Genomic DNA, 115343 nt, shown 5'->3' with positions numbered 1-115343 from the left:
GAGACAGGACCCCCCATGAGACGACTCACCGGCGCCCTCACCGCCGCCGTGCTGGCCGTGACCGGCCTCGCCACCGCGGGCGCGCCGACCGCCACCGCCGCGGACTCCGGCTCCTTCGACGTGCTGACGTACAACATCGCGGGCCTGCCGCTCGGCCTCGGCGACAGCGACCCCGAGACCAACACCCCGCTGATCGGGCAGCGGCTCGGGCCGTACGACATCGTGAACGTGCAGGAGGACTTCAACTACCACGCCTCCCTGTACGCCAACGACAAGCACCCGTACCGCACGGCGACCAGCGGCGGCGCGGCCTTCGGCGACGGCCTCAACACCCTCTCGGATCACGCCTTCGAGGACTTCCAGCGGGTGAAGTGGAACGACTGCACCGGCACCAACTGCCTGACCCCGAAGGGCTTCACGCTCGCGCGGGTCAGACTGGCCGAGGGCACCTACGTCGACCTGTACAACGTGCACACCAATGCCGACGCCACCGACGACGCGCTGGCCGCCCGCCGCGCCAACGTCGAGCAGCTCTCCGACTTCATCCGGGTGAACTCGGCCGGCAACGCGGTGATCGTCATGGGCGACACGAACACGCGGTACACGCGCACCGGCGACAACATCCGCACCCTGCTGTCGGAGAACGGCCTGACGGACGCATGGGTGGAGCTGGTGAAGGGCGGCACACCCCCCGCCCAGGGCAGCGACGCGCTGGTCTGCGACACGGCGGCGCCGACGAACGACTGCGAGGTCGTGGACAAGGTCCTCTACCGGGGCAGCAGGCTCGTGGACCTCACCGCCACCCGCTACCACAACGACTGGGCGTCCTTCCTGCGCTCCGACGGCAAGCACCTCTCCGACCACTTCCCGCACACCGTCGGCTTCTCCTACACCCTCGGCTCCGCGCTGCGGGCGAGCGACTTCTTCGGCGGCCCGCACGGCACGGCCTTCAACGACGCCGACGACCTGCCGCGGGCCCCGTCCCCCCGTACCCTCACGCTGCGCGGCGGTGCCCGTCTGGACGCCGTGTCCCTCACCCACGACGGCGGCACGGCCCTCACCCACGGCGGCACGGGTGGCACCGCGGCCTCCCTGACCCTGGCCGCGGGTGAGCACCTGACCTCGGTGAAGCTGACGCAGGGCCAGAAGGACGGCCGTACCCGCCTGTTCTCGGCGGCTTTCACGACCGACCGCGACCGCACCCTGTCCGCCGGCACGGCCACGTCCGACACGAAGACCTTCACGGCCCCCTCCGGCTGGCAGATCGTGGGCTTCACGGGCCGGGCGGGCGCCGAACTCGACAAGCTGGGGGTGGTGTACGCGCCGGTCCGCTGAGCGGGCCGGCCGACGGCGATCGGCCCCCGTCCGTCCCTGTCCCGTACTACGCTCGATCCCTCTGAACTGCGCTGACGGACATCGGGGGAACGGGCGATGGCACGTGTCGTGGTGGTGCACGGAATCGGGCACGAGTGGTCGGGGTCGGCACTGATGGGCCGGGACGTGGCCCCGGCCCTGCGCGACGGCGTACGGCACGGATCGGGACTGCGGCTCACCGAGGACGAGGTCGCCTGCGCGTTCTACGGCGACGTCTTCTTCGAGGAGGGCACCCGCAGCCTCGGCGTGCCGCCCTGGGACGAGCACGACGTCGAGGACGGTTTCGAGGCGGAGTTGCTCACGGCGTGGTGGGAGGCGGCCGCAGGCACGGACCCGGCGGTGACGGCCCCGGACGAGCCCGGTACCCGCGCGTTCCCCGGCACGGGACGGCTGCTGTCCCAGCGGGTCCGCTCCGCGCTGGACGCGCTGTCGGGGTCCCGGTTCTTCGGCACGTACTCGGACCGCATGATGGTGCTCGCCCTGAAGCAGGTACGGCGGTACATGAACGAGCCCGTCGTCTGGCAGGAGGCCCGGGCCCGGGTGGCGGAGGAGATCGGCCCCGGCACCCGCGTGGTGGTCGCGCACTCGCTGGGCTCGGTCGTGGCGTACGAAGCACTGTGCGAGCACCCCGAGTGGCCGGTCACCGACTTCGTGACGGTCGGGTCCCCGCTCGGCCTGTCCCTGATCTTCAACCGGCTGAGCCCCCTGCCCGAGGAGGGGCGGGGCGCCTGGCCGGGCGGGGTCCGCCGGTGGACGAACATCACCGACCCGGGTGATGTGGTGGCCGTCGTCGACGAACTCGCCCGACGCTTCGGGCCGGTGGTGGACGAGTCCCTCGACAACGGCCTCAAGCCGCACAGTCTGCTGCGCTACCTGACGGCGAAGAAGACGGGCCGGGCGGTCGCCGAGGGGCTGATGTGACCGACTCGAGGGCCGGGAGGCGCTTCCTGATCTCGGTCGGGGTCGGCGCGTACAAGGATTCCGGCATTCCGGGCCTGCCGGGTGCGGTGACGGACGCGGACCGGGTAGCGGCGCTGCTCGCGCCCATGGGCTACACCCGCGTGCTGGAGGACCTGTCCCGCAACCCCTCCCGCAACGAGCTGGTCCAAGGGCTCGACGAGTGGGCGCTCGAGACGGGACTCGGCCCCCAGGACGTCGTCGTGGTCTACTTCGCGGGCCACGGGCAGAAGAACGGCGCGAAGCACTATCTCCTGTGCGCCGACCACCGCCCCGGCCTGTGGTCGTCCACGGCCGTCAGGAGCGACGACTTCGCCGAACCCCTCGTGCAGAGCGACGTCGGCCATCTGCTGGTCGTCCTCGACACCTGCTTCGCGAGCGCCGGCACGGAGAGCGTCGCGACCCTCGCGGCGCAGCTCACGGACCGGCGGCGCGGCAGCGCCCAGCGCGCGGTGCTCGCCGCGGCCCGGGGGAAGGAACCGGCGAAGGAGAACAAGTTCGTCGACGCCCTGGCACGGGTGCTGGCCAAACCCCAGGCAGGACCGTCACAGCGGTACCTGAGCGTGCGGGAGGTGACCGCGCGGATCAACGAACTGCTCGACTCCCCGACTCAGCACGCGAGTCACTCCGTCGTCGACAGCGCCGGCCAGGACCCGTTCTTCGACAACCGGCTGTACGTACCCGCGACCGCCCGGGACGGACTGGACCTCGCCGTCCTCGCCCGATTGCACAAACGCCACGAGGGCCACTACGGGCCGCGCGGACGGGGCTTGGAACACGCGGGCGAGCGGGGCAGCTACTTCACCGGCAGGATCCCCGCCCTGTCCTCCCTGGCGGGCTGGCTCAGCGCCCCTCACGACCGCAAGGCCAGGGTCGTCACCGGCGACCCCGGCTCCGGCAAGTCCGCACTGCTGGGCCGCTTCCTGGAACTGACCGACCCGGAGCACCCGGCCCGCACCACGCATCCGGGCGCCGGCTGGCTGCCCCCGCTGGGCATGAACGTCATACGCCTCTGGGCGCGCCGGGTCACGGGCACGGACCTCGTCCGGGACCTCGGAGCGGCCCTTGCCCTGCCGGACGCGGAACGGGACGAACTCCTCAAGGCCCTGGGCGAACGCACGGACCCGGTCACGATCGTGATCGACTCCCTCGACGAGGCCGGCACGGCGGGCGACCAGTCGGAAGGCCGCCGTATCGCCCGGGAACTGCTCCAGCCGCTGTCGGCCATGCCGGCGGTGCGCCTTCTCATCGGCACCCGCCGGAACCTGATCCCCGCCCTCGGCCACGCGGTCGAGGTCATCGACCTGGACAACGACGAGCACGCGCTCGAGGCGGTGACGGAGTACGCGCACGCCGTCCTGCTGGACGCGCACGACCCGGACAGCCTGTCTCCGTACCGGGGCGATCCGGAGCTGGCCCGGACGGTCGCCTCCGGCATCGCCGCCCAGGCCGGGCGTTCCTTCCTCGTGGCCCGGATGAACGCGCGGGCGCTGGTGCACCGCCAGGAGATCGTCGACACGGCGGTGGAGGGCTGGGAGCGGTCCCTGCCGGGCGACGCGCGCGAGGCGTTCGCGGCGTACCTGGACCGTTTCGGGTCGGGCCGGCAGCGGGCCGTCCGCCTGCTGCGGCCGCTGGCGTACGCGCAGGGCGAGGGACTGCCGTGGTCGACGGTCTGGGCACCCCTGGCCGAGGCGCTGTCCGGGACGCCGTGCTCCAACGACGACCTGGACTGGCTGTTCGAGAACGCCGGCTCGTACATCACGGAGTCGGACAACGGTACGGGGTCGGTGTACCGGCTGTACCACGAGACGATGGCGGAGTACCTGCGGGTGCCGAGCCGGGCGGCCGAGCATCACCGGGCCGTCGCGACGGGCCTGGCCGGTCTGGTGCCGGCCGGTCCGATCACCGGGGAGCGGGACTGGGCCACGGCCCACCCGTACATCCTCACGCACCTGGCCAGTCATGCGGCGGCGGGAGGTGTCCTGGACCAACTGCTCACCGACGCGGAGTACTTGGTGCACGCGCACCCGGCGTCCCTGCTGCGCGCGCTGGATTCCGCGGGCGGTGAGCAGGGCCGGAGGGTCGCGTCGGTCTACCGGACGTCGGCGCATCTGCTGCCACGGCTGCCGGTCGAGAACCGGCGGGACGTGCTGTCGGTCGATGCGGCGCGGTACGGGTGGGGCGAGTTGTCGCAGCGGCTGGCCCGGGGGCGGGAGTGGAGGGTGCGGTGGGCCACCGGGGGGCTGGTGCATCCGGCGCACCGGCGGACGTTGGCGGTGGACCGAGACGTATCGGCCCTGGTCGGCATCGACATCTCACATCGGCCCCACGTTCTCACCCGCGGTGATTCGGACGGGCTGGTGTACCTCTGGGACCTCCAGTCCGGTGAGCTCGCCCTCACGCTCGACTCCTACCATTCGGCCAGGGGAGTCTGCGGCGTCACCCTGGGGAAGCGCGCCTACTCCGTTGTCGGCGACGACCACGGGGTTATCGGCCTGTGGGATCTGCAGACCGGGGCATGCATCCGCATGCTGAACGGGCACACGGCAAGCGTCGACGCGGTGGCAGTCACCACGATCGGCAATCGGCCCCATGTCCTGAGCGGAGGCGAGGACGACACCCTACGGCTGTGGGACCTGCGAACCGGGGAATGCTCGCTGGTGATCCCGACAGCGCGTGCCGTGAAGACGATCCAGGGCGTCACCCTGGACAATGGTCCTCACGCACTCGTACACGACGGCGACGGCAACGCAAGCGTCTGGGACCTTCGGACCGGGGTGATGACCCTCACGCTCAACGAACCCGCGTATGCCACCTGCGTCGTGAACGTCGACGGCCGCGCCCACGCCCTCACCTCGAGTCATACGTACGTGCATCTGTGGGATCTGCACACAGGAAGGCGCGTCCGCTCACTCGGTGGGCACACCCAAGCCGTCCAAGCCGTCTGCGGGATCACGATTGACCGTCAGCCGCATGCCCTCACCGGCGGGGAGGACGAAACAGTGCGTCTTTGGAACCTCCAGACCGGAGAATGCAGGCTGACCCTGCTGGGGCACACCAACTCCGTGCACTCGCTCAGTGCAACCGTCCTGGCCGGCCGTCCCCACGCCATCTCCGGCTCGTACGACCGGACTCTTCGAGTGTGGGACCTCACGAGCACGCACACCGCCACGCCCCGCGAGTGGCACAGCGACTGGATCAACGACATCACAGACGTCTTGGTGAACGATCGCCGGCACGTGTTCACGGGGAGCTACGACGGCTCGGCCCGCCTCTGGGAGGTGAGCTCCGGCGACTGTGTCAACGCCCTGACCAGGCACTCGAACGGGAACTCAGTCGCCTGCATCGTCTTCGACGAGCGGCCCTACGCCCTCACCGGCGAGGACGACCACATCATGCAGCTTTGGGACGCCCGGACAGGTGAGCTCGTCAGCACCCTCGACGGGCACGAGTCCCTCCTGTGTGCCGTGGACGACATCGTCCTCGACGGCCAACCCCATCTGGTCAGCACGGCGTACGACGGAACCGTGCGTCTCTGGGCCCTCCGCAGCGGAGAATGCGTCCGCACTCTCGACGTCGGGCTTCATATCGCCGAAGTCGTCGCAGGTGTGGTCATCGACGATCACCCCTATGCTCTCACCTCCGGTCACGGCGGCGAAGTACGGATGTGGGACCTGCAGACCGGCGAGCGCACGCGCGTGTTCACCGGACACAGCTCCACCGTGGAGGTGATCTGCCGTACCACCCTCGACAACCGGCCGCACGCCCTCACCGGCAGTTACGATCACACCGTTCGTCTGTGGGACCTTCGAACAGGAGAGACCGTCCAACGCCTCACCGGCCACACCGCGCCCGTCAAAGTGGTCCGCGGCGTCACCATCGACGGCAGGCCCCACGCACTCACCGCTGCCGACGACCACACCGCCCGCCTCTGGAACCTCCGCACCGGTGAGTGCGTCGAGACCGTCTGGCTCCCCCTCGTCGCCACCGCCGCCACCGCCGTCGACAACCAGCTCATCATCTGCTTCGCCAACGACATGGCCCTCTTCGAGAGGTAACCCCCGCCTTCCCATGCCCAGAGCCGGCCTCACCCCCGAACGTCTCGTCGCGGCCGCGGCCGATCTCGCCGACGAGGCCGGTTTCGAGGGCGTCACCCTGTCCGCGCTGGCCCGCCGCTTCGGGGTGAAGGACGCGAGTCTGTACGCCCACGTCCGAAGCCTGAAGGACCTGCGGGCCCGCCTGGCCCTCCTCGCCGGTGGCGAGATGATCGACCGGATCGCGGCTGCGGTCGAGGGGCGGGAGACCGGCCGGGACACGCTCGCCGCCTTCGCCGCCGCCTACCGGGCCTACGCGCTGGAGCACCCCGGCCGGTACGCGGCGACACAGATCCGGATCGACCAGGAGCTCGTCACCGGCTCCCCCGCGATGCGCCGCACGGCCGACGTCACCTACGGCATGCTCCGCGCCTACGGCCTGGAGGAACCCGACCTCACCGACGCCGTGCGCCTGCTGCGCAGCACCTTCCACGGCTACTGCGCCCTTGAGTCCACCGGCGCGTTCGGCGCGCCCCGTGACGTACAGGCCTCCTGGGACAGGTCGATCGACGCCCTGCACGTACTGCTCCTGAACTGGCCCCGCGCGAAGAGGACACCCGATGGCCGAACGAGCCCGTCCCGATGACACGGCCGGTGTCATAGGGGCCGGGCCGTCCTCACCGGCGCGGAGTCCTTCTCGATGCTCTTCGCCACGGCCCTGAACTACCTCCACGTGCAGGCCCGGACGGCCGTCGACCCCGCCGTGACCGCCGCACAGCGCGAGTTGGGGGCCGGGCAGGCCGTGACCTGCCTGCACAACGCGCCCGACCTCACCGCCGTCTCCCTGCTGGCCGCCGCGCTCGACACGGCCTGGGTGCCGAGACCTGCCACATCGTCGTACGACGGCGTCGTGCCCGTCGGTGTCCGGCCCGCGCGGATGTCCGACGCCGCCTCCAGGGCCGCGCCCAGTGCCCGCCGGTACAGCAGCGAGCCGAGGCTGACGCGGCGCACGCCGACGTCGGCGAGGTGGGGGACGGACGGGCCGCCGGGCGAGTAGAGGACGTTGAGGGGCACGCCGAGGTGGCGTACCAGGGCCTCGATCTCCCGCAGGTCGGCGAGGCCGGGGACGAACACCCCGTCCGCACCCGCCTGTTGGTAGGCGTCGAGGCGCGCGAGGGTGCCGCCGCCCTCTCCCAGCCAGTGGGTGTCGGTACGGGCGTTGACGAACAGGCCTGGAGCGGCCTGCCTGACCGCTGCGATCTTCGCCACGTGCCGGGCGGCCGGGCCGAGGCCGTCCTCCAGGTTGATGCCGACCGCTCCGACCGCGTACAGCTCCCGCGCGAACTCCCCCACCTCGTCCGGGTCGTCGCTGAATCCGCCTTCCGCGTCGACGGACAGCAGAAACGGCCCGGCCCCGAGGGCCATGGCCAGCCTCAGCGTCTCCTTTCGGGTCGCCGCCGCCCCGTCGGGCAGACCGGCGGCCGCGGCGACGCCCAGGCTCGTCGTCCCGACCGCCCGGAACCCCTGACCCGCGAGCGCCCGGGCGGATGCGTGGTCCCAGGCATTGGGCAGGAGCAGGGGCTCCCCGGCGCGGTGGAGGCCGGCGAAGGCGGTGACGGCCCGGCCGGACGGCGTCTGCTGCGGATCTGCGGTCATGCCGCCACGCTAGGCCCGGCTCGCTTCGGCGCGGGCCGAAGTACGACGGCCGCTCGGCGAGCCCCCGGGGGGGGCAGGGGCCTCAGTCGACGTTCACGCCGGTCCCGTCCAGCCGGACCCGTACCTCGGGCCCCACGCTCCAGCGGACCGTGAACTCCCCCTCCCCGGAAGCGGTTACGGCGACCGTCTCCGGCAGCGGGACCGGATCCGCCTCGGCGGTGAGCCGGGCCAGGGCGACGAACAGGGTGGTGTCCCCGGTGGTGACGCCGGTGAGGTCGTCGTCGAGGCCGACGGCCGGCAGCAGTTCGGCCCGGACACCGTCCGGTGCGGTCCAGCCGGTCACGCGGACCGCCGTACCCGGCTGCGCCCCCGCGACCAGATGCGCACGCACCTCGGTCGCTCCGCGGGCCAGCACCACACTCGACACCCGCGCTCCCCCGGCCGCCGTGTGCCGGGACGCCGTCCAGCCGTCACCCGTGCCGAGCGGTTCGATGCCGGTGCGGCTCGGGTCGCCGCCGACGAAGACGCTGTTGTCACAGGAGTCGGAGGGGGTCGTCACGGTGGAGTACGCCAGCCGCGTGTAGTACGGGTCGTAGCGGACGTCCTCGCTGCCGTGGTTGTGGAGGCGCACCACGCCGTCGGAACGGGTGGACTGGAGCAGCCAGTTGGGAGGGCCGAGGGGGGTGACGGCGTCGGCGCGTTCGGCGGGGCCGGGTTCCTCCGGCGCCGTCCAGACCTCGTGGTCCGGGGGGAGCAGCAGGCCGAGGAAGCCCTTGCTCGCCCAGTACGGGGAGGCCGGGCCGGAGTAGCCCTGCAGGACGGACTCGTCGGGGCCGTGCCAGCCGAGGGAGAGCAGGCCCCGGTCGTCCACCGCACCCCGGTCCAGGAAGTACTTCAGCGCGCCCGAGGCCAGCCGCCGGGTCTCGCCGGGGTGCAGGGGCGTACGGCCGGTCAGCGCACCCAGCCACAGTGGGGCCGTCGTCGCGAAGCGGTATGTCAGGGAGCGGCCCTGGTGCATGGGGGCGCCGTCGCCGCCGAAGAGCCGGGAGTAGTCGCAGAGGTGGCGCGAGAGGCGGTCGCCGTACAGGTCGAGCAGGCGCTCGTCGCTCTCCAGCCAGGCGTGCAGCACCGGGTAGAGGTGCATCGCCCAGCCGTTGTAGTAGTCGTACTTGCGGCCGTCGCCGTCGGTGTACCAGCCGTCGCCGGCGTACCACTGCTCGATGCGTTCCAGGCCGCGGTCGATCGCCTCGCGGGAGGCGTCCGGCTCGTGGCCGATCTCGGCCAGGAAGCCGCCCACGGTGACCGGGAACAGCTCCCAGTTGCAGGGCCAGGGCTCGGCCGAGAGGGCGTCGGCCAGCCAGGCGGCCGTCCGCTGGCGTACGCCCTCGTCCAGGCGGTCCCACAGCAGGTCCCGGGTGAGGCGCAGGGCCAGGGCGATGGACGCCGCCTCCACCAGGGGCTGGCTGCGGTCCTCGATGCGGGGCCAGACGCCCGAGACGCCGGCAGCGAGGCCGGTCGCGTAGCGTTCCAGGGCCTTCTCGTCGCGGCGGAAGGCGGCGAGCAGCAGGGTGCGGGCGTAGCCCTCCAGGCCGTCGGAGAGGCGCCCCGACCAGCTGGCCCGGTCGCCGGGCAGGTGGTAGAGCGCGCGGTCCTCGCTCGCGTACGGCTCGACGGCGGTGAGCAGGGAGTCGGCCGCCGCCTCCCAGTGGGCGCGGGTGAAGCCGGTGTACGGGGACGTCGTGCGGTCGGCGGGAGGCAGGTGCATCGGATGTCTTTCGTGCTCGGGCCGGTGGATACGGATCAGACCTGGAGCGCCCCGGTTCCGGTCGGGGCGCCCCAGGGGTTCATCCCACCCGCACCTTGCCCTTCGGCACCAGATGCCGGGTGACGAGTTCGTCGCGGACGAGGCCCGCGTAGGCCGTCGCACCGCGCACGGAGGTGTGCGTGTTGTCCCGCGCCTCGTTGTAGAGGTACAGCGCCTTGGAGCCTTCCACGCCGAGGGACTCCACCAGCGCCTTGGTCTTCGCCGTGAGGTCGATCAGCGGGACGTTCCGCGCCGCGGCGACCGAGCGGGTGACGGCCGGGTGGTCGACACCGAGGCCGTTGACCAGGAGCGCGGTTCCGTTGTTCAGGGTGCCGTCGGAGTTGAACCAGCGCCGCACGATGGGAGTGACAAGGACCGGCTGTCCGCCCCGCTCCCGGACGCCTGCGACCAGGGTCTCCAGGTTGGCCCGGTAGGTGGCCTCGTCCGTGGTCTTGTCGTTGTGCGCGAGCTGGACGAGAACCAGATCGCCGGGGCGGATCAGGGGCCGTACGGTGGCCCACAGCTGCGGGTTCCCCAGATACGAGACCGTACTCTCCCCGGAATCGGCGTAGTTGGCGACGGACACGCCCTTGCCGAGGTACTGGGGCAGCTGCTGGCCCCAGCCGGAGTACGGGTCGCCGGGCTGGTCGCAGACGGTGGAGTCGCCGACCAGGAAGATCTGGCGGGCGTGCCGGGCGCGGGTGACCTCGATGCCGGCGAGGGCCGGGGCGGAGCCGCCGATCCGCAGGTCGAGGCCGGGGGTGCCGTCAGGGCCGGTCGGCTCGCCCTCGGGGGTGCGGACGTTCACCGTGAAGCTGCGGGTGATCCGCTTGCCGGCCGGTGCGGCCGTCTCCGGGAGCAGGGAGCGGCGGGTCTCACCGCTGACGCTCGTGCTGGACGCCGCCTTCCCGCCGAGTGTGACCCGTACGTCGTACGTGCCCGGCGGGACGTCGAAGTGGCAGGTGCCCGCCGCGCAGTGGGCCGGCACCGGGCTCCTGCCTCCCTCACCCGCGTGGGCGGGTACGGACGACAACGCGGTACCGAGGGTCACCGCCGCCACGACCACGATGCTGAAACGTCTCACTCCGGGCTCCTCCCAGCGCACGACACGACCTGGACGGGGACCGTACCGCTCCGGACAAGCGCTTTCTAGACCCCGAGCAGCATTCACGAGATCTCCGGGCGCGCATCTGTGAAAGCCCTTTCGCGAAATCGATTCAACTGTCACTCTCGCTCCCACCGCATTCCCCCCACCTTCCGCGGGAGGCACCCCCATGCCCGGAGCCATGAACAGACCGGTCGGCCGCCGCTCCGTCGTCCTCGCCGCCACCGCCGGTGCCGCCGGCGCGGCCCTCGGCCGGCCCGCGCACGCCGCCGGTTTCGGCTGGAGCGACGACGGCGCGAACTACGTCGTCGACACCGGCGCCCAGCTGGTCTTCAAGGTCGCCAAGTCCACCGGCGACCTGACCTCCCTGGTCTACCGGGGCACGGAGTACCAGGGCTACGGCGGCCAGAACTCGCACATCGAGTCCGGCCTCGGCGCCTCCACCGTGAGCATCAGGCAGTCCGGTTCCACCATCCTGATCTCCGTCACGCACGGCACGCTGAAGCACTACTACGCGGCCCGCGGCGGCGAGAACAACGTCTACCTGTGGACCCACAAGGCCGACACCTCCGTCTCGGCCACCCGGTACATCGTGCGCGTGAAGAAGGGCGCTTTCCTCAACGACGAGCCCGACTCCTACACGTACGCGCCCACCGCCATCGAAGCCTCGGACGTCTTCCGGAAGTCCGACGGCCAGACCCGCTCCAAGCACTACTCCAAGCGACGCGTCATGGACTACGACCACGTCGGCTGGTCCGCCGGCGGCGTCGGCCTGTGGATGGTGCGCAGCAACCACGAGAAGGCCTCCGGCGGCCCCTTCTACCGCTCCCTGCTGCGCCACCAGAGCGCGGACGGCGGCGGCCTCTACGAGATCCTCCACTACGGCCAGAACCAGACCGAGGCGCAGCGCTTCGGCCTCCAGGGCCCGTACGTCATCGCCTTCACGGACGGCGGGGCACCCTCCTCCGCCCTGTACGCGGGCACGCTGACCACGCCGTGGGCCGACTCGCTCGGCATCGCGGGCTACGTGCCGGCGGGCGGCCGGGGCAAGGTGGCGGGCGTCGGGATCTCCGGGCGGAACACCGCCTACCCGTACACCGTCGGTATCGCCAACCCGTCGGCGCAGTACTGGGGCCAGGCGCGCTCCTCGGACGGTTACTTCTCCCTGTCCGGGGTGCTGCCGGGGACATACACCCTGACCGTCTTCAAGGGTGAACTGGCGGTGTACACCACGTCGGTGAGCGTGTCGGCGGGCGGCACGACAACCCTGAACACGATCACGATCCCCTCTTCCAACGACCCGTCCAACGCGGGCGCGATCTGGCGGATCGGCGACTGGAACGGCACGCCGGGCGGGTTCAAGAACGCGGAGCTGATGACGTACGCGCATCCGTCCGACGCACGGGCCGCGTCCTGGACCGGGAACGTGGTCATCGGCAGCGGCGAGACGGCGGCCTTCCCCTGCTACCTCTGGAAGGACGTCAACAGCGGGATCCTGGTGTACTTCCGGCTCACGGCGGCCCAGGCGGCCGCCGCGCACACCCTGCGCATCGGCGTGACGACGGCGTACGCGAACGGCCGGCCCCAGGTCACCGTCAACGACACCTGGACTGCGCCGATCCCGGCCCCGCCCACCCAGCCGGACACCCGGTCGCTGACCAACGGTTCCTACCGCGGCAACAACCACACGTTCACGTACAGCGTCCCGGCGTCCGCCTGGAGGACGGACACGAGTCAGTACAACGTGCTCAGGATCGACGTGGTGAGCGGGTCGGGGGCGAGCGGGTTCCTCAGCGCGGGGACGGCGATCGACGCGATCGACCTGCTGGCCTGAGGGCCCCCAGGACCGTCCGGGGGGTCATGTCCCGCGTGTCCACTGCTGGTTGGTGCCTCCGTTGCACGTGTACGTGATGAGCGCGGCGCCGTTGGCGGTGGACGCGCCGTTCACGTCGAGGCACTCGCCGCTCGCGCGGGACTTGACGTTCACGTACGAGCCGGTGGTGGTCAGCGACCACTGCTGGCTCGTCGCGGAGGAGGCGCAGTTCTCCTGCGTGACCGTGCTCGCGTTCTCCCGCACGCAGAGGCTGCTGTTCCTGACCATCAGCTGGTAGTAACCGCTTCCGACGGACTTGAACCAGTACTTCTGGTTGGCGCCGCCGTTGCAGTCGTACTGCTTGAGCTGGGCGCCCGCCCAGAGCGACTGGCTCGTCACGTCCGCGCACTTGGAGGAGTGGCGGGCGGTCAGCGTGTTGTACGTGGCGCTGGTGCCGGTGACGGTTCCCGCGGACGTGTCGACGGTGACCTCGGGCGACCAGGACATGGACATCGTGGTCGAGTTGGAGAAGGTCAGCGGCAGCCACACGTACCGCGAGTCGTTGACCGTCCCGCTGAAGGAGTTGCCCCAGCGGTCGCCCAGGTAGAGGTACGAGGTGCCCGAGGTGCCCTGCACGGGCAGGACGAACGCGGTCTGCGAGCCGTACGCCGTCGAGTCGCCGATGTTCTTCATGGCCGACCAGGGGCCGGCGATGTTCGTGGCCGTGGCGTACTGCTGCTGGTTGGGGTTCCAGCCCGTGGCACCCGAGGTCAGCATGAAGTACACGCCGTTCCGCTTGAACAGCGCCGGGGCCTCGCGGTGGCCGCCGGGCCAGGGGTTGGCGACCAGGCTCGCGATGCCGGTGTAGTCGGCGGTGAGGCGGTAGATCTGGAGGTCGTAGTTCTCGCGGGCGGCGGAGACCATGTAGCCGGCGCCGTCGGTGTCCACGAAGACCGTGATGTCGCGGGACATGTGCTGGCCGAGCGGCCGGAAGCTGCCCTTCCAGGTGTAGTCGCCGTCGACGGTGTCGGAGACGGCGACGGCCGCACGGGCCTCGCTGTAGTCGGTGCCGTTCTCCTTGTGCATCCACATCACGAACTTGCCGGTGGAGGCGTTGTACATGACCTTCGGCCGCTCGATGTTGGCGGTCGCGAGCTCGGGGTCGCCGGCCTCGGTGAGGACGTGGTTGCGGAACTCCCAGTTCTTCAGGTCGGTGGAGCGGTAGGCGTCGACGTAGCGGAAGGTGTTGTCGGCGTTGCGGTGCTCGCCGAACCAGTAGTAGTAGGTGCCGACCTTGAGGACTCCGCCGCCGTGCGCGTGGACGGGGCTGCCCGAGGTGTCCGTGAACTGGGTGCCGTTGGTGACGGTCTGGGGTGCCGCCTGGGCGGGCCCGGCGGTGGCGAGGGCTCCGAACAGGCCCAGGCACAGGGCGAGGAGGGTCGCGTACGCACGTCTCATGTCAGTCACTCACCTTCACCGCGTCGGCGACCGGGACGCCGAAGTCGGGGGTGCCGTCGCGCTTCCAGCCGAGTTTCTGGACGCGGGTGTGACGGTTGGGGTCGTTCAGGGGGTCCCCGTTGATCTCCTTGTACTGGCGGGCGTGGTAGACGAGGACGTCGGTGCGGCCGTCCTCCGCGACCGTGAAGCAGTTGTGGCCGGGGCCGTACTGCTTGGTCGTGTCGTTGCTGGTGAAGACCGGGGTGCGCGACTTGGTCCAGCTCAGGGGGTCCAGGAGGTGGCTGTCGGCGTCGGCGGTCAGCAGGCCCACGCAGTAGTTGAAGTCGGTGGCGCTGGCCGAGTACGTCATGAAGAGGCGGCCGTTGCGCTTGAGGACGTACGGGCCCTCGTTGACCTTGAAGCCGATGCACTCCCAGTCGTACTCGGGGGTGGAGAGCCGCACCTGCGGGCCCTTGAGGGTCCACGGATTCGCCATCTCCGAGAGGAAGATGCCCGTGTTGTTGTCCAGTCCGGGCTCGTGCTGGGCCCAGGCGAGGTAGCGCTTGCCCCGGTGGGTGAAGGTGGTGGCGTCCAGGGAGAACGTTTCCCAGGCCGTCTTGACCTGGCCCCTCTCCACCCAGGTGCCCTTGAAGGGGTTGGGGTGGGCGTTCTCCAGCACCCATATGCGGATCGCCCAGACGTCCTCGGCGGGCGCGGAGGCGAAGTAGATGTACCACTTGCCGCCGATGCGGTGCAGTTCGGGCGCCCAGATGTGGGCGCCCATGGGGCCCGTGGCGTGGGCGCGCCAGATGACCGACTCGTCCGCCGTGCCGAGTCCGCCCAGGGTGCGGGAGCGGCGCAGGATGATGCGGTCGTACTCGGGGGCGGTGGCGGTGAAGTAGTAGAAACCGTCCTTGTGCCGGTGGATGTGCGGGTCGGCGCGGTTGCGGACGAGCGGGTTCACGAAGGGGGCCGGCTTGGAGTGCCCGGCGGGTGTTCCGGCAGCGGTTTCTGCCTGGGGCACCGCCTGGGCGACGCCGGGGAGGGCGGGGACGGCGGCCAGGGCACCGGCGGCTGCGGCGCCCTTCAGCAGCAGTCTGCGGCTGGGGGGTTCGGGCAGAGCGTGGTCGCGGTCGCGGCTCATGCGGAGGGGCCTGCCTCTCACTGGGGGACACACGGCGTTGTCGTCCGATGTGGGGTACGAGATTTCGAACACCATCTGTCATTACGAACGCCGAAAAGGTAAGGGGGTGACACGGGGAGGTCAACGGGTCTGACGGGACGAACCCCGCCCGGCCTGTTTTCCGAAACGGCGGCCGCCGATTTTCTGTTATCGGCGGGGACCTGGCCCGTCTCCGGTGATGTGCGCAGCCTCACCCACACCACAGCAGCGGCCGCGGGCGTCCTCGCGGCGGTCGCTTCCCTGGTCACCGCTCCCCCGGCGGTGGCCGCCGGCGCCCGGGACGTCACGTCCGACGTGCTGGCCGGCCGGGACGTGACGCTCGGCGGCGACACCGTCGTCAGCGTGCCGCCCGGGACGACGACGTACGACGGCGTGTTCCGCGGCGAGGGCACGCTCACCGTGCGCGGCAGCGGGACACTGATCCTCACCAAGGACAGCGACTTCACGCTCCCCGAGTCCCGGCGACGGCAGCGGGTGCGGACGGCGGGCGGGAACCACCCGTACGTCACCGTCACCCGCCCCGACCCCCCTGCGGTCACCGTCGAGCGCGGCGCGACGCTCCAGTACGGCGACGGCGGGACGACGGGCCTGATCGGCCACTTCCCGTACAACACCCCGGCGTTCCGCCTCAACCAGGACAACATCCGGGTCGACGGCACCCTCCGCCTCTCCCTCAAGAGCGCCTACAACCTGGGCACCATCAGCGGCTCGGGCCTGATCACGCAGCCCAGGTTCCTCTGGGGCACATGGGACCTGTCCGGCACCCACTCCTTCTCCGGGGTGATCGACAACGGCACGCAGGCCAACGCCGGGCGACCCGAGTACGCGACGTCACTCCCACGCGTCCGCAAGATCCTCAACCAGGGCACCTGGACGGTCGACACCCCGCTGGGCCGGACCGTCACGATGGGCATGGACTTCTACCAGCGCGAGTACGGCAGCGACATCAACGTCCAGTCCCGGCCGGGCGGCAAGGTGGTGCTGACCGGCCAGTACAGCTGGTCGGACCGGGGCGGCGACACCGACCCGTCGCTCAGCGACCCGGCCCTCAACTGGACACCCGCCCGCAAGAACGTCAACAAGCGCGGCACCAACATCAAGGGCGCGAACGTCCGGTGGGGCGACGGCACGACCGACCGGATCTTCATGCCGGGCACCGCCGAGACGGTCTACATCAACCTGCTGGCGGCCCGCTCGCGCTCCAGGCTCACCTTCGACTACAACGGCCCCGTGACACTCGGCGCCCCCATCGGCGGCGGCAGATTCCACGACACCCTGTCGGCCCCCGGCGCCGGCGACATCGTCGTCGCGGGCACCCCCGGCAACGACGTGACCTTCGCCGCCGTCCAGTACTACGACGGCTCCACGACGGTGGAAAAGGGCGCGGTCCTGCGCCTGGGCAGCGGCGAACGGGGCGGCGACGGCGGCCTGTACACGGGCGGCACCCGCTACCGGCTCGTCAACGACGGCTCCCTGATCCTGCGCAACACCGGCAAGCCCCTCACCCTGTCCCGCATCGAGGGCAGTGGCTCCCTCACACAGTCGGGTGCCGCCACGACGACCCTGACGGGCGGGGCGGTGACCTACACCGGCACGACCACGGTTTCCCAGGGCACCCTCGCGCTGCGCGGCGGAGCCACACTCGCCCGCAGCAGGTCGATCCGGCTCACCTACGCCGGGGCCAGGCTGGACGCGGGCCGCTCGGGCCTGCGCGTGTCGACCACGCTCACCGGCAAGGGCACGGTGAGCGGCAAGGTCACCAACGACGGCACGGTCACGACGGGCCTCACCGTCGACGGCCCCTACACCCAGACCCCGAAGGGCTCACTGGTCCTGCGGGACAAGCCGCTGACAGCCACGGGCCGGGTCCGGCTGGCCGGGGCCCTGGACGCCTCCGCAGTGTCCGGGACGGCGCGCGAGATCACCGTGCTCGACCACAAGGGCCAGGCCAGGACCTCGGGAACCTTCACCGGCTTGAAGGAAGGCGCCCGCCTGAAACCGGCCGGCACGACTTACCGCATCAGTTACCGGGGCGGCGACGGCAACGACGTCGTCCTGACGCCCGACCGCGCTCCGAGCCCGTCCCCCACCACCTCTGCGTCATCCGCCGTGACCCCCCGCAGCGCCGGTGACCCGGAACGCGCCGGCTTCGGCTGGTGGCCCTACGCCCTCGGCTCCGCCCTGATCGTCAGCCTCGCGGTACCGGTCGCGACGCGACGGGCCCGGGGTGGTCGCAGCCGTGGACGGCATGCGGGCCGTGCGCGGCGGTGACCCGCCCCGGCGATCACAGCTCGGACTCGCCCCACACCGGCACGCCCACCTCGTCCCCCACCGCCACCCTGCCGGGCCGGAGTACCGCGTACTTCGTGCCGAAGGCGACTCCGCCCTGAGCCGCGCGGCGGTAGCCGGCGAGGGTGCGCAGGGGTTCCGGGCCTGCCCGGGTGCCGGTCTGCTGGTCGACCAGGGTGACGGCGCAGCGGATGGCGAGTTTGGCGTAGCCCAGCTCCGTGTCGCCGATGCGCAGGCGGTGGGCGCGGTCCTCCGTGTGGGGTTCGTCCCAGCCGTCGATGACGATGTTGGGGCGGAAGCGGTCGAGAGGGAGGGGGTGCGCGCCGCGGCCGGTCAGCTTGGTGTCGAGGAGACCGAGGGTGGAGCGGGAGATGACGTGCAGGGCGCAGCTGTCGGCGTAGCCGGAGGTGCCCGGCGTCAGGCCGTCGGTCACCCGGTCGTGTTCCGGCGGTGTCCGTACCAGACGGCTCCGTGCGCCGAGTACGTCCGAGAGCCAGTCCGCTGCCTCGTCGCCCTGGTCGATGCCCTGGTAAGCGGTTCCGAACAGGTCCACCTCCCGGCGGGCGCCGGAGGTGTCCACCCGGAGGTGGAGGGACTCGGCCCCGGGTGCGGTGAGCGTGAGGTGGTCGCCGTCGGGAGTGATCAGGGGGCGGATGACGGCCAGCAGCGGATCGCGGCGCTGCGTCCGGTACACGCCCTCCTCGCTGACGACCATGAAGCTGCGGTCGTGCGCCAGTCCGGCCGGGGTCAGCAGCGCCTCGCGTACCGGCGTCCCGGCGCAGCCCTTGACGGGGTAGTACGACAGCTCGACGACTCGGGCCATGACCTTCCGTTCCGTGCCGCGGTTCAGCGGCCGCTCGGGGCTTCGGGGAAGCCGAGCCGGGGGGCGAGCAGTCGTGCCTCGGCCGCCCACTCGGCCAGGTACGCCAGCGCCAGGCCCCGTTCCCGGTAGCGGAGTCCGGCCGGTACGGTGCCCTCGCCGCCGTAGGCCACCGGCTCCTCGTCCGCGCGCGCCAGCATCAGTGCCGTGAGCCAGTCGTACTTCACCGCGGAGGCGCACACGCCGAGCCGTACGAGGTGCTCGTCTCCGCGCCAGCCGCTCTCGCGCAGTCCGTGCACGTAGGCGTCGTAGGCCGCCTTGGCCAGGCCCGGCAGGTCGGCGGCGGGGACGAACAGGTCGAAGACGCAGTCGGGCAGGTAGTTGCCGAGGTCCTCGCCGAGGGCGCCGTCGCCGGTGAACGCCCAGTCGAGCAGGACGCCGGCGCCGGGACCGTCGGAGCGGACGTTCGCCGGCCACTGGTCGAGATGGCACAGGGTGCGGGGCAGCGACTCCATGACCGTGAGGAACCACTCGCGGTCGTGGTGGAGGCGGACCATGTCCTCGCGGAGGCCGGGCGGGAAGTGCCGCCGGATCAGAGGGTGTCGCCAGGCCTCGTCGTCGTCGAGCAAGGCCTCGCCCGTCGTCTTCCCCGTCGTGTAGTCCCGCAGGAAGCGCTGCGACAGCCACGGGGTGTCCTCCCCCGCGCCGACCGCGCCCTGCGCGGCGCCCAGGCGGTGGGCGTGGTCGATGTGGCGGGCGAGGGGCCAGGTGGTCGCCGGTTCGCCCGGCACGTCCTCCAGCCACAACGCCACGTCACCGTCCGGGCGTTCCGCGCACTCCAGCAGCCGGGGTGCCCGGATGCCGTGCCGCTGCCAGACCTGGGCGAGTCCGGACCGGTAGACGTACGCCTCGCGGCGCCAGAAGTTCCAGTGGCGCGGGTCGTTGGACGCCGACCAGGCGACGCCGGTCTCCTTCGTGCGCGTCAGCACCTTCAGGACGGCCGAGCGGTCGCCGCCGGTGACCCGCCACACCCCGGCCGTGACGCCGTTCAGCGGGTTGTGGGTGAGCGGCTCGAGCACCGCCTCTTCCGTCGGGACTCCCAGGACCTCACGTACTTCGGCATGCGCTGCAGCGACCTCGGGCATCCCCCGATGCTATGCCGACACCCCGTCGCTGTCCTTGCGTCCCCGCAGCCACACGTACACCGGGATCCCGGCGAAGAGGAACAGCACGCCCTGGTAGACGGCCGCGTATCCGGCGCCGGCGATCAGCCAGAACGAGAACCCGAAGGAGAGGACGGCGACCGTCAAATCCCGGGCGAGGCCCGCGGGGCGGACGCGATCGCGGGTGCCGCGGGCCAGCCAGTACAGCTGGGCCGCCGCCGACAGCAGGTAGGGCACGCAGCCGGTGAACGTGGTGATCAGGACCAGCACGCGGAACGTGGTGTCCGGGCCGGCCGTGTAGTTGAGGGCGATGAGGAGGCTGCCGAGGACCGCGCAGGCCCACACCCCGAAGCCGGGGACGCCGCCCTTGCCGAGGCGGGCGAAGGGCGCGGGGAAGAGGCCGTCGCGGGCGGCGGCGTACGGCATCTGCGCGGCCATGAGGATCCAGCCGTTGAGGCAGCCTGTGATCGAGGCGACCGCGACCAGGGCGATGACGGTGCCGCCCCAGCCGGCGCCGGTGATCGCGTTCACCGCGTCGGCGAAGGGGGCACCCGAGTCGACGAGCCGGTCGTGCGGGACGAGGCCGAAGACGGCGACCGTGCCGAGGATGTACACCAGGGCCGAGGCCAGCGTGCCGAGGACGCTCGCCCGGCCGACCGTGCGCTCGGGGTCACGGACCTCGCCGGCGCTGACCGCGGCCGACTCGACCCCGAGGAAGCTGTAGAGCAGCAGCGCGGCGGAGGCGGCCAGCGCACCGGAGACGCTCTGGCCGGAGGCGTTGAACGGGCCGAAGTTGTCCGTGTCGACGAAGAACAGGCCGATGGTGGCGAGCAGGAGCAGCGGTACGAACTTCAGGACCGTGGAGACGACCTGCACCGTGCCGACCCAGCGGGTGCCCGCGAAGTTGGCGGCGGCGGGCAGCCAGAGAGCGGCCATGGCGACGGCCGCCTGGAGGGCGTGGTTGCCGTGCAGGGGTATCAGGACGTCGACGTAGCCGACGACCGCGACGGCCAGGGCGGCGATGCTGACCCAGCACATCGTCCAGTACGACCAGGCCGACAGGAACCCGGCGAACTCGCCGAAGGCGTCCCGCGGGTAGACGTAGAGCCCGCCGGTGACGGGGCTGCGCCGCGCCAGCCTGCCGAAGAGCAGCGCGAGCAGCACCGCGCCGACCGAGAGCACCAGGAACGCGAGCAGGCTGATCGTGCCGTAGGGGGCGACGGTGGCGGGCAGGGCGAAGATACCGCCGCCGATGATGTTGCCCATGACGAGGGCCGTGGCGGCGGCGAGGCCGAAGGTGCGGCGGGGAGCCGGGGCCGGATCGGCGGCTGTGGCCGGCTCGGGGGATGCGGAGCCGGCGGGTTCGGCGGCCTCGGCGGGGCGGGGGACGGTCATGGGGGTTCCTGTACGAGCGGAGGGGGAGGGCTGTGATCGTAACCCGCTGTCCCACATGTTGGTCGACCTGTTCATACACTGGACACACTCGGCTGGGGTCCGCCGCCGGTTCTCGACTACCGTCGTCCGCATGACCAGCACCCTCACCCTCGCCGAAGCCCTCGCCGCCGGGACGGTCGTCCTGGACGGCGGCATGTCCAACCAGCTCGAGTCGGCCGGGCACGACCTGAGCGACGAGCTGTGGTCGGCGCGGCTGCTCGCCGAACAGCCGGAGGCGGTGACCGAGGCGCACCTCGCCTACTTCCGGGCGGGCGCGGACGTGGCGATCACCTCCAGCTACCAGGCCACGTTCGAGGGATTCGCCAAGCGCGGGATCAGCCATGACCGGGCGGCCGAACTCATGGCGCTGAGCGTGGAGTCGGCCCGGGAAGCGGCCCGGCGGGCGCGCGTCTCGCGGCCGTTGTGGGTGGCGGCCTCGGCCGGTCCGTACGGGGCGATGCTCGCGGACGGCTCGGAGTACCGGGGGCGCTACGGGCTGAGCGTGGACGAGCTGGAGCGTTTCCACCGGCCCCGCCTGGAGGTGCTGGCCGCGGCCGGGCCCGACGTACTCGCGCTGGAGACGGTCCCGGACGCCGACGAGGCCGCGGCCCTGCTGCGGGCGGTGCGCGGGCTCGGGGTGCCGGCCTGGCTGACGTACTCCGTCGCCGGTGGCCGCACGCGGGCCGGGCAGCCGCTGGAGGAGGCCTTCGCCCTGGCCGCCGAGGCGGACGAGGTGATCGCGGTCGGGGTGAACTGCTGCGCCCCGGAGGATGTGGACGGCGCGGCCGCGACGGCGGCACGGGTCACCGGCAAGCCGGTCGTCGTCTACCCCAACAGCGGCGAGACCTGGGACGCCGAGGCCCGCGCCTGGACCGGCCGCTCCACCTTCACCGTCGGCCAGGTGAAGGGCTGGCAGCAGGCGGGAGCCCGGCTGATCGGCGGCTGCTGCCGGGTGGGCCCTGAAGGCGTCTCGGGCATCGCGGGGGCACTGGGGGACGCGTAGCGCGACGGCATCCCGCACCGCCCCGGCAGTCCGCGCCCACCCCTCCTCCGCCCCGCCCCTCCACTGCTAGCCTCCGTCATGGGAACCGGTTGCTACGGCGTTGCCGCAGTTCCCGAGGGGGTGGGCGCGGACCGGTGCCCGGAGAGACGAGGCAGGCATGACGAGGAAGAGCGGGGACGCGAGCCGTAGCACCATCCGGGACGTGGCGGCGCGCGCGGGGGTCTCCGCGTCGACGGTGTCCCGGGTGCTGGGCGGCGCGTATCCGGTGAGCGCGGCGACGCGCGGGCGCGTGATGCGGGCGGTCCGCGAGCTGGACTACGTGGCCGACGCCCGGGCGAAGGCGATCGCCGGGGTCGGCACGCCCACCCTCGCCTTCGTCCTGGACGACATCACCGGCCCGTCGTTCGCGCACATGGCCCACGGCGTGGAACGCGAGGCGACCCGGCTCGGTCATCTCTGCCTGGTGTGCAGCACGGAGGGCGACGTCCGGCACGAGCTGGAGTTCGTCGAGATGATGCGCGCCCAGCGGGCCGCCGCGGTGATCCTGGTCGGCGGCACGGCCGACACCCCCGAGTACCGCGAACGCACCCACCGGATGGCCGACTCCCTCGCCTCGGCCGGTTCCCGGCTGGTCCTCTGCGGCCGGCCGCCGCTGGACCCGGGCGCCCCGGTGACGGTCATCGAGTACGACAACGAGGGCGGCGCCCACACCCTGGTCGCCCATGTGCTCGCGCAGGGCCACCGCCGGGTGCTGTACCTCGGCGGCCGGGCGGACCACACCACGGCCCTGGGCCGCGAACGCGGCTACCTCGCCGCGCACCGGGCCCGGGGCCTGACCCCGGACCCGTCCCTCGTCCTGCACGGCGACTTCACGCGGGACGCCGGCCACCGTCTGATGCGGCGAGCGCTCGAGGACGGCCTGGAGTTCAGCGCGGTGGTGGCGGCCACGGACATGGTCGCGGCGGGTGCCCTGACCGCTCTGCACGAGGCGGGCCTGACGGTGCCGGGCGACGTATCCCTCGCCGGCTACGACGACATCCCCTTCGCCCGCGACCTGCACCCCGCCCTGACCACGGTCCACGTCCCCTACGAGGAACTCGGCCGCCTCGCCGTCCGCACGGCCCTGGAGCACACCCCGGGCGCCCCGGACGAACACCTGCTGCTGGGCACACACGTGGTGGTGAGGGACTCGGTGGGGCCGCCCCGGGCGCGCTAGGCCGTGTCCGCAAAGTCCCGCCTGCCCCGCGACGCCTGGCACGCACTCTCGCCGCACCGGGCGAAGCCCACCTACAACCACCACCGCTGCCACACCGCACTCGCAGGCCAGCCACCCATCACCCGCGTTCAACAACGCTGCGGGTCAATACACCTAGGGCCCGCTCGGCGGCGGGTCCCCCGTCAGTGGCGTCGGAGGGCGCCGGAGCGGCGGAGTCGCCGTACGGCCGACCGCAGTTCGGCGCCCCGGGCGGGCGAAACGTCGGCGGGGACCGTCCCGGGGGCGGGTTCCGGAGGCCGGAGCGCGTCGGCCTGCCAGAGGGCGAGTTCACGGTCGCGGGGGCCGTAGGCCGTGTAGGCCGGCCCGCTCTCGGCGTCCGGCGCGCCGTCGCCGAACACCCGCACCGGATGCCTGTCGTCCCAGCGCTCCCAGCCCGGGTCGCCGTCCCTCGCGAACCGCACCCAGGCCGCGTGCATGGCGTCCGCCAGCTCCTGCGGCGCCCCCTCCCCCGCGAGTTTCCGGGACTCCGCGGCCTCACCGGTGTCGAAGACGAAGCCCAGTTCCAGCGCGTGGCAGGAGCCGAGGCCGGGCAGGTTCGAGGGCCAGGCGAACTCGTAGACGTACGACGGTTCCGTGCGGGCGTCGGCCAGGTGGTGCAGGGGGATGCGGAGCAGGTGGTCGGTGACGAGCTGGCCGACGATCTCGGCCGTGCCGGCCTCGGGGTGCAGCGTGCGGTAGCCGCGCGGGACCTCGCTGCCGCAGTGGCAGCGGGCCATGGCGCCCGCGAGGGCGACGGCTCCGAGGCGCTCGACGCGTTCCAGAAGGCCGCCCGGCACCAGCCACAGCCGGTACTCGTCGCGGGTCCAGCCCATCAGCAGCTCGACGCCGGGGGCGGCGCCGTCGTCGGTCAGGGCCCGCAGGGGGTCGCGCGGGACGACGTCGCCGTCGGTGACGAGGCCGAAGGCGGGTCCGCCGACCACCGGGCTGCTCAGTTTCCCCACTTCGGCCTGGGTGCGCAGCAGCAGGTCGCGGTCGACGGCGGCGAAGGCCTCGGCGGTGGCGGGGATCTTCAGCCGGGAGGCCATACGGCGCACCATCCGCCGCACCTTGGCCCGCTCGGACGCCTCGGGCGGCCCGCTCTGCAGGACGGCCCGGCGTACCAGCCCCTGGGTCTGCGGGGCGGCGATGAGGGCGCCGACGCTGATGGCCCCGGCGGACTGGCCGGAGAGGGTGATGCGGCCGGGATCGCCTCCGAAGGCCTCGATGGACTCGCGCACCCAGGTCAGGGCGGCGATCTGGTCGCGCAGGCCGGGGTTCGGGGGCGTGTCCGGGAACAGTCCGTAGCCCTCGACGCCCAGCCGGTAGTTGATGGACACACAGACCACGCCGTCGCGGGCGAAGGCATGACCGTCGTAGACGGGTACGGCGGACGAACCCCGGGTCAGGGCGCCGCCGTGCAGCCAGACGAGGACGGGCAGGCGGGCTTCGGGATCGGGCTGCGGGGTCCAGACGTTGAGGTTGAGGCAGTCGTCCCCCGGCACGACCGGGTCGGACAGGTAGTGGGCGAAGGCGTCCGAGTACGGCGGTTTCGGCGGGGTGGGGCCGAAGGAGCCGGCGTCGCGGACACCGTCCCAGGGCGGCAGGGGCACGGGCGGGCGGAAGCGGCGAGGTCCGAAGGGAGGGGCCGCGTACGGAATGCCGCGGAAGACCGCGACCCCTCGCTCGTACCGGCCCCTCAGGGCACCGTGGGGCGTGCTCACCACGGGGTCCGCCTGGTCTGCCGTCATGCGTTCACCAGCCTCCTCACCGCGCTCGTGCACCGTGAGGATCAGAGCAACTCATTGTCGCCCGGTATTCCGGTGCACGAGCGGGTGTGAGGGCTGTTCGGGCTACTTCGCGTACATCAGCGTGCCGAAGCCGAGCTGGTCGAATCCGCCGCTGGTGGTGCCGTAGTCACCCCCTCCGCCCTCGGGGGCGACGGAGAGGCACATCTGGGAGATGTACTTGTCGTCGAGGAGCAGTCGCCTCCCGTAGTGGTAGTGGAGCATCGCCCACACGGGGCGTGCCTGGCCGCGGGACGCGGCGCCGGGCACGGTCTGCGACTGCTGGGCGCAGTTCTGTCCGGTGCCCCAGGTGTACGTGGTGAACGGCACGTTCATGTTCAGGTTGTACTTGGCGACGTACTGGGCGGCCTTCATGAAGCGGCGCCCGTCGTACGAGTAGAGGTCGTCGCCCTGGTTCCAGGCCATTTCGCAGAGCGCGCCCATCTGGCCCATGCCCATGACCGTGTGGCCCTGGTCGCGGCCGGACTCCTGCCACTGGCCGAGGTCGTAGCCCTCGACGTTGCCGTACAGGAACGGGACGGCGTGCTGGATGGAACCGTTTCCCGCGCCGGACTTGAAGTAGGTGACGGCCTGGTCGTACTGGGCGGCGTTGTCGGTGAGGATCCCGATGGCCATGACCGAGGCCATGTTGCACAGGTCCCAGTTGGCCCAGTAGTTGGTGATGCAGGCGTCGTTGTGGCCGGTGAGGAACTGGTTGTTGAGCGGGTAGAAGACCCTGACCATCATGTCCTGGGCGGCGGCGAGGTCGAACGCCGGGTAGTCCCGCATCAGTTCGCAGGCGTTCGCGAACTGCCAGCCGTAGATCCCCGCGGCGAGGAACCGGTCGGCGTTGCCGGTGACCGTGGTCAGGGTGCGCGACCAGGCGTTGAGGATGTTCGCGGCGCACCGGGCGTTCGCCTCGGTGCCGCCGACCTTCCAGCGCAGCGCGTTCTGGTAGGCGGCCGCGATGTCGTTGTAGAGCTGCGGGTAGTTCTCTCCGGTGCCGCCGCGGATGACGGTCGCGGTCGCCCGGTTGGTCCAGGTGGACTGGGAGTGGGGGTTGGCGGTCAGCTTGTTCCAGCCGGACAGCCAGGGATCGTCGCCCGCGGCGACCCTGACTTTGGCGCGGTTGATGTCGCCGGCGTTGTGGAGCATGCCGGGGTGGGTGAAGGCGGCGGGGGCGGCGTCGGCCGTGGTCGCGGTGGCGCCGGCGCCGAGGGCGAGGGCTGCGGTGAGGCCGCCGGCGGTCTTGAGCAGACCGCGGCGGCTCACCTGGCCGCCCTCGGGGTGCGTGTGGGGGGAAGTGCGGCTCATGTGGGGCTCTCCGATCCGTGGAGTACTACGTGGGGGTGATGCTCACCTCGTCGAACTCGGTGGTGCTGCGGGCCAGGGGGTCGCGGGAGCAGACCACGAGGCCCACGTGGTAGGGGGCGTCACCGAAGCCGGGGAGGTCTCCCTCGGCGAGGGGGGTCCAGGTGGCGCCGTCGTCGGTCGAGGCGGATGCGGTGAAGTGCGTCCCGGTGCGCTTCAGCCGCAGCAGGCAGCCGGCGGTGACCGCCGCGTTGCCCGTGAACGTGGACTTTCCGGCGACGGTCGGGCGCAGCATCAGCTGGGCGCTCCTGCCGCCGGTGACGATCGCCCCGGCCGCCAGGTCGAACGGCGACAGGGACTTGGTCATGAGCAGGCCGACCCGGTCGCCGGTGGCTCCGGCGCGGGAGACCAGGCGGACGGTGACCTCGCAGTCGCCGCTGACGGGCCGTCGTACGAACTGGCCCGTCATGCCCTGGTTGTTGACGGTGAGGTCGGTCCCGGCACCCCGCACCACGAAGGTTCCGTCCTCGTGGGCGGTGCTGCCGGGGGTCTGGACGGCGACCACGCCGAGGGTGCCGTAGGCGCGGTCGTCGAGGATGACGTCGCCCAGGTCGCCGTGGGTCCAGGGCGCGGGTGGCGGGGTGCCGACCGTGAGGGTGAGCGTGCCGGTGGCGTCCCCGGCGGCGTTGCCCGCGGTGGTGGTGACGGCGAACTCGCCGGTCCGGGTGGGGGTTCCGGAGATCAGGCCGGTGAGCTTGTCGAGGCGCAGGCCGTCGGGGAGCCCCTGCGCGGTGAAGCGGACGGGCTCGTGCGTGGCGCGCAGGAGGTGTTCGAAGGGTGCGCCCCTGTTCGCGAAGGCCACGGTGGACGAGGTGAGCCGAGGCGCGCTCGGTGTCGGCATGGCCGCCTTCGCCGGATCCGACAGCGGGCCGCGTCCGGCGCGGTTCGTCTTGGCCACGGCGTAGTGGTACGTCGTGCCGGGCCTGCCGGTGGCGTCGGCGTACCGGATGCGGGTGCCGAAGCCGACGGCCCCGATGCCGGACGCGAGGGTCTCGAACGGGCCCTTGGCGGAGGTGGAGCGCAGCACTGTGTAGCGGGCCGACAGGTCCGGGTCGGTCCAGGTCAGCTCGACGGCGTCGGCGCCCTGGAGGGCCCGCAGGTCGCCCGCGGTCCGGGCCGGGCGTGGCACGGACCAGATCTCGCCGCCCGTGCGGGAGGTGACGCCGACGTTGTCGAAGGCGCCGGTGCCGGTCTCGGCGTACTCCTCGTCGACGCCGAGGCAGGAGCTGAGGGTGAGACCGACATAGGCCGTCTTGCCCAGGTCGACCTCGCTGGTGCCGACGTCGGTCCAGTGGGTGCCGTCCGGGGAGATGGCCCCCGTGCAGCGGTCGCCCCGGCGGGTCACCCGGACCCAGTAGGGCATGCGCAGCCGGTAGCCGTCGCCCGCGCCCTCGACGTACGGGGCCTGAAGCGGGGTCGCCGACTCGGGGAGGTCGCCGAGGGAGGAGATCGGGAAGGCGGCGCTGGTGGTGATCGACTGCTGCTGGGACGGCGGCACGGGCCGGCTGCCGGTGCCCTTGACCGCTGCCCCCGCCTTCGCCCGTACGGACCACACGCCGCTCCAGGTGTGCAGCGGCAGTCCCTGGATCAGCATGGCCGCGTGGGCGGCCTGCGGGTCCAGGGCGGCTCGCACGGTGACGCCGATCTTGGAGTACTGGGAGCTGAGCGGCCACACGATCCGGGCCGTGACGGTGCCGTCGCCGCGCAGCGGCAGGTAGGCCAGCCGGTGGGTGTCGGCGGTGCCGGACGCCTCCAGCACGAACCGTTCGCCGTCGAAGTGGGCCGAGCCGGGGATCCTGACGTCGCCGACGTCCCGGGTGGACCAGGGGCCGGGGAGCCCGGGGACCGCGGCCGCACAGGCGGAACCGGCGCTCTGCCCCTGGGAGTTGACCGCGATGACCGTGTAGGAGGAGGAGCGTCCGTGCCGGGCGCGGCGGTCGGTGTACGTCGGCTCGGTGACACCGCTCGCGATCTTCTCGTACGGTCCGTCGGCGCTGCCGGCCCGCAGGACGGTGTACGACTCGGCCCACGCCGACGGCAGCCAGGCCACCGTGACGGACCTGTCGCCGCCCACCGCCGTGACACCGGCCGGAGCCGTGGGCACGGACGGAGACGGGGTCTTCGTACCGGCGAAGGTGAGAGTGCCCCAGCTGGGCAGGTCGTCGTTGCTGCCCTCGACGACCCGGGCGCCGCCGGGGCCGCGGAAGACGGCCGCCTTGGTGTAGGGGGCGTCGAGGCCCCGGACTCCGGCGTAGTGCGCGTAGGCCATCTCGTAGATCGGCGGCAGGTTCCCGCGTCCGACGGCGGAGACGGACTTCTTGACATACTTGCCGGTGCGGTCCAGGTCGGGGACGAAGGGCACGTCGCCACCGAGGTTGTAGCGGGCGGCGTACTCGACGTTCTTCAGCAGCCGGTTGTCGTCGAAGGCGTACAGGTCGACGCCCTGGTTCCAGGCGACCTGCGCGGCGTCGGCGAGCAGGCCGACGGCGAGCTGCTCGTGGCCCTGGTCGCGGCCGGACTCCTGGCCTTGTCCCGCGTCGGTGACGATGCGGTGCGGTGCGCTGCCGTTGCCCGCGCCGGCGGCGGCGAAGCGCAGCGCGTCCTCGAAGAGGGTGGGCTCCTCGCAGAACACGCCGATGGCCAGGATCGACTGGACGGACGTCAGGTCCCAGTTGCCGTTGGCGTAGAGCATGTAGCCGGAGATCGCCGGGTACCAGACGCGCAGGAAGGACTCCTCGCAGCGCGCGATGTCCTCCTTCGCCCAGCCGTCGTAGCCGCTGTGGCGGAGCAGTTCGGCGGCGTTGACGAACTTGAAGACCTGGAGCCCGGCGCCGAGCGGGCCGTCGGCGCCGGTGACGGCCGTCAGGGACGCCGACCAGGCGTTGAGGATGTCGCGGGACTTGTCGGCGTAGGCACGCTCGCCCGTGACGCACCACATCAGCGCGGTCTGGTAGGCGGCGGCCGAGTCGGCGACGGCCTGGTTCTGGAAGTTGGTGGGGCCGCGGCCCCAGGAAGTGATCTGGCCGGCGTTCTGGATGGTGTAGGTGGCCTTCGAGCGCGCGTGCGCCGCGAGCGCGAGGTAGCCGTCGTAGACCGGGGATTCCTTGGCGGCGACGGCGGCCTTCATACGCGCTGTGTCGTCGGCTGTATGCAGTAGGCCGGGGTGTGTGAACTGAGTGCGACTGGTCTGGTGGCCGGCCGCCCGGGCGGTGGCGGGCGCGAGCAGTCCGCTCGCGCCTGCCACCAGCAGCAGGGCCGCCGTGCCGCCGAGGAAGTTCCGGCGACTCGGAGCAGAAGTGATCATGACGCGGCGGCCGCCTCGGCGGTGGTGAGGAACTTCAGGTTCGTCACATGCTCGTTGACGAACATGGGCACGCCGTCCGAGGCCAGATACCACGCCGGCTTGCCCGTGCTGTCGGCGATCACCCTGCCGTTGACGCGGAGGTTCTCGAAGGTGACGTCCTTGATCGCGTGCTCCGCGTCGAGACCGGCGATGATCGAGAGGTCGGCGTTCTTGCCGTTGTAGCTGAGGTCCTTGATGTAGACGGACTCGATGGCGCGGCCTGCCGACGTGTTGTACTTCGGGTTGTACTCGACCCGCATGTGGATGAGCTGGCCCCAGCGGAAGTCCTCCACGCGGATGTTGTCGAACGTGACGTCCCGGACGCTGTTGCTGTCGCCGACCATGAAGGCGATGGCGCCCTGGTAGGTCACCTGCGGCTCGCGGTGGTCGAGGATGTCGATGTTCTCGTAGCGCAGGTTCTCCAGCACCTCTGGGGTGTCGGAATTGCCGTGCACGCCGATGTTGATCGGGTGGGCGACGTCGGCCCAGAGGGAGCAGTTCTTGACGGTGATGTTGCGGGTGTCGCCGTAGAAGTCCCAGCGGTGGGTGTAGAGAGCGACGCAGTCGTCGGAGGTGCGCAGGAAGCAGCCGTCGATCGTGACGTTCTCGGAGCAGTAGAGCTGGATGCCGTCACCCCAGCCCTGGTGACTGAAGGCACGCAGATTCCTGATGGTGAGGTTCTCGGACTCGGCGACCCTGATGTTCTCGTACCGGGGGTTGAGGATCGTGATGCCGTCGATCGTGACGTTCTCGCACTTGCGGACGAAGACCGCGCCGCCGGTCGTGTCGTAGACCACGCCGCGGCCGATCAGCCGGGAGTTCTCCACGCCCTCGAAGATCACGTTCGAGGTGAGGACGGCGCCCGCGGCCAGGTAGACGGTAGTGCCGGTGGGCACCTTCAGGGTTCGGTCGGGGTGGGTGTGCAGACCGGGCCCGAAGTACATGACCTTCTTGTCGCCCTCGGTGGGCACGTCCTGCTCGATCGGGTTCGCGAACAGGTGCAGGCAGTCGAAGATCTTGTCGTCGATCTGGACGACGAGGTTGCGGGGCCGGTCCAGGGTGAAGCGCGCGGTGCTGCCGAGCACCTCGGGCTTGATGCCGTACGAGTCCGGGCGGATGCGGACCTTCTCGCCGCCGCCCGGGTTGTACGTGACCTCGACCTCGACCGTGCCGGAGAAGTCGAAGGCGGCCCAGGAGGAGCTCTGGGCTCTGTTGCTGCCGGTGTTCGCGTCGATCAGTGCGAGCTTGGCGAGGTAGACGCCGAGCTTCTGCCAGGTGCCGCCGAGCGGCCGGACCTTGACGGTGAAGGAGTTGTTGACAGGCACCTTCGGAAGCGTGGGGTGGATGACCACGCTGTCGCCGGTGGTGCCGTTCTCCGCCGCGGTGGCCTGTGCGGTGCCGGCGATGGTGCCTGCCAAGCCGGCGGCAGCGATGACACCGGCGGCCTGGAGGGTGGTCCGGCGTGACAGGGGCGTGCTCATGCGCAACTCCTTGCGAAAGGTTCGGTGAGAGGGGTTACTTCAGTCCGGTCGTGGACATCCCGGCGACGAACCCGCGCTGGGCGACCAGGAAGATCAGCAGGATCGGCACGACGTACATCACGGAGGCCGCGGCCTGGAGGTTGGTGATCGGCGAACCGGCCTGGGTGACGTAGGTGGACATGATGGCCACGGCGAGTGTGGTGCGGTCGGTGGAGAGCAGCAGCTGCGGGGCGATGTAGTCGCCCCAGGTCCAGGTGAAGGCGATGATGAAGCTCGCGGACAGCACCGGCCAGGACTGCGGCAGGAAGATGCGCCAGAAGATCATGCCGTAGCCGCAGCCGTCGACGATCGCGGCCTCCTCCAGCTCACGGGGCAGCCCGGCGAAGAACTGGCGGAAGAGGAAGACCAGATACGGGGCTGCGGCCAGCCCCCAGAGCACCCACGGCCAGTACGTGTCGACCATGCCGAGCTTCGCGAAGATCAGGTAGGTCGGTAGCAGGGTGATCATCTGGGGCAGCATCATCGAGCCGAGCAGGATGCCGAACAGCCACTTCTTGCCGGGCGCGTCGAGACGGGCGAAGCCGAAGCCGACCCAGGCGGAGCTGAGGGTGACGAGTGTGGCGTAGAGGAGGGCGATGATCAGGGAGTTGCGGGCGTAGCCGAGGAAGTCGACGAGGTTGAAGGCGTCGGCGAAGTTGTGCCACTCGACGTGGCCGGGCAGCCAGTGCACGGGGGCGGCGGCCGTCTCCGCGGAGGTCTTCAGGCCGGTGAGGAACAGCCAGCCGAAGGGCCCGAGGAACACTCCGGTGATGACCACGAGGACCGTGTAGAGGACGAGGCGGTTGACGCGGACCTTCACGCGGGGAGGCGACTTGGGGGGAAGACTGGTGGCGGTCACTTCTTCGCCTCCGGGTCGACGTTGTAGAACACCATGCCGGAGGTGAACTTGAAGATGATTCCGGTCACGATGAGGATCAGGACGAAGAGCACCCACAGCAGCGCGGAGGCGTAGCCGTAGCGGCCGAGCGCGAAGTACTGCGCGAACACGTGCATCATGTACAGGTAGTTGGACTGCGGCACGGTCGTGACGCTGCCCGTGGTGCCGACCGGGGCCAGCAGCAGCGGCATGATGGTCTGCACGGACGCGATGACCCCGGTCACCGTCTGGAAGAGCAGGACGGGTGACAGCAGCGGCACGGTGATGCTGCGGAAGGTGCGCCAGGCGCTCGCGCCGTCGATGCGGGCGGCCTCGTGGAGTTCACGCGGGACGTCCTGGAGCCCGGCCAACGAGATGATCATGATGTTTCCGGCGGTCCAGAGCACGGTCATCAGCAGGACGTAGCGGGCGTAGGGGTCGGCCATCCAGCCCACGGCGTCGAAACCGAAGAGGGTCAGGACGCCGTTGGCGGCACCGGAGTTCTGATCGAAGAGCGTCTTGAAGGCGATACCGGCGCCCACTGGGGGCACCACGGCCGGCAGGTAGAGCAGGGTGCGGAACAGGCCCCGCGCCCTCAGGGGGCGGTTGACCAGCACGGCGAGGCCGAGTCCGGCGATGATGGACAGCGGTACCGAGGTCAACGCGAACAGCCCCGCACGCCCCAGGGAGTCCCAAGTGGTGGAGTCCGAGAAGAGCTCGCGGTAGTTGCCGAGCCCGACGTACTTCCAGTGCGGCGAGATGCCGTCGTACGTGGTGAAGCTCAGCCACAGCGCGTACGCCATCGGCACGATGGTCAGCAGCAGGAAACCGATGATCCACGGCGAGGTGAACATGTAGAACGCGCGGTGTCGGCGCGCTGTCACGGAGACCCGCGGCCGGGCTGCCTGCCGGGCGTCACCGGCGGTCACCGTCGAACGGGTCCGCCGCGCGGCCGAGGTGAGTTGATCGACGGTCATGCCACCTGCTCCTTACCGCGCTTGATCTGCTCGTTGATGACCGAGTTCAGGCGCCTCGCGAGGGTGTCGACGGACATCTCGCCCTTCATCGCGGTCGGCGCGATCTGGTTGAACAGGGCGTCGAAGGAGTCGCCGGTGATGTAGGGGCTGAAGGCGACCACCGAGAAGTGCTTCAGCTCGTTCTCCTGCACCTCCAGCACCCGCTTCTGGTACTCCGTCTCGGCCGGCATCAGCGGCCGCAGGGACTTCAGGGTGGGAATGCCCCAGCCGCCGGCGGCGCGCGCCTTGGCCGGCGCCTCGCCGAAGAACCACTCGAAGACCCGCCAAGCGGCGTCCTTGTTCTTCGCCTTGCGCGGCATCCACATGCCGGTGCCGCCCTGGCAGGGGCTGAGCCGGGGGCCGCCCTCGAACTTCGGGGCGGGGGCGAGGCGGGAGACCTCGGCCAGCTTCTTGTCGGTGTTGATCATGCCGCCCATCCAGTAGCCGGAGTTCGACATGGCCATGCGCCCGGCCTGATAGGTGGGCCCGTCCCAGCCGTTGGGGTCGAGCAGGATGAGGCTCGGCCCGACCCTGGCCTCGCAGAAGTCGATGTACCAGGTCAGCGCCTTGCGCGCTTCGGGAGTGGTGAAGTCGACGCGGGAGAAGTCGTCATTGAAAAGGCTGCCGCCGGCGGACGCGGTCAAGCAGGTCAGGAGTGTGGCCCGGGTCAGCCCGCTGTAGGTGCCGCCGAAGACGGCCGTCTGGCCGTTCTTGCGCTGCACCAGACGCTTGGCGTTCTCGAGCCACTCCTCGAACGTGACCGGCTCGAGCTCCGCCGGGTAGTCGACCCCTGCCTTGTCGAAGGACGCGGTGTTGTACCAGTACATCGAGTCCTGGGAGAAGTCCTTCGCCATGCCGTAGCGGGGGCCCTTGCCCTGGGTCTTTCCGTCGAACCGCCACAGGTCGTTGACCGGGTCCAGGTCGTCGAGCCTGAGAACGCCGCTCCTGGCGAAATAGGGGTCAAGCTCCTCCATCACGTCGCGGGCCGCGAAGTACGCCGTGTCCGTGGCGCCGACGGCACGCACCAGGTCGGGCGGGTTGCCGGCGGTGAGCATGGCGATCAGTTTGGTGATGTCCTGCTGCACCGTCTTGATCGTGATCCCGGTGTCCTTCTGGCACTGCTTGATGAGTTCCGGTGCGATGTCCTCGGGCTTGACCATCAGGGTGACGCTCTCGCCCGAGCCGCCGCTCACACCGTCGGACACCTGAAGGGCGCAACCGCTCAGGGCTGCCGCGCCGGAGACGGCACCGCCCGTGGAGAGGCTGAGGAATCGGCGGCGGCTCAGGGAAGCACCAGCACGTGGGCGCATGAACGCACCACCTCCTGCTCTCGCTGTTCGATATACCGGCCGAATGTCGGAACACCGACCGGAGAGGGTTGCCGTGGCAACCGGTTGTTGTGCGTGGGCAGAGCTTCATCCGGCCCGCATGGTGCGTCAAGAGCCTGAGCGAATTTTCGAAAAGACTGTGGGGCGGGAACCGGTTGCCACACGGGCCCTTGTCACTGCTCAGCGCCTACGAGGGACCGCCCGGGGCTGATTCTCCGCCACCGAAACCGTAGTAATCGATTTCCGGAAACCGTCGCTTCGCGGGGTCATGACACTGAGGTGATGCTGGACCGACCCCTTCAAAGGTCGCTCCAGCCGGGCGATTGACCACCGCTTCCCCACGGATCTACGGTAGAAGGCGCTTTCTGAAACCGTTTCTATCCCCCTGCTCCAGGAGAGTCATGCCCAGCCCTCAGCTGCCGCGGGCCGTGTTCGCGATGGACCCGGTGCACCTCCCGCTGCTGTTCCCTCCGCCGCTGATGGAGCGGCTGAGGCGCACGGCCGACATCGATCCCGGGTTGGTGGTGCGGGACTTCGCCGATCCGGCCGACGCCGCCGCCCTGGCCTCCGCCGAGGTGTTGATCACCGGCTGGGGCTGCCCGCATCTGGGCTCCGGTGTCCTCACCGCGGCCCCGAAGCTCGACGCCGTGCTGCACGCGGCCGGCTCCGTCCGCTCCCTGGTCGGCGACGCCCTGTGGGAACACGGGGTCAAGGTGTCCAGCGCGGTGACGGGCAACGCCCTGCCGGTCGCGGAGTACACGCTCGCGATGATCCTGCTGCTCGGCAAGGACACCTTCGGCCACCGCGAGCGTTTCCGCCGGACCCACGCCTACCCGGGTCCGGCCGAGACGGCGGCGACCGGCAACCTCGGCCGTCGCGTCGGCATCATCGGCGCCTCGCGCGTGGGACGCCGACTGCTGGAACTGCTGCGGCCCTTCGACCTCACCGTCCTCCTGCACGACCCGTACGTGAGCCCCGCCGAGGCCGCCGCCCTCGGTGCCGAGTCGCTGTCGCTGGAGGACCTGCTCCGACACAGCGACATCGTGAGTCTGCACGCCCCCGACATCCCCGCGACCCACCACATGCTCGACCGCGACCGGCTCGCGCTGGTGCGCGACGGCGGCGTGCTCGTCAACACCGCCCGCGGCGCACTCGTCGACCACGCGGCGCTCACCGACGAGCTGGTCTCCGGCCGGCTGAACGCCGTTCTGGACGTCACCGACCCGGAGCCGCTGCCCGCCGGATCGCCGCTGTACCACCTGCCCAACGTGTTCCTCACCCCGCACATCGCCGGCTCCCTCGGCAACGAGCTGGAGCGGCTCGGCCGCATCGTCGTCGAGGAAATGGAACGCCTGGCGGCGGGCGTACCGCCGCTCCACGAGGTGCGGCACGCGGATCTGGCGCGCGTGGCGTGACGCCGGGACGGCGGGGCGACGCCGTTGTCCACAGGCCCTCGGAACCGTTGTCCACAGCCCCTCCAGCCTGGGCGAACCATGGGATACGGTTTCCGCACAGTGGCCTCGGCGGCCGGCACGGACTGTTCGATCGGGGCCGACGCACCGAGCCCTCGGCACCACGGCCGATACACCAAGGCCCGGGCGCCCCCGGCCACGGACCACCGGCCACCGGCCACCGGCCACCGGCCACCGGCCACAACATCCCGGCCCACCACCGGCCGGACACCGCAACACCCCCCGGGCCTTCACCGGCCGGACCGCAACAACCGGACCGAAACGGACCGGGTCACTACCGCGAAGGAGCCGCAAGGGTGAGTCAGCGCAAGGCGACGAGTGACGCCGGCCGGGCGACCATCCGTGATGTCGCGGAGCGCGCGGGCGTCTCCGTGGCCAGCGTCTCGCGGGTGCTGTCCGGCAACTACCCGGTGTCGGAGGAGTTGCGCCGCCGGGTGATGAAGGTGGTCCGGGACCTGGACTACGTCACCAACGCCCACGCCCGTTCGCTCGCCGGGGGCGGCACACCGACGGTGGCGATCCTCATCAACAACATCACCGGCGCCGCCTTCGCGCATGTGGCGAAGGGCGTCGAGGGAGCCGCCGCCCTGCGCGGCTGGCTCTCCCTGGTCGGCACGACCGGTGACGATCCCGAGCGCGAGCTCGCGCTGGTGAACCTCATGCGCCAGCAGGGCGTCGCCGCGGTGATCCTGCTCGGCGGCGCCTACGACTATGACGAGTACCAGCTGCGCATGGCCCGCTTCGCCCGTTCCCTGGACGCGGCCGGCTCGCACCTGGTCCTGGTGGGCCGGCCCCCGCTGGAGGGCGACGTACCGGCGACGACCGTCGACTACGACAACGAGGGCGGCGCCTACGCGATGGCCAGCCACCTGCTCTCGGCCGGCCACCGTCGTGTGCTCGTCCTGCCCGGCCACGCCGAACTGACCACCGCCCAGGCCCGGTCGCGGGGCGCCCAGCGGGCCTTCGAGGCGTACGGGGTGCCGTTCGATCCGGGGCTGGTGCGGCACGGCCGGTACGACTACGAGCACGGGTACGAGGCCGTCGAGGCGGCCCTGCACGAGACGCCGGACTTCACCGCGGTGCTGGCCGGGACGGACGTGGTCGCCGCGGGCGCCATGCAGGCCCTGCGCGCGGCGGGCCTGCGGGTGCCCGAGGACGTCTCGATCGTCGGCTACGACGACATCCCGCTCGCCTCACAGCTCACGCCCCAACTCACCACCGTGCACGTGCCGTACGAGGAGATGGGCCGGGTCGCGCTGCGGGCGGTGGCCGACCGGCGCGAGGGCGGAGCGGGCCGCCGAAAGAGCGCGGACGGCGACCATCTGGTGCTGGGCACCCATGTCGTGGTCCGCAACTCGGTCCAGCCGCCTCCACGTCGCGGATAGCCACCCGCTCCACACGATTGACCGGCCGCCCAGAGGCGGCCGGCCTCCGCAGTAGAGTGCGTTACGTAACCGTTTTCCTGATCCTTTACGGCCGGATCCAGGGCCTGTCGCCATGCGCTCCGAACCTCGGAGCGGCGTATCCCGGCAACCTCCTGACCTGTGCTCATGGGGTGCAGGACGGAGAGACCTCCGGCACACCCAGCCCTAACCCGCCGGACCACCCGCCGTAACAAATTACCGCGCACCTCTTGCTATGAGCGGAGACATCCGCCTACCGTCCCAGCAACCGCTTACTACAGCTTCTGCTTGGCCGAACCCCCCGCAACCGCGAGCCGACGTTCTTCCGGCCGCCGTTCCTGGCCGGCACCCCAGAGCCGCCGCCGTCCTCTCGTTCTGAGAAACGCCCTATCCCGAAGGATCACGGTCAGATGAACTTCACGAGCCCCCGGAGAAGGTTCGCCTCCGCCGCTGTCGCGGGTGTCGCGCTGACAGGTCTGCTCTCCGCCTGCGGCGGATCCGGCTCGGACGACGACGCCGCGTCGAGGTCCGGCCCGGTCACACTCCCCTTCTGGGGCTGGGCCAACGGCCAGGAGGCGGTCGTCAAGGCGTTCAACGCCGCGCACAAGGACGTCCAGCTGAAGTACACCAAGGTCACCGACCAGCTGACCATGCAGAAGCAGCTGACCAACGCGGTCAAGGCCGGCAACGCTCCCTGTCTGGTGCAGAACACCGCCGAGTACGTGACGAGCTGGGTGTCGCAGGACGCGCTCGCCGACATCACGCAGTACGTCGAGGGCGAGAAGAGCAAGTTCAACACCGGTGCCTGGGCCGGCGCGCAGGTGCAGGGCAAGCTCTACGGAGTGCCCACCAGTTCGGCGCCCCAGTTCACGATCTACCGCACGGACATCTTCAAGAAGTACGGGCTCGAGCCCCCGGCGACCTGGGACGACTTCATCGCCGCGGGCAAGGTCCTGAAGAAGCACAACATCAAGATCACCAATTACGCCGGTGAGGACCCGAGCACCCTGGAGGTGCTCGCGATGCAGGCCGGGGCGCACTGGTACGCGATCGACGGCAACGCCTGGAAGGTGGACTTCCAGGACGAGGGCACCCTGAAGGCCGCGAAGGTGATCCAGGAGATCATCGACAACGACCTGAACGCCAAGCTGTCCTTCGCCGACTACGCGGCCGTGCAGCGCAGCTACGACTCCGGCGCCACCGCGACCCGGCAGATCTCCACCTGGCAGATGGCCGGCATGGTGCAGAACTTCACCAAGTCCTTCGGCGACTGGGCCCTGGCCCCCTGGCCGGCGTACAAGGGTGAGGCGGCCAGGACGCCGGCCGGTACGAACCTGACCGGCAGCGTGACCCTGGTGACCAAGCAGTGCGAGGACCAGGAGCAGGCGGCCCGGGCGGCGCTGTGGATGTCGACGAACCAGGACGCGGTCAAGACGATGGCGAGCCCGGAGACCGGCAACGGCGTGATGCCCGCGCTGGCCGACAGCGACTCCTACGTCGGTGAGTCGATCTCGCAGAAGCTGCTCGGTGAGAACTACGCCCCGGCGAAGAAGGTCGTCACGGACAGCCTGGGCACCGTCACCACCGACTGGACCTACGGACCCAACTGGACCGCGATGTTCACCGAGCTCCAGGCGGGCTGGGCCAAGGTCGTCAACAAGCAGGAGAAGGTCACCGACCTGCTCGCGCACATGCAGGAGTGGACGGTCGAGGACCTGAAGTCCCGCGGTATCAGCGTCAAGGGCTGAGGCATTCGATGATTCGCTCCATGCGCTGGAAGGGTGCCGCGTTCACGGTGCCCTTCCAGCTCGGCTTCGTGTTTCTGTATCTGCTGCCGATCGGCTACGCCGTCCACGAGTCGCTGTTCACGGAGAAGCAGTCCGGGCTGGGCCTCGGCGGTGCGACGACGGAGTTCGTCGGGCTCGACAACTACACCCAGGGGCTGTCGGACTCGGCGTTCATGACCTCCATCCTGCGGGTGGTGCTCTTCGCCTGTGTCCAGATCCCGGTGATGCTGCTGATCAGCCTGTTGCTGGCGCTGTTCCTGGACGCGCTCACGTCCAGAGTGGCGAGCAGGTTCCGGATCGTGCTGCTGGTGCCGTACATGATTCCCGGCGTGGTCGCGGCGATCGTGTGGGTCAACCTGTACAGCCCGGACGTCGGCCCGCTCACCGCGATCGGCAAGGGCCTCGGTCTCGACTGGAACTTCTTCGCGCCGTCGATGGTGTGGCCGTCCATCGGCAACCTGCTGACCTGGCACGGCATCGGCTACAACATGGTGATCATCTACTCGGCGCTGCAGGGCGTGCCCCGCGAGCTGTTCGAGGCGGCCCGGCTGGACGGTGCCTCCGAGCTGCGGATCGCGCGCAGCATCAAGATCCCGTTCGTGCGCGGGGCGCTGGTCCTGACGGGTCTGCTGTCGATCATCCAGATGCTGCAGATCTTCAACGAGCCGGCGCTGTTCCGGAACATCACCCCGCAGACGGTCAGCGACAGCTTCACCCCGATCATGATCATCTACAACCAGGCGTTCAACGCGGGCAACTACAACTACGCGGCCGCCCTGTCGGTGCTGCTCGCCCTGATCCTGGGCATCGCCTCCCTCCTCTTCTACCGGCTCACCTCGAAGGAGGCGGACTGATGACGCTGACCGAGCAGACCACCGAGCGCCCCGAGGTCCGCGGCGTCCGGCGCCTGTCCCGGCCGGACCCGGCGTCCCGCGGGCGGGGCGGGCAGCGCTTCCTTCTCGTCGGGCTGTCCCTGGCCGGCGTCTACAGCCTGTTCCCGGTGTGGTGGCTGATCGTCGCGGCGACCAAGGACCGTACGGCGCTGTACCAGAGCAACGGCCTGTGGTTCTCGGGCTGGCACCTGTGGGACAACCTGCATCAGGTGTTCACGTACCAGGACGGGATCTTCCTGCGGTGGACGGCCAACTCGTTCCTGTACGCGGGCGTCGGCTCGCTCGGCGGCACGCTGATCGCGCTCGCAACCGGTTACGGACTGGCCCGCTTCGACTTCCCCGGGCGTAACGCGATCTTCGCGTGTGTCGTGGGCTCGTTCCTGATCCCGATCGCGCTGCTGACGCTGCCGCTGTATCTGCTGTTCTCCGCAATCGGCATGGTGGACACGCCGTGGGCGATGCTGATCCCCTGCCTGATCAACCCGTTCAGCGTGTACCTGGCCAAGGTGTACACCGAGGCGACGATCCCCTACGAGCTGCTGGAGGCGGCCCGGATCGACGGCGCCGGCGAGCTGCGGATCTTCCTCAGCATCGTGCTGCGGATGATGACGACGGGCGGCGCCACGGTGTTCCTGCTGGCCTTCGTGAACACCTGGAACGCCTTCTTCCTGCCGCTGACGGTGCTGCGCGGCAAGGAGAACTGGACGCTCAACCTCGGCCTCTACAACTGGACCGGCACGCGCCTGGAGTCCGGCATCGACCTGACGGGCCTGGTGCTGACCGGAGCGCTGCTGTCCATCGTCCCGATGGCGATCATGATGGTCGCGATGCGCCGCTACTGGCGCACCGGCGTGACCCTCGGCGCCCTGAAGTGATCCCCCTTCGCCGTATCCCCTGACTCCTGGGGGCCGCAGGTGACTCTGACTCCCCGCGGCCCTCAGGTGACCGATGCTCCGGGAGCCCTCGCGTGACCGTCCTGCACAACCCCGTCCTCCGCGGCTTCGCCCCCGACCCGTCGCTGGTCCGGGTCGGTGACTGGTACTACGTGGCGACCAGCTCCTTCGAGTGGTTCCCGACGATCCCGCTCCACCGCTCCCGGGACCTGTCCCACTGGGAGTACGCGGGGCACGTCCAGGGGGCGGCTCCCGGGAACTCGCTGGCCGGTGTGCCCGACTCGGGCGGCGTCTGGGCGCCGTCGCTGAGCTGGGACGGGGAACGGTTCTGGGTGACGTACACCGTCGTGCGCTCGGTCGGCACGCCGTACTTCGACCTCGACACCTACATCTCGACGGCGACCCGCGTCGGCGGCGAGTGGAGCGCTCCGCGCCGGGTCGCGAGCCACGGCTTCGATCCGGCCCTGTTCCACGAGGACGGCCGGCTGTGGCTGCTGAACCTGCAGAACGACCACCGGCCGGGGGGTGACCGGTTCGCCGGGATCGTCATGACGGAGCTGGACCGCGAGACGCTGGAACCGCTCGGCGACGCGCACTTGCTGCTCCAGCACGACCGGCTGGTCGAGGGGCCGAAGCTGCTGCGGCGCGACGGCTGGTACTACCTGGTGCTCGCGGAGGGCGGCACGGGCTGGGAGCACGGGGTGCGGGTGGCCCGCGGCAAGGAGCTGACAGGGCCGTACGAACTCGACGAACAGCCCCTGCTGACCACCCGGGACGACCCGGACGTGCCGTTGCAGAAGGCCGGGCACGGTGAGCTGGTCGAGATGCCGGACGGGCAGTGGCTGCTCAGCCATCTGACGGCCCGTCCGCTGCACACCCCGCGGGGCCGCCGCTGCACGCTCGGCCGGGAGACAGCGGTCCAGGCGGTCACCTGGGACGCCGGGGGCTGGCCCCGGTTGCGGCAGGGGGGTTGGCATCCCGCGACCGAGGTCGACGTACCCACGCGGCCGCATCCTCTGCCACCGGCCGCGGCGCCGGAGGATCTGTCCTGGCCGTGGAGCACGCTGCGCGAGCCGCCGGACCCTTCCTGGGCCGACACCACGGCCCGGCCCGGGTGGATCCGGTTGCGCGGCCGGCACGGGCCGGAGTCCCGGTGGGCGGCCGGGCTGCTGGCCCAGCGCGTCACCGAGCACCGAGCGGAGGCCGAAGTCACCGTGGAGGCACGGCCGGTCACCTTCACCCAGGCGGGCGGGCTGGTGCTCTGGTACAACCCCGAGGCGTATCTCGCCCTGGACCTGACGTGGGCGGAGCCGGAGGGTGAGCCGCAGCGCGGACAGCAGTGGGGAAGCACCGGGGACGGCCGTACGGTGCTCAGTCTCGTCGAACGCGACGAGCACGGCGTGCGGCAGGTCGCTGTCGTCGACGTGCCGGAGGACGGGCCGGTCACGCTGGGGGTGACGGTCGAGGAGGCCGAGGCCCGCTTCTGGTACGTACGCGACGGGACGCGCACGGCGGTCGGGCCGGCGCTGGACTTCGGCCGGCTGTCCGACGACCACGGCTCCCGGCTGCGGTTCACGGGGGCGATGGCGGGGATCCACGCCCGGGACCTCGTGGAGGCGGCGTTCACGGCGGACTTCACCGGGTTTCGGCTGACCTGCACACCCGGCTGAGGGTGTTGTTCCGCGTTTCGAAAGTTTTGCCCGGCACGAACTGTGAATTCACTTCTCTTCCCGCCGTCCTGCGCCGCACCTACAGTAGGAAGCGCTTTCTGCCCGGCCGGACCCCGTGACCGCCGTGTGCAGCGCTGGTCGAAACTTTCCACGGCCCTCGGGCGGGCCGGAGAGGTGGGTTCCCGATGGTCCGTACGGCGAGTGCGAGCGTGGCGGCAGGTCCGACGCTGGCGGTCGTGGCGCGCGAGGCGGGGGTGTCGGTGCCGACCGCGTCGAAGGTGGTCAACGGCCGCGAGGACGTGGCACCCGAGACCCGCCGCCGCGTGACCGAGGCGCTCGACCGGCTCGGATACGTGCGCAGACCCCGCTTCGACGCGGCGAAGGCACCCCGGCTGGTCGATCTGGTCGTGCACTCACTGGAGAGCTCCTGGTCGGGTGCGGTGCTGCACGGGGTGGAGGAGGCCGCGCACGACGCGGGCCTGGAGGTCGTCGTCTCGGCGGCGCTGATCCGCTCCCGGGTCGGCCGCCCGGAACGCGGCTGGCTGGACAAGCTGGTCGCCCGGGGCTCCTCCGGGGTCCTCTTCAACCTGGCAGAGCTCAGCGACTCGCAGTACGCGTGGCTGGAGCAGCACCGCATCCCGTTCGTGATGATCGACCCGGTGCAGGAACCGCCGGAGGGCGTGGTCTCGGTGGGGGCGTCGAACTGGCAGGGCGGGCTGACGGCCACGGAACATCTGCTGTCCCTGGGCCACGAGCGGGTCGCCGTCATCGCCGGGCACCGGCGCACGATGTGCAGCAGCGCCCGGGTCGCCGGGTACCGCTCGGCGCTCGCGTCGGCCGGGGTCCGGCACCGCCCCGAGTACGTCCGGCACGCCGGTTTCGACGAGAGTGCCGCCCACCGTCGCATGCTGGAACTCCTCGACCTGCCCGAGCCGCCGACCGCCGTCTTCGTCTGCTCGGACCGGATGGCGCTGGGTGTCTACGAGGCCCTGGCCGAACGGGCGTTGAGGGTCCCGGACGACATCAGTGTGGTCGGCTTCGACGACCTGCCCGAGGCCCGCTGGGCCTCCCCCGCCCTGACCACCGTCCGCCAGCCGCTGTCCGAGATGGCCGCGACGGCCCTGCGGTCGCTGCTGCGCTTGATGGACGGCCACTATCCGGAGAGCACACGCACCGAGTTGTCGACGCGACTCGTGGAACGGTCCAGCACGGCGGCGCCGCACGCGTAGGAGGGGCTGGGGAAACGCTCTCGAAAGCACTGCCGGTCTTGACGCGCGCCTCGCACTCCGCAGTCCGTCCGCGTCGCCGACGGGACTCGTGGGGGTCTGCGAGGGCGCGGTCAGAACCAGTGCAGGCAGTGCGGGGGTCGGTCGGCGCGGAAGAGGGTGTCGGCGAGGGCGGCAGCGCCCGGGTGGTGGGCCCGGATGTGTCCGGCACGTACGAGCGTGCTCGGGGCGGTGCCGCCGAGGTAGACCGAGCCCAGGTCGCGCACGTCCAGGGACAGGTCGGGCTCCCGGTCCGTCGGGACGCAGTCGGCCTTGCTGTCCCGGACGGTCAGCAGGTACCGGCCGTGCTCGCCGAGGAACGGGTCGTCGACGTCGAGGACGAGTTCACCGTCCGTGAACCAGCCGCGCGCGGTCAGCGCACGCGGGACGTCCAGCAGGCGCACCCAGAGCCAGTCCATGTCGCCGCCCACCTCACCGGCGCGGAAGTCCGCGAACTGCCAGCGCAGCGGGTGCCCGGGCGGGACGTGCTGGAACACGACTTGGGAGACCAGGTCGTGGCCGAGCACGAACCGGGCCAGGGCCGTGAAGGCGGCGGCGTCGGTGGCGATGGTCTCGTCGACCGTCAGGGTGCCGGACTCGATGGAGTAGCTGGCGTACCCGTCCGGGACACCGCCGGCGTCCCGGTGAACGGCGACGTAGCGCGGCGCCGGCGAGATCGGGGGCTGTCCCGCGCGCAGGGCCCACCAGCGGTGCGGCCGGGACAGCGCGCCGGGCTGGGCGCGGCGGTACCGGTCGTAGACCTCTTCCAGGATCTCGCCGCACTCGGCACGACGCCGCACCTCGACCGAGCCGTTGTCCGGGCCGGGCGCCGCCGCGCCGGCCGCTTCGCGCGCCCGGGGCGGAGCGAGGGAGCCCCGGTGGCGCGGCACCGTCAGCCGCTGCGTGTAGGTTGCCGGTCCGTAGCCGAACCTGCCGTAGATCGAGGCCTCGGAGCACAGCAGCACCGAGAGGGCCTCTCCGCGGGCCCGCAGCCCGGCGAGCTGATGCCGCATCATCGCGTTGAGCACGCCCTGGCGCCGGTGCGAGGGCAGGACGCCGACGGCGGTCACCCCGGAGACGGGGACGAGGGTCTGACCGGGCAGGGTCAGCTCGAAGGAGTACGCGGCGGCGGTGCCGACGGGCCGCCCGTCCGCCGTCAGGGCGAGCAGGCAGCGGTCCGTTTCGAGCGCCGACCACCAGAGCCCGCCGCCCTCGACCGGGGTTTCCGGGAACTGCCCGAACGCGGCATGCATCGTGTCGACGAAGACGCCGAGCTCGTCGTCGGTCGTGGGACGGATCTCCATCGCTGCCGCTGCCTCCTCGGAGTACCGGCACCACGACTCGTGGCGCCAGGGCCACAGTGCAGCGCTGACCCGCGCTCCGGTCAAACGAATAACGGCCGGTCACGGCACAGCCCGGTCCCAGCCCGGCCACGGGGGCGGTGAGTTGCGATCCGGCGCCCGCCGCCCCGAGGAGTCCGATTCCTTCAAGACCGGGCGTCGTGGGCCTGCCTACGGTGGCTTCATGACTGCACGATTCGATGCCATCGGCCTGGTCGTCTCCGACATGGCCGCCTCCGTCGCGTTCTACCGTCGGCTCGGGTTCGCCTTCCCGGACGGTGCCGAGGACCAGCCGCACGCCGAGGCCGAACTGGCCGGCGGACTGCGGCTGTTGTTCGACACCGAGGAGACGGTCCGTTCCTTCCTGCCCGGGTGGCAGCCGCCCGCGGACGGGGGCCGGTCCTCGCTCGCCCTGCGGTGCGACGCGCCGGAGGAGGTGGACGCGCTGTACGAGGAGCTGGTCGGCTCGGGCTGCCACGGCGAGCTCAAGCCGTGGGACGCCTTCTGGGGGCAGCGGTACGCCGTGGTGCACGACCCGGACGGCAACGGGGTGGACCTGTTCGCCCCGCTAGCCGCCGCGGCCGAGTAGCTCCCCCAGCGGGAGACCCGACAACTGCCTCACGTCACGGGCCAGATGGGCCTGGTCGGCGTAACCGGCCCGGGCTGCCGTCTCCGCGAAGGGCACACCGGCCCGGGCCAGTGCGAGGGCGCGGCGCAGCCGCAGGATGCGGGCCAGGGTCTTGGGTCCGTAACCGAAGGCGGACAGCGAACGGCGGTGCAACTGGCGGGCACCGAAGCCGAGTTCGTCGGCGATGGCGGCGACCGGGCGGCCCGCGCCGAGGGCACTGACGACCTGCCGGAGCAGCGGGTCGGGGGGTTCGGCACCGGCTGCCTGCCGCAGCGCCAGCTCTTCCAGGCCGCTCGCGGGGTCGGGGGCCGCGTTCACACGGTCGGACATGCGCCGCACCCGCGAGGCCGGCCACAGGTCCGCGAGCGCGACGCGCCGGTCGCGCAGCTCGTGCGCCGGCACGCCCAGGAGCGCCGGGGCCGTGCCCGGGTAGAAGCGGACTCCGGCCCAGGGGCCGGTCACACCGTCCGGGAGGTACGCGCGGGTGTCGGGCCCGGCGACCATCAGGCGCCCGTCGTGCCACAACAGATCCATGCACCCGTCGGGCAGGACCCGCCCCACCCCGGGCCGGGACGGGGTGTTGGTCCACACGACCGCCCCGGGCAGCCGCGACGCCCGCTCCACATACACATGGCCCAGGCTACGCCGCGACACAACGGCAAGCCCGGGGCCGGTGCCGTCCATGACACCCACCCCCGGTACGACACAACGGCAGGCCCGAGCGGGCGATGCGGCTCTCCCGCCACCCACCCCGGCACGGCACTACGGCGGGCCCGGGGGCCGGTGCGGCTCTGCCACCCCACCCCGGCACTCGCGACACAACGGCAGGCCCGACGACCGGTGCCGCTACGCCGCCCGCCCCCGGTACTCCGCCGGGCTCATCCCGTACACCCGCTTGAACGCCGTCGACAGGGCGAACGCGCTGCCGTAGCCCACCCTGCGGGCCACCGCGTCGAGGGTGTCGGCGGAGTCGCGCAGGCGGTCGGCGGCGAGGGCGAGGCGCCAGCCGGTCAGGTAGGTCATGGGTGGTTCGCCCACCAGGCCGGTGAAGCGGCGGGCCAGCGCGGCGCGGGACACGCCGGCCTTGGCGGCGAGCGCGGCGACGGTCCAGGGGTGGGCCGGGTCGTCCTGGAGCAGGCGCAGGACGCCGCCGACGACCGGGTCGGCGAGGGCCCGGTACCACGCCGGTGCCTCCGCCTCGGGGCGTGCGAACCAGGCCCGCAGGACTCCGATGAGCAGCAGGTCCAGCAGCCGGTCCAGGACGACCTCCTGCCCCGGCTCGTCCCGGACGATCTCCTCGGTGATGTACGGCGTGAGCGGGCAGGCCCACACGTCGGACGTGAGGCTGAGCAGCGGTGGCAGGGCGTTCAGCAGCCGCCCGCTGACCTCGCCCTGCGTCGGATAGGTGCCGATCAGCATCACGGTGTCCCCGTCGAGCCGGTCGCCCCAGGTGCGGACGCCCAGGTCCATGGAGCCGTTGAGGGTCCTCCCGTCGGGGTAGCGGCACTCCTGGTGCGGCAGGATCACCGCCTGCGGTGCCGTGCCGGGGGCGTCGGCGCACGTGTACGGGTCCGGGCCGCGGGCGATGGCGAGGTCCCCGGCCTTCAGGCGCGTGCGCTCGCCCCGGTCGGGCAGGATCCAGGCTTCGCCGCGGACGACGAGCATCACGGTGAGCGGGGCCCGGTCCTCCACGCGCACCGCCCACGGCGGGTTGAAGCACGCCCTGATCATGAACGCGCCCCGCGCGCGGGGCCCCTCCAGCAAGCCCGCGAGAGCGTCCATGGGGCCAGCGTAGACGCGGTCGTATGGGAATGAGCCGTTCAGCGATGGTTCCGTGCGGTGTACGGCAGTTGACTCGACGACATGACGAACACGGCGGAGAACGCGGCACGGGACACGCAGGGCATGACGGTGGTGGTGACGGGCGCCTCGGGGCGTACCGGGAGCCGGGTGGCGCGGGCCGCCGAGGCGGCCGGGCTCACGGTGCGGGCGGCGTCGCGGGCGACGGGCTTCGACTGGTGGGACGGCTCGACCTGGGCGGACACCCTGCGCGGCGCCGGCGCGGCCTATCTCGCCCACCCCTCGGACGTCGGCGCTCCGGGCGTCGCGGAGGCGGTCGGCGCGCTCGCCCGGGAGGCGGTCGGGCTCGGGGTGCGGCGGCTGGTGCTGCTGTCCGCGCGGGGCGAGGACCAGGCCCTGCCCACCGAGGAGGCGCTGCACGCCTCGGGGGCGGACTGGACGGTCGTGCGGGCCGCCTGGTTCGCGCAGAACTTCAGCGAGGGGCCGCTGGTGGCGGAGCTGCGGGAGAGCGGTGAGCTGGTCTTCCCGGCCGGTGAGGTGCGGGAGCCGTTCCTCGACGTGCGGGACATCGCGGACGTGGTGGTGACCGCGCTGACGTCCGGCGACCGGTACGTGGGGCGGACCCTCACCCTCTCCGGGGCGCGGCTGCTGACCTTCGGGGAGGCCGTCGCGGAGATCGCCGGAGCGACGGGGCGCCACCTGACGTACCGGGCCGTCGCGACGCGGGACTACGAAGAGGCGCTGGTCGGTTTCGGTGTGCCGCCGGAGGAGGCGGCGGGCCTGACGGCGATCTTCGACACTCTCCTCGACGGCCGCAACGCGCATCTCTCGGACGGTGTGCGGGAGGTCCTGGGCCGCGCGCCCCGGGACTTCGGCGACTTCGTGCGCGAGGAGGCCGCCGCCGGGACCTGGAAGGCCTGAGAGCGGCGCCCGTCACTTGTCCTCGGGCGGATGCCCCTCCCCGTTGACCTGGGTGCTCTTCGCGTGGGTGCTCTTCACGTGGGTGCTCTTCACATGCGTGCGCAGGCGGGCCGACACGTCCTCCGGCGGCAGGAAGCGGGACCAGCGTTCCGGGAACTCGGAGGGCATGTCGGGGTCGGCCTCGCCCGCGGCGGTGGCGCGGGCGACGTACTCGGCGACCTGGGCCTGCCGCAGCCGCTCGTTGGCCTCACGGGCCGCGGCCGTGGCGGCGGCCGGCCAGACCCGGTCGATGGCGGCGTTGACCGCGGCCCCGACCAGGACGGCGAACGCGGACACACCGATCCACAGCAGCACGGCGACGGGCGCGGCGAGCGAGCCGTAGATCGTGGGGCCCTCGACCGTGCTGGTGAGGTAGATCCGCAGCAGGAAGCTGCCGAGCACCCACATGCCGAGGGCGACCAGCGCGCCGGGCACGTCCTCGATCCACGGGGAACGGACCGGGACGGACACGTGGTACAGCGTCGTCAGGAAGGCGATGGACAGGAGGATCACCACCGGCCAGTACAGGACCTGCACGACCGTCGTCGACCACGGCACGATCCGCACCACCGCGTCCGGGCCCGCCACCATCAGCGGCAGGGCCACCGAGCCGATCAGCAGGGCCACGATGAACAGCAGGAAGGCCATGAGGCGGGTCTTGACGATGCCCCGGACGCCGTCGAGGCCGTACATCACGGTGATGGTGTCGATGAAGACGTTCACCGCGCGGGAGCCGGACCACAGGGCGAACAGGAAGCCGATGGAGATGATGTCGGGCCGGCCGCCCTTCGTCACGTCGTGCAGGATCGGCTCCGCGATCTCCCGTACGCCACGGTCGGACAGCACCGTGCGGGCGGCCTCCAGGAGGTTGGTCTGCAGGCTCTGGATGGTGTCGGCGCCGGTCCAGGCGTCGACGTAGCCGAGCAGTCCGATCATGCTGAGCAGCAGGGGTGGCACCGACAGCAGGGTGAAGAACGCGGCCTCGGCCGCGAGGCCCAGGATGCGGTACTCGATGCAGGAGTTGACGGTGTCCTTGACCAGCAGCCAGGCGGTTTTGCGCTTGGAGACGTTCCGGTAGAGGGCTCGCGCCCGGTGGAGGCGCCCGGAGGGTGTGTCGGGGGTTTCGCTTGCTGGCTGCACCCCCTAACGGTATCCGCCGTGCCCGGCCCCACTCACCCACAGGCCGGGTCTTCGCGGGCCGGGCCGGGTCCGCCGGGTGCCAAGGTGCTACCGCGGGGTACTTTCGCAGCATGGCAGGCAGCACGCACACCGTGACGAACCAGGTCCCGCCGCTGGTCGGCTACGACGTCTTCTCCGCCGACCGGGCCCTGGCCGCCGCGGTCGGCCGGCATCTCGATCCGGACCTGCGCGAGGAGGTCCTCGGCGAGTTGTCGGCACTCGGCCGGACCTCCGGCTCGGCCCAGGTGCAGGAGTGGGGGAGGCTGGCCAACGAGAACCCGCCGCGCCTGCTCACGCACGACCGGTACGGCAACCGCGTGGACGAGGTCGAGTTCCCCCCCTCCTGGCACCGGCTGCTCGGCAAGGGCGTCTCGGCCGGTCTGACGGCGGCCTGGGACCGGCCGGCCGGGCATCTGCGCCGGGCCGCCGCCTTCCTGGTGTGGACGCAGGTCGAGGCCGGCAACGGCTGCCCGCTGTCGATGACGCACGCGGCGGTGCCCGCCCTGCGCACCGACCCGGACCTGGCCGCCGAGTGGGAACCGCGGCTGACGTCCATGGTCTACGACCGTGAGCTGCGGCCCGCGCACCTGAAGGCCGGGGCCCTGTTCGGGATGGGCATGACGGAGAAGCAGGGCGGCAGCGACGTACGGGCGAACACCACGTCGGCGCGGCCGCTGGCCGAGGACGGGACGTACGAGCTGACCGGGCACAAGTGGTTCTGCTCGGCGCCCATGTCCGACGGTTTCCTGGTGCTGGCGCAGGCTCCGGGCGGGCTGACCTGCTTCCTGGTGCCGCGGGTGCTCGCGGACGGCACGCGCAACGTGTTCCGGATCCAGCGGCTCAAGGACAAGCTGGGCAACCGGTCGAACGCCTCCGGCGAGGTCGAGTTCGAGGGGACGTGGGCGCGCCGGGTCGGTGAGGAGGGGCGCGGGGTGCGCACCATCATCGAGATGGTCGCGGCGACCCGGCTCGACTGCGTGCTCGGTTCGGCCGGGCTGATGCGGCAGGCCGTGGCGCAGGCGGTGCACCACTGCACGTACCGCGAGGCGTTCGGCGGGAAGCTCGCCGACAAGCCGCTCATGCGTAACGTCCTCGCCGATCTGGCGCTGGAGTCGGAGGCGGCGACGACGCTGGCGCTGCGGCTCGCGGCGGCCTACGACGACGGCGGCGAGCAGGAGCGGGCGCTGCTGCGGATCGCGGTGCCGGCGGCCAAGTACTGGGTGACCAAGCGGTGTCCGCCCGTCGCGGTGGAGGCGGCGGAGTGCCTCGGCGGCAACGGGTACGTGGAGGAGTCCGGGATGCCGCGGCTGGTGCGCGAGTCGCCGCTGAACTCGGTCTGGGAGGGCGCGGGCAACGTCCAGGCGCTGGACGTGCTGCGGGCGTTGCAGCGGGAGCCGGGGGCGCTGGACGCGTATCTGCGGGAGGTCGGGCAGGCGCGCGGCGCCGACCACCGCCTCGACGGGGCCATCAAGGGCCTGCTGACCGAACTGGCCGATCTGGAGGGCGTGGAAGGGCGGGCGCGGCGGCTGGCGGAGCGGCTCGCGCTGGTGCTCCAGGGCTCGCTGCTGGTCCGTTTCGCGCCACCGCAGGTCGCCGACGCGTTCTGCGCGGGGCGGCTCGGCGGCGACGGGGGCGCGGCGTTCGGGACGCTGCCGCACACGCTGGACCTGGCGTCGGTGGTGGAGCGGGCCCGGCCGGTGTCCTGATCCGGTCTGCTGTCTCCGCGGACGCGAAAAGCGGGGGTGGTGCTGCGCCGACACGGCACCACCCCCGCAGCACTGGCCCTGTTCGAGCCACTGAACGCCGCTCGGGACGGCGCCGCTCAAGTTTCGGCCACAGCCGGGCTGTCCACCAGGGTTGCAGAGGGTTGCAAGTTGCCGCTGACTGTGCGGACTGTGCGCGCACCCCGGGGCAGACGGCACTATGAGACGGACAGTCAGAAGCGACTCCGGGGGGCGCACGCGCATGGACGTCACGCACTTGGCCGCCGTGGACAGCACGCGCGCGGCCCGGGTCCTCAGCGAGGTCCGTTCCGCCCGGCTGGCCGGGCAGCCCGCTCCGGTGTCACCGCGTCCGGTGATCGAGCGGTCCTGGCAGCGGATGATGCGCAGCGGCGTCGACCCGGACCACGACGTCCGGGCGGATCCGCTGTCCCGCGAGGAGGTGCAGCGACGGCGCGAGACGACGGTATTGCGCCATGTGCTGCCGGTGCTGCGGGAGGGGCTGCTGGCGGCCGCGGACGTCGCGCACCACATCATGGTCGTGGCCGACGAGGACGGCCGGGTGCTGTGGCGCGAGGGCAGCCCGCCGGTGCTGCGCAAGGCGGACGGGCTGGGCTTTGAACTCGGTGCGGACTGGCGTGAGGACGTCGTCGGGACGAACGGCCTGGGCACCCCGGCGGTGGTGCGACGGCCCGTGCAGGTCTTCGCCTCCGAGCACTTCGTGCGCTCCCAGGCCGACTGGACCTGTGCGGGCGCTCCCCTGACGGATCCGCGGGACGGCCGGCTGCTCGGTGTGGTGGACGTGAGCGGGCCGCTGGAGACGATGCATCCGGCCACGCTCGCCTGGGTGGGCTCGGTGGCCAGACTCGCCGAGGCCCGGCTGCGGGAGATGCACACGGAGTCGCTGGAGCGGCTGCGCGCGGTGGCGGCGCCGGTGCTGGCCCGGATCGGCGGCCGTGCCCTGGTCGTCGACCCGGACGGCTGGACCGCCGCGGTCAGCGGGATGCCGTACGCGCGGCGCGTGGCCCTGCCGAAGTCGCTGTCGGCCGGTTCGAGATGGCTGCCGGCGCTCGGGCTGTGCTCGGTGGAGCCGCTGGCCGGGGGCTGGCTGCTGCGGGCGGCCGCCGGCGAGCCGGTGCCGCGCGGCCCGGCCCGGATCGTGCTGGACCTCAGGCAGGCGCGCCGCTGGTCGGTGGAGGTGCTCGGCGGGGCGGGTTCCTGGACCCGGGAACTGAGCCCGCGGCACGCGGAGTTGCTGTACCTCCTCGCGGTCCACCGCTCCGGCCGCAGCGCCTCGGGCCTGGCCGGGGACGTGTTCGGCGACCCGGGGCGCACGGTGACGGTGCGTGCCGAGATGTCGCGGGTGCGGCGGTATCTGGGGGCGTTCCTGGAGCACCGGCCGTACCGGTTCGCCGAGGACGCCGAGGTGGAGGTGCTGCTTCCGGACGACCCTCGGGGTCTGCTGCCGCACTCGACCGCACCGGCGGTGAGCAGGCAGCGCAGGTCCGCACCGGCGCCCTGAGGTTCACTGCGCGTGCCGTACAAGCCGCCCCGAGGGGTGCATCTTTCGCATATTTGCAGCGTCTTCGCCCCCGCACCGCTCACCTGCCGTAGCATCCCTGTACGGGCCACCCCACCTGCTCCTCCGTCAACGTACGGATCAACAGGCGCAGTTGGTCCGCCTCAGGAGGACGTTATGAAGCATCGCGGCAGACACCGGCGGCGCAGGCGGGGCAGGGCGCTGCGCGCGACCCTGGCCGGGACGGCTCTCGCGCTCACCGCCGCCGCCACCGTGATCAGCGCCTCGCAGGCCACCGTCGCCGACGCCCCCGGGGCGCTGAAGCCGGTCTCCGCGTCCGCCGGGGCCGGGCGGCTGCCGCTGGCCGAGCACCGGGTGCCCGGGGAGTGGCTGGACCGGCTCGCGTCGGAGATGGGCCGGCCCGTCGGCGTCGGCGCGGTACTGGAGGGCGCCGACCTGCCGCTGCGGGACGCGGCCGACTGTTCGGCCTCCGAGAAGCACAGCCTGCCGGTGGAGCCGGCGGCCACGCGCGCGTACTGCTTCGGCGGCTCCGACACCCGGGGCTGGCGGGCCGGCGCGGTCACGACCTCGGGCGACGCGGACGACGACGGCCGCTGGGGCGGGAACCGCGTGATCCTGTCCGGCTGGACCCGGGGCGCCGAGGGCGGCTCCCTGGACGGCCCCGCGCCCGGACAGGGCCTGGCCAAGGTCGCCTTCGTCGACGCGAACGACCCCGCCCGGCTGCGCTACACCTGGGCCCTGCTGGCCGTTCCGGTGAACGGCGGGCGGGACTACCGGGGGCTGGTCTCCCCGCTGTCCGGCATGGTCTGGTACCAGGACAAGCTGCTGGTGACGACCCGCGAGGGCGACCGGGACGCGCTGTACGTGTACGACATGGACCGCATCCAGCGCGCCACCGTCGAGTCCGACGCGGTCGGACGGGTGGGGAGCGGCTGGGCGGCGCACGGTTACCGGTTCGTGCTGCCGACCGTCGGCTCGTACACGCTGCCCGGCGGGGACGGCGCATCCCGACCGGCGACCGTCTCTCTGGACCGCAGCACCTCCCCCGACAGTCTGGTCGCGAGCGAGTGGGTGCCCGCGGACGGCGACCGGCGCACCCGGCTGTGGCGCTACGCGCTGAGCCGGGAGCCGGCCCGCTCCGGCCTGCTCGCCACCGGCTCCTCCGGAAAGGCGGACCCGGTCGAGGCGTACGAGACGAAGACGGCCGACGTACGAGGCGTGCTGAGCCGCCGCTCGGGCTGGTACCTGGACCGTGCGGCGGGCAGTCCGGGCGGGCACGGGACGCTGTGGCGCCAGGACACGGACGGCGCGCGGGCGGCACGGTGCGGCACGGACGGGACGCGGCACTGCTGGAGCGGCGGGTCGGGTTCCCTGTCCTACTGGGAGGAGACCGGCGAGGTCTGGTCCCAGTCGGGGCGCATGCTGTTCGCGCTGCCGCTGACGTCGATCGGCAGGGCGCTGGACTGACCGGCACCGCCCGCGGAGGACGGGGCCGATCGACAGACGAGCGGGTCAGATGATTTTCTGGCCCGCATGACCACCATCGCCGTGACCACTTGGTCTCTGGAGCAGACCGCCCCGACCGACCTGCTGCCGGCCGTCGCGCCGGGCGGGGACGTCCGGGTCGTCCGCTCCGAGGTGCCCTCGCCCGAGTTCAGCCGGTTCCTGTACACCTCGGTCGGCGGTGACATCCTCTGGACCGACCAGCTGCACTGGTCGTACGCGCGGTGGCTGGAGCACCTGGAGCGGCCCGGCGTGGAGACGTGGGTGGCGTACGACCGGGGCACACCCGCGGGGTACGTGGAGCTGGAGGCCCAGGACGACGGGGTCGTGGAGATCGCCCACTTCGGCCTGCTCCCCGCTTTCCGGGGCCGGCGCATCGGCGGGCACCTGCTGTCGTACGGCACGGCCCGGGCCTGGGACCTGGCGGACCGCTGGGCCGGGCTGGCGCCGACGAAGCGGGTCTGGCTGCACACCTGCAGCAAGGACGGCGAGCACGCGATGGCCAACTACCAGCGTCGGGGCTTCAAGCTGTTCGACACCAAGGTCGAGGAGGAGGCGGTTGCCGCCGCTCCGGGACCGTGGGCTGGGGCGTTCCCCGTCTGACCTGGACGGACACTTCGGGGCAACTGATGTGACCAACGACACCCTTGTCTTGCTCTGCGAGACAAGGGTGTCCGCATCTTGGACGAAGCTGGACTGTGTCCAGATCGCCGTGACACGCTTCCGTCATGTCTGGAACTGGAATTGCCTTGGTGAGTCGGCGGCACGTCGACCTCGGCCGCATGTCCAGCGCCATCTGTCCGGCGCACTGAGCGTACTCAGCCCACGCCCGACATCTTCCTTTCCTGCCTCACTCCCGCGCAACGACGCGCCCTATGCCCATGCGCTCGCATGCGCAGGTCAGAGCCGCTTTCCCGCCTGTCCCGAAGGACGTATCAACCATGGCCGCCACCCCGCAGAACCCTGCCGCCGCGACTCCCCGCCGCAAGGTGAGCCGTCACCGCGGTGAGGGTCAGTGGGCCGTGGGGCATCACACCCCGCTGAACGGCAACGAGCAGTTCAAGAAGGACGACGACGGTCTCAATGTGCGGACACGCATTGAGACGATCTACTCCAAGCGGGGCTTCGACTCGATCGACCCGAACGACCTGCGCGGACGCATGCGCTGGTGGGGGCTGTACACCCAGCGCAAGCCCGGCATCGACGGCGGCAAGACGGCCATCCTGGAGCCGGAAGAGCTGGACGACGAGTACTTCATGCTGCGCGTCCGCATCGACGGCGGGGCACTGACCACGCGACAGCTGCGGGTCATCGGCGAGATCTCGCAGGAGTTCGCGCGCGGAACCGCCGACATCACGGACCGGCAGAACGTCCAGTACCACTGGATCCGGATCGAGGACGTGCCCGAGATCTGGAACCGGCTGGAGGGCGTGGGCCTGTCGACGGTCACCGCCTGCGGCGACACCCCGCGTGTGATGATCGGCTCGCCGGTGGCGGGTATCGCCGAGGACGAGATCATCGACGCCACCCCGGCGCTCGAGGAGATGAAGCGCCGCGTCCTGAACAACCCGGCGTACTCGAACCTCCCCCGGAAGTTCAAGACCGCCATCTCCGGTTCGCCGGTGCTGGACGTGGTGCACGAGATCAACGACGTCGCGTTCGTCGGCGTCCGGCACCCCGAGCACGGTCCCGGCTTCGACGTGTGGGTCGGCGGCGGCCTGTCCACCAACCCCAAGCTGGGCGTGCGCCTGGGCACCTGGGTGTCGATCGACGACGTGCCGGACGTCTACGAGGGCGTCATCTCGATCTTCCGCGACTACGGCTACCGCCGGCTGCGCACCCGCGCCCGCCTGAAGTTCCTCGTCGCGGACTGGGGCGCCGAGAAGTTCCGCCAGGTCCTGGAGGACGAGTACCTCAAGCGCAAGCTGGTGGACGGGCCCGCCCCGGAGCAGCCGTCCCAGCTGTGGCGCGACCACATCGGGGTGCACCGGCAGAAGGACGGCCGGTTCTACGTCGGTTTCGCCCCGCGCGTGGGACGCGTCGACGGCACGACGATCACGAAGATCGCCGACCTCGCGGAAGCGCACGGCTCGGGCCGGGTGCGCACCACCGTCGAGCAGAAGATGATCGTCCTCGACGTCGAGGAGAACCAGGTCGAATCGCTCGTCGAGGCCCTCGAGGCGCTCGACCTGACCGCCCGGCCCTCCTCGTTCCGGCGTGGCACGATGGCCTGCACCGGCATCGAGTTCTGCAAGCTGGCGATCGTCGAGACCAAGCAGCGCGGCTCGCAGCTGATCGACGAACTGGAGCGGCGTCTGCCGGACTTCGACGAGCCGCTCACCATCAACCTCAACGGCTGCCCCAACGCCTGTGCCCGTATCCAGGTGGCGGACATCGGTCTCAAGGGCCAGCTCATGCTCAACGACAAGGGCGAGCAGGTCGAGGGCTACCAGGTGCACCTGGGCGGCGCCCTGGGCCTGGAGGCCGGCTTCGGCCGCAAGGTGCGCGGTCTGAAGGTCACCTCCGAGGATCTGCCGGACTACATCGAGCGCGTCCTGAAGCGGTTCCAGGCCGAGCGCGAGGACGGCGAGCGGTTCGCCGCGTGGGCGTCGCGAGCCGACGAGGAGGCCCTGTCATGAGCGAGCGGGCGGCACCGTTCTACTGCCCCTACTGCGGTGACGAGGACCTGCGTCCGAGCGAGGCCGCGGAGGGCAGGCACGGCGCGTGGGAATGCGCGGCGTGCAGCCGGGCCTTCTCGCTGAAGTTCCTCGGGCTGCTGGCCCAGGGGCTGAAGCGATCCGATTCCGGAGGGGCACAGATATGACGACCGTTCAGGAAGAGCGCACTGCCGAGGACCTGAAGAAGCTCGCCGAGCAGGCGGGCCGCGATCTGGAGGACGCCTCCGCGCTGGAGATCCTCCAGTGGGCGGCCGAAACGTTCGGCAAGCGCTTCTGCGTGACCTCCTCGATGGAGGACGCGGTGGTCGCCCACCTCGCCGCCCGCGCCATGCCCGGCGTCGACGTGGTCTTCCTCGACACCGGCTACCACTTCGAGGAGACCATCGGCACCCGCGACGCGGTCGAGGCCGTGATGGATGTCAACCTCATCACGCTCACCCCCGTCCAGACGGTCGCCGAGCAGGACGCGGAGTACGGCCCGAAGCTGCACGACCGCAACCCCGACCTGTGCTGCAAGCTGCGCAAGGTGCAGCCGCTGGAGCAGGGTCTGAAGGACTACCAGGCCTGGGCGACCGGTCTGCGCCGCGACGAGTCCCCGACCCGGGCGAACACCCCGGTGGTCGGCTGGGACGAGAAGCGGCAGAAGGTCAAGATCTCCCCGATCGCCCGCTGGACCCAGGACGACGTGGACGCGTACGTCACCGAGCACGGCGTCCTGACGAACCCGCTGCTGATGGACGGCTACGCCTCCGTCGGCTGCGCACCCTGCACCCGCCGCGTCCTTCAGGGCGAGGACGCGCGCGCCGGCCGCTGGGCCGGCCGCAGCAAGACCGAGTGCGGGCTGCACGGATGACGACGACGATTCAGGAGAGTGACGTGACGACCGGAGCCACCGTCTGGCTCACGGGTCTGCCGAGCGCCGGCAAGACCACGATCGCCCACGAGCTGGCCGGCCGGCTCCGCGAGGAGGGCCACCGGGTCGAGGTGCTCGACGGCGACGAGATCCGCGAGTTCCTCTCGGCGGGTCTCGGCTTCAGCCGCGAGGACCGGCACACCAACGTGCAGCGCATCGGCTTCGTCGCCGAACTGCTCGCCCGCAACGGCGTGCTCGCCCTCGTCCCCGTCATCGCGCCGTACCAGGACAGCCGGGAGGCGGTGCGCAAGCGCCACCAGGCGAACGGCACCGGGTATGTCGAGGTGCATGTCGCGACGCCCGTCGAGGTGTGCAGCGAGCGTGACGTGAAGGGCCTGTACGCCAAGCAGGCCGCGGGCGAACTCACCGGGCTCACCGGGGTCGACGACCCGTACGAGGCGCCCGAGTCACCCGACCTGCGCATCGAGTCGCAGAACCAGACCGTGCAGGAGTCCGCGGCTTCCGTGTACGCCCTGCTGACCGAAAGGGGACTGGCATGACGACCGTCGCCACCGTTTCCGAGGAGACCGGCAGCCCCTACGCGCTGTCGCACCTCGACGCCCTCGAGTCCGAGGCGGTGCACATCTTCCGCGAGGTGGCGGGCGAGTTCGAGCGGCCGGTGATCCTCTTCTCCGGCGGCAAGGACTCCATCGTCATGCTGCACCTGGCGCTGAAGGCGTTCCGCCCGGCGTCGGTGCCGTTCTCGCTGCTGCACGTGGACACCGGGCACAACTTCCCCGAGGTCCTCGAGTACCGCGACCGCACGGTGGAGAAGCACGGGCTGCGGCTGCACGTCGCCTCCGTGCAGGACTACATCGACCGCGGTGTCCTCAAGGAGCGCCCGGACGGCACCCGCAACCCGCTGCAGACACTGCCGCTGACCGAGAAGATCCAGGCGGAGAAGTTCGACGCCGTCTTCGGCGGCGGACGCCGCGACGAGGAGAAGGCCCGGGCCAAGGAGCGGGTGTTCTCCCTGCGCGACGAGTTCTCCCAGTGGGACCCGCGCCGCCAGCGCCCGGAGCTGTGGAACCTGTACAACGGCCGGCACGCGCCCGGCGAGCACGTCCGCGTGTTCCCGCTGTCCAACTGGACCGAGCTGGACGTGTGGCAGTACATCGCCCGCGAGGGCATCGAGCTGCCGCAGATCTACTACGCGCACGAGCGCGAGGTGTTCTCCCGCAGCGGCATGTGGCTGACCGCCGGCGAGTGGGGCGGGCCGAAGGACGGCGAGACCGTCGAGAAGCGGCTCGTGCGCTACCGGACCGTGGGTGACATGTCCTGCACCGGTGCGGTGGACTCCGAGGCCGACACCATCGAGAAGGTGATCGTGGAGATCGCCGCCTCCCGGCTCACCGAGCGGGGCGCCACCCGCGCCGACGACAAGATGTCCGAGGCCGCGATGGAAGACCGCAAGCGCGAGGGGTACTTCTAAAGATGAGCACGATCACCACCGAGGAACTCGCGGAAACGACCCTTCTGCGGTTCGCCACCGCCGGCTCCGTCGACGACGGCAAGTCCACCCTCGTCGGGCGGCTGCTGCACGACTCCAAGTCGGTCCTCACCGACCAGCTGGAGGCCGTGGAGCGCGTCTCCGCCAGCCGCGGCCAGGAGGCCCCGGACCTCGCGCTGCTGACGGACGGCCTGCGGGCCGAGCGGGAGCAGGGCATCACCATCGACGTGGCGTACCGCTACTTCGCCACGCCCCGGCGGCGGTTCATCCTCGCCGACACCCCGGGCCATGTGCAGTACACGCGCAACATGGTCACCGGCGCCTCCACCGCCGAGCTGACGGTCATCCTGGTCGACGCCCGCAACGGCGTGGTCGAGCAGACCCGCCGGCACGCGGCCATCGCCGCCCTGCTGCGCGTGCCGCACGCGGTCCTGGCCGTCAACAAGATGGACCTCGCCGGCTACGAGGAGAAGGTGTTCGCGGCCATCGCCGAGGAGTTCACGGCGTACGCGACCGAACTGGGCGTCCCCGAGGTCACCGCGATCCCGATCTCGGCGCTCGTCGGCGACAACGTCGTGGAGCCTTCCGCGAACATGGACTGGTACGGCGGCCCGACCGTGCTGGAGCACCTGGAGACGGTCCCGGTCGCGCACGACCTGAGCCACTGCCACGCGCGGCTGCCCGTGCAGTACGTGATCCGGCCGCAGAGCCCGGACCACCCCGACTACCGGGGCTACGCCGGTCAGATCGCGGCGGGTTCCTTCCACGTCGGCGAGTCCGTCACGGTGCTGCCGTCGGGCCGCGCCTCGAAGATCTCCGGCATCGACCTGCTGGGCGAGCCGGTGGACGTGGCCTGGACGACGCAGTCGGTGACCCTCCTGCTGGAGGACGACATCGACATCTCGCGCGGCGACCTGATCGTGCCGAGCAAGGACGCGCCCGCGACCACGCAGGACATCGAGGCGACCGTCTGCCATGTCGCCGACGCCCCCCTGACGGTCGGCCACCGGGTGCTGCTCAAGCACGGCACCCGCACGGTCAAGGCGATCGTCAAGGACATCCCGTCCCGCCTCACACTCGACGACCTGTCCCTGCACCCGCACCCGGGACAGCTCGTCGCCAACGACATCGGCCGGGTGAAGATCCGTACCGCCGAGCCGCTGCCGGTCGACTCCTACGCCGACTCGCGGCGCACCGGCTCGTTCATCCTGATCGACCCGAACGACGGCACCACCCTCACCGCCGGCATGGTCGGCGAGTCCTTCGCCGCCCCGGAGCCGGTCAAGGACGAGTCCGGGGACGACGGGTGGGACTTCTGACATGACCTCCCCCGACTTCTACTCCATGTTCGCCAAGGAGGGCGGCCGCGTCGGCAGCGGTGCTCTCGGCAGCGGGCAGGGCGGAGTGGCGCGATGTGTGCGCTGACGTACGCGCACTGCCCGCGCGCCCTCACCCCCCACCGCCGTAGACGAAAACCCGCCGACCTCCCGGCCACGACCTGATCGGAACGTGACCGCCGGGCCTTCGAGAGGACCACCTCCCGTGCCTGCTCCATCCGCTCTCCGCCGCGGTCTCGCGGTCATCGCCGCGCTTCCCCTGCTCACACTGGCCGCCTGCGGCTACGGCTCCGAGGCCAAGGACGACGGTGCCGCCAAGGTCGCGGCCGGGGCGAAGAAGATCGAGGGTCTCGACAAAGTCAAGATCGGCTACTTCGGCAACCTGACCCACGGCACCGCGCTGGTGGGCATGCAGAAGGGCATCCTCCAGAAGGCTCTCGGCGCCACCGAGGTCGAGCCGGCCGTCTTCAACGCCGGCCCCTCGGAGATCGAGGCGCTCAACTCCGGTTCCATCGACATCGGCTGGATCGGCCCCTCCCCCGCCATCAACGGCTACACCAAGTCCGGCGGCAAGAACCTGCGCATCATCGGCGGTTCGGCGTCCGGCGGCGTGAAGCTGGTGGTCGACCCGGACAAGATCAAGTCCCTGAAGGACGTCAAGGGCAAGCGGATCGCGACCCCGCAGCTGGGCAACACGCAGGACGTGGCGTTCCTCAACTGGGCCGCGGAGCAGGGCTGGAAGGTCGACCCGCAGAGCGGCCAGGGTGACGTCACGGTCGTCCGCAGCGACAACAAGGTCACCCCGGACGCCTTCAAGGCCGGGTCGATCGACGGCGCCTGGGTACCGGAGCCGACCGCGTCGAAGCTGGTCGCCGAGGGCGGCAAGGTACTGCTCGACGAGTCGTCGCTGTGGCCGGACAAGAAGTTCGTGATCACGAACATCATCGTGCGGCAGGACTTCCTGAAGAAGTACCCGAAGGTCGTCGAAGCCGTGCTCAAGGGCTCGGTCGAGACCAACAAGTGGATCAACGCCAACCCGGACGCGGCCAAGCAAGCGGCGAACAAGCTGCTGGAGGAGGAAACCGGCAAGGCGCTGCCCGCCGAGGTACTGGACCCGGCGTGGAAGTCGATCCGGTTCACCGACGACCCGCTGGCCTCCACCCTGAACACCGAGGCGCAGCACGCGGTGAAGGCGGGGCTGCTGGAGACGCCGGACCTGAAGGGCATCTACGACCTCGCGCCGCTGAACAAGGTCCTGAAGGCCGAGGGCGAGCCCACGGTCGACGACGCCGGTCTCGGCGCCCAGTAAGACCGCATCCCGAAGCCGCATTGTGAAGAGTTCCCAGGAGGTGACGACCATGGCCACGACCCTCGCCAAGGCCGCCGACGGCACCGAGGCGGCCACGCACGCCGCCCGGATCGACCACGTGTCGAAGTCGTTCTCGGGCCCCGCCGGGCAGCAGCTCGTCCTGGACGACATCACCCTCGATGTCGCGCCAGGAGAGTTCGTCACCCTCCTGGGGGCCTCGGGCTGCGGCAAGTCCACGCTGCTCAACCTGGTGGCGGGCCTGGACCGGCCCACCGTCGGCCAGATCGCCACGGACGGCCGCCCGGCGCTGATGTTCCAGGAGCACGCGCTGTTCCCGTGGCTGACCGCGGGCAAGAACATCGAACTCGCCCTGAAGCTGCGGGGCGTACCGAAGGCCGAACGGCGGGAGCGGGCCGAGGAGCTGCTCGAACTGGTCCGGCTGAAGGGCGCGTACGGCAAGCGGGTGCACGAGCTGTCGGGCGGTATGCGCCAGCGCGTCGCGCTGGCGCGGGCGCTCGCCCAGGAGAGCAAGCTGCTGCTGATGGACGAGCCGTTCGCGGCGCTGGACGCCATCACGCGGGACGTGCTGCACGACGAGCTGACCCGCATCTGGCGTGAGACGCAGCTGTCGGTCCTGTTCGTCACGCACAACGTGCGCGAGGCGGTCCGGCTCGCGCAGCGCGTGGTGCTGCTGTCCTCCCGCCCGGGCCGGATCGCCCGCGAGTGGACGGTGGACATTCCGCACCCGCGCCGCATCGAGGACACCCAGGTGGCGGAGCTGTCCGTCGAGATCACCGAAGAACTGCGTGGGGAGATCCGCCGTCATGGCCAGCACTGAATCGACGACCGTCGCCAAGGACGGCAGCGATCTCGCCGGGCTGGAGGCGGGCCTGGACGCGCTGGAGACACGGCAGACGGGCCGGACCCCGTTCCGGCAGACCTTCACCGAGAAGATCCTGCCGCCCGTCCTCGCCGTCGCGCTGGTGCTGGCGGTCTGGCAGGCGCTCGTCTCGTTCAAGGTCGTCGACGACCCGACCAAGCTGCCCGCGCCGTCCGCGGTGTGGGACGTCGTCGAGACGGCGTGGCTCCAGGGCGAGTTGCTCGGCTACATCTGGACCAGCGTCTCGCGTGGTCTGCTCGGCTTCTGCCTGGCCCTGGTGATCGGCACGCCGCTGGGTCTGATCGTGGCCCGGGTGAAGTTCATCCGCGCGGCGATCGGTCCGATCCTGTCGGGCCTGCAGTCGCTGCCGTCGGTCGCCTGGGTGCCGCCCGCGGTGATCTGGCTGGGTCTGAACAACTCGATGATGTACGCGGTGATCCTGCTCGGCGCGGTCCCGTCGATCGCCAACGGCCTGGTCTCCGGCGTCGACCAGGTGCCCCCGCTGTTCCTGCGCGCGGGCCGTACGCTCGGCGCGACGGGCCTGAAGGGCACCTGGCACATCGTCCTGCCCGCCGCGCTGCCCGGCTATGTGGCGGGCCTGAAGCAGGGCTGGGCCTTCTCCTGGCGCTCCCTGATGGCCGCGGAGATCATCGCGTCCTTCCCCGACCTCGGCGTCGGCCTCGGCCAGCTGCTGGAGAACGGCCGCAACGCCAGCGACATGGCCATGGTCTTCGAGGCCATCCTCCTGATCCTCATCGTCGGCATCGCGATCGACCTGCTGATCTTCAGCCCGCTGGAGCGGTGGGTGCTGCGCAGCCGCGGTCTGCTGGTGAAGAGCTGAAGCCCATGAACAGCAAGCCCGTCCTCCTCGTCATCGCCCACGGCAGCCGCGATCCGCGCCATGCCGCGACGGTGCACGCCCTGGTGCGCCGGGTGCGCTCGCTGCGCCCCGACGTCCGGGTGGAGACGGGCTTCCTGGACTTCAACGTCCCCTCGGTGCAGGGGGTCCTGGAGTCCCTGGCGGTGCAGGGCGTCCGCGACGTCGTCGCCCTCCCCCTCCTCCTGACCCGGGCGTTCCACGCGAAGGCGGACATTCCCGCGGTCCTCGCGGACGCGCCCCCGCAGCTCCGCGTCCACCAGGCGGACGTCCTCGGCCCGTCCCCCCTCCTCCTGGCAGCACTGGAACGCCGCCTGTACGAGGCGGGCCTGACCCCCGCCGACAAGTCCGCGACCGGTGTCGTCCTGGCCTCGGCGGGGTCCACCGACCCGGAGGCGATCGCAGTGATCGCAGAAATCGCGCGGGAGTGGCGGCACACCGGTTGGTGCGCCGTGCGGCCTGCGTTCGCCTCCGCATCCCTTCCACGCACCGAGGACGCCGTCCGCGAACTCCGGGAACTGGGCTGCTCCCGGGTCGCCGTCGCCCCGTACGTCCTGGCCCCCGGCTTCCTCCCGGACCGCATCGCCCGGGGCGCGGCCGACGCGGATGTCCTGGCGGACGTGCTGGGGCCGGCGCCGGAGGTGGCGCGGGTGGTGCTGGAACGGTACGAGGCGGCCCGGATGCCGTTGCCGGCGGCTGTGAGCGCCTGACGGCTTCCCCGCCCGGGCCCGCGGCGTCCGGCCTCCACCCGGACCGGCCACCGCGCCACGTGCCCGCCGATCGGTGCCGCCGTCCCGGGCAACCCGAACGGCCTTGTGTCCGGCGGGTGATCGGGTAGCGTCGGAGAGCGACGCCGACAGCCGATCCCGGCGCCGCCCCGACCGAGGCGCCTGGGAGGCCAGTTGGAGAGCGAGACCCGGCAGCCCGCATCTCCCGGCGTCACCGTGCTGTCGATCGGTGTGGGGAGCTTCGACGACGGCTCCGACCTGGAGGAACTCGGTTTCGTCCCGGCACGGATGAGCGAGGTCGAGGAGGCCTTCGACCGGCTCGGCGCCACGGTCGCCACCTCGCTGGATCCGACGGAGATCGAGGTGGAGGCGCTCCTGCGCGGCCGGCTCGTCGACGTTTCCCAGCCGTCCGGTGTCGTGGTCGTCCATCTCATCGGGCACGGCAGGATCGACCGGAGTCACCGGCTGTCGTTCGTCGCTCGGGACAACCGCGAGGTGGACGTCGACCGGTGGATCGAGAAGGCGCAGCAGGAGGTCGAGCGCGGTGGCATGCGGCACCGTGTCGTCTTCCTGGTCGACACCTGCTCGGCCGGCGTCGCGACGGGCCGGCAGCCGTTCACCGAGATCGACGCGGACCGGGGCGTCTGGGCCCTGGGCGCGGCCGTCAGCACCTCCCCCACCGAAAGCGGTCAGTTCAGCAGCCGGATCGCCGCCGCACTGCACCGGCTCGCGGACCTGGACCTCCACATCGACGAGGAGTCGATCAGGTTCAGCCGGTTCGTCCGCGAACTGATCCGGGTGATCCGGAGCGACCCGGCCGACCAGCGCCTCTCGCTCGGCTTCAGTGTCGAACAAGGGGACGCCGACTGGCCGTTCCTGCCGAACCCCCGTCTGGTCGCACTGACCCCGGAACAGCTGCGGACCCGGCGCCGCTCACTGGGCTACGTCCCCGGTGAAGGCGATTCAGGCGCCCCGGCGGCCGGCGGGCAGGCCGACGACACCGCCTACTTCGCCGACCGCGCCTCGGGCCGCGGCCTCGTCCCGGTCGACACCGGCACCGGGTTCTTCTCCGGCCGCACCGCGGAACTGACCCGCGCCATGGAGTGGGTGTCCGGAACAGGTCCTCTGCTGACCGTCACGGGTGCGGCCGGCGCGGGAAAGTCCGGGCTACTGGGGGTCATCGTCTGTGCCGCGGACCCCGGACTGCGCCGGCGCTTCCGGGAACTCTGGGAGTCGTCCGGGCTCGACCTGCCCGAGGTACCGGACATCGTCGCGGTGCACGCGCGCCAGCGGTCGGCTCAGCAAGTGCTGGCCGCCATCGCCTCCGCGGTCTGGGCGCGGCGGCCCAAGCAGACCGACGAAGAAGGAGAGGGGAACCGGGGGCCGGGCACGCCACCGCAGACGTCCGAGGCGCTGCGCTTCCTGCTGGCGCGGGAACAGAAGAACCGTCTCATCGTGCTCGATGCCGTGGACGAGAGCACCGAGCCCCAGGCGGTTCTGCGCCTGGTGGCCGATCTCCTGGCACCCCGGGAAGCGGGCGAGCGGCACAGTGCCCCCGCGCCGTGCAGGATCCTGCTCGGCGGCCGCCGGGAAGTGGTGACCGCCCTGTCGGCTCTGGACGAGGCGGCGGACATCGAAGGCCTGCACATCGACCTCGACGCGTCGGAACCCGCCGCGGTCGAACAGGACGTCCGGCGCTACGTCCGGCGTCTCCTCGACGCCCAGGGGCCCTACGCCACCGGCCCCTCGTCGGAATTCGCCGGCCTGCTGGCCAAGAAGGGCGCGGCGCACCTCGTGCGCGGCGCGCGAGGGGACGAGCCGTGGGGCCCGTTCCTGCTCGCCGGCCTGTACGTCCATTTCCTGCTGACCCTGAAGTACCCGCCCCGCGACGAGGTGGGTGCCGACATGTACGCCAAGGCGGCGTCGCCCCATCTGCCGACGCTGCTGGAATCGATCCTGAAGACACGGCGCCACGACTACCCGCATCTGCGGGCGGTGCTGGCCGTGCTCGCGCGCTCGCGCGGCGACGGCATGCCGCGCACGACCCTGAAACGCGGCCTGCGGGCGCTGGGCGTCGACTCGATCGAGGAACAGCACTTCCAGGACACCCTGTGGGAGGCCTCGCCCTTCCTGCGGTACGGGAGCGACCCCCAGAGCGGTGAGACCCTGTACCGGCTCTTCCACCAGGGCCTGGTCGACTACCTGCACGACCATCCGACGAGCGAGGACCCCCTGGACGAGGCGGCGAGCCTCGCCCTCGAGGGAGAGCTGCTGTCGGAACTCGTCAGGCCGTACTCCTCGGACCCGCAGGAAGGCAAGGACCCCTGGGAGGCGGCCGAGGGTGAACCCTACGTGCTGCGCCATGCGCTGGGACATGCCGCACGGGCACGCTCCGCCGCTCACGCCGAGTCCCTGCTCACCGATCCGCACTTCCTCGTCCGGTTCGACCTCCGTGAGGACCATCGCGCTCTCGACCTCGTCCGGTCGGAGCGGGCCGCGGACTTCCTGCGGCTGCTCAGCGCCTCGTGGGTCACCCACGCCCGGTTGCGCGGCGCCGCCGAACGCGCCTCCGTGTTCGCCTTCGACGCCGACCGGCTGGGGCTACGGGAAGCCAGGGAGCGGTTCAGCCGTATCGCGCAGGACGCCGCCGTCCGGCCGGAGGACGCGGCGTACAGGCTTCTGTGGTCGTGCGGCGGCCGCGTGAATTCCAACAGCCGCTCCGTCGGGACCGCGGGCACCACCGTGTCCGACATCGCGTTCTCGCCGGACGGCTCTCTGCTCGCCGCGGCGACCGATCGCGGTGTGCAGGTGCTGGAGACGGAGACCTGGAAGTCGGTCGCCCCCCTCTTCGGCAGGAGGTCACGCAGCGGGATCAGCAAGGTGGCCTTCTCCCCCGACGGTCGCCTGCTCGCCTTCGCCAGACATTCGTTCACGCGGAGCGTGCAACTGTGGGACGTGCACCATCGCGTGCCGGCCGGAGCACCCTGGCAGTGCAGAACCGGCACGGTGAACGCGCTCACCTTCTCGTCCGACAGCCGTCGGCTCGCGGTGGCCAGCGAGGAACTCGGGGTCTCCGTGTGGGACATCACCGGTGACGACCCGTGCGAGGAGGCGCGGTGGGATCTCGGGGAGACGGAGGACATCACCAGATTCCAGGCTGTGGCCTTCAGCTCCGTGGGGCATCTGCTGGCCGTGTGCTCTTCCGGCGGGACGACGCTCTGGGACCTTGAGGACGGCGGCCGCACGCTCGTGGACGACGAGCGGTACGCCCGATCGGTGTGCTTCTCCCCCGACGGCGGCCTCGTCGCCGTAGCGGTGCACGGCGGCTCCGTCGCCCTGTACTCGGTGGCCACCCGCAGCAAGGTCGGCAGCGTGGCCGTGCCGGCGGGCAACGACCTGGCTTTCACCCGTGACGGGACTCTCCTGGTCGTGGGCGGCTGGCAGGCGTTCCACGTCGTCGACGTGGCGTCGATGCACGTCGTCAACCGGCTGCCGGTCGCGGCCAGGTCGGCCTCCATCGCCGTGCATCCCGACACCTCGGTCCTGGTGAGTGGCGATGAGGACGGCCATCTGCGGCTGTGGAAGAGCCTCACCGGCGAGGCGCCCCCGCCGGAGCTGCCGAAGTTCGACAAGGGCGTCGTCGGCTCACCCGACGGGAGCTTCATCGCCGTCCAGGACGCCGACAACAGCCTGTTGAGTCTGCGGAACCCGGTCACCGGCGAGGAGATCGCCAACTGGTCCTGCGCGGAGCCGCTCTCGGACCTCACGAGCTCGCCCGACGGCTCTCTGCTGGCAGCGACGTCGTTCCAGCGGCTGTACGTCTTCCCGGCCGACCCGGCGCCTGTGCGGGACTTCGGGAGCGTCCGGCTGTCCGGCAAGGCGTCCTCCTTGCTGCCGTTGGTCTTCTCTCCCGACAGCAGGCTCGTCGGTGTGGCCCTCGGACGGCGCGGGAGCATGCAGGCCGTCGAGGTCTGGGAAGCCCGGACGCTGCGCCTGTGCGCCAGCATCCCGGTCGCCGGGGAGTTGTCCTCCTTCGGGTTCGCCGGCCCTCAGCTCGTCTACGTCGTCGTCGACGGCGCCCTGGGCACCTACCGCTGCACTCCCCCGGAACCGGAGGCCCCGCTGCCATGACCCGCCTCCTCGGCATGCACGGCGTCCGCAACTACAAGGCCGCCGACGCCACCCCCGCCCTTGGCGGCAAGCGCCTGCGCGCGGACTGGCTGGAAGCGCTCGGCGACAGGATCCCCGGGCTGGAACTGGAGACGGCGTACTACGCCGATCTTCTGCGCAGTGAGCGGCAGAGTGACGAGCTGGACGACACGGACGTGGTGCTCGTCGAGCAATGGGCGCGGGCCTGGGGGATCGACCCGAGCGGTGTGCAGGGGCGGGCGACCGGGTGGGTCCGGTGGATCTGCGGGCAGGTCGCTCAGCGGTCCGGGCAGCGCCCTGCCGTCGTCGAGAGGACGGTCCGGATGTTCTTCCCGGAGGTGGCCCGCTACTTCGCCACCCGGCGTGCGGCTGTGCGCGAGCGGGTGCGGGGCGCGCTGCTCCGGCACCGCCCCGACGTCGTCGTCGCGCACTCGCTGGGCAGCGTCGTCGCCTACGAGTCCCTGCACGAGTTGGCGGGCGAACTGGACGTGCGGCTGCTGCTCACCCTCGGCTCGCCGCTGGCACTCCCCCACGCGGTCTTCCATCGCCTCGATCCCCTCCCGTGCGACGGGAAGGGCACGAAGCCCGCGGGTGTGCGGCGGTGGGTGAACCTCGCCGATGCCGGGGACTTCGTGGCCATCCCCAGGGGGGAACTGGCCCGGGTGTTCGAGGGTGTCGAGGAGCTGCCGGACATCAGCATCGCGCCCGCCTGGCCGCACGGCGTGCTCGACTACCTGCGTCACCGTTCGGTGTCCGAGACCATCATGGCGGGGATCCGGTCACCGTGACTCTCACGCGGCCGTTTCCTCGTGGGGTTCCGGCTGGAGGGCGAAGGAGTACGGGGCCCAGGGCCCGGTGATCTCCACGCGGAGGCCGGGGACACCCTGGGCGGCCGTGAGGATGCCCGTGCGGAAGGCGTCGACGCGGCCGGCCGGGACGAGGTAGGCGTCGTTGCCGACGTTGGTGCCGGGGGCCGTGCCCGCCAGGCTGCCGCGTTCGGGGGTGTGGGCGACGCGGTCGACGGCGAGGGTGCGGGCCGTTTCGGTGACGCGGGCGGCTGCCAGGGCGACCGTACGCCAGGCCTCCTCGTTCCTGCGCTGTCTGCGGCGGCGGATCACCTGGTAGGCGCGGCCGACCCCGAGGCCCGTGACCGGGTCCTGCGCGGACTCCGGCCCGGCGTCGGGCGGGGTGATGTCCGGGGCGGCGTAGATCTTGACGCCGAGTTCGACATGGCCCGTGAGGCGGTCGAGGAGGGAGAGGAAGTAGCCGCGGCGGGTGTCGAGGGCTTGGCGGGCGCCCTGCTCGTCGCGGTAGACGGTGGCGAGGCGCAGGGGCAGCACGGCGGTGCCCGTGGCGACCAGCGCCGCCACCACGGCGTGGTGGGAGCGGACCGTGGACTCCAGCCAGTCCAGGTCGTCGAGGTGGGCCTGGAGGGGAGCGTCGGCGTAGTCGGCGGGCGGGACGTGGCCGACGGCGAAGGCGAGCTGAGGGCCGGTGACCGCCGGGTCGACCAGGTGGATCGGCTCTCCGGCGACACCGCGCAGGCGGGCCGTGGCCGCCGCGGCCTCGGGGGTGCGGCGCAGGACCGCGTAGGCGTAGACGAGGTTGGTGTCGCTCATGACTGCGGGCTCCTGTCGGTGGCCGTGCGATTCCTCTCGCGAGACTCCGTTCTCGTGCCGTCCGCCCGTAGGTACGCAGGGAGCGGCGGAGGCGTTCACCCGAACGGCCCGGCGGGTTGACCTTGCCCCCGGGGCAGGGCCGAGGCTCCCGGCATGAACGAGGACTTTTCTTCGCGGCAGACGCCGTACAGCGATCCCGGGAACCTCGACACGACCGGGCTGCCCCGCGAGCCGCGCAGGCTGGCCGCGGTGGTCAGGGGCCTGATCATCCACCAGGGTGAGGGCGGGCTCCTGGGGTACGCCGTGCCCGAGGAGCGGCTGCATCACGACGCCGAGTCCCGGTACGTCACGGAGATCCTGCGGATCCTGCGGGAGCGCGGGGACACCGCGCTCACCGAACCGCGGGCGCCCGGCGGGAGGTTCGTGGGGACCTGCCGGGACTTCTCGCTCCTGCTGTGCTCGCTGCTGCGGGCCACGGGGACGCCGGCGCGCCTGCGCTGCGGGTTCGCCACCTACTTCGTCGACGGCTGGTACGAGGACCACTGGGTCACGGAGTACCGGGCGCCGGACGGCGGCCTGCGGCTGGCCGACGCACAGGTTTTCAGCGGGTACGACGTGCCGTTCGACCCGATGGACGTGCCGCGGGACGCCTTCCTGGTGGCCGGTGACGTCTGGCGGGCCTGCCGCCGGGGACGCGTGGATCCGCGGACGTGCGGGTTCAGCGCCGGCGAAGGGCTCCGCGGCCTGTGGTTCGTGCGCGGCAATGTGCTGCGCGACCTGGCCGCGCTGAACGGCGTCGAACTGCTCCCCTGGGACGGCTGGGACCCTCAGCTCCGCAAAGGCGCGCCCCTCACCGAGGACGACCTCGCTGCGGCCGACGCGGTCGCCGCGGCCCGCTCCGAGGACGCGTGGCGGCGGCTCTTCGCGGACCCGCGGCTGTCCGTGCCGGCCGGGATCATCTCGTACTCGCCCCGCCTCGGGGACCGCCGGGTCACCCTGCCCGTCCGCTGAACGGTGTCGCCCGCCGGAACTCCCGACCGCCCGGTCGTGCTCACGTACCCGTCATCTCCACCAGCTTGACGACGGTGTTCCAGTTGCGGGTCGTGGCGGTCAGGCCTTTGGTGATGCGCGGTTTCGACAGCTGTTCCGCCAGTTTGGAGCGGCCCAGGCCGTTCGGCGCGTACAGGTACAGGGCCCGGTCGCCGAGGCGGAACTCCTCGGGGAGAAAGGCGTCCTGGCGGATCGCCGCGAAGCGGTCGCGGGTGACGGGCGCGGAGAGGTAGGTGACGTGGAGCTGCTTGGGTTCCAGGTCGGCGGCCGGGAAGGGGCAGGCGTCGGCGACGGCCCGCAGATAGGCGTGGTCGCGCACGATCACGTCGACGCCGAAGCCGAAGCGCTTCTCGATGGCCTGCGTGATCTCGCCCGCCAGCGACTCCTCGTTCCCGTGGCCGGAGGAGAACACGGCCTGGCCGCTCTGCAGGTACGTACGGACGTCGTCGTGGCCGAGGTCCGCCAGGAGGGTGCGCAGGTCGGCCATGGGGACCTTCCTGCTGCCGCCCACGTTGATCCCGCGCAGCAGGGCCGCGTATGTCGTCGTCATCCGCTCACGATAAGGCGGCCGTCGTGCCCCGTGGGGGTGGGCACGACGGCCGCTGCGGGCAGTTGCCCGGCCCGTAAATTACTCACCGGTCTTCGCGGGGCACAACCGTCTGCTCAGGATCCACACACCCGAGGAGCCCGGAATGTCGTGCGATAGGTGTAAGGGGCCGTAGTCCGCCGGGCTCCTCCCCAGTGGGGAGGGGGTCGCTCCATGGGGATGAGTTCCGGTCCTGCCACGTCACCGGGAAGCACGACGCGATGGCTTTATACGACCCATACCTTCGAAACGAAAGGGGGCGGCAGGGGGCCGCCACCGCATTTCGAGGGGGCAAGCCCGTCATGGGGAACGGAGACATACGGGTGCGGGGCCTCGCCGCCCGGGCCGGCGGCTGGAGCGCCCGGCACCGATGGGCTGCCGTCGGTATCTGGGTGCTGTTCGTCGTCCTGGCGATGGGGCTCGGTTCGGCGGCGGGCCGGGTCGACGTCAAGGACAGCGACCAGCTGAAGGGCGAGACGCACACCGCCGCGCGGATCATCGAGGACGCCGGGATCGACGAGCCGGCCGGTGAGACCGTGCTGATCCAGGCCCGGGGCGCTGGCCTGAAGGCGACGGACGCCGAGTTCCGGGACGCCGTCGGCGCCGTCGTGCGGGCCGTCGAGGGGACCGGCCGGGTCACCGAGGTGACCTCGCCGTACGACACGAAGACGATTTCGAAGGACGGCCGCAGCGCGCTCGTGCAGTTCGACATGCGCGGCGAGCCGGACACGGCCGGCGAGCGGGTCGAGCCGGTGCTGAAGGCCGTCGAGGGCGTCCAGCGGGACCACGAGGCGCTGCGGATCGAGGAGATCGGCGGCGCCAGCATGATGAAGACGTTCGACGACGCGTTCGGCGACGACTTCAAGAAGGCCGAGTACTCCGCGGTGCCGGTGGCCCTCGGCATTCTGCTCATCGCCTTCGGCGCCCTGGTAGCCGCGCTGCTGCCGGTGCTGCTGGCGATCACCGCGATCATGGCGACGATGGGTCTGATGGGCCTCGTCAGCCATGTGATGCCGATGAGCGAGACCGCGAACTCCGTGATGCTGCTGGTCGGTCTGGCCGTCGGCGTCGACTACTGCCTGTTCTACCTGCGCCGGGAGCGCGAGGAGCGCGAGGCCGGCCGGGACGCGCAGACGGCCCTGAGGATCGCCGCCGCGACCAGCGGCCGGGCGATCGTCGTCTCGGGTGTCACGGTGTGTGTGGCCATGGCGGGCATGCTGTTCACGGGGCTCGCCGAGTTCGAGGCGATGGGTCTGGCCTCGCTGATGGTGGTGGCCGTGGCGATGGTGGGGTCCGTGACCGTGCTGCCGGCGCTGCTGTCGCTGCTGGGCGAGCGCGTCGAGAAGGGCCGCCTGCCGTTCCTGCGCCGGCGCAAGCGGGGCGGCGGTCAGGACAGCCGGTTCTGGACGGCCGTACTGCGACGCGTCCTCGCCAAGCCGGTGATCGCGGTGGTGGTCGCGGCCGGAGCGCTGCTGGCCATCGCGGCTCCCGCGCTCGGCATGAAGACGCAACAGCTCACCCTGGACCAGGAGTTCGGCGACTCGCTGCCCATCGTGCAGACGTACAACCGGCTCAACGACGCCTTCCCGGGCGGATCCGAGCCGGCCGAGGTGGTCGTCAGGGCTGACGACATCAACGCGCCGGAGGTGAAGTCCGCGCTCGCCGACTTCCGCGACCGGGCGATCAGTTCGGGCGCTTCACGCGGCCCGGTGGAGATCAAGCTGCACGACGCGCAGAACGTCGCGTTCGTCTACGTCCCGCTCGTCGGCGGCTCCGACCAGGACAAGGCGGGCGCGAGCCTGGACACCCTGCGGGACGAGGTGCGTCCGGCCACGCTCGGCAAGGTCGACGGGGTCGAGGCGCCCATCACCGGACAGGTGGCCGGGTCCAAGGACTTCAACGACCAACTGGCGGGCGCTGTCGTCCCGGTGTTCGCGTTCGTCGTGGTCTTCGCCTTCGCGCTGATGCTGCTGTCGTTCCGTTCGCTGACCATCGCGATCACGTCGATCGTGCTGAACCTGCTGTCGGTGGGCGCCGCGTACGGCATTCTCGTGGCCGTGTTCCAGCACGGCTGGGGCGCGTCCCTGGTGGGCGCGGAGGGCGTCGGCGCGATCATCACCTGGCTGCCGCTGTTCCTCTTCGTGATCCTGTTCGGCCTGTCGATGGACTACCACGTGTTCGTGGTCTCCCGGATCCGTGAGGCGCGGCTGCGGGGCCTGGCGACGAAGGACGCGATCCGGCACGGCGTGGTCACGACGGCCGGGGTGGTGACCAGTGCCGCGGTCATCATGGTCGCCGTGTTCGCGATCTTCGGGACGCTGTCCATGCAGTCCATGAAGCAGATGGGCGTCGGCCTCGCGGCCGCGGTGCTCATCGACGCGACGATCATCCGGGGCGTGCTGCTGCCGGCGGTGATGGCGCTGCTCGGCGAGCGCAACTGGTACCTGCCGAAGTGGCTGCACCGGCTGCCGGACCTCACGCACGACGAGACGCCGCAGGCGGTCACCGGACCGGCGGCGCGGGACGACCAGGGCGAGCCCCTCAAGGTCTGATCCCTGCGGCGGCGCGAAGGGCCCGTCGGTTGCCGGGGCAACCGACGGGCCCTTCCGTTCGCCCTCGTCAGCTCGGCCGCCGCACCTGGAGCACCTGCTCGTCGCGGCGCACGATCTCCGGCTCCCGGTCCGGGCGGGCGCCCCCGAAGGTGAGCCCGCGCGGACGGGAAGGGGAAGTCGTCGGTCTGACTCCGGATGCCGCTACCGGCCCCGGTGGGTGGCCAGTTCGGCCTCGATGAGGTCGGCCGCACGCCTGGTGCCGCCCTCCTGGGCCGTCTGCGCCTGCAGTTCCTTCAGCCGGCGGGCCACCTCCGGGTCGCCGGTCAGCGCGAGGGCCGCCGCGCGCAGGGTCTCGCCGGTCGCCTCCTGGGTGGACAGGCACCGGGCCACGCCGAGGCCTTGGAGCATCTCCGCGTTGCCGAACTGGTCCGCCGCCTGCGGTACGGCGATCATCGGCGTGGCGGTGGCGAGGCCCTCCTGGCTGCCACCGGCGCCTGCGTGCGTGACGAACAGGTCGGCCTGCTTCAGGATCGCCAGCTGCGGCACCCAGGTGCGCACCTCGACATGGGCGGGGACGTCCGCGAACCCGGCCGGGTCGACGTGCTTGCCGACCGAGAGCACCAGGTGCCAGCCCGGCAGGTCGCCGAACGCCTTGACGCACTCCCGGTAGAAGCCGGGCTGCTTGGTGAAGGCGGACCCGAGGGACACGAGCACGACCTTCTCGGCATCGGCCGGCCGCTGCCAGCCGCCCTCGGTGGCGCGGTCGCCCTGGCAGGCGCCGACGAAGGAGTAGACCCGCTCGTCGACACGGTCCGCGTTCGGCTGGAGCGCCTTGGGGAGCAGGACGATGGAGCGGTCGGGCCGGCCCGCGAAGTCGTCGGGGTGCAGGGTGATCCCGTTCTCCTCCAGCCAGGCGTGGAAGCGGGCGTAGTAGGCGCGACCCCGTTCGGTCTTCTTCGGCTCCTCCCACAGGGGCCGGGCGACCTCCTCCTCGTACCCCTCCCAGGCGACCATGGCCGGGGAGAGGGAGACCGCGGGGACGCCCCAGCGGTGGGCGAGGACCCGGCCCGGGTAGGAGGCGATGTCGTGCAGGACGAGGTCCGGCTCGTCGCCCTCGTAGGCCGCGATCAGCTGCGGGAGGGCCTGGACCGCGTCGTCGAGGAACGGCTCCACGTTGTCCAGCAGCGTGCTCCCCCACGCCTCCGGGTCGTCGTCGGGCGAGGGCAGCGTCGAGTTCCATGGCTTCACCTCGGCGCCGGTGCCCGCGACCTTGTCCGCGAGGACGGGCGGGATCGCGTAGGTCACCCGGTGGCCGCGTGCCACTAGCTCGCGGATCACCTCCAGACTCGGGTTCACGTGGCCGTGGGCGGCGATGGAGAACATGGCGATGTGGGCGCGACTGGTCATGCACCGAGACTAGACGAGACGATACGTCTCGTGCAATCTCTTTGTGTTTACGAGGTCAGCACCTCGTGCAGGCGCAGCCACCGCGCCGGGGCCACCTCGCCCACCAGCACGCCCGGGTCCAGCCGCGCCGCCCGGAACGCGGCGTCCACCCGCCGCCTCGGATGGGCCCTGCGCAGCGAGGCGTGCGGTGAGCCGCCCACCCCCGGAGAAACCCAGCTCGACCAGGGACCGCCGGCTGCGGCGGGCGGCGTCGTCGAGCAGCGGGGTCCGGCGCCGTTCGATGCGAAGCACACCGGCGTCCACGCGCGGCACCGGCCGGAAGCCGCGCCGGTCGACCCGGCCGAGCAGCCGCCACTCGAAGCGGGGCCGGCTCCGGACCCTCAGCAGCGTCCAGCTGCCGTAGTCCCCGGTGCGTTTGCGGGCGTACTCGAGCTGGGTGAGCAGGGTGGCGTCGGTGAGGGCGCGGGCGCGCAGGCACAAGCCGACGACGTCAGCGGTCCGGGAGAACGGCACGTTCCCGGCGACCGAGAAGGCCCTACGCGGCGGACGCGCGGCCAGTACGGGAACGAGCCGCGGGTCGATCCCGTACGCGCGCAGCTCCCCGCAGCGTGCGGGCCGGCGGGGCGGTCAACGCGCCTTTGCCCGCGCCGACTTCGAGCAGCAGCGTGACGGGGGAGGTCGCGTTTTCGCCGGGGTCAGCGCTGATAGCGGGCGAGCACCAGGTTGCCGTCCCGCTCCAGCCGTTCACGCAGTTCGCCGAGTCCGATGGCTCCGCTGTAGTACTCCTGCAGGGCGGGGGTCGCCACCTTGTCCTTCCACTCGGGGTAGCCCCGGACCGTCTGCGCGGGCGCCGGGCGCAGCTGGGCGGCGAGGGCGGTGCCGGTGGCCCAGCCGTGCCGCGTCGTGCGCAGGGCGGGGTCCCTGAGCGCCTGCGTGCCGGTGGGCAGCATCCAGTCGCCGAGGGCGAGACGGACCATGTTCGGTGGTCTGAGGAGGAAGTCGAGGAACTCGGCGGCCTCCTTCTTGTGCGGGCAGTCCTCGGCGATGGAGAGGGTCTGGGGGCTGACGCCCTGGGTGAGTCCGCCGGCGCCTGCCGGAGCGGGCAGCACCTGCCAGTCGAAGCCCTCGGGGGCCTGCTGGACGATCTGCTGGCGGTAGGAGAAGCCGAGCGGGACCATCGCGTACCGGCCTGCGAAGAAGCCGGGCAGCGTGTCGGAGCCGCCACTGCCCAGGGTCGTGGGCGAGGCGCTGCGGTCGGTGTTCACCTGGTCGTGGACGGTGCGCGGCACCACCTGGTCGGCTGCCTCGAACCGGACCGTCACCTTGCCGTCCGGCCCCCGGTGAAAGAGCTGTCCGCCCGCCGACAGGGAGAGGTTGAGCGTGGCGGAGACGGGTTCCTTCAGCGGCCAGGCGACGCCGTACTTCCCCCGGCCGCTGAGGCGTTCGGTGATCCGCCGGAACTCGGCCCAGCTCCAGGGTTTTCCGGGGGTCGGGATCCGCACGCCGGACCGCCTGAGCCATGTGGTGTTGGCGATCAGCACGCGCGGTTCCTGGAGGAACGGCACGCCGTAGACACCGTCCCCGAAGGTGGCCGTCTCCCAACTGCGCCGCGGGATGTCCGACTTCAGTCTCGCGGGCAGCAGGCCGGTGAGATCGGCGAGGTAGCCGCCGTAGGCGAAGTCCGCGAGGTCGTCGGAGGCGTCGTGGATGATGTCGGGTGCCTCGCCGCCCTCGAACGCGGTGAGGAGCTGGTCGTGGACGCTGTCCCAGGTGCCCTGGACGTACTCGACGCGGACGTCCGGGTGGGCGGCGTTCCACTCTTTCACCAGTTGCTTGTTGGCCTCGACGGACTCCTCCTGCCAGGCCAGGGACTGGAAACGCAGGGTGATCCGGCCGTCGTCGCGGGTGCCGCCCGAGGAGCAGCCGGCGAGCAGCAGCAGGAGGACCAGGGCCAGCAGGCGGGCGCGCATCAGCTCTTCACCGCCCCGGTGAGCATGCCGCCCGTGATCCGCCGCTGGATGATCGCGAAGACGGCGAGTGAGGGCAGTGTCGCGAGGAACGCCGCTGCCGCGAGCGGGCCGAGGTCGGCGACGCCCTCGGCGCCGATGAAGTGGGTGAGGACCACGGGAAGCGTCTGTTTCTCCGGTGTCTTGAGGAGCACGAGCGCGAAGAAGAACTCGTTCCACGCGGTGATGAACGCGAACAGCCCGGTCGCCACGATGCCCGGCGCGAGCAGCGGTGCCGTCACCGACACCAGCGTCCGCACCCGGCCCGCCCCGTCGACCGCCGCCGCCTCCTCCAGTTCGGGCGGCACGGCGCGTACGTACCCGGCGAGCATCCACAGCGCGAAGGGCAGTGCCCACACCACGTACACCAGCACCAGCCCCGGCACGGAGTTGATCAGGCCGAGGTTCTTCAGCACGAGGAACAGCGGGATGATCAGCAACACGAACGGGAACGCCTGGCTGACCACCACCCAGCCCGTCACCGCCTTCGCGAGCCGGGTGCGGCGGCGGGCGACGACGTAGGCCATCGGCGTCGCGATCAGCACGGCGACGACGGCCGCTCCGAGCGCGGCGAGCAGGGAGTTGAGCGCGGCGTGCAGCAGCGGCTGTTCGTCGAAGGCCTGCCGGAAGTTGGCGAGGGTGGGGTCCTTCGGGATCCATGTCGGGTGCAGGCTGCCCAGCTCGCGCGGCGGCTTGAACGCGGTGGAGACCAGCCAGAGGAACGGGAAGGCGAGGAAGACGAGGTACGCGAGCAGCGCGGTGTACTGGCCGGCGCGGGCCGGACGGCTGGTCCTCACGCGTCGTCACCTCCCCTGAGGCGGCCGGCGAGGAACACGGCCAGGGCGATCGAGATCACGGCGACCAGCACGCAGCCCATCGCCGCCGCGTAGCCGAACTGCCCGTAGCGGAAGGCCTCTTCGTAGGCGAAGAGCATGGGCAACCGGGTCCGGCCGCCCGGGCCGCCGTTGGTGAGGACGTAGACCAGGGCGAAGGAGTTGAAGTTCCAGATCAGGTTGAGCGCGGTGATGGCGAGGGCGATGGGCCGCAGGGCGGGCCAGGTGACCGTGCGGAAGCGGCGCCAGGCGCCCGCCCCGTCGACCGCCGCCGCCTCGTGGAGTTCGCGCGGGGTGTTCTGCAGGCCGGCGAGCAGCGCCACCGTCGTCTGGGGCATGCCCGCCCAGACGCCGACGACGATCACGGCGGGCAGCGCCGTCGCCAGTCCGCTGAGCCAGTCCCGGCCGCCGCCGAGCCCGATGTCTCGCAGGGTCTCGTTGAGGATGCCCGCGTCCGGGTTGTAGACCAGCCGCCACATGATGCCGACGACGACCTCGGGCATGGCCCACGGGATGATCGCCAGGGCACGGGCGAGCCAGCGCAGCCGCAGGTCCTGGTTGAGCAGCAGGGCGAGGCCCAGCGCGAGCAGGAACTGCGGCACGGTCACCCCGACCGCCCACACCAGCCCGATGCGGAACGACTCCCAGAACAGCGTGTCGTGCAGCAGGTCCCGGAAGTTGAGGGCCCCGATCCACCGCGTGGGCTCGGTGCGCCCCGACTGGGCATCGGTGAAGGCCAGCAGGATCCCGTACAGCAGCGGGCCGACACTGAGGACGAGGATCGGGATCAGGGCGGGCAGCACCAGGAACCAGGCGCCGTGGTCGACGGCTTGCCGGGGCCGGTCCTCACCGGGTCTGCGGCCGGTCCGCCTGTCCGGTGGCGAAGGTGGCGAAGCCTCGGTCACCGTTGTCACGGAATCAGCCCCTTTACCCACTCGGCCGGCCTGCTCATGCTCGTGAAGGCCGTGTGCCTCGTCAAGGCACCGCGTACGCCGCCCGACCTGTGCCGATGCGACACTGACCGGTGGATGGCCGGAACCCGACGGTCGAAGCGCGGACGACGGAGGCGGACGATGGACGAGGCGCGGGCGCGGGACGTGGTGGCCGCGGCGGGGGTGCTGCCCGGTTCGGTCCGGGAGGCGCGGTTGCTCGCCCTGGGCGAGAACGCGGTGTTCGCCGCCGGCGACCTGGTCGTCAAGGTCGGCCGCGACGCCGGACTCCTCGACCGGGCGCGCCGCGAACTGGACGTGGCGGTGTGGCTCGCCGAGGCGGGCGTGCCGGCGGTGCGGGCGGCCGAGCCGAAGGCGCTGCTGGTCGACGGGCATCCGGTGACGGTGTGGCATCGGCTGCCGGATGCCGTGCGGCCCGCCGAGCCGCGGGATCTGGCCGAACTGCTACGGGTCGTGCATGCCACGCCTCTTCCTCCCTTCGACCTTCCGGCCCGTGATCTGCTGGGCGGTGTGGAACGGTGGCTGCGGCTGGCGGGGGACGTGATCGACCCGGCGGACGCGGCGTATCTGCGCGAGCGGCGGGACGGGTTCGCCGCCCGGGCCGCCGCGCTCACGCCGCATCTGCCGCCGGGGCCGATCCACGGGGACGCGCTGCCGCGCAATGTGCAGGTCGGACCCGACGGGCCCGTGCTGGTGGATCTGGAGACGGTGTCCGCGGATCTGCGGGAGCACGATCTCGTGGTGATGGTGCTGTCCCACGACCGGTACGGCGTTCCGGACGAGGCGTACGCGTCGTTCGCTCAGACCTACGGCTGGGACGTACGCGAGTGGGAGGGCTGCGGTGTGCTGCGCGGGGCCCGGGAGACGGCCAGTTGCGCATGGGTCGCTCAGCACGCCCCGAGCAACCCGAAGGCGCTGGCCGAGTTCGAGCGGCGGGTGCGGTCCTTGAGAGACGGGGACGAGACGGTGCGGTGGTATCCGTTCTGACCGCCTGACCGCCGGCTCAGACCGGCTCGTCCGCCGACTCCCGCAGCGGCCACGTCCCGTCGACCAGGGCCGTCGCGTCGCCCTTGCCGCGCAGGAAGCTCTGGAAATCCGCCGCCCACTGCGCGTACCACTCGATCTGGTGGTGGTGCAGGGCCGCCGGACCGAGGGTGGCGATCTTGGGATGGCGGTCGGCTATCGCCCCGGCCAGCCGGGCCGCCGCCAGCGCGTCGGCCATGGCGTCGTGGGCGGTGTCCAGGACGACGCCGTACTCGGCGCAGACCGCTTCGAGGTTGCGTTTGCCGCGGCGGTAGCGGTCGACCCAGCGGTCGATGGTGTACGGGTCGATGACCGGGGCCGGATCCGCACCGCCCAGGCGCTCGCGCAGGGACGGCAGGCCGTGGCGCCGCAACTCCGCGGAGAGCAGGGTGAGGTCGAAGGCCGCGTTGTAGGCGACGACCGGCACACCCGTCTTCCAGTAGGACGTGAGGACATCGGCGAGCGCGTCCGCCACCTGGTCGGCCGGTCTGCCCTCGGCCGCCGCCCGCTCGTTGCTGATGCCGTGCACCGCGACCGCGTCCTCGGGGATCGGCACTCCCGGGTCGGCCAGCCACTCCCGGCGCCCTATCGGCTCCCCGCCCCTGACCTCGATCACGGCCCCCGTGACGATGCGCGCCTCGCGCGGATCCGTGCCCGTCGTCTCCAGGTCGAAGCCGACCAGCAGCTCCCGGTGCCAGCCCATCGGCCGTCCCCCTTCTTGTGGTGCGTTCCCCCAGTGGTCCCCACCTTCCCACGCACCACTGACAATCAGAGGATCGCGTTCCGCTTACCCGCGGCGGGCCGGGAACCACCGTGCACCGGGGCGCCGCTCAGGACACCGGCCGCGAATCCGCCCACATCACCTCGAACTCCTCGCGATAGGTGGGGAAGAGGCCCGTTTCGTCCATCTCCCCCGACTTGACCACCTTGCCGCTGTTGCGCAGTACGAACACCGGCGCCTCCATGCCCCGGGTGCGGCGCAGATAGTTCTGCACGACCGCGATGCCGTCCGCGCCGTCGCCGTCCACCAGATACGCCGTGAAGCGGGGTGTCTCGTCGAAGACCTGGATCTCGAAGGCGCCCGGGTCGCGCAGCCGGGCGCGCACCCGGCGCATGTGCAGGATGTTCATCTCGACGGCCCGGCTGAGTTCGCCGCGCTTGATGCCCAGTTCGCGCTCACGCCGCTTGACCGCGCTGGAGGCCGGGTTGAGGAACAGCAGCCTGACCCGGCAGCCGGACTCGGCCAGCCGCACCAGGCGCCGGCCGGAGAAGTTCTGCACGAGCAGGTTGAGGCCGATACCGATGGCGTCGAGACGGCGGGCGCCGCCGAAGACGTCCTCGGCCGGGAACTGCCGCATCAGTCTGACCCGGTCCGGGTGGACGGCGACCACGTCGGCGTACCGGTCGCCGACCAGGTCCTCGACCGCGTCGATGGGCAGCCGGCGCGCCGACGGCACGTCTCCGCCCGCGCCGAGCATCTCCAGCAGCCTGGCCGAGGCCCGCTCGGCCTGGCTCAGCACGGCCTCGGACAGGGCCCGGTTGCGTGAGACGACGTTCCGGGTGACCTCCAGCTCGTCCAGGGCGAGTTCGACGTCCCGGCGGTCGTCGAAGTACGGCTCGAAGCAGGGCCAGTGCTGCACCATCAGCTCGCGCAGCTGCGGCAGGGTGAGGAAGGAGAGCACGTTGTCGTCGGCCGGGTCGAGCAGATAGCCCTTGCGGCGGCTGACCTCACGGACGGCCACCGCGCGCTGCACCCACTCCTGGCCGGCCGGCCCGGCAGCGGCGACCACCCAGTCCTCGCCGTGCACGGGTTCGTAGACGGGCCGCAGCACGGCGGCGACCACCGCGCGCAGCCGCTGTTCGACGAGGTTCAGCCAGATGTAGGCCCGGCCGGCCCGCTGGGCGCGGGTGCGCACCTCGCGCCAGGCCTCGGCGTCCCAGTCCAGCTCCGGGCCGATCGAGCCCGTCGCGTCCATCGGCCGCGCCAGGGACACGGCACCGGTCGGGACGTCAGTGGAGTTCCCCTCGTGACCCTCGTCACCAGGGGGCAGCTCCAGCCCTCCCGAGCCCACCCGCGCACCGCCTTCCACTCCCCCGGGCACCGCCCTTGTCAACGATCAAGGAAGGGTACTCCGGGAGCGGTCGGCGGTGCAGCCGGATGGGCAGGGTGGTTCTCAACCGCGGGGCTGCCAGTGCCCGTTCTGCCAGCCGAGCTCGGCCGGAGTGAGCGGATTCATGGCGGTGACGTCGCGCGGGGCGATGGAGAAGCCCTGCCAGTGGACGGGCATGGGCTGCTGGTCCTCGTCCCGGGCTATGTGGTGGAAGCCGATGTTCATCCACATCACCGGGTGGGTCAGGGCCTGTCCGTTCACCCACTTGTCGACGGACTTGCCTGCTCCGGCTCCGCAGTTGCCGGGGTTGTGGCTGGCGAACAGTTCGCACTTGTTGTACTGCGTGACGTACAGGTCGTGCTTGGTGTAGCTGCGGCCCGGGTACTTGGTCGTGGGTCCGGGGACGATCTCGTAGGAGCGCGCGTGTCCGTCCTTGTTCTTTCCGGTCGCGCTGACCATGCGCCACCAGCGGTAGTTCTTGCTGTCCCCGGCGAGTTCCTTGCTCACCTTGGTGCGGGTCGTCTTGGTGGTGGGGGCGCGCTGGCCCCTGACCGGGGCGGCGACGGTGGAGTCGTACTGCTCGACCTTGTTCTTCGTGGAACCGTCGAGGGCGAAGTCGAGCCGCCAGAAGGCGTTGTGGCTGTGGCTGGTGGACTTGGCGCTCGCGCCCTTGCCGATGGGCCAGCCGCGGCCGTCGCCGGCGTCGTAGTCGTCCCAGGACAGGCTGCCGGTGGCGCCGACGTTCATGGTGATCGCGCCGTCGTCCTGGAAACGCCACTCGGTCATGTACTCGTACCAGCCGACCTGGTTGACCGTGTAGACGAGGAGGTCCTTGCCCTCGGCCTGGAAGACCTTGTTCGCGGTGTCGCCCTGCATGCGGTAGGCGTGGCCGCGGGAGCGGGTGGTGGTGCACAGGCCCTTGACGTTCGGGTCCTCGTTCCAGGAGTCCGGGACCTTGACGGACTTGATGGTGCCGCCGGGGCACTCGCTCGGCGCCAGGTTCATCAGGCCCTGGGCGAAGTCGAAGCCGGTGAGGTCGTCGTACTCGATGTTGCCGTCGTCGTAGGGGACGTGGATCTGGCCGAGCCGGGCGCTGTTGAGGACCTTGATCTGTTTGGGTTCGCCCTTGGGCTGGTACGAGATGTTCTCCAGCACGAGGCCGGCCTTGCCGTCGTAGCGCCAGCACATCCGCCAGGTGGTTCCGGAGGAGAGCTTCTGCTCGATGCGGTAGGCGGCGCTGCAGGCGGCGGCGGGGGCGGGGGCGGCCTTCGGCTGGGCGGTGGCCGGTCCCGCGCCGGCCGTGGCGCCCGCGGCCAGCGCGGCCACGGTCAGGGCCGCGGCCGCCCGGGTGCGGGCCTTGGTGTTGCTGTTCACGCGCATGACGAGATGACTCCCTGACGAGGAGGAGCGGGGTGGACGGGTGAGCGGAGAGGGCGGGTCAGAGGCCGAGCCGGGCGACCTTGCGGGCGCTCAGGTCGATCACGAGCGACCTGGCGTCGACCCACGGACCGTTCTTGATCTTCGGGAAGAGCCGGACACAGCGGTGCTCCCCGCACCGGTCCAGCACGGCGGGCTGGGCGCCCGGCGCGGCCCGGTAGACGGCTCCGCTGAGCTGGAGCTGGTCCGGGGAGGTGAGCGCCTTGCCGGTGGCGTCCTGGTAGTCGGCCTTCAGGCCCGCGCCCAGCGGGTCGGCGATCAGGAGGCCGGCCGCCTCGGCCTTCTCGGCGCGGCTCAGGGGCGGCTGGACACCGTGCTGGGTGGCGGTCGCCACCACCTTGCCGGTGCCGAGATCGACGGTCCGGGTGACGAGGGTGTCGTCCCGGTAGTCGTAGAACGTCACGTCGGCACGCCGGGGTGCGTCCGGCTTGCCGGCCTCGTCGGCCTCGGGTTCGGCGAGGTCGACGCCGAGGCGCTGCGGCCCGCGGTCCCCGTCGACGCTCTCGCTGCTGCGGAACAGCTGCCGGCTGAGGGCGATCTTCTCGACCCGCTTCAGCTCGTCGTCGGTCAGCGGATCGCGGCCCTCGCCCTGCTGCCCCTCGGCGGGCGCCGCCTCGACGACCCCCGGCGCCACGGCCGCCCGGCCGCCCGCCGCCGCACCGCCGGCCACCAGCGGGGCGGACCGCCCCGCCCGGGTCCCGGTGTCGTCCGCCCCCGCCGTGCCCGGCAGGGTCACCGCCACCATCACGGCGGTCGCGGCCACCGCGATGGTCGTACCGGCCACCATCTTGCCCAGGTGGCGGTGCACTATGTTGCGCACGTCTTCCCCCTACTCCCCCAACAGCCCCGGGAGTATGTATTGGCCCCAAGAGTTCGGCATACCGCGTATGCACTGGTCACTCGGTAAGAGGGAGATAAGTCATAGGAGGTTCCCTCACTTTCGGGGAGACTCGGGACCAAGGCGTCCCCACCGGCGCCGCACACCTGAAAGAGTCGTATCCATGCAGGTCTGGCCTGGCGAGGCGTATCCACTCGGTGCCACGTACGACGGCGCCGGTACCAACTTCGCGGTCTTCACGGAGGCCGCGGACCGAGTAGAGCTGTGTCTGCTGCACGACGACGGCTCGGAGACGGCGATCGAGCTCCGGGAGAGCGACGCGTTCGTGCGGCACGCGTACGTGCCGGGCATCATGCCCGGGCAGCGGTACGGGTTCCGGGTGCACGGCCCGTACGCACCCGAGCACGGACTGCGGTGCAACTCCGCGAAGCTGCTGCTCGACCCGTACGCGCGTGCGATCAGCGGTTCGATCCGCTGGGGCGAGGAGGTCTACGGCTACCACTTCGACGATCCCGACCGGCGCAACGATCTCGACTCGGCGCCGCACACGATGACGTCGGTCGTGGTCAACCCCTACTTCGACTGGGGCGACGACCGGCGGCCGCGCACCCAGTACCACCACACGGTGATCTACGAGGCCCATGTCAAGGGCCTCACCATGCTTCACCCCGGGCTGCCGGAGGAGCTGCGCGGCACGTACGCGGCCCTCGCGCACCCGGCGATCATCGAGCACCTCACGGCACTCGGGGTCACGGCCCTGGAGCTGATGCCCGTACACCAGTTCGTGAACGATCACCGCCTGGTCGACATGGGCCTGAACAACTACTGGGGCTACAACACCATCGGCTTCTTCGCCCCGCACAACGCCTACGCGTCCTGGGGCGACCGGGGCCAGCAGGTGCTGGAGTTCAAGTCGGCGGTCAAGGCGCTGCACGAGGCCGGGATCGAGGTGATCCTCGACGTGGTCTACAACCACACCGCCGAGGGCAACCACCTGGGCCCGACCCTGTCCTTCAAGGGCCTGGACAACTCGCGCTACTACCGGCTGACGGAGGACCCCCGCTACTACATGGACACGACAGGGACGGGGAACTCCCTGCTCATGCGGTCCCCGCACGTGCTCCAGCTGATCATGGACTCGCTGCGGTACTGGGTCACGGACATGCACGTCGACGGATTCCGCTTCGACCTGGCGGCGACACTGGCCCGGCAGTTCCACGAGGTGGACCGGCTGTCGTCGTTCTTCGACCTGGTGCAGCAGGACCCGGTCGTCTCCCAGGTGAAGCTGATCGCCGAGCCGTGGGACGTCGGCGAGGGCGGCTACCAGGTGGGCAACTTCCCGCCGCTGTGGACCGAGTGGAACGGCAAGTACCGGGACACCGTGCGGGACCTGTGGCGGGGCGAGCAGCGCACCCTCGCCGAGTTCGCCTCGCGGCTGACCGGCTCGTCCGACCTGTACCAGGACGACGGGCGCCGCCCGCTGGCCTCGATCAACTTCGTGACCTGCCACGACGGCTTCCCCCTGCACGACATGGTCGCCTACAACGACAAGCACAACGAGGCCAACGGCGAGGACAACCGGGACGGCGAGAGCCACAACCGGTCCTGGAACTGCGGGGTCGAGGGCGAGACCGACGACCCGGACGTGCTGCGGCTGCGGGCCCGGCAGATGCGGAACTTCATCGCGACGCTGATGCTGTCCCAGGGCGTGCCCATGATCAGCCACGGCGACGAGTTCGCCCGCACCCAGGGCGGCAACAACAACGCCTACTGCCAGGACAACGAGCTCGCCTGGGTCGAGTGGCCCGACGAGGGAGAGGACGCGGAGGGGACCCTCGGCAGGGAGCTGCTGGCCTTCACGCGCGCGATGGTGTGGCTGCGCCGCAACCACCCGGTCTTCCGCCGCCGGCGCTTCTTCCACGGCCGGCCCGTGGAGGGCACGCACGACGACTTGTCCGACATCGCCTGGTTCACCCCTGACGGCCGGGAGATGACCCAGCGGGACTGGGACTCGGCGCAGGCGGGCGCGCTGACGGTGTTCCTCAACGGCAACGCGATCTCCGAGCCGGACGCCCGCGGAGAGCGCATCACCGACGACTCGTTCCTGCTGATGTTCAACGCCTCGCCGAAGCCGTTGCAGTTCGTGGTTCCGGTCAATCACGGGCAGCAGTGGGAGGTCGTGGTCGACACAGCCCTCCCGGAGGGTGTGCCCTCGGACACCGGCCCGAAGGTGCAGGCCGGGGACCGGCTGACCCTGACGGACCGGAGCATGACGGTGCTCCAGCGGCCCGTCTGACCGCTCAGCGCGTGCGCGTCGCCCGGAAGCCACTCGTCCGGGCGACGCGCGGCGCGCCTGGCGCGGGCGATGACACGAACGGCGGCGGGGCGGGTACGTACGTTCCATGACACCTGAGCGACTTGACCCGGTGGTGCCCACGGCCACGTACCGGCTGCAACTGCAGCCCGAGTTCCCGTTCGGAGCAGCCGCGGCCGTCGTGCCGTACCTGGCCTCGCTCGGCGTCTCGCACCTGCACCTCTCCCCCGTCCTGGAGGCGGTGCCGGGCTCGACGCACGGCTACGACGTCGTCGACCACGCGCGCGTGCGCGAGGAGCTGGGCGGCGAGGAGGGGCTGCGGGCACTTGCGCGCACCGCGCGCGAGCACGGCCTCGGCCTGGTGGTGGACATCGTCCCGAACCACATGGCCATGGCCCCGCGCCACAACCGGGCCCTGTGGGAGGTGCTGCGCGAGGGCCCGAAGTCGCCGTACGCGCGGTGGTTCGACATCGACTGGGAGGCGCAGGACGGGCAGGTGCTGCTGCCGGTCCTCGGCGGGCCGCTGGGCGAGGTGCTCGACGAGCTGCGCGTCGACGGTGACGTGCTGCGCTACTACGACCACGTCCTCCCGCTGCGCGAGGGCACCGAGGACCTGCCGCTGCCGCACCTGCTGGACGCGCAGTGGTACCGCCCGGTGTGGTGGCGGCTGGCCCGGACCGAGCTCAACTACCGGCGGTTCTTCAGCATCTCGGAACTCATCGGGGTCCGGGTGGAGGATCCGGAGGTGTTCGAGGCCACCCACGACAAGATCCTCGAACTGCTGCACGAGGGTGTGATCGACGGGCTGCGCGTCGACCACCCCGACGGGCTCGCCGACCCCGACGGCTACCTCCGGCGGTTGCACGAGGCGACCGGGGGCCGCTGGACGGTCGTGGAGAAGATCCTGGCCGACGGCGAACGCCTGCCCGCGTCCTGGCCCGTCGCCGGGACCACCGGCTACGACGCCCTGCGGCACGTGGACGGGGTCTTCACGGACCCGGCCGGGTTCGGGGACCTGCTGGGTCAGTACCGGCGCTTCGCGGCCCCGCAGACGGACCGGGGCGGACAGTGGGACGCGACGGTGCGGCGGGCGGCGTACAAGGTCCTCACGCACGAGCTGGCCACCGAGACCGAACGGCTGACGAGGGTGGCGACCCGGCTGTGCGCGACCTCGCCGGAGCCGGCACTGCGCGACCGTGCGCCCTGGGCGCTGCGCACCGCCCTCCAGGAGCTTCTCGTGCGGATGGAGGTCTACCGGTCCTACGAGTCCGCCGACGCCGCGTCCGTGGTCACCGAGGAGGCCGCAGCCGAGGCCCGGCACGCCTTCGCCGTGCCCGAGGAGGCCGGGGCGGTGGACGTCGTGCGGGACCTGGTGCTGGGCCGGTACGGGGACGAGCCCGCGCAGGTGGAGTTCCGGACGCGGTTCGCGCAGACCTCGTCGGCCCTGCGGGCGAAGTCCGTGGAGGACACGGCGTTCTACCGGTACGTGCCGCTGCTGTCGGCGACCGAGGTGGGCGGGAACCCGGGCGCTCCCGCGCTGCCGCCGGAGGAGTTCCACGCGTACTGCGCGCGTGTGCAGCGCGACTGGCCGGTCTCGGGGACGGTGGCCACCACGCACGACACCAAGCGCAGTGCGGACGTCCGGGCGGCGCTGCACGTGCTCACCGAGTGCCCGGACCGCTGGGCGGACGTCCTCGCGGAGGTGACCCGCACCGGGGAGGGCGTGCCGGACGCGCAACTGGCGTGGGCAGCCTGGCAGACGGTGTTCGGGCTCGGCCCGGCGTCCGGGGTGCCGGAGCGGGTGCAGGGGGCGCTGCTGAAGCACGTGCGTGAGGCGGGCCTGTACACGAGCTGGACCGAGCAGGAGCCGTCGTACGAGGAGGCGGTGGAGCGGTTCGTGGCGGCCGGGCCGTGCGGGGAGCCGGGCGAGCGGGTCGCCGCGTTCCGGGAGTCGCTGGCTCCGCACATCCGGGCCAACGTGCTGGGCACGGCCCTGGTGCACCTGACGATGCCGGGCGTCCCGGACGTGTACCAGGGCACGGAAGCCGAGTACCGGGCGCTGGTCGACCCGGACAACCGGCGGGCGGTGGACTTCCCGCCCGCGGAGTCCGGCGGCACGTCCGGGGAGAAGGCGGCGGTGACGCGGGCGGCGCTGGGACTGCGGGCCCGGCGGCCCGGCGCCTTCGGCGACACGGCGACGTACATGGCACTGCCGGCCGAGGGACCGGCGGCGGCGCACTGCCTGGCGTTCGTCCGCTCCGGCGAGGTACTGACGGCCGTGACACGCCTGTCCCTGCGGCTCGCGGAGGCGGGCGGCTGGCAGGACACGCGACTGCCGCTGCCGCCGGGCCGCTGGGCGGACCTGCTGGAGCCGGGGCGGGAGTTCACGGGGCACGCGCGCGTGGCGGAGCTGTTCGCGGGGGTGCCGGTGGCGTTGCTGGAGAGGGTGGGTGACTGAGTTCAGGCGACCGCGGAGCCGTCCTCGGGGCAGTCCTCGTAGGCGGGCAGCGGGGCTCGCGGGCGCGGCCAGGCCGTCCGCAGCAGGTCCACGAACCTCGCCGCCGCACCGGCCGGCGGCAGGCGCGAGAAGACCGTCAGGGTGCGCCTCCAGGCCGGGGCGGGGGTGAGGACGACGCAGCCCCCGCCGACCGCGTCGCGCACGAGGTGGGCGGGCGCGGCGCAGACGCCGACACCGGCCGCGGCCATCCGAGGCGGTCGGCGAGGCGTTCCTCACCTTGGCGGGGCGGGGACTGCACCGGCAGTAGCCGGTGGCCGGTGCTTCCGGGCGCCCCCTGGAGCCTCCCCTGTGGCGCCCTTGACACCGCACCATGGCCGTGGGGTACTGCGATGGCGAACTCGGGCGGATGTGACGGGGGTGAGTGTCCTGCCGGAGCTGCGCTACCCGACGGTGACCGAACAGGTCTGTGCTGCCCGGGCGTTGACCGCTCAGCGCCCCGGCGCGTGCACCCTGCGGCAGGTGGGTGCCTCGCGCGCGGGCAGGCCCCTGCACCTGCTGTCCGTGGGCCGGGCCCGCCGCGCCGTACTGGTGGTCGCCGGCGCCCACGCCAACGAGCCGACCGGCTCCTGCACCCTGCTGGCAGTGGCCCGGCGGGTCCTGGAGCAGCGGGAGTTGCGCGACGGCATCTCCTGGCACTTCCTGCTGTGCGCGGACCCCGACGGAGCGAGCCTGCACGTGACGCCCGCGCCGCGCAGCCTCTTCGACTACCACCTCGGCTTCTTCCGGCCCGCGGGCCCGGAGCAGCCCGAGTGGGCGCCGTCCGTGCTGCCGCCCGACCGGCTGCCGCCGGAGACCCGGGCCCTGACCGGCGTCATCGACGAGCTGCGCCCCTACCTCCAGGTGACCTTGCACGGCACGGATCTGGGCGGCAGCTGGGTGCAGTTGACGAGGGACGTGCCAGGGCTCGCCGAGCCGTTCGCGAAGTCCGCGGCCGAGCTGCACATCCCGGTGGAGACCGGCGCGTCGGACGCCGCGGGCTGGCCCGCGTCCGGGCCGGGCGTGCACGTGATGCCCGCGCCGGAGGTCGGGCCGGCGTACCCGAGCCTGCCGGACGACGCACGGCACAGCACCTGGTACCACGCCCATCGCTACGGCGGGCTGACCGCGGTGGTCGAGGTGCCCATGTGGGCGAGCGACCTGGTCGACGACCCGGTTCCGCATCCCGCTCCGGCAGCGGCGATCGGGCGGCTGGCGCGGCGGCTGCAGCGGGACGCGCTGGAGGTGACGCGGGTGCTCGACGGCGCGCTGCCCCGGCTGGCGGACCTGGACGGGCCGCTGCTGCGGGCCGCCCGGTGGGGGCTGGAGCTGGTGCCGGGTCTGGCCTCCGACCTGCTCCACACCCCGCCGGCCGACCGCACCCGGGCGTACGTCGGCAGCGTGGACGCGTTCGCGCGGCGGGTGCCGTTGCGGGCGGCGGCCATGCTGCTGCGGGTGCTGCGCGGGACCGACGACGAGGCGGCGAAGCGGCTCGAGGAGCTCGTCTCGACCTGGAGCGACGCCTTCGCGGAACGCTTCCGCGCCCGCTGGGTGCCCTTGGAGAACCAGGTCGAGCACCAGTCCCGCACGGTGGTCGCGGCGGCGCTGCACGCGCGCGAGGAGACGCAGTAGCGCCCGCGGCCGCTACGGCACGGCCGCCCCGGGCCCCCGTCCCGGGTCGCCGGACTGTGCCGGCGGGCGCGCGTGCCGCCCGGCCAGTTCGAACGCGGCGAGCACCACCCGGGCCTGGTACTCGGCCTGGCGGGCCACCGGGATCCAGCGCGCCCGGCAGCCGTCGCGGTAGTCGGCGCACCACTGGTCGATCAGCCGGTCCAGCTCCGGCAGCGCCCCGGCCGGGTCGCGCCCGGCGGCCCGTACGAGCTGGTGCAGCAGTCCCGCCGTGCGCAGCGCGAGCCGGCGCCCCGAGATGCGCAGGGCGACCAGGTGGGCGGTGCTCAGGGGCGGGAGGGGGTGGGCCGGGCTGTCGCCGGTGTCGGGGTCCCAGGCGTCGGCGAGGCCGGGGCAGACCAGGAGGTAGTCGTCGACCGGGGCGAGCAGGCGGGCCGCGTCGGGCACGGTGGCGAGGTGCGGCCGGATCCGGGCCAGCAGCTGCCGCAGGAGGCCCGTGTCGTGGCGCAGGGTGCGGCTGACGGCCCTGAGCACGGCGTCCCGGTCCGCGGGCGGGGAGCCGTCCGCCACGGCCGTCACGCCCCACATGGGCGCCTCGACGACCGCGGTCACGGTGCCGTGCCGGTACGGGTGGAACCACGTGGACTCGACGGCGGCCTCTGTTATGGCGGCGGCCAGGTCGGCCCGGCGCGGCGGTGGGATCCGGTAGACGGCGGGGCCGAGGCCGGGCCAGTACAGGGCGTCGTACGCGCCGAGTTCGCGGGGGATGCCGAGCCGGGCGGCGATGTGGGCGAGGCGCTGGGCGAAGCCCGGCAGGTCGTGGGTGAGCTCGACGAAGCCGCCGCCGATGTCGACGCCGTGCAGGGAGCACTGGAGGAACGGGCGCAGTTCGTCCTGGAGGTCGAGCAGGGCGCGGGTCTCCGGCAGGGCGGCGCCGGCCGCGCCGTCGGGCAGCCACTCGGGCTGCTCCAGGAAACCGGGCCGGAAGAAGTTCCGGACGTACCGGCCGAGCGTGTAGGGGCCGGGCAGCCAGCCCTCGTTGCGGCGCGACCCGTCCGGGTCGAGGCACAGCAGCAGGTTCCAGGTGGCGTCGGCGCCGTGGGTGAGCCGCGGGTCGGCCAGGGCCCGCTCGGCCAGGCGCAGCACGGTGGCGCCGCCCACCGGTTCGTTGGCGTGGGGGCCGGCGACGACCAGGGCCTGGCGGCTGCCGTGGCCGACGGAGAGCAGCCACATGGGGCTGCCCGCGCGGGACGTGCCGACCCGGCGCAGCCGGGCGTCACGGGGGTGGCGGGCGACGAGGGCGGCGGCCCGGGAGCCCAGTTCGTCGACGGTCGGGTAGCGCAGGAGGGGCGGCAGGGCACACCTCCCCCATGCGGTGCCGTCGGTTCACCAGGTGTAGATGGCGTACGCACAGTCAGTCACGACTTCAGGGGTACGTCAACACCGCGGACCGCAACAGGATTTCAGCCACGCACGCGGGGCCGACGTTCGGTAATCCCCAGGCCAGGGCTGAGGCGTGGCTCCGTTTCCGGTCAGCCGGCCGACAGGCGGAACGCCATCCGGCCGAAACCCACCTGGTCGCCCTCGCGGACGACGGCCGCGCCGACGACGCGCCGTCCGTTCACCGTCGTGCCGTTGGTGGAACCGAGGTCGCGCAGAACCCACATGCCGCCCTGGTGACGGAGTTCGGCGTGCACGCGGGAGACGGTCTCGTGGTTGAGGCGCAGTCCGCTGGCGGGGTCGCGGCCTATGCGCAGCGGATGGGCGTGCGACGGGTGGGGCAGCTGCAGCTTGGGCAGCCGCTCGGCCTGCCAGGCCCTGCGCAGCCGTACGGTGAATCCGGAGACGGCCTCGACGGTGCCGAACACCAGGCGCGAGAACCGGCCCTCCGCGCGCAGGTCGGCGGTGAGCACGGCGAGTTCGTCGGGGCGGCGGGCGGCGAGCGCCAGCTCCATGCGGCGGACGAACGTGTCGTGGGACAGGCGGCCCATGGCGGCGCCGTCACGGAGCACCTTCAGCACCCGGTCGCGCTCCGCGTCGGAGAGCCGCGCGGGGAACGTGTTGAACTCGAAGGACGACGTCACGCTGGTGATTGTCGGGCAGCGCGGCCGGGCTGTCCAGAAAACGGGAAACCGGGCGCCACGCGCGCGTACCCGGTGAGACCCGCCGCAAATGGGTGGATGCACCGGCGGATTGATCTCGTTTGGCGCACCATAGGACGGGCTACATCACGGTGAGCAGACGAAGGGGAACCGTCCGTGCAGTTCGAGGTGTGGGCACCACAGGCCGGCCGTGTGACGCTCCGGTGCGACGACGTCACCCGCGCGCTGGAACGCGATCCGGAACGGGCGGGGTGGTGGCGGGGCGAGGCGGAGGCGCGCGACGGGTCCCGGTACGGCTTCGCGCTGGACGACGGGCCCGTGCTGCCCGATCCGCGCTCCCGGCGGCAGCCGGACGGCCCGGACGGGCTGAGCGCGGTCGTCGATCACAAGCGGTACGCGTGGCGCGCGCAGTGGCGGGGACGGCCGCTGCCCGGCGCGGTGCTGTACGAGCTGCACGTGGGGACGTACACGCGCGAGGGCACCCTGGACGCGGCCGCCGAGCGGCTCGGCCATCTCGCCGAACTGGGCGTCTCGCACGTGCAGCTGATGCCGCTGTGCCCCTTCCCGGGCACGCACGGCTGGGGCTACGAGGGTGTCTCGCTGTGGGCGGTGCACGAGCCGTACGGCGGGCCCGAGGCGCTGAAACGCTTCGTCGACCGGGCCCACGCACTCGGGCTGGGCGTGGTCCTCGACGTGGTGCACAACCACTTCGGCCCGTCCGGCAACTACCTGCCCGTCTTCGGGCCGTACCTCACGGACACCCACCACACCCCCTGGGGCGCCGCGGTCAACCTGGACGCGCCCGGCTCGGACGAGGTGCGCGCGTTCCTGATCGGCAGCGCGCTGGCGTGGCTGCGCGACTACCGGATCGACGGGCTGCGCCTGGACGCGGTGCACGCGCTGGTGGACACCCGCGCGTTCCACTTCCTGGAGGAGCTGTCGACGGCCGTGGACGCGCTGGCCGCCGAGACGGACCGGCCGCTGTTCCTGGTCGCCGAGTCGGATTTGAACGACCCGCGGCTCATCACCTCCCGCGCCGAGGGCGGCCTCGGGCTGCACGCGCAGTGGAACGACGACTTCCATCACGCCCTGCACACCACACTGACCGGCGAGTCGCAGGGCTACTACGCCGACTTCGCGCGCGCTCGTCTGGGCGGGCTCGCCAAGACGCTGACGGGCGGCTACTTCCACGACGGCTCGTACTCGAGCTTCCGGGAGCGGCACCACGGGCGCCCCCTGGACCGTACGCGCGTGGCCGGGCACCGGCTGCTCGGCTACGGCCAGACCCACGACCAGGTCGGCAACCGCGCCCAGGGGGACCGGCTTTCGGCCCTGCTCTCCCCCGGGCTGCTGGCGTGCGCGGCCACGCTGATCCTGACGGCGCCCTTCACGCCGATGCTCTTCATGGGCGAGGAGTGGGCCGCGGGCACGCCCTGGCAGTTCTTCACCGACCACACCGACCCGGAGCTGGCGGACGCCGTACGGCGGGGCAGGCGGCGGGAGTTCGCCGCGCACGGCTGGAAGGAGGAGGACGTGCCCGACCCGCAGGACCCGGCGACCCGGGACCGCTCCTGCCTCGACTGGTCCGAGCCGGAACGCGAGCCCCACGCGCGTGTGCTGGCCTGGTACCGGCAGCTCCTCGCCCTGCGCAACGGGCAGCCGGATCTGACCGACCCGGACCTCGCCGACACCAAGGTGGCCCACGACGAGGAGCGGCGCTGGATCGCCTTCCGGCGCGGGGACGTGCTGGTGGCGGTGAACCTGGCCGCCGAGTCGGCCGCGCTGCCGCTCGGCGTGCCCCACGCGCGCGTACTGGCCGCGTGGGAGCCGGTGGAGAAGCCCGGGGCGGACGGCGTGGTGCGGCTGCCCGGGGAGTCGGCCGTGGTGCTGCTGCAGGAGTGAGCGCCGGCCGGGTCGATCCGCCGGGGTCTGCCGGCGGCCGGGGGCGTCGTGCGCGCGGGCTGTGGAGGGCGCCGCGGTGCCGGAGCGGCCGGCCGGGCACCGAGGGCGCCGGCGACCGGCAGGGACACGGCCACGGCGGTGCGCTTCACGAGCGGCGGACAGCCGTACGGGACGGCGCCACCCGGCCCGCTACGGCGCCGCCAGGCCCGCTACAGGGCGTCGTCCGCGTCCCCCAGGTCCGTCACCCGTTCCAGCAGGATCGGTTCCCAGGCGCGGCGCAGCCGGGTCCGCGGCAGGGTGGCGTCCTTGCCGGTGAGGGCCTCGGCGAGGTGGACGACGGTGTCGCAGCGGGCGAGCCACAGGCCGCGCAGGCAGGGGCGGGCGCCGTAGCCGGCGAGGGTGGCGGCGCGTACCGCGGCGGGTGAGCCGACGGCGAGCGCGAGGCCCGCGATGTCCTCGGCCGGGTCGCCGACGACCGCGCCGGCCCAGCCGAGCACGCCGCGTACCCGGCCGTCGGCGCTGACCACGAGATGGCCGCCCGTGAGGGCGTGGTGGGTGAGGACCGCCGAACCGGGCTGGGCGGCGAGCTGGGACGCGGCGGGCGGGGTCAGCTGGTGCAGCCGGGCGGCGTCGAACTCGTCGGCTCGGGCGAGGCGTTCGGCGGCGCGTACGGCGGACCGGCGCAGCGCCTCCAGGGAGCGCGGCGCGGCGCGCGGCACGCCGAACGTCTCGGCCTGCCGTACCGGCACCTCGCGCAGGCCCGTGAGGAGCCCGGCGAGGTCGGCCTCGCCGACCGCGGACACATCGTGCTCCTCCCCCGAGCCGCCGGGCACCTTGAGGTCCAGTGTGTAGCTCAGGCCGGGTGCCCACTCGCCGTGCGCGACGCTGGCGGGCACCGCCACCGGGACGTGCGGGCGGACGAGGTCGCGCAGGCGCAGTTCGCGGCGCTGGCGCAGGGTGGCCTCGCGGTCGGGGGCGAGGCGCAGCACGTGGCGGGTGCCGACCCACCAGGTGACGGGTTCCGCGCCCCGGGTGGCGGGCCGGACCTCGGGGCCGCCCTGCCCGGTCTCCTTGCCGCCCCGGCCGCCCCGGCCGTCCTTGCCGTCCCTGGCGTCCTTGAGGACGGACAGGACCAGCCGGCGGACGGTGTCCGCGGTGGGTGTGGGTGCCTGGGTCATGGTCGCGCCGTTGCCGTTCGGGAGGCGGGCTGGGGACATCGGGGCCTCACTCCACTATGACCAGCTCGCGCGTGGTGGTGTTCAGGCGCCGTCCGCCGTCCTCGGTGACGGTCACGATGTCCTCGATGCGGACCCCGAACCGGCCGGGCAGGTAGATGCCGGGTTCCACGGAGAAGCACATGCCGGGCACGAGGGGCTGTTCCTCGCCCTCGATCATGTAGGGCGGCTCGTGGGTGGTGACGCCGATGCCGTGTCCGGTGCGGTGGATGAAGTACTCGCCGTAGCCGGCGTCGGCGATGACCCGGCGGGCGGCCCGGTCCACGTCCTGGCAGGCGGCCCCGGGCCGCACCGCGCGGAAGCCGGCCTCCTGGGCCTCTCGCACGATCGCGTGCACGCGGCGCTCCTCGTCGGTGGGTTCACCGACGTGGACCGTGCGGGAGGTGTCGGAGCCGTAGCCGTCCCGCAGGCCTCCGAAGTCGAGCACGACCATGTCGCCCCGGGCGATGACGCGATCGCCCGCCTCGTGGTGCGGGTTGGCTCCGTTCGGGCCCGAGGCGACGATGGTGAAGTCGACCTGCTCGTGTCCGTGCAAGCGCAGCAGCCGGTCGAGGTCCGCGGCCACCTCGGACTCCCGGCGTCCGGCGAAGGGGACGTTCCGGATCTCCTCGAACGTCGCGTCGGCGGCGGCACCGGCGGCCGCCATGAGGTCCAGCTCGGCCGCGTCCTTGACGGCGCGCAGCATCGGCAGGGCCGCGGTGAGCGATGCGTAGGAGCTGCCGGGCAGGGCCTGCTGGAGGGCCAGCAGGTGCAGGGCCCAGGCGTTGTCGCTGATGCCGAACCGGCCGGATGCACCAAGGAGGGCGGCGGTGGCGGCGTAGGGGTCCTTGCCGTCGGCCCAGTCGCGCAGGGTCAGGGCGGCCGCGCCGGCCGCCCGGTGCGCGTCCGGGGCCTCCAGGGCGGGGACGACGAGGACGGGGTCCTGCCCGGCGGCGAGAACCAGCAGGGTGAGCCGCTCGGTGACCGCCGGGGGTGTGTAGCCGGTGAGCCACACCAGGTCCGGTCCCGGGGCCACCAGCAGGCCCGCGAGAGAGGCCTCGGCGGCCGCCCGCGCGGCGCGCTCCATGCGGGCCCGGTAGTCGTCGGCGGTGAAGGACGCGGCCGTGCTTCCGGTCATCCGGGCCTCCCAGGGCGGACGAAGGGGCTACGGGCAGCATCCTGCCCGGCCGGAGGGGGCGGCGCGAGCCGTCTGCGGGCATTCACCCCGACAACACGCTTAACGGAAGAGGATTGCCCAAGCGTTAGCACTAATGCTTAGATGCGGCTCTTCCATTAATGTTCGGTCGAGGGGGCGTACGACGGTGCTGGTTCTCGCGCACATCAGCGATCTGCATCTGGACGGAAGCGCGCGGGCGACGGAGCGCGCCGAGCGGGTGCGCGACCGGTTGTGGGAGTTGCCGGGCCACGTGGACGCGCTGCTGGTGACGGGGGACATCGCGGACCACGGCACGGAGCCGGAGTACGAGGAGGCCGCCCGCATCCTGGGGCTGAACGCCGGTGACGCCCCGTTCCCGGTACTGACCTGCCCGGGCAACCACGACAGCCGTACGCCCTACCGCAAGGCGCTGCTCGGCCGGCCCGGGGACGAGGGGCCCGTCAACAGCGTGCAGGTCTTCGACGACGGCGCGGTGCTGATGTGCGACTCCAGCGTTCCGGGCAGCGACGACGGGGAGCTGGACCAGGAGACGTACGACTGGATCGAGGCGACGCTCGACGAACTCGACGGCGGCCTTCCGGCCCTGCTCGCCTTCCACCACCCGCCGGTGGTACTGCACCACCCCCTGCCCGACTCCTGCCCGCTGCGGCACCCCGGCCGGCTGGCCGGCCTGCTGGCCCGCCGGCCCGAGATCGCCGGGCTGATCACCGGCCACGCCCACACCCCCGCCGCCACCTCGTTCGCGGGACGGCCACTGGTCGTCGGGCCCGGGGTGACGTGGACGCTGCGGCTGCCCTGGGAGGGCGAGCAGATCGCGGACCGGGAGGCGCCGCCCGGGCTCGCGTTCCATGTCCTGGACGACTCGGGACGGCTCACGAGCCACTTCCGGGTCGTGCCGTGAGGGCGTGCCTCAGGCGGCGACGGCCGGGACGAGAGTCAGCTGCTCGTAGCCGCCGCTGCGGTGGCGGACCGTCAGTCTGACCTCGGAGCCCGGGCGGGCGCGCGCCACGGCCCGGACCAGATCGGCCGCCGTGTCGATCCGGGTCGCGCCGAAGGCGAGGACGACGTCGCCGCGCACCAGCCCGGCGGCCTGGGCCGGCCCGGGCACGTGCAGCCCCACGACCACGGCCCCCGGCTTGCGGGCGTCCATCACCTGCACGCCGAGCGTGGCGACGGCGGGTACGGAGGGAGCGACGGCGGGCGAGGCGCCGGGGAGCGACGGCGTGTGCCATTCCCGGAGGTCGAGGCGGCCGCCCTTGCCGAGCACCGTGGTGCCCATCACCCCGAGTCCGATCCCGGACAGCACCAGGACCGCGCCGGCGAACCCGGCGAGCACCACGTTGAGCAGCCGCCGCCCCCGTCGCCGGGCGGCATGCGGGCGGGACCGTGACGGGCCGGGCCCCGTCGCCGGCGCGGCCCCGTCGGGCTCCTGACCCGGCATCGGCTTGGGTCGCAGCGCGGTGTGTTCCATGGCTCGCCTCCGGATGGTGCCGATCGCTTCCGGCGGATCCCGGAACGATCACGGCAGGTGCTCTACCCGGTACATCGGCGGCCGACGACCCACGAACGAGTGAGACTGACCGGGGCGAGACGGCCGTCGGGGGGGCGGCCCGAACGCGGGCACGGCCCGTACCGCACCCGGTGCCGGGTGTGGTACGGGCCGCGGGAGCATGTCCCGTTGCGAGCCGGTCGGCCGGAGACCGCCGCTTCAGCGAAGAGCGGGCACGGGCACGGCCGGCGGCCGGTCCGGGAGGAAGCCGTGGGCACGGCGGGACAGCCACTCGTCCTTGTAGCGGTCCACCTCGCGATGCCAGTTGAGGATGCCGGACAGCCAGTTCCGCAGGTCCGCCACGTACGTCGCCATCGCCGCGCGCGCCTCTCTGGTGAGCCGGAAGTCGTCGTACAGGATGGGCAGTTCGTGCTCGACGACGTGCTCGAACTGGCGCATGCGCTGGCTCATCAGGTCGTGCACGATGCCGAGCCCGGTCGGGTAGTCGCAGCCGAAGAAGGACTGCACGACGAGGATCGCGTTGTGGATCTCGCCCTCGAACTCGATCTCCTTCTGGTACGAGAAGACGTCGTTGACGAGGCACGCGAAGTCCATCGCGGCGTTCTCCAGGGAGCGGACCGGGCCGCTGCGGTAGACCTCGGGCGGGACGGCAGGGCCGTGTCCCATCCGGCACAGGCTCAGCGTGAGGTCGGAGCCGAAGGTCGCCCGGCGCATCTCCAGGTAGTCGACCGGGTCGGGGACGCGGTTCTGGAGCTGGTTGGACAGCTCCCACACCCAGCTCTCGGTCATGACGTCGATGGCGTCCTTGAGCGTGCGCCGCGCCTCGGGCGTCATCTCGGCGGTCGTGCGCACCCACAGGTCGAGCAGGCTGCGCTCCATGGCGTTGCCCGGGAGCGGCGGCTCCTCACCGGCGATCGGCATGCAGGCGGACAGGCGGGCCGTGGTCAGCCGGGCGGCGGCGAGGTCGCGGCGGTGGCCGTAGACCAGCGGGTAGTAGTCGTCGCCGTAGGTCCCCCAGGCGAGCCACTGCGCGCTGAGGGCGAGGGCCTCGGGCGTGGCGTCCGGGTCGAGGCCGGCGGAGCAGAGGGGGAGGTCGTAGGCGCGGAGCTTGTCCTCGTCCCAGACGCCCTCGGTGAGGATGCCCATGCGCTCCACCCAGTCGCGCAGGCTCCGGCGGGCGTGGTCCAGGTGCGGGCTGAGCTCCAGCGGGAACGGCATGCGGATGTCGGGGATCCGCGACGGCCCGACCTTCTGGTACGGCACGTGCGTGTAGGAGCGCAGCCGCTCCGCCCCGGCCGTCGCGAGCAGGGCGCGGACGTCGGCGGCGGAGGTGCCGATGCCGGAGATCCCGGTGCCGGAGATCCCCGGCCACGGGCTGCCGCCGCGCGCGGCGTTCTCGTTCATGTAGCGGCTGGAGCGCAGATGCCATTCGTGGCCGCCGGACTGCCAGTCCTGCAGCCCCTTCGTGTACGCCGCCACGGCCGCGACCTCGTCCGGCCCGAGCCCCTTCTCCAGAGCCACTGCGGGCACTTCGGTGAACGCCGTGTGCTCGAACTGGTGGAGGCGGGAGGTGAGGACGTCGTTGACGGTGTCGGCGGCCTCCTGGGTGGTGCAGCCGAAGAAGGTCTCCAGGACGAGCACGCCGTTGCTGTTCTCGCCCTCGTCCTCGACCTCGCGCTGGTAGGAGAACAGGTCGTTGCGCAGGTGCACGGCGTCGGAGAACGTCTCCATCAGCACCCTCAGCGGCCTGGACCCGGCGACGGAAGCGGGTACTTCGGCGGTCGCGTACTCCACGAGCCCCGCCGACCAGGGGGCGCCGCCGACCTTGCGGCGCATCTCGATGTACTCGACGGGGTTGGCGATCCGCCCCTCGTTGATGTTGGACAGCTCCCACATCGACTCGTTGAGGAGGTGCTCGGTGGCCACGGCGAAGCGGCGGCGCCACTCCTCGGACATCTTCGGCACCGTACGCGTCCACAGGTCGGCGAGGCCCGCCTCGACCGGATTCCGCGGCTCGGGCACGGGAGTCGAGAGGTCCAGCGGCATGAACAGGGGCAGCCGGTCCAGGTGGGCCTTGCCGGCGGCGCGGTCCTGGCTGCGCTTGTACATCTCCAGGAAGTGGTCGTCGAAGAAGAAGACCCACACGTACCAGTCGGTGATCAGGGAGAGGGCGGGGGCGTCGCAGTCGGGGTGGGTGTAGGCGCAGAGCAGGCCGTAGTCGTGTGCGTCGAGGTCGGCCTGCTCCCAGACGCCGGATCCCTCCAGCATGCCCATCTCCCGCGCCCACTCGGCCGAGTGGGCGCGGGCCTGGTCGAGATGGGGGTTCAGCCGCGCGGGGTGCGGCATGTAGAAGTGCGGGAGTTCGAACGGCTGCGTCATGGCCGGGCCCTACCCGGTGCCCCGTGGCGGCATCCGCCGGGCAGGACATGATCACACCATCGCGTGAATCAGGAGCGAATGCGGGAATTCTGCCCGGCCCTTGTGGCGTTCCTCCCTCAACCGTGTTTCGTCCCGGGCCCGTTACCGGTTGTCCCGCACCTGGATCAGCGCATGTGTGCCGCTGGTGCGCCAGCGCTGGTCCTCCGCCGCGACCAGGGCGGCCTCGGTGCGCGCGTCGAGGCCGGTGATCACGTCGGACTTCAGGGTGCGCAGGGCGGCGACCGGGCCGGGGAAGTATGCGGTGACGTCCGCGAAGGGCGTGGTCGGGGCCCAGAGTCGATCCCCCACCAGGCGGCGGTAGTTGAGGTCGCCCTTGACGATCGTGAGCGTGGCCGCGGCGAAGTCGGCGCGCAGGCCGCCGGGCATCTCCGCGTACGGCAGCGGGGCGCCGGAGAAGGGGTGGGCGCGCAGGGTGAGCCGGCCCTCGGCCAGGGCGGCCCACAGCTGTCGCCCGTACGCGGCGGCCGCTCCCCCTGCGCCGGTCAGCCGGCGCAGGGCGTCGACGACGTCGGCGGTGGTGGCGTCGGAGACGTAGTAGGGGTAGGGCTTGACGTGCAGGACCGCCCGTCCGATGCGGCCGCTCTGCAGGAGGTGGGCGACGAGGAGGAGATCGGGGACGAGTTCGCGGCCCGCGTTGTCGGCGACCAGGCACAGCGTGCCGGCTCCCGGGGCCGTGGTGTCGAGCAGCGACCAGAGCCGGTCGCTGTCGTCGGCCACCAGGCCGGGCGCGGCGTCCGCGTCCCGCGCGCCTGCGGCGGAGAGGCGGAAGCCGAGGTCGGCGCGGTTGCCCCACAGGGAGCCGTGCAGCAGCGCCTGGGCCTGCTCGGCGGCGGGGCGGCCGGCGAGGTCGTCGAGTGCGGCGAGTTCCTCGTCGGTCTCGCCGGAGTCGAGTTCGGCGAGTTTGAAGGGGCGGAAGGGGTCGATGCCCTGCCACGGGCCGGTGCCGAAGTAGCCGACGGCCTGGAGCAGGCTGCGGTAGAACCAGCTCTCGGACCAGAGCCACGGCACGTCGAACCAGGAGCGGCCGGTGTACTCGCCCAGCCCCCAGGTCTCCCAGTGGTCCCGGTCGTGCGCGTCGGCGGGGAGGGGTTCGATCTCACCCTTGGTGCAGTTGGCCAGCAGTTCGTCGAGGGCGCGGTGCTGCCCTGGTTCGTACGGGAAGGCCTCGCGGACCTGCTTGATGATCGCGGGGTGCCGCTCGGCCAGCACGCTGTGGGGGAAGGAGCCCGGCTGGTTGCCGAGGAGCAGGGGTGCGGAGGGGGTGTCGGGCATGGGCCTCACCGTAACGCGCGTGCCCTTCGCACGGGCCGATCCGTCCGGCGCCCGCTCACACCGGTGCGATCTCCCGCTCCAGGCGCGCCGCCAGGCTCAGGTAGCGGGCCCGGCGGGTCACCGGGACCAGGCCGCGGATGAGTATGTTCCACATCTCGGCCGTCCGGCGGGGCTGGCGCGCGACCGGCTCGCGGGAGCGGCCCACGACGCGGGTGCCGACGAAGAAGCAGACCAGCGAGTGCGCCACGACGTCGATGTCGATGTCCGGCTGGACGTCGGACTCCTTGACCGCGCCGACCAGCCGGGCCGTGACGATGTCCAGCCACTCGGTGAAGGGGTGGCTCAGGGGCGGCCGGGGCCGGATCCCGCCGGTGGCGAGCCGCAGGCCGGCCCGCAGCACCGGGTCCTCGACGGACATGCGGGTGATGCCGAACGTGAGGCGCATCAGCGCCTCGAGGGAGGTGTGGCCGCGCTTGTCGGTGTCCCTCGCCAGCCGGCGGGCGGTGTGCGACTGGAGTTCGAGGATCGCGTGGGCGAGATCCTCCTTCGCCGCGAAGTGGAAGTACAGGGCGCCCTTGGTGACGTGGGCGTGCTCCACGATGTCGCTGAGACTGGTCGATTCGTAGCCGCGACGGTCGAACAGGTCAGCGGCGGCCGTGATGATCGTCGAGCGGGTCTGCTCGGCTCGCAACTGCCTCGCCATCGGCTGAACTCTCCCGGGACGGAAATGAACGGGTCATGCCGTTTGTTTTTACCCCGCGTACACGATAACTCACCCTGAGACGGCGCTCATCACACCAGTGTGCCGGAGTGCGGGTGCACATCCGGCAAAACAAGCGCAACTGGTGAAAGAAAACAGCGCGTTCGGTATCTAATTGTGGGGGCTGCGGGGCCAGACGTAAAGGCGGGCCGGCCGGTGCCCCATCCGCACCGGCCGGCCCGCCCGCTTCGCGGCCTGCCTCGTTCAGAGTTCCCGAAGGAGGATCAGAAGGTCAGCTTCCAGCCGTTGAGGGTGCCCGTGTCCTGGGCGGCGGTGTCCTGGACGCGCAGCTTCCAGGTGCCGTTGGCGACCTCGCTGGAGGCGTTCACCGTGTAGGTGGTGTTCACGTTGTCCGCGGAGTCCGACGCGGCGGCCTTCAGGCGGTACGCCGAACCGTCCGGCGCGACCAGGTCGATGACGAGGTCGCCACGGTAGGTGTGGGTGATGTCGACGCCGACCTGGAGGGCCGAGGGAGCGTTGCCGCTGCGGCCGGTGACGCTGATCGGGGACTCGATCGCGGCGCCGTTGTCCGGGATGGCGACGGCGGTGGTGCTGGAGAACGTCGTGCCGGTGGACGTACCGCCCTTGACGGCCTGGACCGTCTTGGCGGCGTCCGCGAGGCCCGCGCCGCAGCCGCCGGAGCAGGTGCCCGGCAGGGCACGGGCGTTGGCCTTGATGGCCGACTCGATCTGCGCCGGGGTGAGGGCGGCGTTGGCCGACTTCATCAGGGCGGCGAGGCCCGCGACGTGCGGGGTGGCCATGCTGGTGCCCTGGTAGTAGTCGTAGTTCTCGCTCGACGGCGTCTTCGTGCCCGAGTTCAGCGTGGACAGGATGCCGTTGGCCTTGGAGGTCCTGGTCTCGCCGCCGGGGGCGGCGATGTCGACGAGCGAGCCGTAGTTGGAGTAGGAGGCACGGCTGCCCGCGCGGTTGGTCGCGGCGACCGTGATCACGTTGTTGCAGTTCGCCGGGGAGGCGTTGGAGACATTCTGGTTCTCGTTGCCGGCCGCGACGACGACCGAGGTGCCGCGGTTCACGGCGCCGGTGATGGCGCTCTGGGTGGCGGTGGAGCAGGCGCCGCCCCCGCCGAGGCTCATGTTGATGACCTTGGCGACGTTGGTGTTGGCGGGCACACCCGAGACGCTGCCCCCGGACGCCCAGGTGATGGCGTCGATGATGTCGGAGTCGTAGCCGCCGCACTTGCCCAGCACGCGGACCGGGGAGATCTTGGCGCCGTAGGCGACACCGGCGACACCCTTGCCGTTGTTGGTGGCGGCGGCGATGGTGCCGGCCACGTGGGTGCCGTGCCAGGAGGAGGTGGAGGCCGGGATGCCCTGGCCGCACTCGTTGTCGTTGTACCAGTCGCCCGGGTCGGCCGGGTTGCTGTCACGGCCGTTGCCGTCGACGGAGACGGCGGTGTCGGAGATGAAGTCGTAACCGCCGACGATGTTCGCGGCCAGGTCCGAGTGGGCGACGTAACCGGTGTCGATGACGGCGACGGTGACGCCGGTGCCGGTGGTGGTGTCCCAGGCGGCCGGGACGTTCATGCCCGCGGTGGACTCGAACAGGTCCCACTGCTTGCTGTACTCGGTGTCGTTCGGGGTGACCGCCGTCGGCTTGTTCAGACGGTCCGGGACGACGTAGGCGACCTGCGGGTCGGCCCGGTACTGGGCGACGACATCGGCGACGGAGGCGCGGCTGGGGTCGGTGCCCAGCTCGACGAGGGCGGCGCCGGTGCCGAGGCGGCGCTGGAAGTCGATCTCCTCGCCGGTCTTCTCGGCCTTGGACGCGGCGTCGGCGGCCGCGGCCTTGTTCGACTTGGCCTCGGAGGCGCCGGACTTGTAGCCGACGATGAGGCGCTCGGCCGGGGTGCCGGGGGCGGCCTCGGTCTGAGCGGCCGGGACGGCGGCCGGGACGGTGGCGGACTCCTGGGCGACGGCGACCGAGGCGGGGGCTGCGGTCAGCAGGGCGGTGGAGACGACGGCGACGGATATCAGCTTCCGTCTGAGCTCTGGGGAGATACGCACGGTCGTTGCCTTTCGTGGCCGGACTCCGGGCAGGGCGGAGCAAGGCGGTGGGGTCGCTTCGTCCTCGAAGCGGAGGGGGGGTGGTTCGAAAAGCGAAGAGCGACGCGATGGCCGGCCAGGCGTGAGGCGGAAGCGGACCGTTCGGGGTTACCTGTGGGTCAGCAGTGCTCGAACGATAGGCAAAGGGAAGGTCACCGGGATACGGGGGAAACCCTCGATCCGGCTGCCGTCACACCCTCTATGGCGTTCCGGCGGTGGGTAGTTGGGCGCCCAATGGCCCCTTTTGACGCAGGTCGTGGCGCGATGAACGCGTCGGGCCGATTTCCCGTACTGCACTACCGAACGTCGCCGCCCGGGCCGAGGAGAAGCAGACGGATGCCTCGCACGACCGCACACCGCGCCGCACTCGCGGCCACCCTCGTGACCCCGCTGCTGCTGCCGCTGGGGACGGCGGCGCCCGCCCGGGCGCACGGAGCGCCGACGGACCCGGTGAGCCGGGTGGTGGCCTGTTCCCCGGAGGGCGGTGCCCGCGCGGGTACGGCCGCGTGCCGTGCGGCCGTCGCCGCGAACGGCGCGCCCTTCACGGCGTGGGACAACCTGCGGGTGCCGAACGTGAACGGCCGGGACCGCCGGGTCGTACCGGACGGGAAGCTGTGCAGCGGGGGCCTGCCCGCCTACCGGGGCCTCGATCTCGCCCGTGCCGACTGGCCGTCGACCCGGATGACGCCCGGCGCGACGCTGACGATGCGGTACGTCTCGACCATCCCGCACACCGGCACCTTCCGGATGTATCTGACGAAGCCCGGCTACGACCCGGCCGGGCCGCTGTCCTGGTCCGATCTGCCCGAGAAGCCGTTCGCCGAGGTGACGGACCCGGCCCTGACGGACGGCGCGTACCGCATCCGGGCCACGCTGCCGTCCGACCGCACCGGGCGGCATGTGCTGTACACGGTCTGGCAGAACAGCAGTACGCCGGACACCTACTACTCGTGCTCGGACGTGGTGTTCCCGGAGACGAAGAAGGTGCCGCGGAAGACGCGGGAGAGGACGGAACAGGAGACGCAGGAGCCGGAGAAGCCGGCGCCCGAGCGGAAGCGGGCGCCGGAGAAGGAGGCGCCGGCGGCGAGCACCGCCGCGCACTCCCCCGGCCCGCAGCCTCAGGGCGACCACACACCGCTGGCCACCACCTCCGGGACGGCCCCCGGACCGTCCGCGCCCATGCTGGCGGGCGGCGCCGCGGCGGTGCTGCTGCTCACCGGCGGCGCCGCCCTGGCCGTACGGCTACGGCGACGCTGAACTACCGCTGTCGGCGTCTAGTTGACGACGACGGCGACGCCGCCCTTGGTCACCGGGGCGTACTTGGCGGTGAAGAAGGCGTTGCTGAAGCACAGCGACGAGCCGGACACCTTGGTGAACTGCTGGTTGGTGAAGGAGATGCTGTTGTCGGCGTTGCTCGCCGTGCCGGTCAGGCCGGGGGCCTGATAGACGCAGGTGATGGTGCCGAGCAGGGTGCGCAGCTTGACCGTGGACTGGACGGCGGAGCCCGCGGCCGGAGTCACGGAGACGGTGCCGCCGGAGGAGACGCTGGTGGTGTAGGGCAGGTTGTCGACCGTGATGCCGCTGACGCCGAGCACCCCGACGACATTGGCGGTGCAGCCGCTGGTGTCGAAGCTGTGCGAGGTCAGGGACTCGGTGGCGGTGCCGGGGGCGGCCGGGTTGTCGGTGACGGCGGCGGAGAACGCCGACTTGGTGCAGGAGATGCCGCTGGTGCCGGTCGCGCTGGAGTAGAAGGTGGCGGCGGTGCCGCTCGCCAGGGACGCGTCGAGGACGTCGCCGACCGCGACGGCCGCGCCGTCGGCGGTGGTCAGGACGGGAGTGTCGGCCGCGGAGGCGGGGGCGGCGAGGCCCAGGGCGGCGACGGCGGCGGTAAAAGGCCGGTCACCGGCCGGAGGTCCACACGGGAAGGGACCTCCGGCCGGGCCGGGCGGGTGGTGGCTGGTGGCACGGTTCCAGGAAGAGCGGCCGTGCTGTGGCGGGGACTCGGGCGGAGGAAAGCCCGTGCGGACGCACCGGGCGACGAGATGCCCTGACGCGGACGAGCGGGTCCGGGACACGCGGACGTGCCGCGTGGCGGGATCCGGCGCCACGGATCCGGTGGGACGAGGAGAGTTGTAGACCCGCGCGTCCGTCAACGTCAAGGCGTCGCAAGGGAGTTGTGCGCGAGTTGAGCCTTTCTGGAAACCGGCGGCTCACCTGCGGCGCACAATCGCCACTCTTTGTTCACACTTCCCTTGACCCCTCATGTAACCCCCGGTAACTTCCTCGACGGCTACTGCGGCGTAACGAGAAAGCCCTTGCAACCGCCGGGAGTTGCGGGAGACGTGCGTACGCGGTCGGTGTCCGCGCCAGGGCAACGTGCCACCGAAGTCCGATCCGCACCCACATGCACCTGGAGCAGACATGACCTCCTCCGCCGGGCACACCCCCGAAAGACCGGACGGCGCCGCCGCCCCGGACGTCAGCGACGCCCCCGCGCGGCGCGGGCGGGTCCGGGCACGACGGGCCGCCGTGATGGCGGTGCCGGCCGCCCTGGCCGCCGCAGGGCTCGCGGTCCTCACCGCCGAAGGGGCGCTGGGCGTGCAGTTCGCCATCTCCGGCATGCCCTTCACGGTCACCGCGACCGAGCTGAACGGCACCGGCTTCGCACAGTTCGGCGGCCTGGACGAGATGGCCGAGGGCAGCCCCAACGCGGGCGACACCGGCGGTCAGGTGCTGGTCGTCACGTCCGTGATCAAGAACGCGACGCTCACCAAGCTGTGCCAGAGCGTGGACCTGGGCGGCACGAACCTGATCATCAGGGCGGGTGAAGGCGCGCAGAAGGTCACCGCCAGCGATCTGACGACCGACTCCACCGAGCTGTCCGGCGACGCCGCGTTCAACAACATCGAGATCGGCAACGACGCCAGCACGCTCAACAAGGCCGGGCCCAAGGGCCGTGGACCGAAGGGCGTGTTCAGCCAGCAGTCCGACACAGTGCACATCGCCAATCTGCGGCAGACCAACTACGCCACGACAGCCGGTGTGTTCAAGCTGCCGGGTCTGAAGCTGGGCTTCAGCGGGTCGGGTTGCTGATGCCGCGCGGTCCGCGCGAGGGAGTCCGGCCCGCCTTCAGGCAGTGGCGGGCCGGCCGTCCGTTCTGGGGCGGGCTGCTGCTCGCCCTGGGCGGGGCGGAGGTCCTGCTCACCCTGAAGGCGTCGCTGGACGTCATCCTGCACGTCGGCATGCAGGGCCTGGCCGGCTATCTCCTCCCGGCCGTGATGCTGCTGTGCGGCGTACTGATCCTCTTCAACCCCGCCCAGCGCCTGTTCTACTCCGTCATCGGGGTACTGGTCTCCCTGGGTACCTGGCTGACCTCCAACCTGGGCGGCTTCTTCGTCGGCATGCTCCTGGGCGTGGCCGGCAGCTGCCTCGCCTTCGGCTGGCTGCCGGACCAGGAACCCCGCGTCGGCCGCAGGCAGCGCCGCAAGGAGGCCCGGGCGGCGAAGGCAGCGCCCCCGACGCCGGTGGGGCAGCCCTAGAGCGTGTCCACGGGCGTGGCGGGCCGGGGCCGCTCCCGGGCGCCGCGGCTGCATCGGCGAGCACGTCCGGTGCACCGGGCCGTGCGCACCCTCGTCGCCGAGGCGGGGACACGTCGGCACCGGCGCCGGCGTACGCGGCTCCGAACCGCAGGGACGGTACGGAAAGCCGAGGTGAGAGCATCCCCGTACGCCATCGTTCGACCCGTCGGACAGATCATCACGATGCGGCGGCATCAACTCACGGCACGTGGCCGCTCACTTGACGATCAGTGGTCACACACGGTTGGCTCCGGGCCAGCGAGAGTGATCCAGTCGGTGCACATCCTGCGGCCCCGCCTGCACTCTCACCCTGCTCTTGCTCGGCCGCACAGCGAGGTCCGCCCCCATGAACACTCCTCCCCCGCCGCACGCCTCCGCGAGACGCACCCGTGTCGCGGCACTGGCGTCCGTCCTGTGTCTGCTGGTGTCCGGCTGCTCCTTCCTCGGCGCGGCCGACGACGGGGCGGACGGGGACGCGGCGGGCGGATCCGGCGGCATGAAGATCACCCTGGTGACGCACGGCGGCAAGGGCGACGCCTTCTGGGACCTGGTGCGCAGGGGCGCCGAGGCGGCTGCCGCCAAGGACGGCGTCGATCTGACGTACGTCGGCGACGCGGACCCGGCCGCGCAGGCCGATCTGGTGCGGGACGCGGTCCGCGCCAAAGCCGACGGCATCGCGGTGACCCTGGCCAAGCCGGCGGCGATGCGCGGCCCGGTCGCCCAGGCCAAGGCGGCCGGCATACCCGTCGTCGGGCTCAACTCCGGCATCGACGCCTGGCGGCCGACCGGGCTCCTGGAGTACTTCGGCCAGGACGAGTCCGTCGCGGGCCGGGCCGTCGGCGACAAGCTGGACGACCTCAAGGCCAAGCACGCCCTGTGCGTGGTGCACGAGCGGGGCAACGTCGCCCTGGAGGCCCGCTGCGCCGGTGTGCGCAAGACGTTCGGCGGCGACACCGACAACCTGTACGTGGACGGCAGCGACATGAACGCGGTGACCGCCACGATCGCCTCCCGGCTGCGGCAGGACTCGAGCATCGACGAGGTCGTCACCCTCGGCGCCCAGTACGGGCTCAGTGCCGTCAAGGCCGTGCGGCAGTCCGGCAGCAGGGCCAAGGTCGCCACCTTCGACCTGAACAAGGACCTGGTCGAGGCGGTCCAGAGCGGTGAGGTGCAGTTCGCCGTGGATCAACAGCCGTATCTGCAGGGCTACCTCGCGGTGGACGCCCTGTGGCTGTACCGGACCAACGGCAACGTCAGCGGCGGCGGGACGGCACCGGTGCTCACCGGTCCCGCCTTCGTGACCAGGTCGAACGTGTCCGCCGTGGCACGGTTCGCCGCCGCCGGGACCCGGTGACCGGATACTTCCCGTGAGGGTGTCGCCAAAGTTTCGGTCAGGCCCGGCCCACATGTCCACTTGTACGGATAACATCCTGCGCATCCCATGTGCCGTGCCCGGGACGGCACCGCCCCCGCGCCCGCCCCCGGACCCCCCGCTTCTCCGCCTCCCCGATCCCCACCCCCGCTGATCGCCCTAGGACGACGATGCCTCGACGGACAGGTGCCCGGCGCCGCCTCGGTTCCATACGCCTCTCCCTGGTGCTCCTGGCCCTCGTGCCCAGCGTCACCCTCGCCGCCATGTGGGGCGTGACGACGATCCAGATGTTCTCGGAGGGCCTCAGGCTGCGCGACCAGACGGAGCTCAGCCGGTCGACCGGCGCCATGGGCACCGACGCGACGCTCGCGCTGCAGCGGGAGCGCAGTCTGTCGGCCGCCTGGCTGGCCTCCCCGAAGGGGTCACGGGCCGCCCTCGACGCGCAGCGCGAGGAGACCGACAAGGCGGTGGCCAAGCTGGTCGGGCAGGCGGACGCGATCGAGAAGGCGCCCTCCCGCATATCCGACCGGCTGTACTCGGTGCTGGGCTCGGTGGGCAGCCTGGAGTACTACCGGGACCAGGTGGACGACCCGACCGACATCACCGCGCAGCAGGCGCTGGACCAGTACTCCTCGATCATCGACGACCAGATCCACGCCTTCCAGGAACTGTCCCAGGTCGACGACGGCGACCTCACCTCGCAGGCCGGCCCGCTGATCGGTCTCGAGCACGCGGCGGAGCTGGTGTCCCGGGAGGACGCGCAGCTGACCCTGGCCTGGCCCGCCGGGCATCTGGACGACGAGACGTGGACGCAGTTCACGGAACTGGTGAACACCCGGCGCTGGCTGGTCCAGGACCAGGTCCTGCCGCAGCTGACGGGCGGCGCGAAGGCGCAGACCGAGCAGATCCTGGCGAGCCCGGAGTGGCAGACGCTGCAGTCCGTCGAGAACGAGGTGCTGGCGTCGCGCAACAGCGCCGCCACCGCCGACCGGATCGCCCTGCCGGACGCGCAGAAGCGGTGGAGCGCCGCCATGGACGAGCTGTCCGATCAGTACGCGGCCCTCATCCGGCAACAGACGGCGGGCCTGCTGGAGCGCAGTGCCGACAAGGCGGACGCCCTGCTGCTCAAGGCGGCACTGCTGAGCGCCGGAGGGCTGCTCGCGCTGCTGCTGTGCGTCGGCATGTCGTGGCGGATCACCCGCTCGCTGTCCCGGCGGCTGCGCGGCCTGCGCCGGGCCGCCGTCAGCCTCGCGCAGGAGCGGCTGCCCGATGTGGTCGCGCAGCTGGAACGGGGCGAGACGGTCGACCCGGAGTCGGCGACGACCGAGCTGGACTACGGCCACGACGAACTCGGCCAGGTGGCACGGGCGTTCAACACCGCCCAGCGCACGGCCGTGCACACCGCGGTCGAACTCGCCGACACCCGCCGCGGCTTCCAGAAGATCATCCTGGGCATAGCGCGGCAGAGCCAGAACCTGGTCAATCTCCAGCTGAGCAAGCTCGACACGCTGGAGCGCGAGCACACCGACCCCGACATCCTCAAGGGCCTGTACGAACTGGACTCCACGGCCAGCCAGTTGCGCCGCTACGAGGAGAACCTCGTCATCGTCAGCGGCGAACGCCCCGGCCGCAGCTGGGCCGAGCCGGTCGCGCTGATGGACATCCTGCGCAGCGCGGTCGGGGAGGTGGCCGAGTACCAGCGGGTGGAGGTGCTCACCGAGGAGGAGGTGTACGTCGCGCCGCCCGCGGTCGCCGACGTCATCCATCTGCTGGCCGAGCTCATCGACAACGCGACCGCGTACTCCCCCGCCCCGAGCCCCGTCACGGTTCGGGCCGGGATGGTGGCCAAGGGCCTGGCCGTCGAGGTCGAGGACCGCGGCCTCGGCATGTCGGAGGAGGACTACACGTCCTTCAACGAACAGCTGGCGGTGCCGCCGCAGTTCGACGTGGTGGCGCTCGCCGACGACCTGCGCCTCGGCATGTTCGTGATCGCCCAGCTGGCCCACCGGCACGGCATCGCCGTCACCCTGCGCTCGTCGCCGTACGGCGGGACCACGGCGATCGTGCTGATACCGCACGAGATCGTGGTGCGGGAGACGGCGGGCGGTGCGGCGCCGCGGACGCGGACCACCGAGGACGGGACCGGCGTGAACGGCCTCGCGGTCGCGGTCGGCCCGAGAGGCGCGGGCGGCGGCGCGACGGACGGCGGCGCCCCCGAGGACGGTCCGGTGACGGTGGACGGGCGGGGTTCGGCGGACGGGCGGGGTTCGGCGGACGCCGAGCAGAGTGAGGTGCCCCGGCGCGCCGAGGCGGCGCGGAGTACGGAGCGTGCCGCCGGATCCGCCCGCGAGCCCCGGCCCCTCGTCACGGCTCGCACCGCCTCCGCCGCCCCGGCCGCCGGGCGCGAGGTCATCTCCCGCCGGGACGGTCTCGCTCCGCTCCCCCGCCGGGTGCCGCAGACCAGCCTGGTGGAGGAGTTGCGCGAAGAGGCCGCGCCCGCCGGTGTCGACGACTCCCTCGACGACTTCACCGCGGAAGCCGCCGCGTCCTCCCTGGCCGGCTTCCAGCGCGGCACGCTCCGGGCCCGTGACGACGACCCCGGGCCGCCGCGGGACGAGGAGGCGGCCGCGATACCCCGGCAGGCCGCCGCCGGTCCCGCCCTCTCGACTCCGCCCGCCGACCGCTGACGAAGGACACCGCAATGACACGCCCCATCCCCGCCACGCACACCCAGCTCGACCAGCTGCTGACCGGACTCGTGGAGCGCGTCGCCGACGTGAACCAGGCCGTGGTGCTCTCCGAGGACGGTCTGGTGGTCAGCAAGTCCACCGGATTCCTGCGCGACGACGCCGAGCGGCTCGCGGCGACCGCCTCCGGGCTGATGAGCCTCAGCAAGGGCGTCAGCATGGACTTCCGCGGCGGCCCGGTGCGCCAGGCCCTCATCGAGATGGCCAACAGCTATCTGATCCTGACCTCCGCCGGTCCCGGTGCGCATCTGGTCGTGCTGACCGGGCCGGGCGCGGACGTCGGTGTGGTGGCGTACCAGATGAACATGCTGGTGAAGAAGATCGGTGAGCACCTCAGCGCGGCACCGCGGGGCGTGGCCGGACCCGTTCTCGATCCAGGCCTGTGAGGTGGGCGCAGGTGATGCGGCGGGCCGGCTCGTCCGGCCGTTCGCTCTGACCGGCGGCCGGACCCGGCCCAGCCGCGCCGACTTCACGCTCATCTCGACGGTCACGGCGATCGATCCGCCGCCCGCCCCGGCGGCCCGGTGCCAGCCCGAGCACACCCGGATCCTGCGGCTGTGCGCCGAGCCGGTCGCCGTGGCGGAGCTGGCCGCCCGGCTCGACCTGCCGGTGAGCGTGGTCGTCATCCTGCTCTGCGACCTGCTGGAGGCGGGCCGGATCACCGTCCGCCCGCCGCGCCTCGTTTCCCGCACCACTCCGGACCTGGACCTGCTGCAGAAAGTGAGGGACGGCCTTGGCCGGCTCTGACCTTGCCACCGACACGTCTTCGGCACCCGAAACGGTCAAGATCCTCATCGCCGGGGGCTTCGGCGTCGGCAAGACCACCCTGGTCGGGTCGGTCAGCGAGATCGTCCCGCTGCGCACCGAGGAACCCCTGACCATGGCCGGTCTGGGCATCGACGACCTGGACGGCATCGAGGAGAAGCGGGCCACCACCGTGGCCCTGGACTTCGGCCGGATCACCATCAGCCGGGAACTGGTGCTGTACCTGTTCGGCACGCCGGGGCAGCAGCGGTTCTGGTTCATGTGGAACGACCTGGCCCTCGGCGCGCTCGGTGCCGTGGTCCTGGTCGACGTGCGCAGACCTGAGTCCAGCTTCGCCGCGATCGACTTCTTCGAGCGCCGGGGCATTCCCTTCGTCGTCGGAGTCAACGGCTTCCACGGCGAACACCCGTACCCGCCCGAGGACATCCGTGAGGCGCTCGCGGTGCCGGAGCACGTGCGGGTGCTGCTGTGCGACGCCCGGGACCGGGAGTCGTGCCGGGACCTGCTGATCGCCCTGATCGACCAGCTGATCGCGTCGGCGGTGCGGAGCTAGAAGGCTGATGAAGATCTTGGTGAGGGCTGTCCGGCCGTCAGGCCGGACAGCCCTCCGGTCATGTACTGGCCGGTGCGATGTGCCAGGTGCCACTGGTGT

At 71.8% G+C, this 115343-nt stretch carries 90 protein-coding genes and 1 pseudogene; 50 read left to right on the top strand and 41 right to left on the bottom strand.

The window, feature by feature from the left end:
- The first annotated feature begins 15 nt into the window (after positions 1–15).
- From IO24_RS0109715 to IO24_RS0109700, 4 genes are all read left to right on the top strand, one after another.
- The gene (locus IO24_RS0109715) at positions 16–1335 is read left to right on the top strand and encodes a jacalin-like lectin (RefSeq protein WP_031134006.1); all 1320 of its coding nucleotides are present in this window, start codon (positions 16–18) and stop codon (positions 1333–1335) included.
- Positions 1336–1431: 96 nt separating this feature from the next.
- Positions 1432–2295 (top strand): alpha/beta hydrolase, encoded by an 864-nt coding sequence (locus tag IO24_RS0109710; RefSeq protein ID WP_031134005.1) that lies wholly within the window; start codon positions 1432–1434, stop codon positions 2293–2295.
- On the top strand, positions 2292–6389 hold the full coding sequence (locus IO24_RS0109705; RefSeq protein ID WP_031134003.1) for a caspase family protein: 4098 nt from the start codon (positions 2292–2294) through the stop codon (positions 6387–6389). Before IO24_RS0109710 ends, IO24_RS0109705 begins: the two co-directional genes overlap by 4 nt.
- A 13-nt stretch (positions 6390–6402) precedes the next feature.
- Positions 6403–7011, top strand: a complete 609-nt coding sequence (locus tag IO24_RS0109700; protein ID WP_031134002.1) for a TetR/AcrR family transcriptional regulator — start codon at positions 6403–6405, stop codon at positions 7009–7011.
- A gap of 77 nt (positions 7012–7088) precedes the next feature.
- Here the strand turns inward: IO24_RS0109700 and IO24_RS0109695 are convergent, their stop codons facing one another.
- From IO24_RS0109695 to IO24_RS0109685, 3 genes are all read right to left on the bottom strand, one after another.
- Positions 7089–8021 (bottom strand): isocitrate lyase/PEP mutase family protein, encoded by a 933-nt coding sequence (locus IO24_RS0109695; protein ID WP_107062928.1) that lies wholly within the window; start codon positions 8019–8021, stop codon positions 7089–7091.
- 82 nt (positions 8022–8103) lie between these two features.
- Positions 8104–9786, bottom strand: a complete 1683-nt coding sequence (locus IO24_RS0109690; protein WP_031133999.1) for a DUF2264 domain-containing protein — start codon at positions 9784–9786, stop codon at positions 8104–8106.
- A gap of 79 nt (positions 9787–9865) precedes the next feature.
- A complete protein-coding gene (locus tag IO24_RS0109685) occupies positions 9866–10909 on the bottom strand; it encodes a rhamnogalacturonan acetylesterase (RefSeq protein ID WP_031133997.1) in 1044 nt (347 codons plus the stop codon).
- A gap of 190 nt (positions 10910–11099) precedes the next feature.
- Between IO24_RS0109685 and IO24_RS0109680 the strand changes: the two genes are divergently transcribed.
- Positions 11100–12764, top strand: coding sequence for a rhamnogalacturonan lyase B N-terminal domain-containing protein (locus IO24_RS0109680; RefSeq protein ID WP_031133995.1), 1665 nt, complete (start codon positions 11100–11102; stop codon positions 12762–12764).
- 24 nt (positions 12765–12788) lie between these two features.
- Here the strand turns inward: IO24_RS0109680 and IO24_RS0109675 are convergent, their stop codons facing one another.
- Entirely contained in the window at positions 12789–14201 is a 1413-nt protein-coding gene (locus tag IO24_RS0109675) for an RICIN domain-containing protein (RefSeq protein WP_031133993.1), read from the bottom strand.
- A 1-nt stretch (position 14202) separates the two neighbouring features.
- Positions 14203–15324 (bottom strand): glycoside hydrolase family 43 protein, encoded by a 1122-nt coding sequence (locus IO24_RS0109670; protein WP_031133991.1) that lies wholly within the window; start codon positions 15322–15324, stop codon positions 14203–14205.
- Positions 15325–15543: 219 nt separating this feature from the next.
- Here IO24_RS0109670 and IO24_RS0109665 point away from each other — a divergent pair, with 219 nt between their 5' ends.
- The gene (locus tag IO24_RS0109665; protein WP_031133989.1) at positions 15544–17634 is read left to right on the top strand and encodes an autotransporter-associated beta strand repeat-containing protein; all 2091 of its coding nucleotides are present in this window, start codon (positions 15544–15546) and stop codon (positions 17632–17634) included.
- Between the two features lie 13 nt (positions 17635–17647).
- Here IO24_RS0109665 and IO24_RS0109660 read toward each other — a convergent pair whose 3' ends face one another.
- Genes IO24_RS0109660 through IO24_RS0109650 form a run of 3 tightly spaced genes read right to left on the bottom strand, consistent with a single transcriptional unit; the run spans position 17648 to position 21030 of the window.
- Positions 17648–18475: an MOSC domain-containing protein gene (locus tag IO24_RS0109660; RefSeq protein ID WP_031133987.1), complete on the bottom strand. Its 828-nt coding sequence runs from the start codon at positions 18473–18475 to the stop codon at positions 17648–17650.
- A 23-nt stretch (positions 18476–18498) separates the two neighbouring features.
- A complete protein-coding gene (locus IO24_RS0109655) occupies positions 18499–19617 on the bottom strand; it encodes a protein kinase family protein (RefSeq protein WP_031133985.1) in 1119 nt (372 codons plus the stop codon).
- Between the two features lie 9 nt (positions 19618–19626).
- Positions 19627–21030 (bottom strand): amino acid permease, encoded by a 1404-nt coding sequence (locus IO24_RS0109650; RefSeq protein WP_031133983.1) that lies wholly within the window; start codon positions 21028–21030, stop codon positions 19627–19629.
- A gap of 130 nt (positions 21031–21160) precedes the next feature.
- Between IO24_RS0109650 and mmuM the strand changes: the two genes are divergently transcribed.
- Both mmuM and IO24_RS0109640 read left to right on the top strand, forming a co-directional pair.
- The gene (mmuM, locus tag IO24_RS0109645; protein ID WP_031133981.1) at positions 21161–22072 is read left to right on the top strand and encodes a homocysteine S-methyltransferase; all 912 of its coding nucleotides are present in this window, start codon (positions 21161–21163) and stop codon (positions 22070–22072) included.
- Between the two features lie 157 nt (positions 22073–22229).
- Positions 22230–23288 carry a LacI family DNA-binding transcriptional regulator gene (locus IO24_RS0109640; RefSeq protein WP_031133980.1) on the top strand — a complete coding sequence of 353 codons (1059 nt, stop codon included), beginning with the start codon at positions 22230–22232 and terminating at the stop codon, positions 23286–23288.
- Positions 23289–23470: 182 nt separating this feature from the next.
- Here IO24_RS0109640 and IO24_RS0109635 read toward each other — a convergent pair whose 3' ends face one another.
- The 7 genes from IO24_RS0109635 to IO24_RS0109605 form a co-directional block, all read right to left on the bottom strand.
- Entirely contained in the window at positions 23471–25075 is a 1605-nt protein-coding gene (locus IO24_RS0109635) for a carboxylesterase/lipase family protein (RefSeq protein WP_031133978.1), read from the bottom strand.
- Positions 25076–25177: 102 nt separating this feature from the next.
- Positions 25178–26425: an alginate lyase family protein gene (locus IO24_RS0109630; RefSeq protein ID WP_031133976.1), complete on the bottom strand. Its 1248-nt coding sequence runs from the start codon at positions 26423–26425 to the stop codon at positions 25178–25180.
- Positions 26426–26450: 25 nt separating this feature from the next.
- Positions 26451–29786, bottom strand: coding sequence for an alginate lyase family protein (locus tag IO24_RS0109625; protein WP_031133975.1), 3336 nt, complete (start codon positions 29784–29786; stop codon positions 26451–26453).
- Positions 29783–31306: a glycosyl hydrolase family 28 protein gene (locus tag IO24_RS0109620; protein ID WP_031133973.1), complete on the bottom strand. Its 1524-nt coding sequence runs from the start codon at positions 31304–31306 to the stop codon at positions 29783–29785. The genes IO24_RS0109625 and IO24_RS0109620 overlap by 4 nt, the downstream gene beginning before the upstream one ends.
- 34 nt (positions 31307–31340) lie before the next feature.
- On the bottom strand, positions 31341–32204 hold the full coding sequence (locus IO24_RS0109615) for a carbohydrate ABC transporter permease (protein WP_031133971.1): 864 nt from the start codon (positions 32202–32204) through the stop codon (positions 31341–31343).
- Positions 32201–33199, bottom strand: coding sequence for a carbohydrate ABC transporter permease (locus IO24_RS0109610; RefSeq protein ID WP_031133969.1), 999 nt, complete (start codon positions 33197–33199; stop codon positions 32201–32203). The genes IO24_RS0109615 and IO24_RS0109610 overlap by 4 nt, the downstream gene beginning before the upstream one ends.
- A complete protein-coding gene (locus IO24_RS0109605; RefSeq protein WP_031133967.1) occupies positions 33196–34548 on the bottom strand; it encodes an ABC transporter substrate-binding protein in 1353 nt (450 codons plus the stop codon). Before IO24_RS0109605 ends, IO24_RS0109610 begins: the two co-directional genes overlap by 4 nt.
- A 419-nt stretch (positions 34549–34967) precedes the next feature.
- Here IO24_RS0109605 and IO24_RS0109600 point away from each other — a divergent pair, with 419 nt between their 5' ends.
- The 7 genes from IO24_RS0109600 (at position 34968) to IO24_RS0109570 (ending at position 43913) form a co-directional block, all read left to right on the top strand.
- A complete protein-coding gene (locus IO24_RS0109600; protein ID WP_031133965.1) occupies positions 34968–35981 on the top strand; it encodes a hydroxyacid dehydrogenase in 1014 nt (337 codons plus the stop codon).
- Positions 35982–36334: 353 nt separating this feature from the next.
- Positions 36335–37423 (top strand): LacI family DNA-binding transcriptional regulator, encoded by a 1089-nt coding sequence (locus tag IO24_RS0109595; protein WP_031133964.1) that lies wholly within the window; start codon positions 36335–36337, stop codon positions 37421–37423.
- Between the two features lie 428 nt (positions 37424–37851).
- Positions 37852–39189, top strand: coding sequence for an ABC transporter substrate-binding protein (locus tag IO24_RS0109590; RefSeq protein WP_031133961.1), 1338 nt, complete (start codon positions 37852–37854; stop codon positions 39187–39189).
- An 8-nt stretch (positions 39190–39197) separates the two neighbouring features.
- A complete protein-coding gene (locus tag IO24_RS0109585; protein WP_031133959.1) occupies positions 39198–40082 on the top strand; it encodes a carbohydrate ABC transporter permease in 885 nt (294 codons plus the stop codon).
- Positions 40082–40996 carry a carbohydrate ABC transporter permease gene (locus IO24_RS0109580; protein ID WP_031133957.1) on the top strand — a complete coding sequence of 305 codons (915 nt, stop codon included), beginning with the start codon at positions 40082–40084 and terminating at the stop codon, positions 40994–40996. The genes IO24_RS0109585 and IO24_RS0109580 overlap by 1 nt, the downstream gene beginning before the upstream one ends.
- A gap of 92 nt (positions 40997–41088) precedes the next feature.
- The gene (locus tag IO24_RS0109575; RefSeq protein ID WP_031133956.1) at positions 41089–42684 is read left to right on the top strand and encodes a glycoside hydrolase family 43 protein; all 1596 of its coding nucleotides are present in this window, start codon (positions 41089–41091) and stop codon (positions 42682–42684) included.
- Positions 42685–42869: 185 nt separating this feature from the next.
- Positions 42870–43913: a LacI family DNA-binding transcriptional regulator gene (locus IO24_RS0109570; RefSeq protein ID WP_031133955.1), complete on the top strand. Its 1044-nt coding sequence runs from the start codon at positions 42870–42872 to the stop codon at positions 43911–43913.
- A 110-nt stretch (positions 43914–44023) separates the two neighbouring features.
- Here IO24_RS0109570 and IO24_RS0109565 read toward each other — a convergent pair whose 3' ends face one another.
- The gene (locus tag IO24_RS0109565; RefSeq protein ID WP_031133953.1) at positions 44024–45253 is read right to left on the bottom strand and encodes a GNAT family N-acetyltransferase; all 1230 of its coding nucleotides are present in this window, start codon (positions 45251–45253) and stop codon (positions 44024–44026) included.
- Positions 45254–45473: 220 nt separating this feature from the next.
- Here IO24_RS0109565 and IO24_RS0109560 point away from each other — a divergent pair, with 220 nt between their 5' ends.
- The gene (locus tag IO24_RS0109560; RefSeq protein WP_031133951.1) at positions 45474–45878 is read left to right on the top strand and encodes a VOC family protein; all 405 of its coding nucleotides are present in this window, start codon (positions 45474–45476) and stop codon (positions 45876–45878) included.
- Here IO24_RS0109560 and IO24_RS0109555 read toward each other — a convergent pair.
- Together IO24_RS0109555 and IO24_RS0109550 are read right to left on the bottom strand one after the other, a co-directional pair.
- Positions 45858–46547, bottom strand: coding sequence for a helix-turn-helix domain-containing protein (locus tag IO24_RS0109555; protein ID WP_031133949.1), 690 nt, complete (start codon positions 46545–46547; stop codon positions 45858–45860). The two genes, IO24_RS0109560 and IO24_RS0109555, sit on opposite strands and share 21 nt — an antisense overlap.
- Before the next feature lie 216 nt (positions 46548–46763).
- On the bottom strand, positions 46764–47699 hold the full coding sequence (locus IO24_RS0109550; protein ID WP_031133947.1) for an AraC family transcriptional regulator: 936 nt from the start codon (positions 47697–47699) through the stop codon (positions 46764–46766).
- 81 nt (positions 47700–47780) lie between these two features.
- Between IO24_RS0109550 and IO24_RS0109545 the strand changes: the two genes are divergently transcribed.
- Entirely contained in the window at positions 47781–48638 is an 858-nt protein-coding gene (locus IO24_RS0109545) for a Rossmann-fold NAD(P)-binding domain-containing protein (RefSeq protein WP_031133945.1), read from the top strand.
- Positions 48639–48650: 12 nt separating this feature from the next.
- Here IO24_RS0109545 and IO24_RS0109540 read toward each other — a convergent pair whose 3' ends face one another.
- Positions 48651–49817: a YihY/virulence factor BrkB family protein gene (locus IO24_RS0109540; RefSeq protein ID WP_031133943.1), complete on the bottom strand. Its 1167-nt coding sequence runs from the start codon at positions 49815–49817 to the stop codon at positions 48651–48653.
- A 110-nt stretch (positions 49818–49927) separates the two neighbouring features.
- Here IO24_RS0109540 and IO24_RS0109535 point away from each other — a divergent pair, with 110 nt between their 5' ends.
- From IO24_RS0109535 to IO24_RS41965, 17 genes are all read left to right on the top strand, one after another.
- Positions 49928–51562, top strand: a complete 1635-nt coding sequence (locus IO24_RS0109535) for an acyl-CoA dehydrogenase family protein (RefSeq protein ID WP_031133941.1) — start codon at positions 49928–49930, stop codon at positions 51560–51562.
- 259 nt (positions 51563–51821) lie between these two features.
- Positions 51822–53099, top strand: a complete 1278-nt coding sequence (locus tag IO24_RS0109530) for a GAF domain-containing protein (RefSeq protein ID WP_031133939.1) — start codon at positions 51822–51824, stop codon at positions 53097–53099.
- A 174-nt stretch (positions 53100–53273) separates the two neighbouring features.
- Entirely contained in the window at positions 53274–54584 is a 1311-nt protein-coding gene (locus tag IO24_RS0109525; RefSeq protein WP_031133937.1) for a hypothetical protein, read from the top strand.
- Positions 54585–54650: 66 nt separating this feature from the next.
- Positions 54651–55223, top strand: a complete 573-nt coding sequence (locus IO24_RS0109520) for a GNAT family N-acetyltransferase (RefSeq protein WP_031133935.1) — start codon at positions 54651–54653, stop codon at positions 55221–55223.
- A 125-nt stretch (positions 55224–55348) separates the two neighbouring features.
- Positions 55349–55432: a putative leader peptide gene (locus IO24_RS47340; protein ID WP_311241247.1), complete on the top strand. Its 84-nt coding sequence runs from the start codon at positions 55349–55351 to the stop codon at positions 55430–55432.
- Between the two features lie 129 nt (positions 55433–55561).
- Positions 55562–57259, top strand: a complete 1698-nt coding sequence (locus tag IO24_RS0109515) for a nitrite/sulfite reductase (protein WP_031133934.1) — start codon at positions 55562–55564, stop codon at positions 57257–57259.
- On the top strand, positions 57256–57444 hold the full coding sequence (locus IO24_RS0109510; protein WP_031133932.1) for a hypothetical protein: 189 nt from the start codon (positions 57256–57258) through the stop codon (positions 57442–57444). The genes IO24_RS0109515 and IO24_RS0109510 overlap by 4 nt, the downstream gene beginning before the upstream one ends.
- The gene (locus tag IO24_RS0109505) at positions 57441–58151 is read left to right on the top strand and encodes a phosphoadenylyl-sulfate reductase (RefSeq protein ID WP_031133930.1); all 711 of its coding nucleotides are present in this window, start codon (positions 57441–57443) and stop codon (positions 58149–58151) included. The genes IO24_RS0109510 and IO24_RS0109505 overlap by 4 nt, the downstream gene beginning before the upstream one ends.
- 23 nt (positions 58152–58174) lie before the next feature.
- Positions 58175–58711 carry an adenylyl-sulfate kinase gene (gene cysC, locus IO24_RS0109500; RefSeq protein ID WP_037667664.1) on the top strand — a complete coding sequence of 179 codons (537 nt, stop codon included), beginning with the start codon at positions 58175–58177 and terminating at the stop codon, positions 58709–58711.
- Entirely contained in the window at positions 58708–59643 is a 936-nt protein-coding gene (gene cysD / locus IO24_RS0109495) for a sulfate adenylyltransferase subunit CysD (RefSeq protein ID WP_031133926.1), read from the top strand. Before cysC ends, cysD begins: the two co-directional genes overlap by 4 nt.
- Positions 59644–59645: 2 nt before the next feature.
- Complete coding sequence (locus IO24_RS0109490) at positions 59646–60980, top strand: sulfate adenylyltransferase subunit 1 (protein ID WP_031133924.1); 1335 nt, start codon at positions 59646–59648, stop codon at positions 60978–60980.
- Between the two features lie 223 nt (positions 60981–61203).
- The gene (locus IO24_RS0109480) at positions 61204–62307 is read left to right on the top strand and encodes an aliphatic sulfonate ABC transporter substrate-binding protein (protein WP_031133920.1); all 1104 of its coding nucleotides are present in this window, start codon (positions 61204–61206) and stop codon (positions 62305–62307) included.
- Positions 62308–62356: 49 nt separating this feature from the next.
- Positions 62357–63145 carry an ABC transporter ATP-binding protein gene (locus IO24_RS0109475; protein ID WP_031133918.1) on the top strand — a complete coding sequence of 263 codons (789 nt, stop codon included), beginning with the start codon at positions 62357–62359 and terminating at the stop codon, positions 63143–63145.
- The gene (locus tag IO24_RS0109470) at positions 63132–64028 is read left to right on the top strand and encodes an ABC transporter permease (protein ID WP_031133916.1); all 897 of its coding nucleotides are present in this window, start codon (positions 63132–63134) and stop codon (positions 64026–64028) included. The genes IO24_RS0109475 and IO24_RS0109470 overlap by 14 nt, the downstream gene beginning before the upstream one ends.
- A 5-nt stretch (positions 64029–64033) precedes the next feature.
- Positions 64034–64774, top strand: a complete 741-nt coding sequence (locus IO24_RS0109465) for a sirohydrochlorin chelatase (protein WP_031133914.1) — start codon at positions 64034–64036, stop codon at positions 64772–64774.
- A 192-nt stretch (positions 64775–64966) separates the two neighbouring features.
- Positions 64967–68923: a P-loop domain-containing protein gene (locus IO24_RS0109460; protein ID WP_031133912.1), complete on the top strand. Its 3957-nt coding sequence runs from the start codon at positions 64967–64969 to the stop codon at positions 68921–68923.
- Positions 68920–69729, top strand: coding sequence for a hypothetical protein (locus IO24_RS41965; protein WP_051905870.1), 810 nt, complete (start codon positions 68920–68922; stop codon positions 69727–69729). Before IO24_RS0109460 ends, IO24_RS41965 begins: the two co-directional genes overlap by 4 nt.
- A gap of 3 nt (positions 69730–69732) precedes the next feature.
- Here IO24_RS41965 and IO24_RS0109450 read toward each other — a convergent pair whose 3' ends face one another.
- Positions 69733–70560, bottom strand: coding sequence for a GvpL/GvpF family gas vesicle protein (locus IO24_RS0109450; protein ID WP_031133910.1), 828 nt, complete (start codon positions 70558–70560; stop codon positions 69733–69735).
- Between the two features lie 153 nt (positions 70561–70713).
- On the opposite strand from IO24_RS0109450, the gene IO24_RS0109445 reads away from it, so the two are divergent.
- The gene (locus IO24_RS0109445; RefSeq protein ID WP_031133908.1) at positions 70714–71571 is read left to right on the top strand and encodes a transglutaminase-like domain-containing protein; all 858 of its coding nucleotides are present in this window, start codon (positions 70714–70716) and stop codon (positions 71569–71571) included.
- 40 nt (positions 71572–71611) lie between these two features.
- Here the strand turns inward: IO24_RS0109445 and IO24_RS0109440 are convergent, their stop codons facing one another.
- Positions 71612–72160 (bottom strand): DUF1697 domain-containing protein, encoded by a 549-nt coding sequence (locus IO24_RS0109440; protein ID WP_031133906.1) that lies wholly within the window; start codon positions 72158–72160, stop codon positions 71612–71614.
- Between the two features lie 338 nt (positions 72161–72498).
- Here IO24_RS0109440 and IO24_RS0109435 point away from each other — a divergent pair, with 338 nt between their 5' ends.
- Positions 72499–74748, top strand: a complete 2250-nt coding sequence (locus tag IO24_RS0109435; RefSeq protein ID WP_031133904.1) for an MMPL family transporter — start codon at positions 72499–72501, stop codon at positions 74746–74748.
- Between the two features lie 201 nt (positions 74749–74949).
- On the opposite strand, the gene mgt is transcribed toward IO24_RS0109435, so the two are convergent.
- The 5 genes and pseudogenes from mgt to IO24_RS0109410 form a co-directional block, all read right to left on the bottom strand.
- Positions 74950–76155, bottom strand: a complete 1206-nt coding sequence (gene mgt / locus IO24_RS0109430) for a macrolide-inactivating glycosyltransferase (protein WP_031133902.1) — start codon at positions 76153–76155, stop codon at positions 74950–74952.
- Positions 76156–76202: 47 nt separating this feature from the next.
- Positions 76203–76819 (bottom strand): annotated as a pseudogene (locus IO24_RS40490) (23S rRNA (adenine(2058)-N(6))-methyltransferase Erm(C)); the annotation flags it as partial.
- A gap of 31 nt (positions 76820–76850) precedes the next feature.
- Complete coding sequence (locus IO24_RS0109420) at positions 76851–78125, bottom strand: ABC transporter substrate-binding protein (protein WP_031133900.1); 1275 nt, start codon at positions 78123–78125, stop codon at positions 76851–76853.
- Positions 78125–78958: a carbohydrate ABC transporter permease gene (locus tag IO24_RS0109415; RefSeq protein WP_031133898.1), complete on the bottom strand. Its 834-nt coding sequence runs from the start codon at positions 78956–78958 to the stop codon at positions 78125–78127. The genes IO24_RS0109420 and IO24_RS0109415 overlap by 1 nt, the downstream gene beginning before the upstream one ends.
- The gene (locus IO24_RS0109410; protein ID WP_031133896.1) at positions 78955–79908 is read right to left on the bottom strand and encodes a carbohydrate ABC transporter permease; all 954 of its coding nucleotides are present in this window, start codon (positions 79906–79908) and stop codon (positions 78955–78957) included. The genes IO24_RS0109415 and IO24_RS0109410 overlap by 4 nt, the downstream gene beginning before the upstream one ends.
- 159 nt (positions 79909–80067) lie before the next feature.
- On the opposite strand from IO24_RS0109410, the gene IO24_RS0109405 reads away from it, so the two are divergent.
- Positions 80068–80931, top strand: a complete 864-nt coding sequence (locus IO24_RS0109405; protein ID WP_031133894.1) for a phosphotransferase enzyme family protein — start codon at positions 80068–80070, stop codon at positions 80929–80931.
- Between the two features lie 16 nt (positions 80932–80947).
- Here the strand turns inward: IO24_RS0109405 and IO24_RS0109400 are convergent, their stop codons facing one another.
- The 4 genes from IO24_RS0109400 to IO24_RS0109385 form a co-directional block, all read right to left on the bottom strand.
- Positions 80948–81670: a 3'-5' exonuclease gene (locus tag IO24_RS0109400; RefSeq protein ID WP_031133892.1), complete on the bottom strand. Its 723-nt coding sequence runs from the start codon at positions 81668–81670 to the stop codon at positions 80948–80950.
- Positions 81671–81797: 127 nt separating this feature from the next.
- On the bottom strand, positions 81798–83039 hold the full coding sequence (locus IO24_RS0109395) for an SAV2148 family HEPN domain-containing protein (RefSeq protein WP_037667662.1): 1242 nt from the start codon (positions 83037–83039) through the stop codon (positions 81798–81800).
- A gap of 102 nt (positions 83040–83141) precedes the next feature.
- Positions 83142–84458 (bottom strand): copper amine oxidase, encoded by a 1317-nt coding sequence (locus tag IO24_RS0109390; RefSeq protein ID WP_031133889.1) that lies wholly within the window; start codon positions 84456–84458, stop codon positions 83142–83144.
- 58 nt (positions 84459–84516) lie between these two features.
- Positions 84517–85335, bottom strand: a complete 819-nt coding sequence (locus IO24_RS0109385) for a hypothetical protein (RefSeq protein WP_031133887.1) — start codon at positions 85333–85335, stop codon at positions 84517–84519.
- 181 nt (positions 85336–85516) lie between these two features.
- Here IO24_RS0109385 and glgX point away from each other — a divergent pair, with 181 nt between their 5' ends.
- A complete protein-coding gene (glgX, locus tag IO24_RS0109380) occupies positions 85517–87649 on the top strand; it encodes a glycogen debranching protein GlgX (protein ID WP_031133885.1) in 2133 nt (710 codons plus the stop codon).
- A gap of 106 nt (positions 87650–87755) precedes the next feature.
- Complete coding sequence (gene treY / locus IO24_RS0109375; protein ID WP_031133883.1) at positions 87756–90125, top strand: malto-oligosyltrehalose synthase; 2370 nt, start codon at positions 87756–87758, stop codon at positions 90123–90125.
- Between the two features lie 2 nt (positions 90126–90127).
- Here the strand turns inward: treY and IO24_RS0109370 are convergent, their stop codons facing one another.
- Complete coding sequence (locus IO24_RS0109370; RefSeq protein WP_031133881.1) at positions 90128–90373, bottom strand: hypothetical protein; 246 nt, start codon at positions 90371–90373, stop codon at positions 90128–90130.
- 169 nt (positions 90374–90542) lie between these two features.
- Here IO24_RS0109370 and IO24_RS0109365 point away from each other — a divergent pair, with 169 nt between their 5' ends.
- A complete protein-coding gene (locus tag IO24_RS0109365) occupies positions 90543–91793 on the top strand; it encodes a M14 family zinc carboxypeptidase (RefSeq protein ID WP_031133879.1) in 1251 nt (416 codons plus the stop codon).
- Positions 91794–91805: 12 nt separating this feature from the next.
- Here the strand turns inward: IO24_RS0109365 and IO24_RS0109360 are convergent, their stop codons facing one another.
- Both IO24_RS0109360 and IO24_RS0109355 read right to left on the bottom strand, forming a co-directional pair.
- Positions 91806–93146 (bottom strand): M14 family zinc carboxypeptidase, encoded by a 1341-nt coding sequence (locus tag IO24_RS0109360; RefSeq protein ID WP_078899432.1) that lies wholly within the window; start codon positions 93144–93146, stop codon positions 91806–91808.
- Positions 93147–93322: 176 nt separating this feature from the next.
- Positions 93323–93874, bottom strand: a complete 552-nt coding sequence (locus IO24_RS0109355; protein WP_031133875.1) for a DUF1707 and FHA domain-containing protein — start codon at positions 93872–93874, stop codon at positions 93323–93325.
- A gap of 174 nt (positions 93875–94048) precedes the next feature.
- Here IO24_RS0109355 and treZ point away from each other — a divergent pair, with 174 nt between their 5' ends.
- Entirely contained in the window at positions 94049–95794 is a 1746-nt protein-coding gene (gene treZ / locus IO24_RS0109350; protein ID WP_031133872.1) for a malto-oligosyltrehalose trehalohydrolase, read from the top strand.
- A gap of 209 nt (positions 95795–96003) precedes the next feature.
- Here the strand turns inward: treZ and IO24_RS0109345 are convergent, their stop codons facing one another.
- Together IO24_RS0109345 and IO24_RS0109340 are read right to left on the bottom strand one after the other, a co-directional pair.
- Complete coding sequence (locus IO24_RS0109345) at positions 96004–96972, bottom strand: phosphotransferase family protein (RefSeq protein ID WP_031133870.1); 969 nt, start codon at positions 96970–96972, stop codon at positions 96004–96006.
- Between the two features lie 46 nt (positions 96973–97018).
- A complete protein-coding gene (locus IO24_RS0109340) occupies positions 97019–98146 on the bottom strand; it encodes an aminopeptidase P family protein (protein WP_031133868.1) in 1128 nt (375 codons plus the stop codon).
- Between the two features lie 184 nt (positions 98147–98330).
- On the opposite strand from IO24_RS0109340, the gene IO24_RS0109335 reads away from it, so the two are divergent.
- A complete protein-coding gene (locus tag IO24_RS0109335; protein ID WP_031133866.1) occupies positions 98331–99086 on the top strand; it encodes a phosphodiesterase in 756 nt (251 codons plus the stop codon).
- Positions 99087–99095: 9 nt separating this feature from the next.
- Here the strand turns inward: IO24_RS0109335 and IO24_RS0109330 are convergent, their stop codons facing one another.
- The 5 genes from IO24_RS0109330 to IO24_RS0109310 form a co-directional block, all read right to left on the bottom strand.
- Positions 99096–99656 carry a PDZ domain-containing protein gene (locus IO24_RS0109330; RefSeq protein ID WP_031133864.1) on the bottom strand — a complete coding sequence of 187 codons (561 nt, stop codon included), beginning with the start codon at positions 99654–99656 and terminating at the stop codon, positions 99096–99098.
- 237 nt (positions 99657–99893) lie between these two features.
- Entirely contained in the window at positions 99894–102074 is a 2181-nt protein-coding gene (cyc2, locus tag IO24_RS0109325) for a germacradienol/geosmin synthase Cyc2 (RefSeq protein ID WP_031133863.1), read from the bottom strand.
- Between the two features lie 141 nt (positions 102075–102215).
- Entirely contained in the window at positions 102216–103406 is a 1191-nt protein-coding gene (locus tag IO24_RS0109320; RefSeq protein ID WP_031133861.1) for a damage-control phosphatase ARMT1 family protein, read from the bottom strand.
- Positions 103407–103461: 55 nt separating this feature from the next.
- Positions 103462–104109, bottom strand: coding sequence for a ScbR family autoregulator-binding transcription factor (locus IO24_RS0109315; RefSeq protein ID WP_031133859.1), 648 nt, complete (start codon positions 104107–104109; stop codon positions 103462–103464).
- A 281-nt stretch (positions 104110–104390) separates the two neighbouring features.
- Positions 104391–106190, bottom strand: a complete 1800-nt coding sequence (locus tag IO24_RS0109310; protein ID WP_031133857.1) for a S8 family peptidase — start codon at positions 106188–106190, stop codon at positions 104391–104393.
- A 375-nt stretch (positions 106191–106565) separates the two neighbouring features.
- Here IO24_RS0109310 and IO24_RS0109305 point away from each other — a divergent pair, with 375 nt between their 5' ends.
- The gene (locus IO24_RS0109305; RefSeq protein ID WP_031133855.1) at positions 106566–107486 is read left to right on the top strand and encodes a lytic polysaccharide monooxygenase auxiliary activity family 9 protein; all 921 of its coding nucleotides are present in this window, start codon (positions 106566–106568) and stop codon (positions 107484–107486) included.
- Between the two features lie 17 nt (positions 107487–107503).
- Here the strand turns inward: IO24_RS0109305 and IO24_RS0109300 are convergent, their stop codons facing one another.
- Positions 107504–108100 carry a hypothetical protein gene (locus IO24_RS0109300; protein WP_051905887.1) on the bottom strand — a complete coding sequence of 199 codons (597 nt, stop codon included), beginning with the start codon at positions 108098–108100 and terminating at the stop codon, positions 107504–107506.
- A 550-nt stretch (positions 108101–108650) separates the two neighbouring features.
- Here IO24_RS0109300 and IO24_RS0109295 point away from each other — a divergent pair.
- The 7 genes from IO24_RS0109295 to IO24_RS0109265 all read left to right on the top strand — a co-directional run bounded on the left by IO24_RS0109295 (position 108651) and on the right by IO24_RS0109265 (position 115244).
- Positions 108651–109322, top strand: coding sequence for a DUF6230 family protein (locus tag IO24_RS0109295; protein WP_031133851.1), 672 nt, complete (start codon positions 108651–108653; stop codon positions 109320–109322).
- Positions 109322–109768 carry a DUF6114 domain-containing protein gene (locus tag IO24_RS0109290; RefSeq protein ID WP_031133849.1) on the top strand — a complete coding sequence of 149 codons (447 nt, stop codon included), beginning with the start codon at positions 109322–109324 and terminating at the stop codon, positions 109766–109768. The genes IO24_RS0109295 and IO24_RS0109290 overlap by 1 nt, the downstream gene beginning before the upstream one ends.
- Before the next feature lie 385 nt (positions 109769–110153).
- A complete protein-coding gene (locus IO24_RS0109285) occupies positions 110154–111161 on the top strand; it encodes a sugar ABC transporter substrate-binding protein (protein ID WP_031133847.1) in 1008 nt (335 codons plus the stop codon).
- Positions 111162–111349: 188 nt separating this feature from the next.
- A complete protein-coding gene (locus tag IO24_RS0109280) occupies positions 111350–113866 on the top strand; it encodes a sensor histidine kinase (RefSeq protein ID WP_031133845.1) in 2517 nt (838 codons plus the stop codon).
- A gap of 14 nt (positions 113867–113880) precedes the next feature.
- Positions 113881–114312: a roadblock/LC7 domain-containing protein gene (locus IO24_RS0109275; protein ID WP_031133842.1), complete on the top strand. Its 432-nt coding sequence runs from the start codon at positions 113881–113883 to the stop codon at positions 114310–114312.
- A gap of 1 nt (position 114313) precedes the next feature.
- Positions 114314–114673 (top strand): DUF742 domain-containing protein, encoded by a 360-nt coding sequence (locus IO24_RS0109270; RefSeq protein WP_031133840.1) that lies wholly within the window; start codon positions 114314–114316, stop codon positions 114671–114673.
- A complete protein-coding gene (locus IO24_RS0109265) occupies positions 114660–115244 on the top strand; it encodes a GTP-binding protein (protein WP_031133837.1) in 585 nt (194 codons plus the stop codon). The genes IO24_RS0109270 and IO24_RS0109265 overlap by 14 nt, the downstream gene beginning before the upstream one ends.
- Positions 115245–115343 lie beyond the last annotated feature (99 nt).

It is taken from the genome of Streptomyces flavovariabilis (assembly GCF_000725785.1).
Classification (GTDB): domain Bacteria; phylum Actinomycetota; class Actinomycetes; order Streptomycetales; family Streptomycetaceae; genus Streptomyces; species Streptomyces hawaiiensis.
This window is presented reverse-complemented; position numbering and strand designations above follow the sequence as displayed.

Coding starts and splice junctions, on each gene's coding strand:
- IO24_RS47340 (WP_311241247.1), top strand. CDS start 55,349: ATGTCTGGAACTGGAATTGCCTTGGTGAGTCGGCGGCACGTCGACCTC.
- IO24_RS0109345 (WP_031133870.1), bottom strand. CDS start 96,972: ATGACCCAGGCACCCACACCCACCGCGGACACCGTCCGCCGGCTGGTC.
- IO24_RS0109400 (WP_031133892.1), bottom strand. CDS start 81,670: ATGGGCTGGCACCGGGAGCTGCTGGTCGGCTTCGACCTGGAGACGACG.
- IO24_RS0109625 (WP_031133975.1), bottom strand. CDS start 29,786: ATGATCACTTCTGCTCCGAGTCGCCGGAACTTCCTCGGCGGCACGGCG.
- IO24_RS0109295 (WP_031133851.1), top strand. CDS start 108,651: ATGACCTCCTCCGCCGGGCACACCCCCGAAAGACCGGACGGCGCCGCC.
- IO24_RS0109515 (WP_031133934.1), top strand. CDS start 55,562: ATGGCCGCCACCCCGCAGAACCCTGCCGCCGCGACTCCCCGCCGCAAG.
- IO24_RS0109435 (WP_031133904.1), top strand. CDS start 72,499: ATGGGGAACGGAGACATACGGGTGCGGGGCCTCGCCGCCCGGGCCGGC.
- IO24_RS0109370 (WP_031133881.1), bottom strand. CDS start 90,373: ATGGCCGCGGCCGGTGTCGGCGTCTGCGCCGCGCCCGCCCACCTCGTG.
- glgX (WP_031133885.1), top strand. CDS start 85,517: ATGCAGGTCTGGCCTGGCGAGGCGTATCCACTCGGTGCCACGTACGAC.
- IO24_RS0109510 (WP_031133932.1), top strand. CDS start 57,256: ATGAGCGAGCGGGCGGCACCGTTCTACTGCCCCTACTGCGGTGACGAG.
- IO24_RS0109285 (WP_031133847.1), top strand. CDS start 110,154: ATGAACACTCCTCCCCCGCCGCACGCCTCCGCGAGACGCACCCGTGTC.
- IO24_RS0109450 (WP_031133910.1), bottom strand. CDS start 70,560: ATGAGCGACACCAACCTCGTCTACGCCTACGCGGTCCTGCGCCGCACC.
- IO24_RS0109710 (WP_031134005.1), top strand. CDS start 1,432: ATGGCACGTGTCGTGGTGGTGCACGGAATCGGGCACGAGTGGTCGGGG.
- IO24_RS0109580 (WP_031133957.1), top strand. CDS start 40,082: ATGACGCTGACCGAGCAGACCACCGAGCGCCCCGAGGTCCGCGGCGTC.
- IO24_RS0109315 (WP_031133859.1), bottom strand. CDS start 104,109: ATGGCGAGGCAGTTGCGAGCCGAGCAGACCCGCTCGACGATCATCACG.
- IO24_RS0109585 (WP_031133959.1), top strand. CDS start 39,198: ATGATTCGCTCCATGCGCTGGAAGGGTGCCGCGTTCACGGTGCCCTTC.
- IO24_RS0109570 (WP_031133955.1), top strand. CDS start 42,870: ATGGTCCGTACGGCGAGTGCGAGCGTGGCGGCAGGTCCGACGCTGGCG.
- IO24_RS0109560 (WP_031133951.1), top strand. CDS start 45,474: ATGACTGCACGATTCGATGCCATCGGCCTGGTCGTCTCCGACATGGCC.
- IO24_RS0109390 (WP_031133889.1), bottom strand. CDS start 84,458: ATGCGCGTGAACAGCAACACCAAGGCCCGCACCCGGGCGGCCGCGGCC.
- IO24_RS0109405 (WP_031133894.1), top strand. CDS start 80,068: ATGGACGAGGCGCGGGCGCGGGACGTGGTGGCCGCGGCGGGGGTGCTG.
- IO24_RS0109340 (WP_031133868.1), bottom strand. CDS start 98,146: ATGACCGGAAGCACGGCCGCGTCCTTCACCGCCGACGACTACCGGGCC.
- IO24_RS0109445 (WP_031133908.1), top strand. CDS start 70,714: ATGAACGAGGACTTTTCTTCGCGGCAGACGCCGTACAGCGATCCCGGG.
- IO24_RS0109275 (WP_031133842.1), top strand. CDS start 113,881: ATGACACGCCCCATCCCCGCCACGCACACCCAGCTCGACCAGCTGCTG.
- IO24_RS0109690 (WP_031133999.1), bottom strand. CDS start 9,786: ATGCACCTGCCTCCCGCCGACCGCACGACGTCCCCGTACACCGGCTTC.
- IO24_RS0109525 (WP_031133937.1), top strand. CDS start 53,274: ATGAAGCATCGCGGCAGACACCGGCGGCGCAGGCGGGGCAGGGCGCTG.
- IO24_RS0109475 (WP_031133918.1), top strand. CDS start 62,357: ATGGCCACGACCCTCGCCAAGGCCGCCGACGGCACCGAGGCGGCCACG.
- IO24_RS0109550 (WP_031133947.1), bottom strand. CDS start 47,699: ATGGACGCTCTCGCGGGCTTGCTGGAGGGGCCCCGCGCGCGGGGCGCG.
- treY (WP_031133883.1), top strand. CDS start 87,756: ATGACACCTGAGCGACTTGACCCGGTGGTGCCCACGGCCACGTACCGG.
- IO24_RS0109635 (WP_031133978.1), bottom strand. CDS start 25,075: ATGACGGCAGACCAGGCGGACCCCGTGGTGAGCACGCCCCACGGTGCC.
- IO24_RS0109680 (WP_031133995.1), top strand. CDS start 11,100: ATGCCCGGAGCCATGAACAGACCGGTCGGCCGCCGCTCCGTCGTCCTC.
- IO24_RS0109620 (WP_031133973.1), bottom strand. CDS start 31,306: ATGAGCACGCCCCTGTCACGCCGGACCACCCTCCAGGCCGCCGGTGTC.
- IO24_RS0109715 (WP_031134006.1), top strand. CDS start 16: ATGAGACGACTCACCGGCGCCCTCACCGCCGCCGTGCTGGCCGTGACC.
- IO24_RS0109565 (WP_031133953.1), bottom strand. CDS start 45,253: ATGGAGATCCGTCCCACGACCGACGACGAGCTCGGCGTCTTCGTCGAC.
- IO24_RS0109640 (WP_031133980.1), top strand. CDS start 22,230: ATGACGAGGAAGAGCGGGGACGCGAGCCGTAGCACCATCCGGGACGTG.
- IO24_RS0109670 (WP_031133991.1), bottom strand. CDS start 15,324: ATGAGCCGCGACCGCGACCACGCTCTGCCCGAACCCCCCAGCCGCAGA.
- IO24_RS0109535 (WP_031133941.1), top strand. CDS start 49,928: ATGGCAGGCAGCACGCACACCGTGACGAACCAGGTCCCGCCGCTGGTC.
- IO24_RS0109290 (WP_031133849.1), top strand. CDS start 109,322: ATGCCGCGCGGTCCGCGCGAGGGAGTCCGGCCCGCCTTCAGGCAGTGG.
- IO24_RS0109675 (WP_031133993.1), bottom strand. CDS start 14,201: ATGAGACGTGCGTACGCGACCCTCCTCGCCCTGTGCCTGGGCCTGTTC.
- IO24_RS0109590 (WP_031133961.1), top strand. CDS start 37,852: ATGAACTTCACGAGCCCCCGGAGAAGGTTCGCCTCCGCCGCTGTCGCG.
- IO24_RS0109530 (WP_031133939.1), top strand. CDS start 51,822: ATGGACGTCACGCACTTGGCCGCCGTGGACAGCACGCGCGCGGCCCGG.
- IO24_RS0109610 (WP_031133969.1), bottom strand. CDS start 33,199: ATGACCGTCGATCAACTCACCTCGGCCGCGCGGCGGACCCGTTCGACG.
- mgt (WP_031133902.1), bottom strand. CDS start 76,155: ATGACCAGTCGCGCCCACATCGCCATGTTCTCCATCGCCGCCCACGGC.
- cyc2 (WP_031133863.1), bottom strand. CDS start 102,074: ATGACGCAGCCGTTCGAACTCCCGCACTTCTACATGCCGCACCCCGCG.
- IO24_RS0109420 (WP_031133900.1), bottom strand. CDS start 78,125: ATGCGCGCCCGCCTGCTGGCCCTGGTCCTCCTGCTGCTGCTCGCCGGC.
- cysD (WP_031133926.1), top strand. CDS start 58,708: ATGACGACCGTCGCCACCGTTTCCGAGGAGACCGGCAGCCCCTACGCG.
- IO24_RS41965 (WP_051905870.1), top strand. CDS start 68,920: ATGACCCGCCTCCTCGGCATGCACGGCGTCCGCAACTACAAGGCCGCC.
- IO24_RS0109505 (WP_031133930.1), top strand. CDS start 57,441: ATGACGACCGTTCAGGAAGAGCGCACTGCCGAGGACCTGAAGAAGCTC.
- IO24_RS0109465 (WP_031133914.1), top strand. CDS start 64,034: ATGAACAGCAAGCCCGTCCTCCTCGTCATCGCCCACGGCAGCCGCGAT.
- IO24_RS0109520 (WP_031133935.1), top strand. CDS start 54,651: ATGACCACCATCGCCGTGACCACTTGGTCTCTGGAGCAGACCGCCCCG.
- IO24_RS0109660 (WP_031133987.1), bottom strand. CDS start 18,475: ATGGCCCGAGTCGTCGAGCTGTCGTACTACCCCGTCAAGGGCTGCGCC.
- IO24_RS0109700 (WP_031134002.1), top strand. CDS start 6,403: ATGCCCAGAGCCGGCCTCACCCCCGAACGTCTCGTCGCGGCCGCGGCC.
- IO24_RS0109695 (WP_107062928.1), bottom strand. CDS start 8,021: ATGACCGCAGATCCGCAGCAGACGCCGTCCGGCCGGGCCGTCACCGCC.
- IO24_RS0109280 (WP_031133845.1), top strand. CDS start 111,350: ATGCCTCGACGGACAGGTGCCCGGCGCCGCCTCGGTTCCATACGCCTC.
- mmuM (WP_031133981.1), top strand. CDS start 21,161: ATGACCAGCACCCTCACCCTCGCCGAAGCCCTCGCCGCCGGGACGGTC.
- IO24_RS0109655 (WP_031133985.1), bottom strand. CDS start 19,617: ATGCCCGAGGTCGCTGCAGCGCATGCCGAAGTACGTGAGGTCCTGGGA.
- IO24_RS0109600 (WP_031133965.1), top strand. CDS start 34,968: ATGCCCAGCCCTCAGCTGCCGCGGGCCGTGTTCGCGATGGACCCGGTG.
- IO24_RS0109490 (WP_031133924.1), top strand. CDS start 59,646: ATGAGCACGATCACCACCGAGGAACTCGCGGAAACGACCCTTCTGCGG.
- IO24_RS0109305 (WP_031133855.1), top strand. CDS start 106,566: ATGCCTCGCACGACCGCACACCGCGCCGCACTCGCGGCCACCCTCGTG.
- IO24_RS0109605 (WP_031133967.1), bottom strand. CDS start 34,548: ATGCGCCCACGTGCTGGTGCTTCCCTGAGCCGCCGCCGATTCCTCAGC.
- IO24_RS0109545 (WP_031133945.1), top strand. CDS start 47,781: ATGACGAACACGGCGGAGAACGCGGCACGGGACACGCAGGGCATGACG.
- IO24_RS0109650 (WP_031133983.1), bottom strand. CDS start 21,030: ATGACCGTCCCCCGCCCCGCCGAGGCCGCCGAACCCGCCGGCTCCGCA.
- IO24_RS0109470 (WP_031133916.1), top strand. CDS start 63,132: ATGGCCAGCACTGAATCGACGACCGTCGCCAAGGACGGCAGCGATCTC.
- IO24_RS0109320 (WP_031133861.1), bottom strand. CDS start 103,406: ATGCCCGACACCCCCTCCGCACCCCTGCTCCTCGGCAACCAGCCGGGC.
- IO24_RS0109330 (WP_031133864.1), bottom strand. CDS start 99,656: ATGGAACACACCGCGCTGCGACCCAAGCCGATGCCGGGTCAGGAGCCC.
- IO24_RS0109630 (WP_031133976.1), bottom strand. CDS start 26,425: ATGAGCCGCACTTCCCCCCACACGCACCCCGAGGGCGGCCAGGTGAGC.
- IO24_RS0109440 (WP_031133906.1), bottom strand. CDS start 72,160: ATGACGACGACATACGCGGCCCTGCTGCGCGGGATCAACGTGGGCGGC.